Raw genomic sequence first — 115,343 nt, 5'->3', positions numbered from 1 at the left:
ATCGGCTTCCTTGAATCGTTTGTCTGGTTCTGCCTCGACCGCTTCGATCAAGCGTTGAATCGTACCATGATCTCCGGGATAAGCAAGCGGATGACAACGACGGCACGGTCGATAAGAGGCAAGTAATGCCTCTTGCGCCGTCTCAAAAAACTCACAGTTCTCTGCTTTCGGTTTTCGTGCCGGACACGTCGGACGGCAAAAGATGCCGGTCGTCTTGACACCAACAAAAAACGTTCCTTCGTACGTCGCGTCCCGGCGAACGAGCGCTTCATAATACGTGTGATGTTCCATCGCCTTCCCCTCCTTTGTCCTTAGTATACCGGCTTGTCCGGTCATCATGTCGCCGAAAATCAGGCATTGATATGTTTAAGATTCACTTAAGAAACATCGTCCTGTTTTCGAAAGGGACGATGTGCATACTACATGATATACTCAACGGAAAGTAGGGTTTTCATGTTTGATTTCTTAAAAGAAGCACTTCACGCACCACTCCGTGTTGGAGCCGTCGCACCGAGCAGTCCACGCCTGGCTGAAATGATGGCACGACGCGCCGTCGCCGATCGTCCACGCCAGATTCTTGAAGTCGGGGCAGGTGACGGAGCGATCACAAAAGCTTTACTGGTCGCTCGTTCACCGGAAACACATCTCTTGATTTGTGAACGGAGCGAAACGTTCCGCCCGGCACTCGAACAACTACTAGCTCAGGAAACGAATGTCACTCTCTTCATTGGTGACGTTCAAGGATTATCCGATTCATGGAGCGGACAGATCGACGTCATCGTCAGTGGTCTCCCGTTCGCGTCGTTCCCGGCAGCGTTACGGCATGATTTATTGGCACAATTTCAAACGTTACTACGATCAGGCGGTCACTTCATCGCCTTTCAATACACCCGGTTTCAGTTCAAGATGTTCCGGGACTATTTCCAAGAACACAGTTATTCGCACACGCTCTACAATCTGCCCCCCGCTTATGTTTTCGAGGGGGTGCAACAGGAGGAATCTACACATGCCCACGCTCTTGATCGTTGATGATGAAGCAGACATCCGTCAATTGCTTCGACTCTATTTAACCAATGAAGGGTACGAGATCATCGAAGCCGAAAATGGTGAGGAAGCGTTAGCGACTCTTGCAACGCGTCCAGTTGATGCGATGCTGCTCGACGTGATGATGCCCGTTCGCGATGGCTTCTCGACCGTTCAAACTGCGCGCGCTGCCGGTCACACGTTACCCGTCTTGATGCTGACAGCGAAACGCGAAGACATGGATAAAATTCAAGGTTTGACCTTCGGGGCGGACGATTACATCGGTAAACCGTTCAATCCGCTTGAAGTCGTCGCCCGCGTCAAGGCGTTGTTACGCCGCGTCAGTCACTATCATGTCCCGACTACTGCTTCAGCGATTCAGGTCGGTCCGTTCACACTCAAAGAAGACGAACGCGTCATCTTTAAATACGATGTACCGCTCGCCCTGACACGCCGTGAATTTGATTGCCTGGCGCTCTTTTTGAGTCACCCCCGTCGTGTCTTCTCGGCTGACGACCTGTATGAACGGGTTTGGCAGGAGGAAGCACTCGGTTCCGCATCGAACGCTGTCATGGTCCTGATCCATAAGCTCCGCGACAAAATTGAGGATGTCCCAAAAGAACCGCGCTACCTCCAGACGGTCTGGGGCGTCGGTTATAAGGTCGAGCTATGAGACGGGTCAAACTGACGATTTGGATGCTTGTCTTGTTGCTGCTTGCGGCTTTCTTGAGCACAGCGCTTGCCTGGTTATTTGCAAGTCAGTTGCCGATTGGTACAAAGACACTTCCTCGTTATTACTACACGACAGAGCAAGAAGTCGTTCAAGATGTGAAGCGTGATATCGCCCGCTACGAAAATGGACAGTCGCCCAATGGTCCTTATGAATGGGCTATCTACGATGCGGATAATCGTCGCATCGACGCTTCTGATAAGTATCCGGAAGATTTAACACCAAGTCGGTTGCTCGCTGCTCAAACCCCCACCGAAAGGGACCCGTCCGATACCGGAAAGATTAGGACCCTTCATCATATCGAAGCGATTGATTTATCAGAGAACGAACCCGGATATTTTTTAACTGTACAATCAGAAAAGCCTAAACTGAACGAATATCAGATTGGGAATTCAAGTACTTTTTTCCTTCTACAATTGACGCTGTTCATCCTCTTTTTACTACTGTTAACGCGTTGGATTGCCGGATTGTTCCGGGAACTCGAGCGACGGCTTGAGCGGTTGACGGTCGAACCAGCGCAAACAGCACCGTTACCTCCAGTCAAAGGACCGAAGGAGTTCAAATTGTTCGCCCAATCGATCGAACGAATCGAACAGGAACTCCGAACGTTACGGATGCGTGATCAGGAGCGGTTCGTTCAACAGTTGCGGTTGATTACCAGTCTATCGCATGACTTACGGACACCCTTGACCTCAATCCAAGGCTTCATTCAGTGGCTGACGGAAAAACACGAGACGTTATCTGCGACAGAACGCACGGAGCTTCTAGCGATTGTCACCCGCCAGTCGGAAACGCTCGCTGCCCGGATCGATGAACTGTTCACGCTCGCTAAATTATCGAACACCGATTATCCGGTCGAACCGATCTCACTCGATCTCGTAACCTTAACGGAACAAGTCCTGGAACTGTTTCCTGGCACTTCCGCTACTGTCAATGGTCCTGCACACGCGACTCTCTTCGCCGATCCGATGCTCTTACGGCGCTTGCTTGAGAATTTGATTCGCAATGCAACGCTTCACGGGACGGGGGATCTTCGAATTACGATCAAAGAAGAAGCAGAAGGCATCCAGCTGATCTGCTCGAATGCGATTGAGTCGACTTATACGCTAGAGGAACTAAACGAATGGCTGACACCGTTCGGAACATCTGACGCATCGCGTTCTTCCGGCGGTTCCGGTATCGGTCTGTCGATTGTTCAACAAATCATGGCGCGTCATGGGGGGAGCGTCGCGTTGACTTCACAAGACAACCGCTTCATCGTGACCTGTCGTTTTCCAAATGTTTCGTAAGCCTGCATCCGACGCTTTCGTCGGGTGCTTTTTTAGTCAGGTTGTTACTTCTTAGACACTTCTTTGAAATTGGAATTCGATACACTAAAGACTGTTAGAAATTAGTTGTCGTTTTAAAGGAGTTGTTCGTGTTTTATGAAATCCTCGTCTCGTTCGATTACATATATGCCAGGGCTTGATGGCTTGCGTGCCTTCGCTGTCCTATCTGTCATTATCTACCACTTATCCGTTTCATTCTTCTCCGGTGGTTTCCTCGGTGTTGATCTCTTTTTCGTCCTATCCGGTTACCTGATTACCGGTCTCTTGTTGCGCGAGTGGCAAACGAGCGGACGCCTCGACTTGAAACGGTTTTGGATTCACCGCTTCCGTCGCCTGTTCCCAGCCCTATTCGTCATGCTGTTACTCGTTCTCGGGTACGTGACCGTCTTTGAACGCGAGCTATTGCATACGGTCCGCCAAGATAGTGCCTTTGCGCTTATTTACGGGACGAACTGGTGGTATATCTTCCATGACGTCTCGTATTTCGAGTCGTTCGGTAAGCCATCACCGATTCAAAACCTTTGGTCACTTGCAATCGAAGAGCAGTTCTACCTGCTATTTCCGATCTTACTTTGGTTCGGAATGAAAAATCGTCGACTGTTCCTGCAATTGATGGGCGTTGCGATCGGCGCATCCGTTCTCGCGATGGCGATTCAGTTCACACCTGGTGAAGATCCAAGTCGCGTCTACTATGGCACGGATACTCGCTTATTCGCCTTGTTGATTGGGAGTCTGCTCGCTTTTGCGTGGCAGCCGACCCGCTTTAAGCTCGATATCCCGAAGCGTGGTGTCCGGTTACTGAATCAAACGGGCGCTGTCACTTTGCCACTCTTGCTCATGCTGATGATCGTCACAAGTGAGTTCGGAAGCTTCTTATACCGGGGTGGCTTTTTCCTTGTCTCCGTCCTTGCTGCACTATTGATTGCTACGATCGCCCATCCGGCGTCGATCTGGAGTCGGTGGTTTGCGCATCCAGCACTCGTTGCGATCGGCAAACGATCATACGGTCTGTATCTGTGGCATTTTCCCGTCATCACGTTGCTGACACCGGTCGAGCAGATCGGCACGTTCTCGTTGCTTCGGACCGTGCTGATCGTCGCTGTGCTTGTCGCCTTAACCGAAGCATCGTATCGCTTCATCGAACGTCCGATCCGTCAGCATGGACTGTCCGGTTACTTAAAACGTCTATCGTTACATCCGCGACAGTTACGTCAGTTTTCGACGATGCAGTGGACGAGTGTTGCCGTGTTGACGATTCTCATCGTCAGCTTCATCGGTAACTTATCGATTCTTGCTGTCTCCGATACGCCGAAGCCAGAATCTACTTTCCATAAGGTAGCTGCGCCAAAAGAAAAACCGAAGCCGATCCTGAAACCGACGACACCGAAAGCAAAGCCCGATCAACGAAAAATCTGTCGCCCGACGCTTGCGATCGGGGACTCGGTGTTACTTGGTGTTGAAGATTATCTCGGCAGTACACTCAAGCAACTGACGATTGATGCGAAACTCGGACGGCAGCTCCGCGAGGCAATTCCGCTGAGTGAGCAGTATGCCGCTTACAATCAGCACGGACGGCAAGTCATTCTCCACCTCGGAACGAACGGTAGCTTCCGAAAGGATCAGTTGAACAGTTTGCTCGATCAATTCGCAAATGCCGATCACGTCTATCTGGTCACTGCACGCGTCCCGCGCCCGTGGGAAGCAGAGGTCAATCAGATGTTACGCGAGGCATCGAAACGGAAGAGAGTCGAACTGATCGACTGGCATGCTGTTGTCGTCAAACATCCATCTTACTTCGAAGCAGATGGTGTCCATTTAAATATCAAGGGCGCACGTGCCTATTCGAAGATTCTTGCGAAAGCAACGAATTGCGCTGTTTCAACGAAATAAGACCACGTCAAACAAGGTAGCGGAACGATCCGCTACCTTGTTTTTTATACTCATCCTGTCGCTAGCAACCCAAGATAAATCAAACTGACGCTGAATAAACTCAGCAAGACACCCACTGCATGCCGACGATATCCGAGTAAAAGCAATGGTAGCGTGGCGATGCCGATCATCAAGACCCACCTGTCCCCTGCTGGACCACTGACCGGTAGTTGCCCTAGCGTCGGTTGTTCCAGACGACTGAGTGAAGCGCTCGCCATGAACAGCAATACTAAAATGATACTCTCCATCCGGAGTAACGGACGCGGATCGTACGTTGAGTCAAAACGCAACCGACGCCGAACAAGCGTGCCATTACAGAAGGCGTAGAACAAAAGTGGTAGCAGCAGGAGGTGCTTCAGCAACAACGCTTGACCGTATGGTACACCCCAGAGATTCGTATAGCGTTCAAGTGGAATCGCCAGTTGCATCAGTAACAGCCCTGACAGGATGACACCGGTAAAGGCGATCCGGGCAAACGGACTGAACCAACTTAAAAAGGCAGACCAATGAGCGGTCGAGCGAGCACCGATGGCTAACCAAAACACGACGCCGATCCAAGCCGTCACACATAAGAAGTGGCTAAATTGGAGTGTCCATCCGAGCGCACCGTATTTGGTCGCCGCGTGACTCGTTCCTGCGATACCAATCCATAACGGGATCGTCAAGAGTGCAAGTAGGATGGAGCGTTGTTTTTGCCATGCGAATACGATCAATAGGAGTAAAGCAGAGAAGTAAACGACAAGAAACATCCGACCGATATGCAACTCCAGTATCCCCGTTCGTAGAGCTTCCGTTATCGTTTGCGTCGAAAGTAGAAAACGAACGGCACCAAAGACCGGGATGCTTGTTCCAAGAACAAGCATCCCGAGTCCCGCTACCGCCCACGACGTACCGCCCATCAATGGCGGTTTCCGTTTCCTTGGGATGAAGCATAATACCAAATAGCCCATCCAAAGCGCTCCACCCATGTAGACAAGTAGTTCGCCTAGAAACGTACTCATGTCGAACGACGACGTAACAAGAGAAGGATGACGATACTGATTAACAGTCCCCCGACGATCCAAGGAAGCAGTGTCGGAACAAGTCCTTTTGAAACTGGCTCCGCTTCAGGAACGACTGCTGCTTTTGTTTCCATCGGCTCAGCCTTTTCTACAGTGCTTGTTTCAGCTTTTGCTGCACCTAGTACCGTAAAACGAATCGTTCCTTTCACAGGATGACCATCATCTGAAATCGACGCCCACTTGATCGTGTATTTTCCTTCCGTTAAAGGCTCTGAGACGACGGCACTGAGTTCATTTCCAATGATCAGTGGTTTTGCGAGAGGCTGTTCGACGCCATTCGCGTCTACTACACGTAAGGTACTTGTTTTTTCAACAGCCTCACTGAACGTCAACCGGATCCGATCGACGGGTTCAGATAATGCCGATCCCTCTGCCGGATTCGAGCTTTTTAAACTCGTGTGTGCTTCGACGGAGATGGGCAACAGACAAATGACGAATAGAAGTACAATTCGGATGATACGCATGTCGTTTACCTCCTTTCTGCTTGATGTGTACAAGAAAACCCGCTGTTGCCAGCGGGTCGTCCTTTATTGTTGCGGGCGACGACGGAGTGCGAAGAATCCAAGGATCGATGCTGCTGTGATACCAAGCAATGACCAAACGATACCTGTCGTCGATGCTTTTTCTTGCATACCACCGAGACCTGTGTTCGGCATTCCAGGCGCACCTTTGAATTTATCTGGGAACTGATCGACGATTGCTGTCGCAGTCCCTTCCCCTACACCGTACATATGCGCGTACGCTTCGCGAATCGCTGGGTACGCTTTGTCGTAATCTTTTTCATTGTAGCTATTGAAGGCAAGCAAGAGTTGGTCAATATGAACCTTCAATCCTTCTTCCAAATCTTTCGCTTTTAAGCGTCCTTCCGTTGCTGCATCGAGGAATGCTGCCTGTTCGACACGGTACTCATCAAGTTCCTTCACGGCCATGTCGCGTGCTTGATCATCTTTCGCACCTGTTGCTTTGACATAGTCGACGAAGTAGCCGATGTGGCTCGACCAGATTTTCTTGAATTGTTGCGCTGCTTCGCTACCATACACAGAACCAATCGAAGCAGTCAGGTCATCCGTATTTTGATTCAAGGCACCGGCTGCAGCATCAAAGTCTTTTGCTCCGTCAATCCCTTTTTGCATTGCGAGCACTGCAAGCGCCGCGTGTTCCGAGAAGTTTCGGTTCAGTCCGGCACGAAGATCAGCTGCTGGTGTATCCACTTTCGTATTTTTGAATTTATCTGGGTACTGATCGACGATCGCACCAGATAACCCTTCTCCTACCATATACATATGCTCGATAGCTTTGCGTAGATTACTGTAGGCAGCATCATAATCACCCGCTACATAGCTATCAAACGACGTTAACAGTTGTGTGATATGGACTTTAAGTCCAGCTTCGAGATCCGCTGCCTTTAGACGTCCTTCCGTTGCTTTATCGAGGAACGCAGCCTGTTCGACGCGGTACTCATCAAGCTCTTTTAATGCTTTTTGTTTCGCATCTTCGTCCTTAGCACCCGTTGCTTTGACGTAATCGACGAAGTAACCGATATGGCTCGCCCAGATTTCTTTGAAGGCAGCGCCTGCTTCTTCCCCGTAGACGGAACCAACAGCTGCCGCTAAATCATCCGTGTTTTGATTCAAGGCACCAGCTGCTTGCTCAAAATCTTCTTTACCATCGATCCCTTTTTGCATTGCAACGACTGCGAGATATGCATGTTCAGATAGAATTTGATCGAGTGTCGCTCGTAAATCCGATGCTGGAGATGAGACATCCAGTGAGACTTTTCCTGAACTGTGGGACATCTTACTATGGTCCTCATGACCATGGGCACTGACACCTGCTGCTGGAATCAACAATGCGGCACTAAGCGGAACAGCGAGATACGACTTTTTCATCTTCATCTTATGAACACCCCTTTGATTTTTTGGACTTCACATAGATAACGTAAGGAGTTCACGAATGGTTTTATCTTTTTACATTTTTTATTTAAAATATTTTTTGTGATGAAATAAACCTATGCAGCACTTTCATTATTTTTTAGTTTTTATTTACTCATTTCGCGAAACAGCCAACTTATTTTCTAATCAATTCATTAGAATCTTCTTATAACCCCATCTTTTATCTTTTATAGAACAGGAGTGAACTCATGAAACGGATTATCATTGGCGCAGTACTTGCTTTGCTCGTCGTCTCGCAAACAGTTGGACCTGTCGAAGCAAAAAGTAAATCGAAAAAGAAACCTGTCGTGCAAGTCGATCGAGACAATAACGGGATTCCGGATGCTTGGCAAAAACAATATCATTTGGGATATGGAAAACAAGTCGCAACAAAAGATCACGATCGCGACGGTTTGATGAATGTACAAGAGTATCAGCTTCGTCTCAACCCCACTAAATCGGATTCGGATCGTGACGGGATCAAGGATGGGAAAGAGGATTCGGACCGCGATTCACTAACAAACACACAAGAATACAGTATACGTCTCAATCCATTGAAGAAGGATTCTGATCAAGATGGTATTTCTGATGATAAAGAAGACCAAGATCAGGATCGATTGACGACACGCGAAGAGTTCATCGTCGGTACGCAACCACTGAAAAAGGATTCAGACCGTGATGGCATCAAAGACAATGAAGAAGACCGGGATCGGGATACGCTTATCAACGAAGATGAATTTGAACTCGGTTCTAATCCAACAAAAGCCGACAGTGATCAGGACGGAACACGAGATGATCAGGAAGATACGGATCAAGATGGCGTTCAAAATAACCAAGAACTCAAACGGATCATGATCAAAGTGACGGATACGAATAAGAAAAAATTCGAGTGGCGTTACAGCAATGAACATCAACGGAAAGAACTGCGCTTTAAAGACGAAATCGGTATTACTGATGTCGCGACGTTAAAAGACCGCCTTCTCGTCACGCCATCGATGACGGAAGAAGAAGTATTAACGTTAGTCGCACAGGCACTTCGATTGCCAAACATTAAAACACTACACGTCCAAGTCAAGTTCTACAATGGACAGGAACTCGAATCGGAAGATGAACACTCGGATGACGATGATTCTTCGGATGACTCAGAAGATGATGATCAAGATGATGATTCAGACGATCATGGAGACGATGACGGGGATGATCACGGAGATCATGGTGATGACGATTAATCGTCTATACGAAAAATGAGAGGATGGAATAGTATTCCGTCCTCTCATTTTTTATTTCCTATTTCTTCAATGATGGTGACCGCTACTCCCACCAGCTGGTTTGGCTCCACCTTGTAAAATCTTTAAATCTTCTTTCGATAACTCACCGACGATGAACTGCCGCGTTGGCATGATCATCGCGCCTTCACTGCTTGCATGTGCTTTAACATAATACAAGCCGGATTTCGGTAGCGCCTTCGCAATCGTATAGACACCTGGCTTCGTCTCCTCTGCCGGTTCCATACTATAGCGCACTGTTCCATCCGCTTTCCAGATTTCGAAGTGGACATAATCGACTTTTTGAACCGGTTTGGCTTCACGCCAGACCGTTGCTTCAAACGTCTGCTTTTTCTTGGCGTCCGGTTGTAAGTCCTTTGGGATATTCATTTTGATCGATAACGGCTTAGCTACGGCATACTGTTCTGCTGCATCGGAATCGACCGCACACCCGGCAAGGCCCGTCGTCGTGACGAGCAGTCCGCCGAGCACGAGTGCTTGCATCGATTTACGCATTGAAGAACCTCCTTACACTCGGAATACGACGGATGATAATAAAATCGAGTAGCCAGACGATGAGTAATGAGAGTCCAACAAGCGGGAACAAAATACCGAGCACGACGAGTACCACAAGGAATCCTTTTAACATGAATGCTTTCGGACCTTTTGGCGCCCCCATCCCTTTATTTGGTTTCCGCTTCAGCCAAAGATAGAAACCACTGACTGCCACGAGAATGATCCCAAGACAAATCAAGAGACTGATCAATTGGTTGAACCAGCCGAATTCCGTTCCTTTGTGGAGCGTGATTCCGGTCGCAACAATTTTCCCGACGACACCATAGTTGTCATAACGGTAGTCGGCGAGCACGGCACCAGAATATTGATCGAGATGAATCGTTGCTTCATCCTGTGCTTTCGCTGGATACGCAGACAGCGTATAGACTCCACTCGGATCACTCGGGATGCTGATCTTAAAGCTTGGGTCCATCCCTTGTTGTTTACCGATCGCAACGATATCATCGATCGAAGCCGGAACAGCACCTTCGACTTTTGACTGCGGGACATCAAGTGTTTCAGCAGCCCACGGAACCTCCGCGATATCCTTCGTCTGAAGCGTCGACGTCGGTGCCTCCCCACCCCAGATGGACGGTGGATAACCCAGCCCTTGGTTGGTGACGAGTGACTGGAAGTTCGTTCCCCAGAAACCGGACCACGGTAAGCCAGTCAAGATCAGGAACAGCATCCCTGCTGTGATCCAGAATGCTGGAACAGCGTGGAGGTCACGACGGAATAACTTCTTGCCTTGACGAAGACGTGGGAACAAGACACCTGACAGTCCCTTTTGTTTACGTGGGAACCACAGGAACAGTCCCGTCACGATCAAGACGATTGCCCAACAGGCGACGAGTTCAACGATCCGGTCGCCAGTCGTTCCCGCCATCAGTTCCCCGTGGATCTCTTCGATTTTATTCATGATCCGGTCATCGTCTGATAATGTTCCGATGATCTTACCAGAATACGGATTGACGAAGACCGTCGCCGACATGTCTGGTGACGAGACCTTCACTTCACTTGATCGATCGTCAGATTCACCCGGTCGGTACGACGTGACAAGTGCATCGGGATACTTCGCTTTAACGCGATCAATCTGTTCCGTCGCAGTGATGCGATCTGCTTGTGGTGTAACTTCATAATACGATTGATACAGGACGTTTTCGATTTGTGGCTTAAAAAGATAAATGGATCCTGTCACAGCAAGCATGACGAGGAACGGTGCAAAAATGATACCAGCATAAAAGTGCCACCGCCAAATCGTCCGGTAAGCAGAAGAAGTTGGTGCTTTTTTGACCGTCTCTTCCGTCTGCATGAGATTCATATGTATCCTCCTCTAGCAATAAATATGTCCACTCTGTGAACACCTCCTAGTATAAGCGTTTACAATCCAATTTCAGCCACTTGCTTGTGACGATAAATTGCCAATACAGTGTGTAAATCACGTAGCTTTTAAGAAGTGAAAAACGTCTTTTTTTGACAATGATTTCACTTTTCTTGTAGATTACTTCTTATTTCAAAAAACTATCCTTATTCATAAAACCAAACTTCATCTAAAAAAGCGAATCCTGATCTGGATTCGCTTGCTCGTGTGATGTTTTTATATTGAAGAACTTTCCTCGACTGATTCCTTTTGACGCCGATGATATACGATACCTGTTACTACTAGACCGATTAAGATGACTACGATCGCACTGATGATTCCGGGATTCACCTGAAGCCAGTTCCACAGCTCCGACCACGTCACAGCTTCTCCGATCCGGACGATCAAAAAAGTCCAGAGTCCTGTATAAACGCCTGCCGCTAAGAATGTCATTACTAAATAGCGCGGTAACGGATAACCGAGGAGTCCGGCGACATAATGAATCGGGTGTCTGACGCCGGGTAAGAAGAACGATAGTCCGATTGCCCATAATCCCCGTCGTTCAATGATCGTTTCTGCTCGTTCTAAGAAACGTGATTTCATCCAGCGTTTGACGAGCGGAATCTCACGGAAGAACCGAGCAAGTAGATAAAACCACGTAAAGGCGATGAAGAAGACCGGCCAAGCGGTCAGCCAGATGACGACCGGGTACATCCCCTCTCGTAATCGAAGTGCTGCAAAACTCATCATCAAGACATCGTCCGACAATGGGGTGAACATGATTCCGCCAGCCAGGCGGACGAGTGCCATGATATCCATCACGTATCCCTACTTTCTGTTTCTCTCTATATTCAGTATCCCCGATTTTTCTGAAGTTGAGCCCTATCCATTTCTTAAGTTCTTCTTTAGTTATACTTTTCTGATCAAAAGAGATCATCATCGATGATTTAAAGTCACTTAGACCGGATGACATGTATACGCAATCGTTTAATAAAACATCCTTTTCCCACATCGAGAAAAAGGGTTTCCTCCATCCGTTCGAGAAGGGGTACAACGTACATCTGAACGCTCATCTGATAGGAGGAATTTCCATGCTACATCGCCGGAAGACCTATACGATTCGTCCCGAACGCCTAGAAGAATTCACTGAGTTTTTCCATACCTATTTGTACCCGCTTCAAGTCAGTCATGGGGCCCGTCTTGTTGGGCGCTGGGTGACGGAGGCAGAAGATGAAGTCATCGCTATCTGGGAATACCGCGACCGTGAACATTACGAACAAGTCGATCGTGATGTCCGCAACAGTGCCTTACGTCGCGAAGCGATGAAGAAGCGCGCGCGTCTCGGCAAAAACCTCTATATCAAATCCTATGAAGATTTCATGACGTCGACTGGTACGTATGCTCCCCCTCGCGCGATCGTCAGCGTGACCGCGTATATCACGAACGATGCCGGTGAAGTCCTCCTCGTCCGCAACCTACACCGGGGTGATACGTATGAGATGCCGGGTGGACAAGTCGAAAATCATGAGTCAATTCTTGACGCCATCAAACGGGAAGTCAAAGAAGAAACCGGTGTTGATGTCACGATCGATGGCATCACCGGTATCTATCAAAATGTCTCAAGTCATGTCCTGTGCGTCTGCTTCCGTGGGAAAGCGGTCGGTGGTGAACTCGCAACACAAGAAGGCGAGACGACGGACGTCGGCTTCTTCCCGCTGACACGTGACTCGCTGAGTGAGTATATCAAACGGGAACACTTCCAGTTGCGGACGCTTGATGCGATGGATCCCCATTACTTCCCGCATGCCTTATATAAAGTCAGACCGTATGAACTGATCAGCCGGTACGACGGTAACGCGACGTCGTCTTCACGGTAAACCAAAAATCCCCTTACCGTGTTTTCACGGTAAGGGGATTTTTTTCGGTTACGTTGTCAATCGAGCGGTAATTCCGGCATCATCGGTGACATAGACATCGCCTGCTTGATCCGTAACGGTATAAGCGGAAGACTTCAACGCCTCGATCGCTGCTTGGAGCGTCGCTTGATCCGGATAACGTAGTGTCCAGTAGACGAGTCCGACCGCATCTTCCGGATTCGTCGGTGCGTTGACACCAGACCAGACGTTCAGACCGATGTGATGGTGATAGCCACCGGCAGCAACGAACAACGCACGCATTCGCGAAGCGTCAGCGGCAACGTCAAAGCCGAGCGTCTCGACATAAAATGACCGCGCTGCTTCGAGTGTCTTGACGTGGAAATGGACATGTCCCATGACCGTCTCGCTCGGCATTCCATACCAATCTTCTTCTCCCGCTTCGACGAGCATGCTTTGCCAATCGACGGGATCCGTCGTCATCTTAACGTCGCCATTCGCTTCATACGTCCATGTCTCACGTGGACGATCGGCATAAATCTCGATCCCGTTCCCGTCTGGATCCGACAGATAAAAGGCTTCACTGACGAGATGGTCACCTTGACCAATCTCGATTCCTTGTTCGATCAAATTCCGGATGACGAAACCAAGTTCTTTTCGGCTCGGTAGCAAAATCGCAAAATGATATAATCCGGCGACCGAGTTCGGTGGAAAACGGCGGGCATTCGGATGAACTTCAAGTTCAACGAGTGGTGTATCTTGTGCGCCGAGCACCGTCAACTGATCCGTTTGCGTTAGCACGCGTAATCCGAGTGACGTTGTATAAAATGAAATCGAACGGTCGAGGTCCGTGATACGCAAGCGAACAGGACCTAGTGTGATATGTGGATGAATGGACATCTTGTTTCCTCCTTCAATGAAATAGGTCGTATCCCTATTATTACGCGGAAGCGATCGAAGCGGAAGTAGGCACGAATAAGTGGTATAGTATCCTAAACGATACCATGAAGGAGGAAGACCGATGGAAGAGACACCAAGCTGTCGCGTCGAGACAGCACTCGAAATCTTGACCGGAAAATGGAAGCCGTCGATTTTACTCGTCTTGATCACACACGGAACGCTTCGCTTCAGTGAATTGAAACGACAATTGCCGAACATTACGCAAAAGATGCTGACGGCTCAACTGCGTGAACTTGAATTGAACGATATCGTCCATCGCGAGATTTATCAAGAAGTCCCACCCCGTGTCGAGTACTCGCTGACGGATTATGGTCGGACACTGATTCCGGTTCTTGACGCCATCAATGCATGGGGTGAACAACATGTCCTCCATCTTGAACAGAAAGAAAAACTCGCTTCCGCTTCCCAATGAGGAATCCACTTCGATGTGATTTCTCATTTTTTATGGAAAAACCTGTCTATTATCCCGTATACTGACGTAATAGACTTCTGTTTTTGGAAAGGAATGAGTCCTCATGCATCAACTTCATGCGATCGAGCAACTGGTTGCTCGACTCAAACAAGATCCTGCAGTCGAAGCCATCTTCTTGAAAGGATCTTTTGGACGGGGAGAAGAAGATGTTCATTCAGACATCGATCTGTACTGCCTCGTCTCGGAAGAACGTCAAACAAAATTCTTATCGCGTCGTTTGTCCCACCTTTCTGCTTATCGTTCAATCATCTGGAAAGATGAGATCGATATCATCGCCCCTCAAATGATCGTCGTCTATGATGATCTGCTACATATTGATTTATTCACGGTGACGCTTGATTCGCTGAACCATAAGGATCAATTGCGTGTCTTATATGATCCACAAGAACAGTTGACGGACTTTACCGATACATGTGACTTAACGCTTTCTGCTCAAGAAGCGACTGACGAAGCAATCGATGCTGTCTGGTTCTTGTTTCAATACAAAAAAGCAGCAGCTCGCGGAAATGACTTATGGGCAGTCGAGATGCTCCGTAGCGCGTTGATCAAGTTCGCGAAAGTCTTACTCCATCATCATGCTCCTGAACGAGCGCAACTCGGATTAAAGACGATTCCGACGACATTACCAGACCATCCACGCCTTGCTCTTGAAGCAATCTACGACGTCCTGACACCCGCAACGCACGCTGAAGCGGCTCAACGTTATCTAGCATGTCTAGAGACTGAACGGAACGCACTCGACCAGACGCTTGCCGCTCATCCGGAGACGCTCGCTTTACTCGATCGATTAACGCCTGAACTCTCGATCCAACAATCAGGACGGTAACAAGAAGGGGCTGACTCAAAAATCAGTTTCCACAAAGATAAGGGTGGCAGAATGATGATCTGCCACCCTTATCTCGTAACAAAAAGAATGATGCGTTTCACGCCACTCCTACAGGAAAAGCGCATTTATGCGCTGTCAGAGACAAACAAGACCCGCTTTCCTGCTTAAATGAAGCAGGAAAACTGGCTTGTGTCTCGCCTGAGGAAAGGGCGTGAAAAGACGCGTCATTCTTTTATTGAGTCTCTTCTATGGTCACTCATTACTATGTCAATTGAATCTCTTTTGATTGTCCACCTGCCCAGCCAAAGCCAGACGAGACTTCAAGCATCGGATTTTTCACCTGTTTCGGTAATTCGAAGACGATGTTGCCAGTTTTCTCGATATTCGGGTTGATCGTCTCCAAGAAGAAGCCCATTCCGTCTTCATTCGCATAGAGATCGAGCTCCGTATCGGCTGAGTATTCCGTATCGCCGACATTGACTTTAAACATGTTGCTGTCGACGAATCGCTCTTCCTTATCTCCGTTTAGAATCGTCAAACCGATGACTAAGAATTGTCCTGATGTTTTCTTTTCACCGAGGACGTTCGACAACGTATCAACCATCTTGACGTCGTTGACGACGTACGTCAGTTTGCCGACCTTTACCTGATCATTCACCCCGTATGTCTTCTTGACCGGCTTCGCAGCTGCTTTTGCCTTCACTGGTTTTGCTTCTGATTTGACTGTTTCTTGTTCGACTGTCACCTTTTTCTCCGGTGCTGCTTGTTCTTCGTCATCTCCTAGATTCCCGAGAATGACTGCTCCGATCACGATGATTCCTGCCCACTTCAATCCTTTTTTCATGTTACTTCCTCCTTTTAATGTGGCTGACTCACGTCTGATAGCCCTAGTATAGGAAGAAGCAACCCCTTATCCTTTACACTTTTTTAACCAGGTTATTTTTTGTTTATGGTTCGATAAAAAGAGTGACAAAAAATAAAGGAGAACGCTGATTTCAGCGCCCTCCTCTTCTTATTCTCCTTTGACTCGGATGACGATTTTGCCTTTTGCGTGCCCTTCTTCGCCATAATCATGTGCTTCCTTGATTTGATCCAGATCAAAAATCCGATCAACGACAGGTTGTAGCTCGCCACGTTCGACGGCTTTAGCGATATGCTGTAAACGCTCACCCGTCGGTTGCATGAAGACATATGCAGATCGCGCATTATGCTCTTTCGCTTGCTCTTCATCCGGTGGCGTAGAAATCGAGACGAGCATGCCATTTGGTTTCAGCATCTGATACAGTTCTCCTTGCTTGTCGCCACCCATCGTATCAAATACAAAATCGACGTCGCGAACACGATCGGTCGGATTTTCCTGTTTGTAGTCAATGACTTCGTCGGCTCCAAGTGCTTTTACCCAGTCGACGTTTTTCGTACTTGTTGACGTGATAACGTACAAACCGTTCGCTTTCGCAAGTTGAATCGCAACCGTTCCGACGCCTCCTGATCCGGCACCAATAAAGATCCGGTCACCCGGCTTCGCATCCATCACTTCGAACATGACTTGCCATGCTGTATGTGAGACGAGTGGCAGAGACGCTGCTTCAGCAAAACTGAGTGATTCTGGTTTTTTGACGACGAGATGCGCATCGACTGCGACATACTCTGCATACGTTCCTTGACGAGCGATTTCCGGACGGCTGAAGACGGCGTCTCCGACTTGAAGATCCGAGACATTCGCTCCGACTTCCTGAATCACACCAGCAACGTCCCAACCGATGACGAGCGGCATTTCGTAGCTCAACATCTGACGCAAGTAGCCTTCGCGTAGTTTCCAATCGACCGGATTCACACTCGCGGCATAGACTTCGATTAAGACATCATCTGGTCCGATGACCGGCTTTTCCAGTTCTCCGACCTTGAATTGTTCCGATCCACCATACTGTTCAATGTAAGCTGCCTTCATCCGTTGACTCCTCCTTCAATATTCGTTCCCTATCTTCTTCCCCGTCCGTTCCACCGACAAACAGTCTGAAGATACACAACAGCTCCCCATCGATTGATGAGGAGCTGTTTCGTTAACGATTCATTTGCTGAAGGGTGGATGCCGTCTCGTTCAAGCCATGAATCGCCTGTTGCAGTTCCATGACCTGACCGACTTGATGACGTGTCAGACCAGATAACGACTCACTTTGTGCGAGCAAGGCATTCATGAACGTGTCGAGTTGACCGGTTGCTGTCGTGATAGCAGTAAGACTGCTCGTCATCGTCGCGAACTGAGTCTGCGCCGACTGGATCGAACCGACGACTTCCGTCGCATCCATCTCGATCGTCTGTAGTGCTAACTGACTCTCTGCCATCCGCTCTTCCTGCTCACGTAGCAATGTCGTACTGGCATGAATCGAGTTGCCGGTTTGCGTGACGTCCTGATCAACACGTTCGATGATCGCATTGATTTCTTTCGACGCTTCTGCCGTCTGTGCTGATAGATTACGAATTTCTTGCGCAACGACCGTAAAACCTTTTCCGAACTCACCCGCACGAGCTGCTTCGATCGATGCGTTAAGACTGAGCAAGTTCGTTTGCGCCGCAATCGCATTGATGCTCGACGTGATGGCGACGATTTCCTGGAACCGTCCAGCAAGTTGTCCGAACGACGTGACCGACTCATCCATGCTCGTCGTCAATTGTTGCAGGGATTGTCCGGCAAGACCAATCGTCTGTCTGCTCTTTTCGGCTGTCGTTCGCGAGGATGAACTGCGCTCGAGTGCGTGGTCGACTGAAACGGTCACTTCCTCCATCCGGTTAACTTGCTGTTCATTCAATTGACGGATTTCACGAATCGCTTGGACGCTACCTGCTGCATCATCTGCCAGCTGTTGCATCGCCAGATCAACCTGACTGAAGGAATCCTTCGCTGCGTCGACCGTTTCACTCATCTCTTCCGTGAATGTCGTTACTTCCGTTGCGGTTGCTGCCGTTTGCTCGAGGGCAATTTGCGACGTTGCCGCGTAGGCTTCCGACCGTTCTTGTTCTTGGCGGACGGCTAGCATGACGTTTCGTCCAAAGACAGCGACGAAAACCGCCGCTGAGAAAATCATCAAATAGATGACATAGGCGACGATCAAATCGAATGCATTCGTAAAGACAATCGTTCCAAGCATTGTGAATACAGCCATCTCAACGAGTCCAAGGATTCCGGCGAGAATGACCAAACGCGGAATCAAATAGACGATTGAAATCGTCAAGTAGAGATAGGCGATCGTCCAAATGCTCGGCGACGGCAAGGTCATCAAAACGAGAGCGAGGACGAAATACGTTAACGTCACTTGGACGTACTTCCCGCTCGGACGATGTCCCAGTAGGCGGTTGCCCACAAGCAACGCGACCGTCAAGATCAAACCACCGACTAAAAACTGATAAAACACACTGATTGGGACGTAATTCATTTGCGCAAATAAGAAAATCAATGGATGCGCAATCGTAATTAACGTTGCAATCAGGCGGGACAAAATCTTTGTACTTTGTTGCTCGAGGGCAGATACCATCTTGTTCAAACTCCTTCACCTTATTAAAGTCATACAGTTGTTCATCGGCAGAAAGAATTCATTCGTTAAGTCTCTCCAGTGACTTTTTTTTCTTGACGCTTTCTTGAAAGCGGGAGTACGGTTAACGTAGACTTTTTCAGAAAAGAGGATTTCTATGCTGTATGTACTCGTAGGTCTCGCAGGTGTTCTCGGTGCCTCGGCACGGTATGAACTCGGACTGCTAATTGGCGACTTGACGACTGGTCCGTTCCCGTGGCCGACGCTTGTCATCAACTTGATCGGGAGCTTTCTCCTTGGCTATGCGACACATTTTTTATTTCGAACGAAACTCTTACATCAATATGCGATCACAGCCATCGGCACGGGTTTCATCGGCTCATTTACGACGTTTTCGACATTTAGCGTCGAGACCGTGACCTTACTCAACGAACATCATTTAGCGGACGCGTTCCTCTACGTACTCGTCAGTCTATTCGGCGGTTTGTTCCTATCTTATCTTGGTTACGCGCTCGGAACACGACGACTTCGTCACGTGACGAAAGGACGTGAGTGAATGACGCTACTTGCTCTTGCCATCGGTGCTTTTTGCGGCGCCATCAGTCGGTTTGCCGTCAGTCAATGGATGAAGACGGTTTGGAAACGTGAATTTCCACTGGCGACGTTCCTGATTAACGTACTCGGTTCATTTTTACTTGGACTCGTCATCGGTGCGCATCTCGATACGACATGGACGTTACTGTTAGGTACCGGCTTCCTCGGATCATTTACAACGTTCTCGACGTTCAAAATCGAGACGTTGCAGTTATTTCAGGACGGAAATCGTAAAGTACTTACCCTCTATCTCATCTCAAGCTACGGTTTCGGAATTCTTGCAGCTTTCCTTGGAATCACACTTACAGCTTGAACGAAACAAGAGGCGACGGAAAATCCGTCGCCTCTTGTCGTATCCGTTTCAGTTTAATCATTCATCCAGAATAGACCAACCGTCTCTGCTCCGGCATGCGTCCCGATTGCTGGTCCGAACGTGCCCTCGAGAATCGTCAAATCCGGGAACTTCGCTGCGACTTGCTGCCGCAGTTCCGCTGCCATTTCCGGTGCCATCGTCGTCGCGACATAAATCCGGTTCTTATAGAACGTGTGCTGACGCATCGATTCATCGATTTGTTTAACCATTTCGATGTAAGCTTTCTTTAAAGAACGTGCTTTTTTGAATGGTACGATTTTTCCTGCTTCATCCGTCGTGATGATTGGTTTGATGCTGAGTAGGTTCGCAAGGAACAAGTCACCGGATGAGACACGTCCACCCCGGCGCATCGTTTCCATATTACCGACGATCATATAGAAATGGGTCTTTTTCGTCAACGCTTGTAAGGCTGCGACGATTTCCTCGACGGATTTCCCCTGTGCCGCGAGCTCCATCCCGTAACGAATGAACTCTTGTTGGTTCTCAAACGCTGTATGCGAGTCGATGATATGAACCGGGAAACTGGCTGCTTCCGCTGCTGATGCTGAACTTTGGACGGTACTTGAGAGCCCATTCGTACAGTGCACTGCAATGGCACAGTCATAACCTTCTTCTTTCAGACGTTCATATGTTCCAACGAACTCCCCAAAGATTGGTTGTGATGTTTTGGCAATCAGTTTCTTATCCGCATCAAGCGCACGGAATAGTCGCTCGACCGTGATCGCATTCTCTTGATACGCCGTATCACCGAGTAAGATTTGAATCGGTACGACATTGACGCCGATCGCTTCTGCCTCTTCCTTCGTGAAATAGGCCATACTATCGGTCACCCATGCTATTTTAGTCATTTTCCTTAGCCTCCGTTAGATTCTTCTCGCTTTATCCTACCATATACAGAAGTGGAAATCGCAAGAAACGTCATGACATCATCTGAAAATGAAACGATGTACGCTTATGATAGTGCTCGTCGGCATGCAAGACGACGGAAGGAAAATTCGGTTGGTTGATCGCATCTGGTAATCCCTGTGTCTCAAAACAGATTCCGAGGTATGGGGTTGCTCGTCTTCCACAAATCGTAAACTCGCCTGACAAGTGATTGGCGGTATAGACGACGACTCCCGGTTGATCGGTCACGACCCGTAATCGTCGACCACTGATTGGTTCGTCGAGAACGATTTCCCCACCATCTCTGAGCAGGAAGGGATGATCAACCCCACTACCTGCTTGCCGGAGTTGTTCGTCTGGTGCGTGTGTCACTTCGTGTAGCGAACGCGCTTCCGAAAAATCAAAGACAGTTCCTGCCACAGGGAGAATATCACCGGTCGGTACCGCATCTTTTGTCAACGGAACATAAAAAGGTGCATCCATTCGTAACAGATGCTGTTCGATCGTCGTTTTTGCCTCACCCGTCAAATTAAAGTACGTATGATTCGTCGGACTGAATGGTGTCGAAGCTGTCGTCTCCGCTTCATAATGGATATGCAGGACGTTCTCGTCAGTCCATTCGAAGGTCAGTGTGAACGACAAGTGACCGGGATACCCGTTCTCACCGCTTGGACTATCTAAGCGCAGGACGAGTCTGTCATCGTTGATTTCGTGCGTGAACATCCGGTTCGCCCAGTTTTCGCTTCCTCCATGGAGGTGATGCTCGCCCTCATTTTGTTCGAGTACATACGTCATTCCTTCTAGCGCAAACGCGCCGTTTGCGATTCGCCCTCCGACCCGCCCGATCGTTGCGCCTAAGTGATGCGGATCATCTTGGTATTCTGATAGATCGTCAAACGCGAGTACGACATTTTCGATCATTCCATATTGATCCGGAACTCGGATGGCAAGAATTTTTGCGCCTCGGTTCAAGATATCGATACTATGTCCATGCATATTCTCTAACGTGAATCGTAACAAGGACTGATCACCTAGTTGCCCTACTTCTGTTGTCGTAATCATCATCTGTTTCCTCCTGTACGATACATTTTCCTGTTTTCGTATTTACCCTCGGAACGAGACAAAAAAACAACAATGGCAAAAGACCATTGTTGTTACAGAGACGGAAGTGGTAATCGCACTTCGATCCGAGTCCCTTGATGGATGATCGAGTGGACGTGTAATGTTGCAGTCGGACCGTATGTCACGTCTAATGCGCGTCGAATCAGGAACAGATTCGAATCCCCCGTTTCCTGTTGATTCAGTTGTTGCATCACGGCAAGCGGCATCCCCTGTCCATTATCCGTGACTTCGATGACCCAGTCTGTCGTCGTCTTGAAGGCACGGACATCAATCCGATGATGTCGTCCTGCCTTTACGAATGCATGACGTAGTGCATTATCGACGAGCTGTGTCACAAGGAATGGAAACACGAAGTATTCTTCAACAGCGGTCTCGATATCAAGATCAACCGTGATATCAGCGGAGGTCAGTTGATTCGGGCGACGTCGTGTTCCTTCTAGTGATAAATAGGCCTTCAAGGTCGCCAGTTCCTCGCGTAGTGGATGTTCATCATGCCGCGTCGCTGTCGTCAACAGTTGAAGCAACGCATTCAGTTGATGTTTCACAGGAGTTCCCGGATCAGCTGTCCGCTGGATTTCTTCGATGATCCCTTTCAGATAGCTGACGTGTAACATCGGTTTCATCTTTCTTCCGTTTAACCGGAGCAACTGATCTTCTCGGTGCATATGCAGCTCTCGTGCTAATAAACGGACGAGTTGTTCCGTCATTCGCTCGACGGTGTCGTCAAATAGGTCTTTCGAAAAGTAACAGATGACACCTGCTTTTTGACCGTTAATGCGCATCGGATGAAAACTTAGAATTTGTCCCGTCTGCTCGTCTTCCTGTCGGACGGGTTCTTCTGCTTCGATCCATCGTTGTTCCTCACGTCTCGGTTGCTCGCCACAGACTGCTGGTTGCTGGTCCGTCATATCGATGACGACCTCTGTCGCACCGAGCACGACGATCCGTTGCATCTTCGTCTCCTTCAATAACGTCGCTCCGATTTGCCGCGCGACTTCCGAAGTCAATCCTTGCTTTCGTAAGGGTTGTAATGCTTGCAGTAGACGATCGGAACGCTCGGTTTGGCGGACGAAGAGTGCTCCTTCGAGTCGAAGTTGTGTCCGTAAGATCATGATGAACAGTACGACCCCACATATATTTGCGAACAGTAACGGAAAAGCGGCACGACTCATCAAATCCAGTGCCTCCGCTGTATCAGGGGCAAGTAATAATGTAATCCCACTTTCGAACAATAATGCCGTCAATACGATACCGATTGGTGGAACGAGCGCATAACCATCATGCAAGCGCCAGCGTTTTCGATACCAGCCGCTCGCAAGTCCAGCGAGCATGGCGATGATCCAACCGGCTTCTGCCCCTAACGAACCGAGTACGTAGCGGTGTAAACCAACCAAACATCCCGTAATGCCGCCGATCACTGGTCCACCAATCAATCCGCTCGTCACGATGACAGCGAGTCGGGTATCGAGCAACAAGGCATCCTTTTCGACAGCTAATCCAAGTAACGGATCAATCGTCGTATCTTGCGAAAGTTCAATTCCTGCGTAGTTCATCAAAATACCGGATGATACGAATGCAAAGAGCAGTGGAAGATTCATTCCGCGGTCCATCTTGAATATGTATCGGGAAATGCGCCACTGGGACAATAAAAAGGCTAACAGTGCTAACATACCTAAACGACTCAGTAAGAATGGGATCTGCTCGAGCACGGAATACCTCCTCGTTTCATAGGACGCGAATCAACAATAAAGTCGTATTAGATTACATTCCCGCTCCTCTCTGCATTTTCCTATCACGACTACCGAAAGTTCGCACAATCCGTCCATTCTTGATTTTTTGACTGATGCGATGAAAAAAAAGCCGGTTCCTCCATGAGGAACCGACCATCTTATGCTTCTGCTTGTTCAGCTGGATGCAACCAAATCTTGACGCGGTTGATTTGATAGTTTTCCATCTCCATCACTTCGACGGAGAAGTCTGGTGTGTCGATATGCTCACCTGGCTGAAGATCAATGTTATGCATCTGAATCCAGCCACCGATCGTATCAACATCTTCGACATTCGTAAAACGAATATTGAATCGTTCTTCCAAGTCAGCGAGCAAGACTGTACCGTCGAGTAGGAACTCGTCCGATTTGACCTGTTCGATTTCTTCGACTTCATCTGCGTCGAATTCATCACGGATTTCACCGACGATTTCTTCGAGTAAGTCTTCCATCGAGACGAGACCTGCCGTTCCACCGTATTCGTCGACGACGAGAACGAGATGGGTCCGGGTCCGTTTCATCTTGCGAAGTGTCTCTTGAAGCGACGTTACTTCCGAAACAACCGGTAAATCCTTCAGATAATGTGTCACCGGATGCTCATTTCCGTTCGCATAATCCGTCAAGACTTCCTTGACGTTGACGTATCCGAGAATCCGGTCTTTATCATTTTCTTCTGTAACCGGGTAACGCGTGTACGGATTATCCATGAAGATTTCCATCAGTTCATCTTTCGTCAAACGTTCCGAGATCGTCTCCATCCGCATTCGCGGTACCATCAAGTCTTTGACGATGTGTTCATCAAACGCAAAAACATTTTGCATGAGGGCAAGTTCCGTTTGGTTGATCTCACCACTTTGGAAACTTTGCGCCATGATGATTTTCAATTCATCTTCCGAGTGGGCTTGTTCGTGCCCTGCTGGTTTGACACCGAACAGACCGAGGAATAAGCGCGCTGAACCGTTGAGTAACCAAATGAATGGGTACATGATTTTACCGAACACATAAAGTGGACGGGCGAACAACAATGTCATGCGTTCTGCATACTGAATCGCAAGCGTCTTTGGAGCGAGTTCACCGATGACGACGTGTAAGAACGTTACGGATACGAATGCGATACCAAACGACAAGAGTGTCGAAACAGCAGCAGAGATTCCGAAGTCGTCGAAAACAGGATGCAAGATCTTTTCAACGGTTGGTTCACCAAGTGCCCCAAGACCAAGTGCCGTGACCGTGATACCAAGCTGACAGGCAGACAAGTAGTAGTCGAGATCGCCCGCGATTTTTTTCGCAAGGACGGCACTTTTGTTCCCTTCTTGAATCATTTGATCCAAACGCGACATCCGAACCTTAACGACAGCAAATTCCGATCCGACGAAAAACGCCGTCAACGCAATCAACAAGACCACTAAAAATAAATTGATGAATAATATAGTATCCAAAATCCCCTAAACAGGGGTCACCTCCATTGTTTTGTATTAAAGCTGTGCAATCAAGGAAGCAATCAATGTCAGACGCCGGGACAGTTCTAAGCGGATCGCTTGTTTTTCGACGTCCGTCGAATGTAACAAACGCTGCTCGAGTCCTTCAACCGTCGCCTGAAGTTGTTTCACTTCCTGATAAATCGTCTCCCCTGTTTTTTGTTCCCGTTCCGTAAAAGAAGCAAGAATCTCTTGCAGGGAAAGCCGTTGAGACTTCAAATATTCAATCTTTTCGATTTGATGAATGACCGATTCGTCATACAGACGGTAGCCAGACGCGGTACGCTCTGGTGTTAACAGACCGAGTGATGTGTAATAATCGATCGTTCGTTTTGATAAGCCGGTGGTCTCCGCGACCTGACCGATTCGAAGTAACGCCTTCCCAAAAGATTCTCACCTCCTTTCCATAGCTAGTTCTTTTATCTTATCATGTCAAAACCATACAGTAAAACGTCGCGCTTTTTTAGAGAAAAAAACGACTACTCCCGTTCGCACGAGAATAATCGTTTCATCCCACTTTTTCATACGGTTGCGACAGGTTCCTCGACTGGTACACCGACGATCGACCGTTCCAGTAATTCAACGACATCGTACGTTGCAACCGCCTCATCGACTTCCTTCGCCTTCGTGCCGTCACTGAGCATCGTCAGACAGTACGGACATGCTGACCCAATGACAGACGGTTGGACCGTCAACAATTGTTCTGTCCGTGCGACGTTGACTCGTGCGCCGACTTTTTCTTCTTGCCACATCATCCCGCCGCCAGCACCGCAACACATCCCTTTTTCTCGGTTACGTTCCGTCTCGACGAGCGTGATTCCTGGAATTTTCTCGAGAATATAACGTGGTGCGTCGTAAATATCATTGTAACGACCGAGATAACACGAATCGTGATAGACGACACGCTCCTTGACTTCGTGGAGCGGTCTGATGCGTTTCTCGTCAATCAGTCGTGCGAGCAATTCAGTATGGTGATACACTTCCACGTCCGGACTAAGTCCGAAGTCTGGATACTCGTTTTTAAATGTATTGTAGGCATGCGGATCAATCGTGACGATCTTTTTAACGCCGTATTTCTCAAATGATTTAATGTTTGCTTCCGCGAGTTCCTGGAACAAGACTTCGTTCCCGATCCGGCGCGGTGTATCCCCTGAGTTTTTCTCATCGTTTCCGAGAATTGCAAACGAGATGTCTGCCTCGTTTAGAATACGCGCAAACGCCATCGCGATTTTTTGACTTCGGTTATCGTACGATCCCATCGCACCAACCCAGAACAGGTACTCGAAGTCTTCGCCCGCTTTTTTCTTCTCCTTCGCTGTCGGAACGACGAGTTCATCCCGGTTTTTCCGCCAGTTTTCGCGTTCTTTCCGGTTCATCCCCCACGGATTACCTTGCCGTTCGATGTTCGCCATCGTCCGTTGCATCTCCGGATCCATCTTGCCTTCCATCATGACAAGGTGACGACGAAGATCGATGATCTTATCGACATGTTCGTTCATGACCGGACACTGATCTTCACAGTTCCGACAAGTCGTACACGCCCAGATTTCTTCTTCCGTAATGACATTCCCAATCAATGAATCCGGAACGATATCCATCTGTCCGGCTGCTGCCAGTGAAGCGATTTGGTTGCCTTGCGATCCTTCGAACGCAAAGGCAGGTGCCCATGGCGAACGTTGAGTGATTGCTGCCGTTTTCATGTTGAGATGGTCCCGTAATTTAACGATCAAATCCATCGGCGACAGCATCTTCCCCGTTCCGCTCGCTGGGCACATATTCGTACAGCGTCCACACTCGACGCAAGCATACAGATCAACGAGCTGTTTCTGATTCAAATCTTCGATTCGGTTGACCCCGAAGCTAAATTCCGCTTCGTCGTCTTCTGCCTCTTCCATGACTGATAGATCAATCGGTGCCAAACGTCCGACTTTCGATGTTCTACCGAGCCAAACATTGGCTGTGCCGGCAATCAAGTGCGCATGTTTACCTTGCGGGATGTAAACCATGAAGCTAAGTAAGAACAGTAAGTGCGCCCACCAGAAGAAAACGAATAATCCGAACGCAACTGATTCCGGCACCCAACTGAATAAGAACGCGATGCTTGAAGCAACTGGTTCACCGAGCGTCGAATGATTCTCATAAACAAGGAAGAATCCATTTCCGAATAGGACGGCGACCATCAAACCACCGATGAAAATCAACGCAAGACCCGCCATGAAGTTTCGTTTCAAACGAACGAGTTTCTCGACGTACCGGCGATAAAATCCCCAAACGACGGCAATCAAGATGACGAGCATGACGATTTCTTGGAAGAATGTAAAAATCGGATAAAGCGGACCGAGTGGGACGTGCGGGAAACGCTGACCGACGGCGAGTCCTTTCCAGATAAAATCGATCGCTCCGAATTGAACAAGTAAGAAGCCGTAGAACATCATGACGTGGATAGCGCCACTTTTCTTATCCTTTAATAATTTCTTTTGACCGAAAACGTTGACTAAGACCGCGTCCAGTCGTTCTTTGTTCGTCAGTGTCCATTCCGCCTTTTTCCCCCGTTTAATGGCGGCATAACGACTTTTGACGAGTGACGTGAACAGATAGCCCGCATAGCCGATGACGAGTAGGAAGGCAATCCAGTTAATGAGTAAAAACGTATTCATGTTCGAACAAACCCCTTTCCCCCTAAAGCAGTTGTGTTGAAATGAGTATAGCATATAATGAATGGCTATTCATTCATTTTTTTCATTTAGTTTTTACTGTGTCACATAAGCAGATAAGTACTCAAAAAAAATCAAGCAGTGGATCATCCACCGCTTGATTTAATCACATCCGATAAGTCATTTTTTTAATTTCATCGCATTGGCCATCAGACCAGGGATGTCCGTATTTTCATGCAATCCACTGAACTGTTCGCTTTGTGGACCGTACGCGTAGAGCGGAACGTCAACACCTGTATGCACGGCAGTCGTCCAGCCGACATACGCTCGTTTACTGATCATCTCATTCAATGTCATGACGCGTTTCTTCGCATCCACTTTTTGCAACGTCTGAATTTCTTCAGCCGTCAAATCAAACGTCGTTTCTCGTTTGACGACAGTTGCGATGTTCGATAAGTCGTCGTTGAACTGACGAACCATCTCATCTCCCGTCGCCTTGACGTTTTTCAAGACTTCCGGTTTCGCTACGTACTCATCGTATCCACCGACTGACATACCACCTGTATCATGGTCACCGGCAACGACGACTAAAGTATGTTTATCTTTTGCAGCAAAACGAAGCACTTTTTCGACAGCCTGGTGGAACGCTTCTGCATCCTTCATCGCCCAAGCAGCATCATGCGCGTGACCCGCCCAGTCAATCTGACTTCCTTCTACCATCAAGAAGAAGCCATCGCGGTCTTTCTTCAATGTTTGCAGGGCTTTCGATGTCATCGTCGCAAGACTCGGTTGATTCGTGTTTTCCCGGTCCAGTTCTGGTGCCATTCCTTCTTCTGCAAACAATCCAAGAACTTTACGACCGTCCGTCTCATTCAGACTTTCGAGTGAATCCGCATACTGGTATCCTGCTCGTTCTGCTTTCTTCACTAGATTACCAGCCTCTTGAACGCCACCATTTTTCTGATCAAAAAAGAACTTCTGACCGCCACCAAGTAAGACGTCGACTTTCATTTCATCCATGTATTGCTTCGCGATGTCCGCTTCGTTCGCGCGCGTTGCGACGTGTGATGCAAAAACAGCTGGTGTCGCATGGGTGATAGCTGATGTCGAGACAAGTCCTGTTGCTTTGCCCGCTTGATCCGCCCGATCAAGAATAGACGCCACTTCTTTTCCACTTGGATCCATACCGATTGTTCCGTTGTTTGTTTTTGTTCCTGTTGCCATCGCCGTTCCGGCAGCAGCTGAATCGGTCACTTTCGTGTTTGCCGAATACGTCCGCATCATTCCTTTTAAGTGACCGTCGAGTTCCGTCTCCTCGCCTCCTTGATACCAGCGATAATTCGTTGCATAGGCAGCCGAATATCCGTCCGGGATCATGAAGATGACATTTTTAACCTTCGCTTGTTTCGTGTTTTGTTTTGCCTCGACCGGCTGAGCCGATTCATATGTATAGCCCGCAACTCCCGTCATAAGCACTGTACCGAGAATACCTGTCGCCATCCATTTCTTGTTCATTTGTGTTTCCTCCCTGTTCACGATGATGGTTTCATCATACCGAGCGAATGTAAATGAACGATGGAGACCGCTTTAAGGAATGTAAAGAAACGATGACAGCCGAGTTACCACTTCATCTCTTCAAACATGTAATAGCCTTTGTGCTGTTCTTCTAAATATGCCGATAATGGAAGACGGACGTCTTCACTCGTGATGTACTCCGCTAAATCTGTTTGGTTGATCCACTTCGTCTCAATGATTTCTTCATCGGGATCATTTGAATCAAGTAAACCACTCACTTCGCAATCAAAATAAGTCACGAGGCTGTGCGCTTGATAGGTCGGCATGAAGTTCTCCGTTAAGAAAGCAAACGACGACGATGTGACCGTCAAACCGGTTTCTTCTTCCACCTCGCGACGCAGTGCTTGCTCGAGGGTCTCTCCAGACTCAATCTGTCCACCGGGTAAGCTCCAGCGTTTCTCCTGACCCGATTGATTATGGACGATGAGCAGTTGATCGCCCTTACGGATGATCGCGACGATGATTCGATAGAGTGGATACATGACGCTTCCTCCTAAAAAGACCACCTTGCCTAAAACAAGATGGTCCACTGTGATTGTTTATTCTAGACCGAGCGACTGTGGCAGACGGACTGCACGTGCGAAGGCATTTTTATAGTCCTTTTTCGCGACTAACTTTTCGACTTCACGGATTGCTGGATGCTGTTCGTCCGCGAACGCACCAAGAATCGTCAAGTAACGCTCGTATACTTGATCGTCTTCCTGACGTGCTTTCAAGAGCGCTGTATACAGCATGACGGTATCTTCGCCGTATAAGACGGGTAATTCTTCATTGATTAAAAGTAACGTATCGATGGACTCCGGATCGACCTTCGGATTGTATTCCGTGATGACCTGCTCTGCGAGTCCTTCGAGTTGATCGCGCCATTCGTTGTAACGCGGCTCATCGTTCTCGAGCCATTCAAACCATTCCTCTTCCAACATCTGCTCCATTTGACGTACTGTTTGTTCAAATGCCATTCGTCTCACTCCGTTCCCAAGTTAAATCAATCGTATACGTACCGACTGCTTGTCCATTCATCTTTAATGTATAGCGAAACTGCATCTGCTGCCGTTTCATCTCAATCGTCTCCGTGTCCGTTTCCATCAACATCTGACCGAATTGACTGCCATATTGGCTTTTGGTCGTCTCTCCTAAAATGAAGACGTGATGCATCGCAACAGGACCTTTGCGATTCAAAGCGATCTGGTCTTTTGACCATTTGATCGTCGTATCGATCGGTTGTTCATCCGGCTGAACGAACTTCACGGCAAAACCGTCTTTTGTTTCGAACAATGTGCCGTCCGCCTCAAGTTCGACCGATTCACGCATCGGACCATCTTCGATCGTCGTCACTTGTCGTAATGACACCGGGTACTTTACTGGTTTCACTTCTATCACCTCATCGTTTAGCGTACACGATTTTTTCGTCTGATGCACCTTCTGCTTACACGCAACAAAAAACGGATTCGATGTACTTCGAATCCGTTCAAAACATATTAGCGCACACGGTACAGACGAGCTTCGAATGGACGAAGTTCCAGTTCTGTTCCTTCATGGTGCATCGTCGGATAGTTGCCAAGCAACATATTGTCCGAGTGCAAGATGATGTCCGTATCGATTTCTGCTGTTTCACCTTTTAAGTTCGTAACGATCAAGAATTGTTCGTCACCAAACGTCCGTGTATACGCGTAGACTTTCGTATCTTCCGGTAAGATGAGATCATACGCGCCGTAGATCAACGTCTCTTCCATCTTACGGATTTGGATCATTCGTTTGTAGAAGTTTAAGATCGAATCTTCATCTTGTTCTTGCGACGCGACGTTGATGTCCGCGTAGTTCGGGTTGACACCGAACCATGGAGATTGATTTGAGAAGCCACCGTTTTGCTCATTTGTCCATTGCATTGGTGTGCGTGAGTTATCACGAGACGAGTTCCAGATGACTTCCATGATTTCCTCATGTGTCTTCCCGGAAGCGAGTTGCATCTCGTACATGTTTTTTGTCGCAACATCATCATAATCCGAGATGTCCGGGAATTGAACGTTCGTCATCCCGATCTCTTGTCCTTGATAGATGAACGGTGTGCCTTGCATGAAGAAATACATCATCGCAAGCGACTTCGCGCTCTCTTTCCAGTACTGTTCCTCGTCACCCCAAAGGGAGACCGAACGAACCTTATCGTGGTTTTCGAGGTATAACGCATTCCACCCTGTAGCTTCAAGTCCTTTTTGCCATTTCGTCAGCACTTGTTTCAGTTTGACGACATCGACTCCTTTTTCCGCATCTGCACGCCAGAGATCCATGTGCTCGAACTGGAAGACCATGTTCATCTTACCGTTCTCTTCTCCGACCCAGAGATCCGCTTCTTCCGGTGTGACGCCGTTTGCTTCTCCGACTGTCATGATATCGTATTTCGAGAACGTCTCATCCTTCAACTCTTCGAGATACGCATGGATGCCTTCGACGTTCATATGCATATCGAATGAAGGGACATACGGCATACCGAGCGGATTCGGGAGATCAGCGAATGATTGATCCTTGTTGATGTGACTGATCGCATCGATTCGGAAACCGTCGATACCTTTATCGAGCCACCAGTTGATCATCGTATAGACCGCTTGACGCATGTCGCGGTTTTGCCAGTTCAAGTCTGGTTGACGACGAGAGAAGACGTGCAGGAAGTACTGCTCTGTCTTTTCATCATATTCCCATGCTGATCCACCGAAAATACTTTCCCAGTTGTTCGGTTCTCCACCATTGACCGCATCTTTCCAGATGTACCAATCGCGTTTCTCATTGTCTTTCGACGAACGTGATTCAAGGAACCACGGGTGTTCATCCGATGTGTGGTTAACGACGAGATCAAGCAAGACCTTGATGTCGCGCTTATGCGCTTCTTCCATCAAGAGATCGAAGTCCGTCATCGTACCGAACTCATCCATGATGTCTTCATAATCACTAATGTCATATCCGTTATCGTCGTTCGGTGACTTGAACATCGGGCAAATCCAAAGAACGTCGACGCCAAGATCCTTCAAATAATCCAATTTTGCGATGATACCCGGAATATCGCCGATTCCATCGTTGTTTGCATCGTAAAAGCTGCGTGGATAGATTTGGTAAGCAACTGCTTCTTTCCACCAAGCTCGTGTAATTGTTTGTTGGGCCGTTTCAGGGCGCGGTATCATTTGTGTCATGTGTCGTGAATCCTCTCGTAGGTCAGTCTTTGGGGTGTTGTTTTCATCAGTTATTGAACTTCTATACACATAGCGCAACCGATTGCGCAATTCCTCTACCTTCATCTTATCAAATCCACTTTTAAAGTCAATGTTTCGGGGGTGATTCCACCATTTCACATCAACGGTTGTCACTCTTCGTTCACACTGAATATTTCAGGTTGTTTTACATTACATTTACTGAATTATCCTACACTGTTTATCGGTCGATTTCTACCCTTTTGCATAACCTTTCCTTCCGAAAGTGAATCTTTTTTTCTTCGTTCGGGTATACCCTTACCAATGCATGTAAAAAAGGGGGATTTTCAAGATGAAGGGACAATTCTTTATTGGTGGACAATGGCTAGATCATGGACGAGAACGGACGGATGTTACGAATCCAGCTACTGGAGAAGTCGTCGGTAGTGTACCAAACGGAACAAAATCAGACGTCAACGACGCAGTAGAAGCAGCACGGAAGGCATTTCCTGATTGGTCGAAACGGACAGTCTACGAACGTGCCGAACTTCTCGAGAAGTTATATGCGAAGATGATTGAGAAAAAAGATGAACTGGCTCGCCTGATGACGCTTGAAATGGGGAAACCGCTCGCTGAGTCAGAAGGTGAAGTGCAGTATGCCGCAAACTTCGTCAAATGGTTTGCAGAGGAAGGAAAACGCGCTTATGGACGTGTCATTCCAACACATGATGCTTCTAAACGACTTCAAGTCATCAAACAGCCGGTCGGTGTCGTTGCTGCGATCACACCATGGAACTTCCCGGCTGCCATGATTACCCGAAAGCTTGCTCCGGCACTCGTCGCCGGATGTACGTTCGTCATCAAACCACCAACAGCGACTCCGCTTACCGCGCTTCGTCTTCTTGAACTCTGTCAGGAAGTCGGGATTCCAGAAGGCGTCGTCAATGCCGTTACAGGGAGCGGGAAAGCACTCGGTGAATCACTCGCGACACATCCGCATGTCGATAAGATCACCTTCACTGGTTCAACCGAAGTCGGACGGACGCTGATGGCTCAGGGAGCAGAGACGATCAAGGCGATGTCGCTTGAACTCGGCGGACATGCACCGATTCTCGTCTTTGATGACTGTGACCTTGATTTAGCTGTCGCTGAGACGATTAAGTCGAAATTCCGTAATGGCGGTCAAACGTGCGTCTGCGGAAACCGGATTTACGTATCCGACTCGATCTATGACGCGTTCGTTGAAAAACTCGGGCAAGAGACAGCGAAGCTGAAGACCGGAAATGGTCTTGATGCTGAGACGAAGATTGGACCGATGATCAATAAAGCGGGTTACGATAAAGTCAAAAAACATGTCGATGATGCGACATCCGCTGGTGCACGAGTCGTCACGGGCGGAACAGGAACGACGGATGAGGAGAACGATGTCTATTATTATGAAGCAACCGTTCTCGCGGACGTAAAACCCGGCATGCTGATCATGAACGAGGAGACGTTCGGACCTGTCGCTCCCGTCCAGCGTGTCAGTTCTGATGAGGAAGCGGTTCGTTACGCCAACCAGACACCATTCGGTCTCGCTTCGTATGTCTTTACTAAGGATTACGCCCGTGCGATTCGCGCGATCGAAGGGCTTGATTACGGAATCGTCGGCTGGAATGATGGTGTTCCTTCTGCTGCGCAAGCACCATTTGGTGGAATGAAACAATCCGGTCTCGGACGCGAAGGTGGTAGCGAAGGACTCGAAGCCTATCTCGAGACGAAGTACATTTCAATCGGTGGACTAGCGTGAACGCGGCGGATTGGTTCGTCCAATGTTTAGAGGCAGAGGGCGTCACGCATATCTTTGGTGTTCCCGGTGAGGAAAACATCACATTACTCGAATCACTCAGTCGTTCGTCGATCACGTTCATCACGACGCGTCACGAAACGAATGCTGCGTTCATGGCAGCGATGTTCGGTCGCCTGAGTGGACGACCGGGTGTCTGCCTATCAACACTTGGTCCCGGTGCGACCAATATGATGACCGGTATTGCAAGTGCGACGATGGATCATTCCCTTGTCGTAGCGATCACTGGTCAAGGAGCGACAGCACGGCAACACAAAGAATCGCATCAAATGTTTGATCTCGTAGACCTCTATCGTCCTGTCACGAAGTCCAGTACGTCCGTTCTGTCGGCGGAGGTCATTCCGGAAATCGTTCGACGTGCCTTTGCGACAGCAAAAAGCGAAAAACCAGGGGCAACCCATATCTCTTTTCCAGAAGACATCGCAAAACAAGAACGTGATCAATCAGCGACACCCCTACAGCAGGACAGTACACCAACGCATCTCCATTCCTTGACGATTGATGATCCCGATGCCTTACGTCTGATTGAGCGCGCAAAACGTCCAGTCATCATTGCTGGATTTGGTATTCATCGACAACAAGCACTCGATGCGTTTCGAGCATTCGTCGAAAAGCTCCAAGCTCCCGTCGTCGAGACGATGATGGGCAAAGGAGCGATTTCTTCGCACCATCCGCTCGCTGCACACACGATCGGTTTACCAGACGTCGATTACAACCAGCGGATTCTCGATGCGAGTGACCTCATCATCACGGTGGGCTACGATATTACGGAGTTACCTCCGCAAAAATGGAACCCGAAAAAGACACCGATCGTCCATTTGGATACAAATCCTCACGAAATCGATGCCTATTATCCGGTCGTCGCGAACGTAGTCGGACCACTCGTCGATATGCTGACTGTATTGACTCCTTTACTGCCCGAGCGTGCGTGGAACGACTGGCAACAAGATCGCGATAAATTACGCAACGAAATTCAAGAAACGTACTCGCTTGCCTTGCCTTTACACCCTCAAAGTATCGTTCGTGAACTCGAACGAACCGTCGGGGAGGACGGCATGGTCTTCTCAGACGTCGGCGCACACAAAGTCTGGCTCGCACGCCATTATCAAACGACACGTCCAGATCAATTATTCATTTCCAACGGGTTTGCTTCGATGGGCTATGGTTTATCGAGTGCGCTCGCAGCCAAACTATTGTATCCGGACCGGCGAATCGTCTGTGCCGCTGGAGATGGTGCCTTTTTGATGAATGGTCAGGATCTCGAGACCGCCGTTCGTTTGAAGCTTCCACTTGTCGTGTTGATTTGGCGTGACGGTACCTACGGACTGATTGAATGGAAACAACAACAAGCGTATGGGCGGTCGTCCTACATCACGTTTGACAATCCAGACCTCGTTCAACTGGCTCATGCTTTCGGCGCACTCGGTCTCCGTGTCGGTGAACATGGCTCCCTCGCACATTGTCTTGACCAAGCATTTGCAAGTGATGGACCCGTTTTAATTGACTGTCCGGTCGATTACCGGGAAAATCTAAAGTTAAGTGAACGTCTCCGGACGTATGGAGGGTGATATACATGACACAACCACGTAAACTGCAATCTATTTCTGATTTTGATCAATTTGCGTCCGAACATACCGCGTTCGTGATTTGCAAACACAGCACGACATGCCCGATCAGTGCCGCAGGATTCTCGGAGTATACGAAGTTTGCGGATGAAACGTCTGTTCCAACGGCGTATCTTTTCGTCCAAGAAGCTCGGACGTTATCGAATCACATCGCCGAACATTACAGCGTTCGACACGAGTCACCACAAGTCTTATTCATTCAAGACGGTAAATCGGTCTGGACAGCCTCTCATTACGACATCACGAAAGATGCACTTGAAACAAACGTCCAGTAATGCTAGACTTCCGGCTGTTTCAAACTGAAGACCAAGCGCAATTTTTCTTTAACGAGAAGGATTGCGCTTTTTTGTTTACTTCACTAGAAAAACGCTTTCAATCTTACATAAAAAATAAAATTATCTTTCTTAGCTATTATTATTTGTAATTCGAACTAAATCGGATTAAGATAAACTACAGATAGAACGACCGTATAGAAATATGTACCGTTAGTTTAGTTAGGAGGATATTCATGCAACAAAGTGTAACTCACACAGCTCGAGCTCCTTACGGCATTCTCGCCGTTTTGATGATCGGGGCATTCATTGCTTTCTTAAATAATACATTGCTCAACATCGCTCTTCCTTCAATCATGAAGGATCTTGCGATTGAACCATCGACTGCTCAATGGCTGTCGACTGGTTTCATGCTCGTCAACGGTGTCTTGATTCCGACATCTGCGTTCTTGATTCAAAAATATTCGGTTCGTCGCCTCTTCTTACTCGCGATGACGCTCTTCTCGGCCGGAACGATTCTTGCCGGCTTCGCGGAAGTCTTTCCTGTGCTACTCGCAGGACGGATGATTCAAGCATCTGGTTCTGCAATCATGATGCCGTTACTGATGAACGTCATGCTCGTTAGTTTCCCGATTGAAAAACGTGGGACTGCGATGGGCTTCTTCGGATTGATCATGATGGGGGCTCCAGCGATCGGACCGACGTTGTCTGGTTGGATCATCGAGCACTATGATTGGCGGATGTTGTTCCACTTCATCACACCAATCGCCTTAATCGTTCTCGTCGCTGGTTTCTTCTTACTTCGTGACGTCAAGGAACGGTCTGCCGCTCGGATCGATCTGATTTCCGTGGCACTTTCGTCACTTGGTTTCGGTGGCTTATTGTACGGGTTCAGTTCTGCCGGCTCTAAAGGTTGGGATAGCTTCCACGTCTATGGAGCGCTGATTGTCGGGGTCATCGCACTCGTGACATTCATTTATCGTCAGCTCCATATGGAACGTCCGATGCTCAACTTCAAGATTTACCGTTACCCGATGTTCGCCTTGTCTTCTGCCATCTCGATGGTCGTCACGATGGCGATGTTCTCGGGCATGTTATTGCTTCCGATCTATGTCCAGACGATTCGCGGTATCTCACCACTTGATGCGGGTCTCATGCTATTACCGGGTGCCATCTTGATGGCCGTCATGTCACCGATCAACGGGAAACTGTTTGATAAGATTGGTGGACGTCCTCTTGCGTTGACTGGTTTGTTCATCACAGTCGTTACCAGTTACTACTTCAGTCAGCTTGAGATGGATACGACGTATACACATCTGATCGTCCTGTATTCGTTACGGATGTTCGGGATGTCAATGGTCATGATGCCAGTCTCGACGAACGGTTTGAACCAGCTACCAACACGCTACTATCCACACGGAACAGCGATGAACAATACGTTGCAACAAGTATCCGGTGCGATCGGAACCGCCTTGCTCGTAACGATCATGTCGACGCATGCCAAGACGCGTGGGACAGAACTCGCGGCTGAAGCGGCGAAGAACATGACGAGTCAACCGACAGCTGAAGCGGCTGCTGCTCTGAAACAGCAGATTACGATGCAAGCGACGCTTGACGGAATCAACTATGCGTTCTTCATCTCGACGTTCATCGCTGGTCTAGCATTCGTCCTTGCTTTCTTCATTAAACGGGCGACACAAGCTGAAGACATCATTAGCGATCAACGTTCATTAAACGAAACGATCGTCAAACCACAAGTTTCCAATCAATAAGTACAAAAGCAGTCGCCTCTCGCGACTGTTTTTTATTTCTTAAGCTAAATACTGGTACCCCCCATACCTATATGTTACAGTAAAGATAACAACAAGATCACTAAAGGAGGTACGGCTATGACACACGATCACCCCGTCGTTCCACGAACGAACGAAGAACAAGATGCGTTGATGAAACGACTAAAGCGCATCGAAGGGCAAGTCCGCGGGATTGCCAATATGGTATCTGAAGATCGGTATTGCATCGATATCTTAACGCAAACGGCATCGATTCAAGCAGCTTTGCGGCAAGTCGAACTACAAATCATCGAACGCCATGTCAAGATGTGCATGCATGAAGTCGCCACCCGTAAAGATAGTACGGACGCTTACGTCGATGAATTGATGGCGGTCATCGCTCGATTGAAAAAGTAAGGAGGGTTTTCTGATGTCAAAAACGATTGAGTTTGATATTGAAGGCATGACGTGTGCCGCCTGCTCCGCCCGGATTGAAAAAGTCCTCAACCGGATGGACGGGGTCGAAGCCACGGTCAACTTGCCGCTTGAAACCGCTCGTGTCTCGATTTCTGATGCCTATGACGATCAAGCAATCATCGAAAAAATCCGAAAAATCGGCTACGGGGCAACGGTCAAACAAGCACCACACGCAACAAAATCAAATCGCCGGATGCTGTATCGCTTTATCATCGCGGCTATTCTATCGTTACCGTTGCTCGCGAGCATGCTGACGCATATTCCGAACAGTCCGTTCCACCTTCCATTCTTAATGAATCCGTGGCTACAGTTTGCTTTAGCGACACCGGTGCAATTCATCATCGGAGCGCCCTTCTATAGTGGGGCTTATAAAAGTTTACGGAGTGGGAGTGCCAACATGGATGTCCTCGTTGCACTCGGAACATCGGCAGCCTACTTTTATTCCGTTGCTGAAATGCTACTCGTTTCTGATATGCCGCATCTCTACTTTGAGACGAGTGCGATTCTGATTACACTCGTCTTACTCGGGAAAGTCCTCGAAGATCGTGCGAAACAACAGACGACGGGAGCGATTAAAAGTCTGCTCTCCCTACAAGCAAAGGAAGCCGTCGTCTTAGAGAACGGACAGGAACGAACGGTCTCCATCGATGCAATTCAAACTGGGATGATCTTACTCGTAAAACCTGGAAATAAAATTCCGACAGATGGTGTCATTCGTGCAGGCGACGCGTATCTCGATGAGTCGATGTTGACCGGTGAATCTGCGCCTATTCATAAAACGGTTGGAGCATCTGTCATTGGTGGTACGCTGAATACGAATGGATCTTTACAAGTCGAAGCGACAAAGATCGGACAAGCGACGGTTCTCGCACAAATCATTCGCGTCGTCGAACAAGCGCAGACTGAAAAGGCACCGATTCAACGACAAGCCGATCGAATTTCTGGTGTGTTCGTGCCGATCGTCGTTGCCATCGCGCTTCTGACGTTAGCCGCTTGGTGGATGATCAGTGGATCCTTTGCGGAAGCGATTCGTCCTGCCATCGCGGTGCTCGTCATCGCTTGTCCATGTGCACTCGGACTTGCGACACCGACTTCGATCATGGTCGGAACCGGAAAAGGGGCTGAACGAGGGATTCTCTTTAAAGGGGGCGCTCAACTCGAGAATCTTCAACACATCGATGCTGTCGTCTTTGATAAGACCGGAACACTGACAGTCGGTCGCCCTGTCGTCGTCGAAACGTTCGGTACGGAGACAGCGCTCGATTTCGCTGCTGCGCTTGAACGGCAATCGGAACACCCTCTTGCTCGCGCCATCACAGCAGAACGGGATGTCGTCTTTGATATCGAACGGTTCCACGTCGAATCAGGACGTGGAATCACGGGACAAATCATGGGACATGATCTCATCGTCGGATCTGCGCGAATGATGCAGGAACGAAACATCGCTCTTCCTGATTGGACGTCACTTGGAGCGACACTCGTATACGTCGCTGTCGATGGAGAAGTCGCGGCCGGATACGCCATCCGTGACGCGCTAAAAGATTCAGCGAAAGAAACGATCCAGCGTTTGCGCGAAACAAAAGAAGTATATCTCTTGACCGGTGATCGCCGGGAAGTCGCCGATCATTTAGCAACAGAACTGGGACTGGATCCAGCGTTCGTCTTTGCTGACGTTTTGCCGATTGAAAAGGCAGATGTCATTCAGTCACTTCAACAAACGAAACGTGTCGCGATGGTCGGAGACGGTATCAATGATGCCCCTGCTCTCGTAACAGCAGATGTCGGCATCGCGCTCGGTAGCGGAACAGATGTCGCTCTTGAAGCAGCCGACGTGACGTTGCTTGGACACGACTTAAAACAAGTTTTACTTGCGATTGAGCTGAGTGAGCAGACGATGAAAAACATTCGTCAAAATCTCGTCTTCGCACTTGGCTACAATACGATTGGCATTCCGGTCGCTTTTCTCGGTCTGCTTGCCCCATGGCTTGCGGGTGCCGCCATGGCATTCAGCTCTGTCTCTGTCGTGACGAATGCGTTACGATTAAAACGTACCCCACTATCTAAAGGAGGAACATCATCATGAAAGAAACAACATTATCTGTTATCGGTATGACATGCAATCACTGTAAAGCGAGTGTCGAATCCGCTCTATCTGAAGTCGAAGGTGTACAACAAGCTATTGTCTCACTCGAACAAAACCAGGTTACAGTCCAGCACGAGGATGTACCTCGTGAACGTCTCGTCGATGCGATCGAAGAGATCGGCTATGATGTACCGACTGCTTAAATTTTCATGCCAAACTGCTTCTAACACGCAGTTTGGCTTTTTTATTTTTTGAAAAGCGGGAATGTACGGAGTAAGGAGGGGTTCGTATGGTACCGAAAATCGAATTCGTAGAACACTTCGACGACAACAAAGGAAAACGATTTAAAATCGAACTTTGGAATCTCGGAACCTTCACATTCAGTGCCAAGTCAGCTCGTGGACCTGTCACCCGTTTCACCTCCATTGACATTCAGTTCGTTCAAGCTTGCGTTCAACGAATGCGCTCGATCGTGGACGCTAAAAAAGCATTTCAGGAAGACCAACCAGTCTAATCCTGTTCTTTTTCTATTCTCCTCATGGCACTTGCCATGAGTTTTTTTGTTTCCGGTCAATGTTTTTCAATATTCTCGTCTTTTTTTCGAAAATCAGTATCGCTTCGTCAAGATGAACCGATAAGAAACAGACATCATTTTATTCACATCTTGAGTATTGGAGGCAACTACGTGCGTAACCCTTTTAAAAGTAAGACTACTTCGGCTTATCAAGCTACAATCGGCTTTCCTGATTCCCGTCTCATCACAAAGACGGCAGATCCTGATCTCACATCCCGTCTCGTATACATGGGATATACAGAAGAACAGCTACAGACACTCAAATCGATGGCACCTGTCGTTCAAGGCATCTTAGATGAAGTCCTCGAGCAAGTGCTTGACCATCTATTATTGAATCCAGAGATGGCAACGATCGCGAAACAATCATCGACACGCGAACGACTGAAAAAAGTCTTCGCCGACTACTTCACGAGTCTACTGACAGGAAACATGGACGAGTCATTCCTCGCGATGCGGACGCGAATGGGACAGACGCATAAACATAACTTCGTTCCTGTCACTTGGTTCATCGCCTCGTATGCTGCGTTTCAGACGTTGTTGATTCCAAAAATCGTCGAACATTATCAGCATGACCCAGCGCAACTGACGACAGCCGTACTCGCTTTGACACATGCGATGAACTTAGATGCTCAAATCGTGACGAGCCAGTATGTCGATTCTCGTCTTCATGAAGTGACAGCAGCGAACGAGTCGCGTCGTCAACTTTTGACAGACGTCGTTCGTGTCAGTCAAGAAGTTGCCAGTTCCGTCGAGCACACGGATCATGCCATCATTGAGACGAGCCGTCGCGCCTCACAAGTATTAGCAGAAACAGCTCAGACAGAGCAGACGAGTCAACAGCTCGTCCAAATGACGATTGCCAACGAACGACAGATGCAACAGATGGAGCAACAATTCGCTCAATCGACACAACAAGTCGGTACTTCGCTTGAAAGCATCCATGAATTGAAGACGACGTCGGATGACATCGTCCAGATGACGCAAAGCATCGAAGCAATCGCCAATCAGACAAACTTACTCGCGTTGAATGCGTCAATCGAAGCAGCACGTGCCGGTGAACACGGTAAAGGTTTTGCTGTCGTCGCGACCGAAGTTCGAAACCTTGCTGAAAATGCCAAGTCATTAAGTAGCAGTATCAATGGTTTGATTCAAAAGAACAATGGTAATATCACACAACTCGTTTCTCAGATGGAAGACATCACACGCGCTAACACTGCATCTCAGCAAGAATTGCAACAAGTGAAACAAGGAATCCAAACCGTCAAGAGCGAGATGGAAAACTCCCTCACCTTGTTTGGACGTAATAAGGAAAACCTTGGACAAATCGTCGAGACGATCCAAGGTCTCAGTAAGACGACACAAGGCTTGACGACACTGACGACGGATCTTGTTGCTGCTTCCGAAACACATTAAAAAATAGGCAATTCTTATTCTCGGTTTTAACCGAAATAAGAATTGCCTATTTTACTTTACTCGTCTTGTTCTGCTGTGACGACAAGACGCTGATCGTATCCTTTTGATTCTGAAAACGTACCTATACATGAAATGAGCGTCAGTTTATTCATGACGGTCGCACCGAAGATTGATCCGACAGGTGCTTCATCGACAGGATAGGACATGACGTTCGTCACCACGTACGATACCTGTTGTCCTGCTTTTCCCGTCACTTCAATCCGTTGCCCTTTTTTCATCTTCGCTAAATCATAAAAAACAGCGGGACCTTCTTGATCATCCAAGTGTCCGGCTAGTACGACATTTCCGGTTTGTCCGGCTTTTGCTCCGTACTTATACCAAGCAACCTGATCTGTCTGTTTCGGAACATCCATCCGTCCTTGTTTATCCTTCCCGACGACTTCGATGTTCGCTTTCACATCGAGCGTCGGAATTGTAATACGCGTTGGTATGAACGCCTCTTCATCCACCTTTTCAGATGGCGTGGACGAAGAAGACATCGTTGTTTCGGTTTGTTTTGGTTTTTCCGGCTTTGTAGCATCTGGAGGTGATCCTGATTGACATCCGGCTAATACGAGTAAGAGAAGAAGACTACTCTTAAGCGTTTTGTTTACGACGGACGACATACGCTGTTCCTACTAACAAGGCAGCTGCTGCTGCGACTGCCCATGGTGTAGCAGAAGCCGTATCAGATGAACCACCAAGTCCTGTTTCTGGCATTGATGCCATTTCACCACCGTCTGGGATCAAGAGGACTTCAAATGCTGGTTCGCCTTCAAGTAAGCCGATTGCGAGTGCTGTATAGTTTTTACCACTGTCAAGTTTGACACCATCCAGTGCTTTGACGACATCCGTTGCGCCTGCAGGACGGACTTCAAGGTCATACGTACCTGCATCGAGTGTACCGTAGTCAGAGACTTTCGAGAATTCAAGGTTACTGAAGAGTGGGTCTCCACCTTTTGGTGCGACATCAACAGCTGGTGCATCTGGTGCAAAGTGTGCGACACGAACCATTGATTTTCCATCTTCGCCTTTACCGTTGTCTTCCATGACCGCGAGTTTGATATCAGCTAATTTGCCGATTGCTGCGACCGAATAGAATTTACCAGCTTCTACGTTGAGTGTTTGAGAGAGCACAGGATCTTTCGTAGTTCCTGCAGCGAATACTTCTACTTTATGTTCGCCAGCTGGTAGTGTGAGATAATCTGTGACATCTTTGAATTTTGCTCCTGATACCGCTTTTTTGCCATCGACCGCGATATCGACTGCCGGAGCATCTGGTGAAGCATGAATGACACGAACCATTGCGTCATCTGCTGCGCCTACTGGTAGCACGAATAGTGCAAACAGTAACGTAGCGGTCACAAACGATAAGAGTTTCTTCATCTTTTTTCCACCTTTCTGATTGTCAAATGTACATCGCTCTCAAACCAATGTTCTTACACTTCAGAACATTTCCTTCGTGGTGACATCTTAAACTTAAGACACTGCCGTAAATGTGTAAAGATTTCAGTGTGCTATGAACTTGTTCTACAAACACATTGACTTTTTCTTTCTTTTCGAAATAAAATATTTTAAATAACAATAGAAAAGAAGGTTAAAACCTATGGACTCCTACGATTTAAAAATTATTAATTTTTTGAAAAGGGATGCCCGGATGAAATGGTCAACACTTGCACAACACATCGGCTTATCGGCACCGGCTGTTGCCGAGCGCGTCGCCCGCTTACAAGAGCAAGGTATCATCCGTCAGTTGACGACAGTGCTAGACCCTTCTTCCTTTGACTATCGTCTTGCTGCATTCGTCGCTGTTTCACTCGAGCGACCAGAACATCGGGCACCGTTTCTAAAACGGATTCAAGAACTTGAACATGTACTGGAATGCCATCACGTCGCCGGGGACGATGATTACCTACTTAAAATCCGTTGTCGGGACACGGAACAACTTGATGAAATCATCACCTACCACATCAAAGAATTAGCAGGTATCCTGCGGACAAAAACGACGATCATCATGCGGACGGAAAAGGAATCCCTTCATTTTCCGTTACCCGAGGTCGACTGATGTTTACGACTGGTTTTGGAATCGGGTTTGCCTTAGCCGCCCCTGTCGGTCCAATCGGACTTTTATGCATGCAACGGACTCTTCGACATGGACGAATTTCCGGAATTGTTTCCGGACTCGGAGCCGCAACGGCAGACTTTACTTATGGATTGCTTGCCTTATCTGGTTTTTCACTCGTCCAATCTTTACTCACCCAAGCATCCTGGATGCAACTGATCGGCAGTCTGTTTTTGTGTTACATCGGCTGGTCGATGTTTCAAGCTTCTTCGACCGCCTCGATTTCCGATACAGCCTCGTCACGGTTAAGTAGCTATCTATCCGTCTTACTCCTGACGTTCTTGAACCCGATGACGATCACGCTGTTCCTGGCGTTGTTCGCACGATTTAAATTGACGATGACGAACGGACAGGATGCCTTTTTGTTTCTAATCGGTATTTTTCTCGGTTCTGCCACTTGGTGGGTCATTCTAGCGAACATCACGCACCTGCTCAAGCACCAGCTTGCGACACCCACTTTACGTATCATCCAGTGGACGTCTGCCAGTCTAATCATCGGATTCGGTGCGTTCGGGGTCATTCAGTTCTTCTTCTGAGCAAAACAAAAGAGACCGACATCACTTCCGGTCTCTTTTGCTTTTTCATTTAATGAATCCAATCATCATCTCGCGTAATACTTTTGCTGCTGCGATCGCTGTCATATCCGACTGATCGTACGCTGGGCATACTTCTACCAAATCAGCGCCGATGACGTCGACGTCTGCACGCGCGATCATATGAACGACTTCAAGTAATTCCTTCGTCGTCACACCACCGATTTCTTGCGTTCCTGTTCCTGGTGCCGCTGACGGATCGAGAACATCGATATCGATCGTGACGTAGACTTTTTTACCGGCAAGTGTTGGAAGAACTTGACGAAGCGGCTCGACGATCTCGTATTTGAAAAGGTTGTAGCCTGACGTCTTCGCCCATTCGAACTCTTCTTTCATACCTGAACGAATTCCGAATGAATAGCAGTTCTCTGGTCCGATCAAGTTTGCGATCTTCTTGAGTGGCGTCGAGTGCGACAATGGCTCTCCTTCATACTCATCGCGTAAGTCCGTATGCGCATCAAAGTGAAGCACGACGAAATCATCGTAGTGTTTATCGAACGCTTTGACGACGGGCCACGTGACTAAATGTTCGCCACCCATACCGAGCGGGAACTTGCCTGCTGTCAGTAACGAATCGACGTATTCTTCAATCATATCAAGTGATTTTTGAGCATTCCCGAATGGTAACGGGATATCTCCCGCGTCAAACAACTTCGCGTCGGCGATGTCACCATCTAAGTACGGGCTATATTCTTCTAAACCAAGTGAGACTTCACGGATACGTGCCGGACCGAATCGTGAACCGGGACGGAAACTGACCGTCCAGTCCATCGGCATGCCGTATAAAATTCCTTTTGCATCTTCGTGAGTCGGTTGACTCGCGATAAAGACTTTTCCTGAATATGCTTCATCAAAACGCATGATCCATTCCCCCTGTTCATTGGTCGTTTGCTGATGCAAACGCCTCTTTACCTGACAACAGAGCGATTTCGAAAATCGAAACCGCTCTGTTCATGTGTGCTATAGTGACTGAGCTCAGCCGTTCGTCAAATCTTTAACGAATTTCGGAAGTGCGAAAGCTGCCGTGTGAAGCTCAGGCGTGTAATACTTCGTGTCGATCTCGTGGAAACGCTCTGGTGCAACAGCAAGCGGATCGTGTTTCTTTGATCCGATCGTGAACGTCCAAAGACCACTTGGGTATGTCGGAACGTTTGCGATATAGAGCTTCGTGATCGGGAAGATTTCTTTGACGTCGCGTTGAACATCACGGATCAAGTCTGGTGTGAACCATGGGTTATCCGATTGTGCGACGAAAATGCCGTCTTCTTTTAATGCTTTTGAAATACCAGAGTAGAAGCCTTTCGTGAACAAGTTGACCGCTGGACCAACTGGTTCTGTCGAGTCGACCATGATGACATCATACTCGTTTTCTGCTTCTGCGATATGCATGAATCCATCCCCAACGATGACTTCGACGCGTGCATCGTCCAATCCACCTGCAATGTTCGGGAGGTATTTTTTCGAATACTCGATGACTTTTCCGTCGATTTCAACTAAAACAGCTTTTTCGACGGACGGGTGTTTCAAGACTTCACGGATGACTCCGCCGTCTCCTCCACCAACGACCAGAACCGATTTTGGATTCGGGTGTGTGAACAACGGGACGTGCGCGACCATCTCGTGGTAAACGAACTCGTCCTTATCTGTCGTCATGACCATTCCGTCAAGTAACAACATCGTACCGAACTCGTCCGTTTCAACCATCTCTAGGCGTTGAAACTCCGTTTGTTCGCTCTCATAAACGTGGTTGACACGGAATGTGATACCGTAATCTTCCGTTTGGTGTTCCGTGAACCATAACTTTAATTTTTGTTCCATTTGCGATAGAACCCCTTTCTTTCATCAAGACAAAAGTTGTTCGTATGCGAGTGGCGTTTACGGCGCTTCTTAATCATACAAATGCGAGTATACCGAATTTCGAAAGAAACTTCTATATAATTCGAAAATTTTTGTCTTCCGTCTTTACTCGACGAACGTCACGATTTCCTCAAGCGGACGACGTTGCTTCTCACGTTTTGGTTCTTCTGCCCGGTAACCGAATGCGACCATGACCGGCACCGTGAAAACAGAACGATCGAGCAGTCCACGATCGACGAGTAATTGCTCGACAGCTTGCTGGTCGAATCCTTCGATTGGGCATGAATCGACACCGATTTGTGCTGCCGTCGACATCATGTTCCCAAGTGCGATATAGGCTTGTTTAGCTGCCCAGTCTTCCATCGCTTTTGGGTTATCACCAATCGCAAAATCCTCCTCTAAAAACAGACCGTAACGCTTCGTCCGTCCGGCTTTCGCTTCTTCGGATAGACCAAGGAAATCCATCATCTGCGTGACATGCGGACCATCTGCCTGCATTTGTTCTCCGGTACGGGCAAGGAACAAGACGAAGTGACTCGCTGTCGGTAATTGTCCTTGTGCGCCCCAAGAAATTTCTTTTAAGGCTTCTCGGATTTCTGGATTTTGAATAACGAGCATGTTCCATGGCTCATATCCGAACGAGCTCGGTGACAGACGCGCCGTTTCTAAAATGAACCGGAAATCGTCTTCTGGGATCATTTGACCATTAAATGCCTTTGTCGCATGACGAGATTGAAATGCTTCAAGAATTGTTTGTTTTTGTTGTTGTTTTTTCATGAGAAATGCCTCCTTCAAAATGATGACTGCTTTTGTTATATCAAATCTGATTTTAGACCGCCTCTGATTTGCTCATATCAAGCTTTACGTTAGTTTTAAGACGAAACGGGAAATAATAGTATTAACGTTTTCTTTTTCTTTATTTCCACATTATTTTAAAAACGCTTGATTGCAATCTTTTTTGCTTAACCTTCCTTGAAAAACATTGATTTCTTTATTCTCATTTCCCGGTCGATTTGCTTTTCCACACAAATGTTTGTTACGGTAGTACCCTGCGTGATTAGGTTTTGTTATCGGAACGATGGGGTAATGATAATGTCGTTGCCATCATTTGATACAGAACAACTATGTAAAATTCGAAAGAAGGTGTTGAACACGATGGAAAATAATCGAAAAAGTAAGATCACAAAAGTCTTTATGGTATCCGTCATTTTCTGTGTGCTCTTTACCATATGGGGAATCTTACCGGAATCCCTAATCGGTGCAGCTAGTCTCGGAAATGTCACAGCTCAAGCACAATCCTTTGTCTCTAACGGATTTGGCTGGCTTTATCTTCTCGGCATGAGTGCTTTTTTAATCATTGCTATCTTTTTAATCTTTTCCCGCTTTGGTTCAATCCGACTCGGTAAGGATTCGGACCGTCCTGAATATGGTCTCATTTCTTGGTTTGCGATGCTCTTCAGTGCTGGTATGGGAATCGGGCTTGTCTTCTGGGGTGTCTCAGAGCCATTGACGCACTTCCATACACCGCCAGTCGCAACAGATGATCCAACGGAAGCAGCACGCCTCGCGATGCGCTATTCATTCTTCCACTGGGGATTACATCCTTGGGCATTATACGCGATCGTCGCGCTTGCTATCGCTTACTCGACGTTCCGAAAAGGACGTCCGGCTACGATTGGTGACACTGTCGCTTCATTGATGAAGCCACGGTATGCTTCTGCCGGTAAAGGTACCGTCGAAGTACTCGCTATCGTCGCAACGGCATTTGGTGTCGCGACGTCGCTCGGTCTCGGTGCACAACAAATCTCAGGTGGACTGAACTTCCTAACGAGTAGTATTCCCAACTCCTTCCTGACACAAATGATCATCATTGTCGTTGTGTCAGTCCTTTACATGATAAGTGCGGCATCAGGACTCGATAAAGGAATCGTTCGTCTCAGTAATGCCAACATCGTTCTCGCTGTTCTATTGATGATTGGCGTCCTGTTCCTCGGACCGTTCAGTTTCATCATGGACCTCTTCGTGCAAACAACAGGTGCTTATTTGCAAAACTTACCGGTCATGAGTTTCCGGGCATCTGCCTTTAATCCAGACGAACGAGGCTGGATCAACGATTGGACGATCTTCTACTGGGCATGGTGGATTTCCTGGTCACCATTCGTCGGTACGTTCATCGCCCGTGTCTCGAAAGGACGGACGATTCGTGAGTTCGTCATCGGGATTATGCTCGTCCCAACGATCTTTGGTCTCCTTTGGTTCTCTGTCTTCGGTGGATCAGCGATTTGGAACGAATTGTTCCAAAATGTCGATCTGATCTCGACGGTCAACGATAAAGGAGTCGAAACCGGTATGTTTGCTCTGTTTGAAACATTCGGTGGCTTAGGCACGTTCCTTAGCATCGTCGCTGTCTTCTTGATTACGACGTTCTTCATTACTTCGGCTGACTCCGCGACATATGTTCTCGGTATGCTATCGTCTGGTGGTAGTCTCATGCCAAGCTTACGCATCAAGCTTGCTTGGGGTATCATCCAGTCTTCAATCGCCGCCGTCTTACTTTATGCCGGAGGATTGAGTGCCCTACAGGCAGCAGCTGTTCTAGCCGCCTTCCCGTTCATCTTCGTCGTCGGAATGATGGTCATCGCTCTGTTCAAAGATTTATCGGAAGAACCCGATGCGCAAAAAGAAGTCACAGACTTAAAACAAGATGCCTAACTCGTTTTGAATTCCTCCTTCCGTCGCATACGGAAGGAGGTCTTTTTTGTTATCCTGAATTATGCGAAGTAGAAAGAAATGAGGTGGCTCATGCGAAAACGTACACGCTGGTTAGTATCCCTCAGCGTCCTCGCATTAGGAAGCTGGTTTTTATATCGTGAAAATAACATCATTGATGTCTCACAGGTGACGGTTACGTCAAATCGCTTACCGGAAGCATTTGATGGTTATCGTGTCGTCCAAGTAGCAGATTTACATGGCAAGGCGTTCGGGAATGAACAAGAACGACTACTGAAGAAAATTGATCGCGAAAAGCCGGATCTCGTCGTCATGACTGGCGATTTGATTGACTCGAGGCGAAACGGTGAAGAAGCTGCCCTTACACTCATGAAAGCGCTCGTTGATCGATACCCGGTCTACTTCGTCACCGGGAATCATGAGGTTCGGCTCAATCTAACGATTTTGCCAAAGCTTGAGCAACTGGGTGTCACCGTTCTCCGAAATCAATCACGTGTCATCGAATACCAAGGTCAATCAATTTCGCTGATTGGTATCGATGACCCGACGACGACACGGTGGCGCGAAGGGCTATCAGAACCGGATGGCATTCGTCAAAGTCTCGATCAAGCATTGCAAGACGTATCACCTGATGCGTTTCGACTTTTGCTTGCACATCGTCCGGAATATAAATCCTTGTATGCCGAGCGTTCCGTTGATCTTGTCTTATCCGGTCACGCCCACGGCGGACAGATCCGCCTGCCGTTTACGGAAGGTCTGTATGCGCCTGGTCAAGGATTCTTTCCAACCGTGACGGCAGGTCGCTATCAGGAACAGCAGACCGAACTGATCGTCAGTCGTGGTCTCGGAAACAGCCTGTTTCCGTTTCGTCTGTTCAATCATCCAGAACTCGTCGTCTTGACGCTGAAACGACCATGAAAAAAGAACGTGTGCCGCGGCACACGTTCTTTTGTTTAGACCAACGCTTCATGTAAAGCAGCGTCAGCATTTTCCCACATCTCAGGTTTGTGTGTCTGCAAGAAATCACGTAACAATTCTTTTGAACGCTCATCCATATGATCGACGACAATCCGTCCTTTAAGAGATTTATCCATCTTATTGACGTGATCAGCAAGAATCTTGAATCCGCGACGCGCTTCCGCATCGACTAGCAGATCGCAGGCAGCCACACCGCCGTAATAGAATCCTTCTGGCTTACGACCGACCGTCACCCAGACGATCCAGTACAGTTTACCGTTTGGCGTATCTGCTTTGTCCGTCGTGAACTTGACGCGTTTCTCGATTGCTGCTTTCGCGTGCATCGCGCCCATATCGATGTAAGCTTCGCCGTCTTCCGGAGAAATGATGACGGGTGACATACTATTTAAGCTAAGTGTCCCGACACCAAATCCACCATGACCGTCTGTTGAGTTATCTGAAATGATATTGAAGTTAATCTTTTTTTCCATCGTGTTTTGTCCCCTTTTAATCCTGTTGCTTCTATCATACCGTATTCCGAGGTGTCTGCAACCAGTCACTCATAACGAAGTAACTGTAATTGTTCCTCTGATGCTCGGCGAATCGTCGGGAGACGATAACACGTCATGGACGCAATTTCCTCATGTGCCGGAGGATTGACCTCTTCAAGATGAAGCAAAGCGCGGTCAAACAGGGTTTGCGCCGCACGACCGAACAAGAAGAGACGTTCCAGCGAAGAACACCGCGACCGAATCGCACGCAACTGATGCGCGAGTTCTCGTACCTTCGCCTCGACCTCTTCTTCCATGTCAGCTGTCGGTTTTCGATTTTGAAACAACGGTTTGAAACGTACATCGTCTTCAAGCAACGTCAACATCCCGTATCGCTTTGCTTCTTTTTGATTCAGCAGTTGAGCGAGTTCTTTATCCGTTACGAGTCGTCCGAATGGAATGTTCTGTTCAAAAACGATATCTGAGACTTCGAGTCCTTTTGCACCAGACAACGGATAATTCGTATCTTCCGGTAACGCCCGATCAAAAATCAGTAACGTATGAATCTTCTTCCGTATGATTGCGTCCATATGTCTCTCCTTTTCTGCCGTATGTGTATGACTACCTTCGCTTCCGACAATAATAGCTCCTACCTTATACCCTTCTTTTTCGAAAACGATGTTCGAATTGACGAATCCCCTATCGAATGCGCTATACTGATGGCGTATCGTCATCATGTTAGAGGGGGAAATGAAGTCATGCCATATGTTACGGTTAAAATGTTATCGGGTCGTACAGTCGAACAAAAACGCGCTTTGATTGAAAAAGTCACGGAAGCGGTGTCGGAAACGACGAATGCTCCTAAAGAAAACATCACGGTCTTCATCGAAGAGATGGAAAAAACAGATTACGGTCAAGCTGGCGTCATGTTCGCGGATAAATAAACAACAAGAGACGTCCGGTCGTTACCGTACGTCTCTTTTTCCCATCTACTTGATCTCTAAGGAGGAATTCTTATGACTACTGTTACTGTACTTGGTGCGACCGGTCGAACGGGTCGACCTTTGATTGATCGATTATTAGAAGACGGCTACGACGTTCGTGCACTCGTCCGTTCCACGTCACCGGGCTTACCCGTCCATGATCGCCTTCATATCCTGACGGGAGATGCGACAAATCCAGATGATCTCGAACAAGCACTCGCAGGAAGTACTGCTGTCTTCAGTTGTCTCGGTACCGATCAACAGCAGGTACTCTCGACAGCGATTCCACATCTCGTCACGAAGATGAAGGAAGTAGGTATCGAACGGATCGTCTTCATCGGTACAGCAGGCATTCTCGATGCATCAGAAGAACCAGGAAAGTATCGTTTCCAATCAAGTGAGTCCCGTCGACGCTCGACGATTGCGGCAGAGGATCACTTGAAAGCTTATTTGACCTTAAAGGATGCAGACGTCGACTTCACCGTCATCTGCCCAACACAACTGACGGAAGACAAAGCACTTGCTGCTGACGACCTGTTGATCGAGACGACACGCTTCACTGCACCGACAGGACCGATTCCCCGGGAAAACGTCGCGCAGTTCGCCTTTGAAGTTTATCGTGACGGAACCCATCATCGCGTCCGTGTCGGGATTGCTTCGCATGGATCAACTGAATGAAAAACAAAAAGAGCAATGGATCTGCTGATCCATTGCTCTTTCATATGTGTAACGATTACAGCAAGACGCTGACGACGATTGCCGTCAAGACACTAACGAGTGTTGCGCCGTAGAGTAACTTCAGACCAAAACTAGCCGCAACGCTTCCTTGGCGGTCGTTCAATCCTTTAACCGCACCAGCGATGATTCCGATCGACGAGAAGTTCGCAAACGAGATCAAGAAGACAGACACGATTCCGAGTGTGCGTTCCGAGAATTCTTTTGAGTATTCTGGAAGGCTCAACATCGCAACGAATTCGTTCGTGATCAATTTCGTTGCCATGACACTACCGGCACTGACAGCTTCCGCCCATGGAATACCCATGATGAAAGCGAACGGTGCAAAGATGTATCCGAGGATTTCTTGGAACGAGATGTTTAGAACCATCAAGAAGATATCGTTGACCATTCCGATCAAGGCGTTGTAACCAATCAACATCGCACCGACGATGATTGCGACTTTGAATCCATCCATGATGTATTCGCCGAGCATCTCGAAGAACGTTTGTTTTTCTTCGACGATTTCAAGAATATCTTCTTCCGGATCAACCGTGTATGGGTTGATGATCGAGACGATCATGAAACCACCGAACAAGTTCAAGACGATTGCTGTAACGACATATTTCGGTTCGACCATCGTCATGTATGCACCGACGATCGACATCGAAACCGTCGACATCGCTGACGCACACAATGTGTAGAGGCGGTTTGCTGGTAATTGACCGATTTGTTTTTTGACTGTGATGAATACTTCTGATTGTCCGATCGCAGCTGAAGCAACCGCGTTGTAAGACTCAAGACGTCCCATACCGTTGACTTTTGATAGGACGAAACCGATACCGCGCATTAAGAGTGGTAAAATCTTCGTGAATTGTAGAATCCCGATCAAAGCAGAGATGAAGACGATCGGGAGCAAAACATTGATGAAGAATGGTTGTGCGCCTTCATTCGCTAAACCACCGAAGACGAAATCAATTCCGATTGCCGCATAACTAAGCAGTTTTTCAAAGACTTTCGCGACGCCACGAATGACGATATATCCGAACGATGTATTGAGTAAAATGAACCCAAGTACGAGCTGAAGAACTAGCATGACCGCAAGCGGTTTCAATTTGATGCCTTTACGGTTACTGCTGACAAGGAGTGCCAAGCCGAAAACGATAGCCAGTCCGAGTAGTGCGATAAGATATTTCATGAAGTACCCCTCTATCTATTAGTTGTTTATCAGTTGTACATTCGTACGATGTCTGACGTTTAATCTCTTTCCAAGTAATAGAATAATCAATATTTCGAAGAACTACAAGAGGAAAAGTTCATTTAGTAACCGCTTTCGTTATTTTCATAGACTTTCAAGACAAACTTTTCCAAGCGTTCCCGAACATTGTCCTGACTAAGGTTTTGCCTTCCATATGCTTTCCACCCCGGATAGACGTCGATCGTTTCAGGTCCAAAATCAAAAACAGCCCGAATATCCCACGCGTGATCGTAAGAACGTTTCGTCTGTTTGAGGTAACTTTTTAAAAAATGATCCGCCATCTCAATGGATTCAAGCAAGGCAAGATTCAAACGACAATGCGCAAGGTCGACTTCAATGGGACCTACACACGCATTAATCCAATCAATCGTATGGCACGTTCCATTCATTTCGTATAACACATTGACCGGATGAAAATCCCGATGAATGAATCGGATCGTTTGACTTTCGTCCGGTTCGACCGCCAGTAGCTGACGCCATCTCTCCGGATGCTGCGTCCACGTCGGAACGTGACGTTCCGTCGCATACGGCTGATAGACATACCGAGATTCTGGTACCGGTAGCGCATGGATCGCAGCAAGCATTTGTGCCAGTCGATCGACATATTGCTCATCCACCTGATCAAGCCGGATCTCTCCCGGTGAGCGGGTCATATATAACCACGGCGGGACTTCGTCTCTAACATCGGTTTGATAGTCCAACACATCTGGTGCTAAGTCACCTGCTGCTTGTAACGCAAACATTTCATGCAAGACAAGATCCGGCTCCTCATGTAGCCAGTCTTGATTCGTATGGACGCGAAGAATTCCCTCACCGACTCGAAAAACAAGGGAGGATGTCGCGCCTTTTAAGACTTCGACCTCTCCTCCCTCCTGTCCAAGCTGTTGCAAGATTTTCGTAAGGACAGCGGACGATATCATGATGTCACGCTGCCAATCAATAACTGGTCGATTTGCATCTTCTCATTCGCATGTTCGCGCAAGTCATGCAAAATTTCTTGCGGGAAGAACAGCTTCTCATCAGTCTGGCGTGACGTCGCAATGGCTTGAACGAGCGGTGAAACTTGCGAAATTTCTTTCATCTGTCCATCCTTCATCTGTAACATGATCGGTTGTTTGCTGATTTCCCCGTTGTCTCCATATAAATCGTAAGGAAGACGACTGAGTTTATCTTCAAGCAGATAATAGGTCGGATTCAAGCCGATTGCTTCAAACAACTCACACAGTTTATCGTGGACGAGTTCACGTTTTTCAGCCGGATAATCGACATACTTGAACAACTTCCGGTCAACGAATCGCCCCGATAGATCTGCAAGGATTGGATCCTGTTCATTCGCCCACTGCTGAAAATAGAAGTAGACGATTGTCTCATCCAGCCCAAGGAAATCACGCAACTCCATCTTCTGATCAAATAGCGGCATCAAATGGATTGGTGCAATCGCAAACGGATATGCGGACAGGTACAACTCCTGCGCCCGTTCGAGAATGGCTTTTAATAGGTAATCACTCGATCGTGTCACCGGATGCAGGTAGACTTGCCAATACATCTGATACCGCCGCATGATGTAGTCTTCGATCGAATGCATTCCGGATTGTTTGACGACCATCTGATTATGGGCTGGACGCAATACTCGAAGCATCCGCTCGAGATCGAATTTTCCGTAGCTGACACCGGCAAAATGCGCATCGCGCAATAAATAATCCATCCGGTCAACGTCGAGTTGTGAGCTGATCATCGTAACAAGCAGTTGATTCGGGTGCGTCTTGTTGATGATCGACGCTACTTCTTCCGCAAATCCGTCTCCGACTTGGTCGAGGACTTTCTTGATTTCCGTATCCCCGAGAATGATTCGCTCCGTCCACGTCTCGTGGTTAACACCGAAGACGTTCTCGAATGCGTGCGAAAACGGACCGTGTCCGACATCGTGTAAGAGTGCCGCAGCCAGTGTCAACTCCCGGTACTGATCGTCCCAATCGGCGCGACCGTTGAAGACATCGATCAGTTGACGCGTGATTTCATAGACACCGAGCGAATGATGGAACCGTGTGTGCTCTGCTCCATGAAACGTCAAAAAGGATGTTCCGAGTTGTTTAATCCGGCGTAGTCGCTGAAATTCACGCGTACCGATCAGTTGCCAAATCAACTGATCACTGACATAGATATAGCGATGAACCGGATCCTTGAAGACCTTCGTTTCCTTTAATTGTCCTAATGATTGATACATATGTTTCTCTCCTTTAAATCGTGTCTATGTCGTTGTTGTTCGGTTTTGTTTCCAAGGATTCCTGTCTCCCGCGGCGCTTCGCACAGAAACTTTACACACCCTGTGCTATAATGATGTCGCAAATCTACAATAAAGGAACGAGCCTATGGGAATCGAACTCTTAAAACAAGAACATTATCGTATTTTTGATCAAACGTCACCCGGAACTGCTTTCCATGCGACACAATCGTTTGCGATGGACGACACATTATGTGCCTCCGTTGCAACAGAAGGAGCCGCACTTCGCTCTTGGATTCACCACGAAACCGTCGTCCTCGGCATCCAGGATGCCCGTCTTCCTCATCTTACTGACGGTGTAGCCGTTCTGCATGAACATGGTTTCTCGCCCATCGTCCGTAACTCAGGTGGTCTTGCCGTCGTCCTCGACGCTGGTGTCTTGAATATTTCACTTGTCCTACCGGAACGCGGCGGCATCGATATCGACAGTGGTTACGAAGCGATGCTTGCGCTCGTCCGCCGTATGTTCGCACAAGAAACGGACGCGATCGTCGCTGGTGAAGTCGTCGGATCGTATTGTCCCGGTTCTTATGACTTATCGATTGCGGGTAAAAAATTCGCTGGTATCTCCCAGCGTCGTGTCCGTGGCGGAGTTGCCGTTCAAATCTATCTTTGTGTCAACGGAAGTGGAAGTCAACGCGCCGCTTTAGTCCGTGACTTTTACGAGGCAGCGCTTCAAGGTGAAACGACGAAATTCGTTTATCCGACCGTCGTGCCGGAAACGATGGCGTCACTCGAGGAACTGCTTGGTACTCCATTGACAGTCGAGGAGTGCTTACGTCGTGCATATGAAGCGTTACTTGCGCTCGGCGCTGATTTGACGCCCGCAACTTTGACGGAACTCGAGAATGAGCGTTTCGGCGTCAACTTGAGTCGGATGCTTGATCGAAACGAAAAAGCCCTAGGTTAAGAAAGGAGAGAACGTGATGATCCGATTGATCACAGATAGTGGTGCTGATGCACCAAAAGACATGTTAGATGCTTATGATTTTACGGTCATGCCATTCGGCGTATTGATCGACGAAGACACGTTCTTCGATGGAGAATCGATATCTCCGAAACAACTGTATGATAAGATGCGTGACGGTGCAGCACCAAAGACATTCCAAGCAGAAGTCAGCCGGATGGTCGAGGTGTTCACGCGTCACTTCGAGCAAGGGGATCCCTTCCTCTACCTCGCCTTCTCGAGCGAATTATCGGGAACATATCAAACCGCGAAGATGCTAGCAGAGGAACTCGCAGAAAGATATCCGAACGTTCCTTATCTCGTACTCGATACGAAAACCGCTTCGACAGGACAAGGATTGTTCGTTCTCGACGTCGCAGAATACGCACAAACGCATTCGTTTGAAGAAACAGTGGCTTATGCTGAAGCCAAGGTAAATACGATTCGTCATCTGTTTACAGTCGAATCACTCGAATATTTGATGCGCGGTGGACGTGTTTCGCGAGCTAGCGCCTTCATTGGTGGTCTCTTATCGATCTTGCCACTATTGACAGTCGAAGACGGGAAGTTGATTCCAAAAGAGAAGATCCGTGGTCAGAAAAAAGTCATGAACCGGATCGTCGAGTGGATGGAAGAAGCACGTCCCGCAATTGACGGACATCGAATCATGATTGGTCATGGGGATTCGATCGAACGCGCAGAACAATTAAAACAATTGATTGAAGCACAGTTTTCACCAAGCGAAGTCATCTTGACGATCGCCGGCGCAGCGATCGGTTCACATACAGGACCGGGACTCGTCGTCATTGGGTATGACCTTCCACGTTAACGGCATTTATTCTTACTTCATTAAACGAGGCTGACTCAAAAAAAGAATGACTCGTCTGTTCACGCCCTTTCCTCAGGCGAGACACAAGCCAGTTTTCCTGCTTCATTCAAGCAGGAAAGCGGGTCTTGTTTGTCTCTGACAGCGCATAAATGCGCTTTTTCCTGTAGGAGTTGCGTGTGACGAGTCATTCTTTTTATTACGAGATAGGGGTGGCAGATCATCATTCTGCCACCCCTATCTTTGTAGAGACTGACTTTTGAGTCAGCTCCGTTTTTTATGAATTGTATCCGAAGAACAGCAGTGCCATGCTTAATCCAAGCGAAGAGACGATGAACACGATCGCCATCCCACCCATTCCGAAAACTAACAGCTTCGGTAAATCACGTCGCTTCTTCAGAAGGGCAGTTAATAACCCGACGTTGATCAAGAGGACGACGAGGAACGGAAGCAACAGCATCCAACGTTCTTGCAGTAAAAATAAACTATCCATTTCTTTGCTCCCTACTTTCAGTTTCCAAGAATGGTCGGAATAGATTCAGACATAAGAAACGGAACAAAACATAAGCGAACAGAAGTGTCGATACTACTTCGAAACCAACATATCCGACATCACGCCACGTGATTCCTGTCGTCACTCCGGCGAACCAATACGGGAAGTCGACCGTCAACAGACTACACATCAAAGCGAGAACGGCTTCCTGACGTGTTTGTCGATCGTAAAGTGAGTAAGATACCTTCTTTATATTGAATATATTCGCGATTCCGTCATCCGATGTGTACCCTTTGATGATACCAATGACGCCGCCTAGTACCGCTAGTGCATACCATGGAAGTGGCCAAGTGACATGAAAAAGTAGGAGTGCGAACACAATCAATAAGACACGGATTGCCATCAGTCTTCTGTTTTCGACGCTGCCACCGCATCATGGGAATTCAAGTTGACCGTCAACGGTTTTGCTGTTCCTTTACCGGAGAAGTTCTCGATCAACTCTTTGACATCTAATCCTGACGACGCCTTTAATGTCTCTTGCAGTGACGCCATCAAATCCGTTGCGTAACCGGTGACACGGTTCGCACCGCCACCTTCACCACTACCTGTATCAACGACTGTAATTTTATCGATGTTGCCGAGTGGTGCTGCAATCTCTTTCGCGTACTCTGGCATCATCCGAATGACCATGTCGAGAATCGCTGCTTGTCCGAATTGTTCGAACGCCTGCGCGATTTTTTCTTTCGCTTCTGCTTCAGCAAGGCCCTTCAGACGAATGATGTCCGCTTCTGTTTCCCCCTGTGCCCGCTCCGCGTCCGCTTTCGCAAGACCATCCAAACGAATTCGTTCTGCATCTGCTTTTGCCGATGCCTCGATCCGGTATTTCGTTGCGTCCGCTTCCGCATATTGCTTCGCACGGTCGGCTTGGGCAGCTTGCTCAATCGAGTAACGATCAGCATCAGCGCGTTTTTTGACTTCCGCGTCGTATTGTTTCTCACGACGGAGAATTTCACGTTCTTCGAGCTCGATTTGTTTTTGACGCTCGATGATTTTGATTTGCATCTGTTGCTCCGTAACTTCTTGTTGCGCGCGTGCATTCTCAAGATCATACGCTTGGTCGGCTTTCGCCTTCGCGATATCTTGTTCGCGGCGGTAGTCTGCCATCTTCAACTGATTTTCTTTTTCCGCTTCAGCGATTTCTGTTGCGCGTTCGAGTTCTGCTTTTTTCGCATCTTTTGAAGCTTCTGCCCGTTTGATGCGTGTCTCTTTTTCCGCGTCTGCCGTTGCGATATCCGCATCACGACGAACCTGTGCAATCCGAGGTTTCCCGAGGGATTCTAAGTATCCGTTCTTGTCACGGACGTCTTTAATCGTAAAGGAAACGATGACGAGTCCCATCTTCGCTAGGTCTTGAGACGCGACCCGCTGGACTTCTTGTGAGAACTTATCACGGTTCTTATAAATTTCTTCGACGGTCATCGACCCGAGAATCGAACGCAAGTGTCCTTCAAGGACTTCACGTGCTTCGCCTTCTCGCTCCTCCTTTGATTTTCCGAGGAACTGCTCCGCTGCCGTCGCAATCTCAGAAATCGAGCTACCGATTTTGATGATCGCTGTACCGTCTGCCATGACCGGTACCCCTTGCTCCGTATAGACTTCAGGTGTCGTGACTTCGAGTTTACTCGATAACAAACTCAGTGGTGTCGCTTGTTGGAAGACAGGTAACACGAATGTTCCGCCGCCGCGAATAATTTTTACTCGGTTGCCGGACTCATCGGTATTGACGTTGCGTCCTCCGAGATAACTACCCGATACGATCAACGCTTCTTCCGGACCAACCGTTCGGTACTTCGTAATGAATAAGACGATCAATGCAACGATCAACGCAACCGCGACGATCGATACGATTAATACTGGATTCATGTAAACATCTCCTTTTTCCATTGTTGAGGGTACGTCACGACAGACGCGACGCCTTGTTTGATCTCGATGACGAGCACCTTCGTGCCTTGTGGTAAGGCAGGTCCTTCAAACAGGACGGCTGACTTTGATACGCGTCCTGAGACGTCATCAAGTAAAATTTCACCATATCCTTCAGTCGGAATCGGCACGATGACGGTTGCGCTGCGACCTTCTAGCATCTGTTCCGAAAATCCAAGCGACTGTTCGGCTTGTGCCATCGGAACGAATAAAAAGATATGCATCAGCGTCGTCACTAATATCGCAATCACACTGCTGATGATTAAAATCAACATCGAACGAAGCGGACTGAGCTGTTCGAGTCCGAATCCGATCGCTGACGTGATGATGACAAAAGATAAGATCAACGTGGGATGAAAGATTTGGTCGACGCCTGGAATGACGTCTGAGAATAGGATGGACACAAACACACCACAAGCAGCGGCCGCTAACGCATATAAATAAAGTGTACTAACGTCCATCTTCGTTCACCTCGATGTAAGGATGTGAGCCATACAGTTCGTGGTAAGCCCTTTGATAAGCAGTCCGGTTTTCCTCAAACAATAAACGAGCCAATTCTTTGTCTCGTTGATCGATTGCCTCTTTTTGACGGCGTAAGTATTTTTTCTGTGCGGCAAAATGACGTGCTAATCTTGCCTCAATCGACGGTTCTCGTTCACGCTGCAACTCCTGTTTCATCGCTCCACTCCTTTCTGAAGTACTGGCTTTCTTTCTCTTCTACGCTTATTTTTTAGAAAATGTTTCAAAATGAATTCCATTTCTTTTCCTTTCATTAAAAGAAAAAACGCTCGTCCCATATAGAGGACAAACGTTTTTGAATAATTAGCGTTTATGAACGATTCGGTCGACGAACAATCAGACCGTAATAGAGGATGAGCGCCAGGCAATCTAAGGTCATGATGATTATACCCATCGGAACAGCCGATTGCTCTCCCATGATCCCGACGAGTGGTGACACGAGCGAACCGACGAGCATTGGCAAGAGCCCTAGAAGAGCCGAGGCACTGCCTGCTGTTGTTCCGTAATTTTGCATCGCTAAGGTAAAACCGAGCGTCGAGATCAAACCGACGCTTGAAACGACGAAAAACAGTGGAATCATGACGAAGATCAGCTGATCCGTTAACGTCAAGGCGAGGAACAATAAGATACTCGCACTCGCAACGATCGTCAAACTGATTCGCATCAGCCGCTCTGAATCGACACGACCAGCAAGGCGACCAGCGATCTGTGCTGCTAAGATGATTCCGATTCCGTTTAAACCGAACAAAAAACTGAACTGTTGCGGCGAAGCGCCATAAATATTTTGTAAGACGAATGGTGAACCCGAGATGTAGGCAAACATCGCGCCCATGACGAATGCTTGCGCGAACGCATAGCCGATGAAGACGCGATCCGTCAACAAGCGTCCGAACGTCTTCAACGTCGTCGTCAAGTTTCCTTCGACACGTCTATCAAGCGGAAGCGTTTCCGGTAAACGGAGTGCGACGGCAAGTAACATCATTGTGCTTAAAATCGCAAGCAAGTAGAAGACGAAATGCCAGTCACCGAACCGAAGCAACTGTCCCCCGATGACGGGTGCGAGAATCGGTGCCGTTCCGTTGACGAGTGACAAGGCAGCAAAAAACCGCGTCAATTCAGGTCCGTCAAACAAGTCACGAACGATTGCCCGGGAAATGACGATTCCTGACGCTCCAGCTGCCCCTTGGATGAATCGAAGCGCGATCAACACTTCGATCGTCGGTGCCATCGCACAGGCGAGAGAAGCGAGCAGATATGCGAGCAGAGCAACCATCAGCGGTCGTTTACGTCCGCGAACGTCACTCAGCGGACCAACAATCAATTGTCCGAGCGCCATTCCGAGCATACAAGCCGTCAAACTCAATTGAATCAGTGATGCACTCGCATCAAACGAGCGTGACATATCTGGAAAAGCAGGTAGATACATGTCGATCGAGAGCGGTCCGAGTGCAGCAAGCGAACCGAGGATCAAGATCAACGTTAAGCGGCGTGGGGTCATGGTTTCTTTCGTCATGACGTCACGTAATCCAAATCATGCAAGACATAAGCGAGGAAAAAGACGACCGATGGATTTTCATATGTCATCTGAACCTTTTTAAGTTGTGCGCGGTAACCGGTCTCATACTCGACCCCGTTCAACTTCCGTTCCATGTTCATTTTAATCAATGCGTCGAGTTTATCGATCACATCGACCATCTGTCCTTCGTATGTCTCGTCTTTTGCTTCAACGACGAACCGACGGAACGGTGCTCGGATTTCTTTCGGTAGATTATTAATCAACGTCTCTCCTTCTGCCCGTTCGTAAGCTTCGAAGGCTGCTGCTGTGACCGGTGTCGCATGTTTGACAGGTCCAAGAACATCTCCCGTCGTTCCTTCAACGAGATCATGACACAAGAGACGCGAGACGACTTCTTCGATGTCGATCGTGACGCCGTACTTCTCTGATTCAATCAGACCATTGAAGATACCAAGCGAGGCTGCTCGAAACGCATGTGTCGCGTCGTTATCATCAATCGTATTGAAACGTCCTTTCCAGCGCCGAATCGTATCCATCATCAAGACGTTTTCAATGAAATGAGACATCTCATCCTCTTCCATGACCGACTGTGTCAAGCGACGGATTGAAACGAGTGGGTGTCGTTCTAGAACAGCCTGTAATTCCGCTGCTTTTTGTTCGAAAAAGACGGACTCCGTCATCCGTGCTTCTCGGCGTGCGTACAACATCGCATCGAACGTATCGATGGCTTCGACGATCCGCCCTTCCGGCGATTCATCCTCTGCATGCACGAGGTATGTCGTGAACGCTGGTTGAAGCGACTTTGAGAGTAAGGCAACGAGCTGTTCACTTGCTTGTTGTTCCATTGCCTGAATGTGTGCATGTAACGTTGGCTCTTTTTTTGTCCGGTGTTTGATTGGTCCGGTGATGACTTCGTTCATGTCATGGAATAGAGCTTTTCCGAGCAATGTCAGGCGATCGACTGGTGTTTGCCCGTCTGCTTCTTCTAAATAGCTTGCCATCAAACTGAATAAGGCAACACGAAAGCTGTGACTGGCTGCGTTATCCGGAAAACGTGGTGCATATTCATCCCATCGTGGAACGTTTTGCATCCGCGTCAGCATTCGAATGAAATTACCGTTTTGCATGAAATCTCTCCTAACGAAAGACGGACAGAGAGTACCCTGCCCGCCATTGTATTATTTTGCTGATTTGGTTGAACTGCTTCCGCTACGGAACCAACCAATGATTAAAATCAGAGCAAGTACGACCCAGAAGATCGTTTGCCATAGTGTACTCTCTGGAAACTCATGCGGCAAGACGTCGATCGACGGATGCGCGAGTGTCATGACGACCAGTTTTACACCAACCCATGCGACGAGCCAAAAGGCAGCTTCTTCGATGCCTGGTCGCTTTTGGAGCAAGACGACGAACCAGCTCGCGAAGTAACGCATGATGACGAGACCAATGATCCCACTAAAGAAGACGACCCAGAATTGTCCTGTATTCAGACCACCGATCGTTCCACCAATCATCGGTAATGTCGTTGCCATGGCGACAGCAGCAAGCGTTGAATCGACCGCAAACGCTAAATCAGAGAACTCGACTTTAACGACGGTCCACCAAAAGTTCGGTGAGGCTTTTTGTGAGGCAATCGTGTCCGGTACTTGGTGTTTATTCGATCGTGCCTCGACGATTCCTTTAAACGCGACATAAAAGAGATAAATCGCCCCGAGTGCTTGAAGTTCCCAAATCGTCGCTAAGTACGAAGCAAAGAAGATTGCCACGAAACGTAAGACGAGTGCTCCGACGAGACCATAGAAAAGCGCCTTTTTACGTTGATCGTCTGGTAACGGTCGGACGAGGACCGCCATGACCATCGCATTGTCGGCGGATAGTAATCCTTGCAAAATGATCAGTACGAGCCCGACGGTCGCATACTGTGTAATTAATCCAATATCCATACTAACGAATCCCCTTTATTGTTCAGTCTATTTATTATATGCCGGTCGATCGGAAAGAAAAAGATGAAAGCTCGACTCAAGTACTTAACCTTGTGTTTTATTCCCATTGTTTAAGAAAACCTAACACAAAAAAACGACCCGTCATCGACGGATCGTTTCCATTTCTTATAAGTTTTGATCAACTTTCTTTTCAGCATCTGGATTTGGTTTCGTTTTTGGTGAAGAGAACCAACCCCAAAGAGCAAGACCGACCATGACTGTCCAGAAGAAAGCCTGCCACGGTGTACTGTGGGCAAATCCTTCAGGAAGTTTTAAGGCTTCAAAGATTGTTCCTTCGATTGATGCGTGGTATTTCGGGTGTTCGAGCGCAAGAACGGCTAGCTTCACACCAACCCAGGCAACAATCGCAAACGCTGCTGTCTCAAGACCTGGACGCTCTGCGAGTAATTTAACAAAGACACGTGCTGCGAAACGCATCAAGACGACACCCATCAAACCACCTGTTAAGATGACGATGAAGTGACCTGTGTTCAAACCACCGATTTCGCCTGATCCCCAGTTTGGAAGGGCAACGGCAAGTGCTACTGCTGCAAGAATCGAATCGACAGCAAACGCTAAGTCTGCGAATTCGATTTTCGCGACTGTCCGCCAGAATTCACCTTTTGAAACTGGCTCTTCCGACTTCGGTTCTTCATCTAGCTCATTTTCAGCCCCATGGTTCTCACCGAGCTTTCTGGCTTTAACGGTCTTATAAATATGCCGTAGTCCCATGATGAGCAAGTACGCCGCTCCAAGTGCTTGGATTTGCCAAATATCGACGAGGAACGAAATCGCGAACAATGCCGCGAATCGTAAGACGAACGCTCCAGCTAGTCCATAAAAAAGTGCTTTCTTTTGTTGTTCTCCTGGTAAGTGCTTGACCATGACCGCGAGTACGAGTGCATTATCCGCTGAAAGTAATCCTTCAAGCGCGATCAAGACGAGTACGACCCAGGCATACTGTAATAGTAACTGCCAATCCATCTCTGTCATCCCTTTCTCTTACTACCTGTAAAATAAAAAAACTTCAATTATTGACCATGACAAAAAAAACAATGATTACACGTTCACCTGAACATATACTATAGGATAATATACCCGATTGCAAGCAAGTTATTCCTGCAAATATGGAAACTGTTGATTTTGAGTCGTGCGAGTTTCGTTTATTGAACGTTCATGATAAAATTCAAGACAATACTTCTAGCGATGAAAAGATGAAACACATTTGCGGAATCATCAGACTTGCTCGTCTCTAGCATTCCTGTCATGTTATTACTATTGAAACACTACAAAAGGACAAAGGGGCCAATGAATATGTCTACCTACCCGATTACGTTACCAACAAAAGAAGAGCGCCATAAGCTGTTCGGTTCGGTACCACCAATCAAAGGAACAAAACCGACTGAAAAAGATAAGATGGTTGACTTGCAAAATACACCGAAGAACTTCCTGTTCGCACTAGATGCTGTCGGAATCTCAAACGTCAAACATCCTGTCGTCATCCAAGACGGAGACAAAACACAAGCGACAGTCGCGACGTTTGAACTGTCGACATCACTCGTACAAGACCGTAAAGGGATCAACATGAGCCGTTTAACGGAGCAACTTGATCAATACCATAACGAAGGTTGGACGGTCACGAACGAGTCACTCATTCAATTTGCGCGTGATTTAGCAGACCGCATGGAACAAGCGGAAGGTCAATTGACGATCCGTTACCCATGGTTCTTCACACGTAAAGCACCTGCAACAGGTCTTAGCGGCTTGATGAATGCTGAAGTATGGCAAACGGTCAGCGTCAACACGGAAACGGACGAAGCGACGTTGTCTGTCGGCTTGACGATCAACGTCACGACACTTTGCCCATGTTCAAAAGAAATTAGCGAATACAGTGCTCACAACCAACGTGGTTACGTCACGATGGAAGCATCGTTACGTGATGAAGCAGAAGACTTTGACTGGAAACAATCATTGCTTGATGCAGCTGAATCCAATGCCTCAGCGCCACTTCACCCAGTACTCAAACGTCCGGATGAAAAACGCGTGACAGAGATGGCATACGAAAACCCACGTTTCGTAGAAGACATGGTTCGCTTGATTGCTGCTGACTTGTACGAAATGGACCCAATTGCTTCGTTCTACGTCGAATGCCGTAACGAAGAAACGATTCACCAACATGACGCGATCGCACGGATCACGTTCGATAAAGACGCACAATAAGTAAGTCTGCCGTACTCCCTCTTAAACCGAGCGAGTACGGCTTTTTTGTGTGCCGGCATTGCTCTCCCTTTTGCGAGCGTTTACACTTAACTCGAATGGAGGAATGCACATGTTGGAACTGATTCCTTTTTTACTCGAACGACTCGGTATCATGATCATCTTAGCGTTCATCCTCGCCCAGTGGGGACCGACACGACGGCTGCTGCGTCAACCGGAAGCGGGCTGGCAATTTCGTGTCCTCGTCCTGTTTTTTGCGACGTACGGTATTTTAAGTAACTATACAGGGGTCAAAGTCGACTTAGCTGAATTCTTACCTCATGCTTGGCTCGAAGAAGTCGACGGGACATCAGCGATTGCAAACACACGAACGATGATCGTCGTCATCAGCGGATTACTCGCTGGTCCGCTCGGTGGATTGATGACCGGATTGATTGTCGGGGTTCACCGGTATTCCCTCGGCGGATTCACAGCGTTCGCTTGCGCGCTTTCCACCGTCATCGCCGGTGGTGTCAGCGGTCTCTTACGATCCTATTGGCGCGACCGCCTCAGTAGCCAAGCGTTATTGCCCGTGTGTCTGACTGCTTTTTTAATGCTGTTTGAAATGTCATTGATTTTACTATTCGCCCGCCCCTTTGATGCGGCAGTCGAACTCGTCCAGTTCATCTTCGTACCGATGACACTGATCAACGTCCTCGGTGTCTGGTTGTTCTTATCGATCATCCGTCTTGCTGCACGAGAAGAGGAAACGGTTCGGGCACGAGAAGCAGAACGGTCGTTGCATATCGCCGATTTGACGCTTCCGCATCTGACGCGTGGTCTACATATCCATACGGCAGAAGCTGTCGCGGAAATTCTGTTGCAGCAAACGCGAGCCGAAGCCGTCTCACTGACGGATCGTTCCGTCATCCTGGCCCATATCGGTATCGGGAGCGACCACCATCAAGCTGGGAGTCACTGGACGACGAAACCGACCGAGCATGTCTTGCAGGACGGACAAGTCCGTCTTGTGACGGAACGACTCGATATCGGCTGTCCCGTAACGGATTGTCCGCTTCAAGCCGGCATCATCGCTCCGCTCATCGTCGGGGAAACGACGATCGGGACGTTGAAAGTCTATTATCCTCATGCCGAATTGCTCGACGCCGTCGAAGTCGAACTCATTGAAGGGTTAGCGAAATTGTTCTCGACACAACTAGCACTCGGGAATGCCCAGCGGCAAGCCGGTTTACTGAAAGATGCCGAGATCCGGGCACTCGAAGCACAAATTCACCCCCACTTCCTGTTTAATGCGATCAATACGATTTATGCACTGTGCCGGACGGATGTCGAACAAGCACGCACGTTGTTGCTCGAATTGTCGACGTTCTTCCGCAGTAACCTCCAAGGCGCACGATCGACGAAAATTCCGCTCCAAAAGGAACTCGAGCACATCGAAGCATACACATCTCTTGAAGCCGCTCGTTTTCCGAATCGTCCGTTTCTCGACATTGATTTAGCAGACGAGACGACGTCTTTACTCGTTCCACCGTTCATCTTACAACCGTTGATCGAAAATGCGTTCCTTCATGCGTTTTCTTCTGAACAGACAGGATATGTCGGTGTGACGGCATGGTGTGAGGCAGACCAGCTGTGTCTCGAAGTCGTCGACAACGGACGCGGCATTGACGCTTCGCGCCTTGCTCGTCTCGGTCGAGAAGTCGTTCCGTCCTCGGGCACCGGTACCGCATTATTCAATACGGCAGAACGGATTCGAAGTTTATATGGTGAAAAGGGACAGTTTACGATCACGAGTGACGGTCAAAACGGCACAACGATCGCGATTCGTCTCCCGATTGAACTCAGAAAGGAGATCCAGCATGCGCACCTTGTTGATTGAAGATGAACCGCTCGCACGCGACGAGCTCCGTTATCACGTGACCGCAGCCGGTCTTGAAGTCGTCGGGGAAACCGGCAGTGTCGAGGAAGCCGAACGACTCGTTCGCTCCCTTCAACCTGACTTAGTCTTTCTCGATATCGAGCTAACGGACGGAAGTGGTCTTGAAGTCGCCAAACGCTTGAAATCGATGCCACGTCCACCAGCTTTGCTGTTTGTGACGGCATATGATGCTCATGCGCTTGAAGCGTTTGAGCTCAATGCCTATGATTACATCTTGAAACCGTATGATCCGGCACGGATTGTCCGTGCGATTGAAAAAGTTGCGCGACCGCTTCCGAAAAAAGCACCTCGACTTGAACGTTTAGCCGTTGAGACGGGCGAACAGCTGAAATTATTGTCTCCTCAAGATATCGATTACATCGTCGCTGAGAACGGGAAGACGAAGATCGTCACGGAACATGAGGCGTATCCATCGAACGAGACCTTACTCGAACTCGAACGAAAGCTTCAAGATCATCGCTTTTTACGGGTTCACCGCTCGTACCTCGTCAACTTATCAGCAATCGATGCAATCGAACCTTGGTTCAACGGAGCCTATAATTTAAAAATTCATCAGATTGATGTGCCAGTCAGTCGGACGTATGTCAAACTACTGAAAGAAGCGCTCGGTATTTGAGCGCTTCTTTTTTGTGATTCAAGGTCCATTTTCAACCTTTCATCGAACGAAACCGACAACTCATCTAAAAATCAAAGAAAGCGCTTCCATAACTTGTATACTAAATCCATCATAGTTCATTCAAGAGGAGGAATTTTAGATGAGCGCTACTCCAATCGTTATTGCTGTCATCTGTATCTTATTAATCGCGTATCGTCTCTACGGCACGTTCATGGCTGCGAAAGTCTTAAAAATCAAAGATGATCGCGAAACGCCCGCTCATAAATTAGCGGATGGAAAAGATTACGTCCCAACGAACAAATGGGTCTCGTTCGGACACCATTTTGCGGCAATCGCTGCTGCCGGTCCACTCGTCGGACCTGTCCTTGCTGCTCAGTTCGGATATCTCCCCGGCTTACTGTGGCTCTTAATCGGTGCCGTCATCGGTGGAGCGGTCCATGATATGGTTGTTCTTTTTGCCTCGATGCGCCAAGACGGTCAGTCGCTGTCTGAAGTCGCTAAAAAAGAGCTGGGACCAGTCGCTGGTTTTTGTGCCGGTCTGGCGATGCTCTTCATCATCACGATCACGATGGCCGGTCTATCGATGGTCGTCTTGCACGCACTTGAACATAACCCATGGGGTACATTCGCTGTCTTCTCGACGATTCCGATCGCGATGTTCGTTGGGATTTACTTACGTAAAGGTGGCAATCTAGCACTTGCTTCAACGGTTGGTTTCTTACTGATTTTAGCGGCAATTGGTTTTGGTCCTCAGTTAACGGAAACATTCATCGGTGACTGGTTCGACCTTTCATCCCGTCAACTCGCGATTGCTTTACCGATTTATGCGTTCTTTGCCGCTGCACTGCCAGTGTGGCTCTTACTCGCACCTCGCGACTATTTATCGAGTTTTATGAAAATCGGTGTCTTTCTTGCCTTGATCGTTGGTGTCTTCATCATCAACCCGGACATTCGATTCCCAGCATTCACGAAGTTCGTTGATGGTGGTGGTCCAATCATCGCTGGTCCAGTCTGGCCATTCATCTCGATCACGATTGCCTGTGGTGCGATATCTGGTTTCCACGCCTTCGTTGGTTCTGGTACGACACCGAAGATGATCAATCGATGGAGCGACATCAAACCCGTTGCCTTCGGTGCTATGCTTGTCGAATGTCTTGTTGCCGTCATGGCATTGATCGCTGCGACATCGCTTGAAGTCGGTGATTACTTCGCCATCAACTCAACACCAGAAGTATTCGCGACGCTTGGTATGAGCACGGTCTATCTTGATGATTTATCCCGTGAAATCGGTCTCGATCTGGCAGGTCGAACAGGTGGTGCCGTCTCACTCGCCGTCGGTATGACATTCATCTTCCGCGCCATCCCGTGGTTCAAAGAGATTGCCGGATTCTTCTTCCAATTCGTCATTCTATTCGAAGCGGTCTTCATCTTAACCGCAATCGATGCAGGAACACGCGTCGCCCGTTACTTGATTCAAGATTTCTTCGGGGAGTTCTACAAACCACTCAAACGTGTCGACTGGATTCCAGGTGCGATCTTCGCTTCGGCACTCGGGACGTTCTTCTGGGGCTATCTCCTGTTTTCGGGTGACATCGGTTCGATTTGGGCATTATTCGGGGTATCGAATCAGCTGATGGCTTCAATCGGCTTGATCATCGGAACGACGATCATCTTGAAAATCGCCGATAAAAAAGTCTATGCGCTGACGACGTTCATCCCGCTCGTCTACCTTCTGATCACGGTAACGTTCGCGGATATCTGGATGGTCGCAAACGTCTATGCGAATCCCGATTCTCCAGGTTTCAGCATCTTGAATACGGTCTTGTCGGTAACGATGGGACTGCTCGCGATCGTCATCACGATCTCAGCCGTCAAGAAATGGATTGAACTGTTGAATTCACCTCGTTGGGAAAATCAAAAACGATCTGCGTAAGTGGATTGGTCATATGACAAAGGGGCTGACTCAAAAGTCAGTTTCCACAAAGGTAAGGGTGGCAGAATGATGATCTGCCACCCTTATCTCATAACAAAAAGAATGACGTGTTTCACGCAACTCCTACAGGAAAAAGCGCATCTTTGCGCTGTCAGAGACAAACAAGACCCGCTTTCCTGCTTTAATAAGGCAGGAAAACTGGCTTGTGTCTCGCCTGAGGAAAGGGCGTGAAAAGATGCGTCATTCTTTTTTGAATCAGCCTCTTTTCGTATCTCATTTTTAAAACGGATTATAAAAGCGATTGCCATCATGAAAGGTGACGACGAACGAAAAAATCGTCAATAGTACGATACAACTGATTGCGACATAATCGATTCGTGTCATCGTCTGTTGGTTGTACCACGTCCGCTTTCGTCCGGCACCGAATCCACGGAGGTCCATCGCGTTACTGACCGTCTCAATCCGCTCGAGACTCGTAAATAGCAACGGAAGTAAAATCTGGATGCTATTACGTGCCCGTTGCCAAAGGGAACCGTGTGAGACGGCAATCCCCCGTGCTTCTTGAGCGTTCGCGATCGTCCGAAAATCCGCTTGAACGTCCGGAATATAACGGAGCGCTAAGGAGACCGCAAATGCGATCTTATACGGAACACCAATCCGATTCAAAGAAGAAGCGAACTCCGTCGGATGGGTCGTGACGAGAAACAACACAGCAATCGGAACGATCACACTGTATTTTAAGATTAAATTGAACAGATAAAATAATTGTTCTGCGGTCATCGTAAATCGTCCGATTCCTTCAAGTAAGACGTGACGCGATCCGTAGATTGCCACGCCCTGCTCTGGTTCGAACAGATAAACAGCGAGCGCATTAATCAGGACGAAAATCGCTGTAAAGATCAAGACGAAGCGGACTTCCCGAAACTGGATACGCGACAATCGGAATAACACGATACTGACTAACCCCATTACAAGTAAGACACGTGTATCATAGGTGAACATCGTTGCTGTCGTAAATAATAAGAATCCGATCAGTTTCGTCGTTCCCGTCAATCGATGAATCGGTGACGTTTTTTCAATATAGCCAAGCATTTCTACAGCCATTGTTCCCGCTCCTTTCGCTCCGCCGTAATCACGGACTCGACGAATCGTTCCGGATCGACTTCGAGGTGTTGCGCTAGCGTAAAGAGCGATGTTTGTTTTAAATGGGCATGATGCAGCAATTGTTCTTGATTCAGCAGTCCAAATGATGTTCCAGCATAACGGATACGCCCAGCTTGCACGAGGCAGACTTGATCGCTGTATTCTAAGACGAGATGCATGTCGTGCGTGATGATGAGTAACGTCATTCCGTCCTGCTTCAATCCTTCTAAAAAGTCCATCATATCCGAATAATGCCGATAATCTTGACCGGCTGTTGGTTCATCGAGAATCAAGATATCCGGTCGTCGAACGAGAATCGAAGCAATCGTCACTCGTTTTTTCTGACCAAAACTCAGTGCTTGGATCGGCCAATTACGAAACGGATATAATCCGCAACGACGTAATGTCTGCTCGAGACGCTCGTTTTCTTCCGCCTCACTCAGTCCGAGCGCCTGCATCCCGTAGCGGATTTCCTTCTGCACGAGGTGCTTCGAAATCATATGATTCGGATTTTGCAGAACGAATCCGATCGTTCCTGCTCGCTCTGCGATCGATTGGTTCGTGATGTCGATTCCGTCAAGCCGGATCCGACCACCTGTCGTCCGTTGGTAACCACTCAACACTTTCGCAAGCGTGGATTTTCCGGCACCATTCTGACCAACGATCGTCGTCAGTGTTCCTTTTTGAAAAGTCGCCGTCACATTCTCAAGCACCGGCGTTCCTTGACGATAATGAAACGCCAACTGCTCAAGTTCAAGCAATGAAGTAGAGGTTGCAACCTCTTTTTGGGGTGCTTTCTCTAAACGCTCTAACACGTTCGTCTGGTTGAATCGCTTTAAAAAGGGATCGATGCGGCTAGGCTGATCTGAAGGTTGAACGGCAAGCCCAGCCCAGCGTGCGGCACTGACATAGAGAGGTTCACGCAAGATCGCTTCTTGCAGTTTTCCGTTACTTAAGATGACATCCGGATGATCATCAGCGATGATTTCGCCGTCGACCATGACGATGATGCGGTCAAACGGAATGACGAGTACATCCTCGATTCGATGTTCGACGACGATCAATGTGCGATTCGTATCACGTTGCAGTCGATCCATAAGCGCCATCGCCTCTTGTCCCGCTACCGGATCGAGATTCGCGAGCGGCTCATCAAACAGTAAGATGTCCGCATCTTCGACGAGGACTCCGGCTAATGCCGCCCGTTGTCGTTGTCCTCCTGATAGATCATTCAATCGTGCTTGCAAGAGTGTCTCGACATCCGTCATCCGTGCGACGCGTTCGACGATCTCCTGCATTTCCGGTCGCCCAGTCTGTTTATTTTCGAGCGCAAAGGCGATGTCTTCGCCAACCGATAAACCAACGAACTGCGCATCTGGATCCTGTAACACCGTTCCAATATGCAGCGAACGATCAAATAACGATAACTCCCGGGCATCCTGCCCTTTGATCAGGACCTGTCCTTCCCACGTTCCCGGGTACGAGAACGGAATCAACCCATTGATGCACTGGGCGAGCGTACTTTTTCCTGAACCCGACGGTCCAACGATTAAGATGCGTTCGCCTGCTTGAATCGTTAACTGAATCTGTCGGAGTGTCGGTTCCGACTGACTCCGATATGTAAATGAAAAATCCTGAAATTCGATTACGTTTGTCATGTCCTTCTCCCCCCAAGCTAAATGAGCTATGATCCTGCCGTCTCTTCGCACAGGATCATAGCTCATTCGGTCAAGCTTCGCGTTTCAAGCTGCCTGCTTTACTTCTTGTTTTCGCATAGGTGACTAGCAACAACGTTCCAATGACACCGACCGTCAAGATGTTCGATGTCGCAGCGACAGCCCCTTGGACGAAGACTTTGTTCGCTGGCTCCGTGTAAATTAAGATATCGAGTACCGGTGCAATGATAATCCAACCGATCGCTTGCACGATGGCTTGTGTCGCATTGAATAAGACGATTTTACGTGTCGTCAATCCACCTTCTTCTAAGCGAATCCGGTTAGCGATCAATCCGATACCAAACCCGACGAAGCCGGAGACGATGACCCAGCTCCACCACGGGGAACCATATAAAATCGCATCTTTTAATCCATGACCGATTAAACCAATCAAACCGGCTGTGACCGGTCCGAACAAAACTGCCATGAATGCGAGAAATGCATAGGCTGTCTCGATCGACGTGTTCGGTACGCCTGTCGGAATCGCAGCGAATCGACTTAAAATGATGAATACAGCTGCTCCGATCCCGGTTGCGACAATCTGTTTTGTCGTAAATCCCTTCATGTTCGATCTCCTCCTTTGATTTGTTGTACGTCAACACTCCAATCATTTCCGATTCCAACCTCAAATGCATGCGCAAACGAACCTTGATTCAAGGCAAGAGCAATCTGATCCAGCGAGTTGATGTAGACGACGCCTGAACCAACCGGCACATCGGCGAACGAATGACCAAAGAGCAGTGTTTGTTCGTAAACAATCCGTTCTCGGTACGAAATCGTTACCTTGACGTGGCTACCGATGTCGAGACCCGCCTGACGGACGAGAGCGACCGGAATATTCGTCCAGACATTTCCGAAGCGAACATCGAGAATCTCGACGATACCGGTAACACCGGTATCCGACGACGAGGCAAGTGTCCGGTCGAGCAAAACGATGTCCGAAGCAGGTAAAACAGGTCCCACTTCCTCGAAGGTGATGACATGGCTTGATAATCGAGCTCCCGTGAAGGCAAAGATATCTCGTCCGTGGAACGTATACGATTCCCCCATCCGCGGTAAGCGATGCCGTCGATCATCGAGTTGCCTCACTTCAGCAATGTATCCGGCTTGCCAAAGATGCGTCAACGTCCCATTATCCGGTGTGATGATGTATTGATTCGCATGCGTCCGCGCGACGACACTCTTTCGACTTGATCCGACTCCTGGATCAACAACAGAAACGAACACCGTTTGCTCCGTCCAGTACGGTACCGTCTGCAGTAACCGATAGGACGCTTCCCAAATGTGGAAGGGCGGAATGTCGTGCGTCAAATCAAAAATCCGAATCTCTGGATTGATGCTGTGGGCTACTCCATACATCGCACTCACTGCCCCGTCACTCACGCCAAAGTCTGATTGCAATACCAATGCTTCTGCCATCTCGTCATCCTCCTCCTGCGCGAACGTCCCCACAAAAAAAGACACCACGCCCTCATCTCTCAGGACGTGATGTCTGATCACGTGGTACCACCTTCGTTCATGGCTCAACTCACGTTCAGCCACCTCTAGGAGTACGAGACTCCATGGAATGCTAACGGTATCCGTCCTACCGGTCGGTTCTACTGATGAACACGGTTCACGTTCTTCCGACTGCTCCGGGACCATCTTCAAATGACGAAATCGTCTCATTTCCAGCAACAGAGACTCTCTATCGATTTCTGATCACTTTACTCTTCCCGTCTACGCATGCAGATTTAGTTGTCTGAAAATTTAAATTAATAGTACAACCGTTTCATTCCTGACGCAAGGTTTTTTATTCAGAAATTTTTAAATTCGTCGTCCGGATCGTTCCCCATGGTGACACATCCGCACGGACTTCTAGTGCTTTAGCTTTCTCGTATTGTTTTCCGCTTCCCTGTTCGACATAATACTGCGTCAACTGTGGAATCGACACGTATTGATCGTAATAGTCGCCAGCAACACTTCCGAAGAATCGTTCATTCGAAATCCGGTCGATTTGAGCATAACCAGAAGCATCTGTCTTGAAGCTGACATAAACACGTCCATTTTGAATCGTCGGACCTGGTTTTAAATCCGGATACTGAAGCATCACGTATTCACCGTAAACGGGATCAAACGGATCAAACGGCTCTGCCCGAAAACGGTACGATGTTCCGAACCAGGAGGTCGCAAAAAAGCTGACGATCAACAGACCAACGGCGCACGTCTGCAATACAGGCATTAGATAGCGCTTCATGACGTCACACCTCCTCTACGGCGTAACCACCATAAGACACCGGACAATAGGAAGATGAGGAGCGCACCGATGAGGAAAAACAAAGACATGTTTAAACGATCCCACGCATAGATGACGTATATCGCGATTTGAACGAGAATGAAATAGAGGAAGGCTGGCCAGATGACGGCATGACGACGTTCTTGATACAACAGATACAGTAGCGCGGATAGTTCAACGAGAATGGCGAGTAGAATGGCCTGTTCATCAAGCCACAGGACTCCAACGAATCCAAGCGGAACGATAAACAATAAGGAGCGACGTTTTTGATAGAGGAAAATTCCTAACCCGATGGATACGATAGCTAGCAGAATCGCTTCTGTCATGGATGGTAATGCGGCATTTGATTCCGCACGTACAGACAGATAGACGATCGAACTGATGGCAGCAACGACCAGATAGACCATTTCGACGATCCGGCGATTGGACTCCTCACGAACAAGCCAGAGAACTGGAACGAGTAAAAATAGCGTCCAGACCGGCCACAGGAATCCGTCATATGATACAAGGAGAAACAAGGAGAGACCACTGAAGAAGAGAAACAGCCAGCTAAACAAAAGCGATGGCAGACGTTGACTGAAGTAAAACCAACTGAACGACAGCACGACCATCAGACCGAACGACGTCCAGTCGAGATAACTCGCCTGTTCTTGACCAAAACCACCGAGACTCGTGAAGATCGTCCATCCGGAAAGGAAGGCTACGACACCGTATGCTTCATGACGCCAAAGCATATAATGCACTAATGCGGCGACAAACATACACCAACTGAGCAGTGATCCTTCCATCGGCAAGTGAAAACTTTGAACAACTACGAGAATCGAGGCGCCAAACGCTAGGATTCCACCGATTCGAAAGACGACCGGATGAAGAATACGACGACGTTCCGAAAGATCCGCCATGATGTAACAAATCCACATGAGTGCTACGACAAGTCCGATTTTCCAGCCGATCGGCATCGCTTGCCAGTTGGCAGCTAAAAAGCTGAATACAGCCAAGACGACGAAGGTCCCTCCAACAATCAACAAGAGCGGGAGGCGTTGTTTCGTTGAATGTTGCTTTTCGTAGTTCATGATTCGTTCGACGGTTGATTCATCCAACAGACCCGCATCCTGCCACTCACGTATCTTGCGTAACTGCTTCACCGTACCCACCTCCTTCGAAGTGTTAGATACTTATTATTTTCCCGTTTTAACCCCGTCTCAAGCCCGGATTCACAAGGATTCCAAGCTATTTGTTCAGTTCGTCACAGAATAGTGACAGACGAAAAAAAGCAAGGAAAACTAGCTTCCTTGCTTTGTATAATCGATAGGTTAAACACGGAAACGAGCAACGAGTACCTGTAGCTCTTCTGCCATATCGGATAATGCTTTAGCGGATTGCGAAATCTCTTCCATCGCACTCAACTGTTCTTCCGTCGTTGCCGCCACTTGTTTCGACGCCGATGAATTCTCTTGCGCGATATGAGCGATTTCTGTCGCAGACGCTGACACTTCTTGAACGTTCGCTGCGATTTCCTCGACAGTTGCCGTCACGTCTTCGATCCGCGGTGTCATCTCTTGCGTCCGTTCGAGAATCTTCTGGAATCGTTCTGCTGATGCTTCTGTCGTCGACAAGCCAGCTTTCGTCTGTCCTGAGACTTCCTTCATCATCGTGACTGATTGATCCGTCTCCTGCTTGATGTTTTGAATGAGTTGCGCAATCTGCTTCGTTGAGTCCTGTGACTGCTCTGCTAGTTTCCGTACTTCGCTTGCGACGACGGCGAAGCCTTTTCCGTTTTCGCCTGCACGTGCCGCTTCAATCGCCGCGTTCAATGCCAATAAATTTGTTTGTTCGGCAATGCCGTTGATGACATCGACGATTTTTCCGATCTCATTCGAACGATGGGCGAGTGAACTGATGACGCCACCAAAGTTTTGAACAGATGCATCAATCTCTTTCATCTGCTTAACGTTCTGCAGGACAGCAACCGTCCCGTTCTCAGCTTCTGTTGCCGTTGAACGTGATAGCTCTGACACATCTGTTGAGCTCTCAGCGATCCGCATGATGCCGGATGTAATCGACTGGAGCGAGACCGCATTCGCATCGAGTTGACGTTTTGACTGATCTGCCCCCGCTGCAACCTGTTGAATCGATCCCGCAATCTGTTCCGATGCGGACGTCGTCTGGGCAGAGTTCGCCATTAATTCCTGTGACGAACCGGCCACTTGTGTGATCGACTGATCGAGATTGATGATGATCGAGCGGAGTGAGTCGACCATGACGTTAAAGCTTTGTGCGACCTGTCCAACTTCATCGTTTGATTCAACGATGACAGGTTCCGTTAAATCACCAGACTGAATCCGTTCTGCTCCACGTGTCAAATGACCGAGTGGGCGAAGAATCGAGCGAAGGATGAAGTAAATGAAGACGGCTGCGACGAGTAACATTCCGCCAATGACAGCAAGTGTCGTCCAAAGAATGCTCGACGTCGCATCGGTGATTTCATGATCGTACAGGGTTCCGGCAACCTTCCACTTCGTCAAATCATTCGTCATGAAGTCCATCTGTTTGCCTTCATTTTCGAATTCATACGAAAATTGTCCAGCTGGATCCGCATAGAGTGGTGCAACCCAGTTCCCTGTCGCTTTTTCACCTGGTTTTAACGTTGGGTGCGTGACGAACTTTTTATTCGAATCGAGAATCGTCACATAACCTTCCTTACCGATTTTAATCTTTTTCGCGATTTCCGCGATGCGGTCGACATCGACATCAATCGCGACGACACCTCTTCCGTTGCCCGTCGTCTGCGAGAGCGTGACCATCATCTTGTTTGAGGCCGCATCAACGTAAGGATCGGTGATGACGACTTTTCCACCTGCTGCTTCCGCTGATTGATACCAGGGACGCTCACGTGGATCATAATCCTCAGGCATGACCTGTTCCGGGAAAATGTTCATATCCCCTTCCGTCGTCGCGAAATAGATGTTCGCTGCCTGCGGATGCATATCGAGATATTCCGTCATTTTTTCCTTCAACGCTGCATTTTGTTTTCCTTTTTGATAAAGCGTTCCGTCAATCCGGTCCGCAAAAAAGGCGACATCGCGTCGCATCGGATCAATGATATTCTGAATCTCATCATTCATCCGATCGACTCCACCATGTGCCGATTGTAGAATTTGCTCCGTCATCGTTTGTTTCGCCTGATTGTAGGCAACAAATCCGATCACAAGTGCTGGAATTACTAATAGGAGAATTGATGTCAGAATTAATTTTTGTTTGATGCTCATCGTGCGTTTGATCTTTTGTTCCATGTGTCACTCCATTCCCGAGTGCAAGGACTCGCTATTCTACCTTCTTTATCGGAAGAACAGCGAAGAATATTCATAGTAAAAATAATAATCGTTCATTGATTCACATGAAAAAAAGACGACCCGTATGGAGTCGTCTTCCTTGGTAACGCTTACCCTTATGCTTCTTGATCGCCCTTCCAGTTCATCATGCCGCCTTCGACGTTGACGATATCATATCCATACTGCTCGAGGAAACGACCGACGTTTTCGCTTCGCGCGCCCGCTTTACAGATTAAGTAGTAGGTTTCACCTTCTTGCAGCTCCGTATAGCGTTCACCGATTTCAGACATCGGAAGGAAGCGGACGTTCGGAATATGTCCTGCATCGTATTCATCCTGCTCCCGGACGTCAACGACGTGTAACGCCTCGCCTGCCTCTAATCGCTCTTGTAACTCATCTACATGAATCGTTTTCATTTCGTATGACCTCCTGTATGGTTCTGCCGTAAGTGTAGCAAATTCATCATCAAAACAAAACGAAACCGTTTGATACGAAGTGATGAAAAAGCGGACCCGTTTGCGGATCCGCCCATCTCATTATTCTCCTGATGCTCGACGCGTCGACTGACGTGTCTCCTTATGCATTCCCCGTGCATAATAGACAGCAATCAGAATCGCGTACCATAGTGGTCCAACGACCAAAGCGATGCGTGTACTTGCGTCAAATGCCATCAAGACGATGACACCAGCAAGTGCCGCGAGGGCAATGTAGTTCGCGACCGGGAAGAATGGAACAGCGAATTCTGCTGAACCATGTACCTTCCGCGCCCGCATCTGGGCGATCAGAATCATTGCCCACGTCCAGACGGCTCCGAACGTCGCAATACTCGTAACGATCGCAAAGACATCTTCCGGTAAGAAGTAGTTCAAAGCGACACCAACGAGCAACGCGACACCTGAAAGAATCGTCGCCAGTGCCGGGACACCGTTTTTCGAGATTTTCGAGAAACGACGTGGTGCTTCACTGTTCTCGGATAAGTTCATCATCATCCGGGCTGTCGAGAAGATACCGGAGTTACATGACGAGAGTGCTGCCGTTAAGACAACGAAGTTGATGATGCCGGCTGCTGCTGGAATACCAAGTGAATCAAATAATAATACGAACGGACTACTATTGTTCGCTCCGACTTGATCCCACGGATAAATCGATAAAATGACGAAGAGCGCACCGATGTAGAATACTAAAATCCGAAGGAAGACGTTATTGACGGCTTTTCGAATCGTTTTCTTCGGGTTCTTCGCTTCCCCTGCTGTGACCCCAATCACTTCAATTCCTAAGAACGCAAACATGACCATCTGCATGGCAAGGAGTACTCCACCGAATCCGTTCGGCAGGAATCCACCATGTGACCACAGGTTTGAAATTCCAACCGGTGTGCCGCCGTTTCCAAGACCAATGACAATCGTCAAGGTCCCTAAGATGATCATGGCGACGATCGCGACGATTTTAATCAACGCAAACCAAAATTCGAATTCACCATAAAATTTAACAGCAATGAAGTTGATGCTCGTCATCAAGACAAGTGCTGCTAGTGCCCATACCCACCCCTGAGAATCCGGGAACCATACTTTCATGTAAATACCGACTGCTGTGATTTCCGCCATACACGTAAAAATCCAGAGTAACCAATAATTCCAACCTGTTAAAAAGCCAGCTAGTGGACTGACATACTTCCGGGCATACTCCGCAAAACTACCAGCCACCGGCTCCCGCACTGCAAGCTCCCCAAGTGCTCGCATGATAATGAAAATGATGACACCACCAATCAGATAACCAAGTAAAATCCCTGGTCCTGCTAATTGGATCGCTTTTGCTGACCCTAGGAAGAGTCCGACACCGATTGCCGCCCCCAGCGACATCAGTGTAATGTGACGTTCTTCCAGTCCCCGATTCAACTCTGTCTGTTGTTTCATTTTTACGACGTCCTTCCCGTCTCTGTTTGTTTCTTAGCAGTTCCCCGTACCGCTACGTTGTCAGTATAAAGAAGATGTGTCGATTTTGTAAACGTTTTCATATGATATTTCTTACCAAAATCACATACTCGGAATATTCTGATTACGTTAGCATTATAAAAAAAGGAACCTCCTGCTACTAAGTAGTATACAGGACGGCTCCTTTCGGAAAGTTACAATTGTTAATCAACTTTAGCAAGTGGCGCGTCTACTGACTCCGACTTACTCGTCAATCGGAAGATTCCATTTAGCAATAATGCCGTTAGCGATCCTGCGACGATTGGGCTGTCCGTCAAGACACGGATTTGTGACGGGAGACCGGCTACGATCTCAGGATTCATACTGATTCCTAAACCAATTCCGAGCGCGAGTGCCACCGTGATGACGTGTTCGTTCTTCGAAAAATCGACCCGCGACAGAATACGAATCCCGCTCGCTGCGACCGTTCCAAACATGATCAACATTGCCCCACCTAGCACAGGTTTTGGAATCAACGTCGTGAACGTCGCCACTTTTGGTAAGAAACCGAGCAAGATTAAAAATCCACCCGCAAATAAAATGACTTTACGTGTCTTCACGCCAGTCAATTGAACGAGACCGACGTTTTGGCTGTATGTCGTATACGGGAAACTGTTGAAGATACCGCCAACAATCGTCGCGACACCCTCTGCCCGGTAGCCACGTGCTAGGTCTTTATCCGTCAAACGGCGATCCGTGATCTCACCAAGTGTCAAGAACACACCTGTCGATTCGACCATTGAGACGAGACCAACGAGCGTCATCGTCAAGATCGCCGTCGCATTGAATGTCGGAACACCGAAGTAGAATGGCGTCACCATTTGGAACCATGACGCTTCCTCCACCGGACTGAAGTCGATCATCCCCATGCCAAACGCGACGAGTGTACTGATCATTACAGCAATCAAGACGGCTGCTGCTTTTGAAAAGACCGTGCCGTAGCGATTCAAGATTAAAATCAAGACGATCGTTAGTCCGGCGAGTCCAAGATAACGTGCGTCACCAAAGTCCTTCACCCCTTGTCCGCCCCCGATATCGTTGATTGCAGCCGGAATCAAGGAAATCCCAATGATCGTCACGACAGAACCAAGGACGACTGGCGGGAACAGGACTGCAATCTTACTAAACCAGCCTGAGATGACGAGAATGATCAAACCACTCGCAATTAAAGCACCATAAATCGCCGTAATCCCTTGAAGACTACCGATCGCGATCATCGGACCGACTGCGGTGAAGGTACAACCGAGGACGACAGGAAGACCGACGCCTGTATATTTCGTGACGAGCACTTGTAGTAAGGTCGCTACGCCACACATGAAGAGATCAATCGCAACTAAATAAGCAAGTTCTTCTCCCGACAATCCGATCGCACTACCAACGATCAGCGGAACGACAGCTGCTCCTGTGTACATCGCAAGCACATGCTGAAGTCCGAGACTAGCGGCTTTGAAGTTCGATAGTCTCATACGGTCACCGAGTCAACGAACGTCGCTTTTCCATCCTTCAATGACTCCACGCGAGCGAGTGACTCGACGCGGAACCCGGCTTCGATTAACTTTTGACGTCCCGGTTGGAACGACTTTTCAATGACAATTCCAAAACCAGCAACTTCCGCACCTGCCTGCTCAACGAGGCGAGCGAGACCAAATGCCGCTTCTCCGTTCGCGAGGAAATCGTCGATGATCAGAACTCGTTCACCCGGTTGTAGGTATTTTTCTGCAACCGTAATCGTACTCGTCTGTTGTTTCGTAAACGAGAAGACTTCAGCTGAAATCGTTCCTTCATTCAAGGTGACGGATTTCGTCTTACGGGCATAGACCATTGGTACCCCTAAACGAAGCGCCGTCATCATTGCCGGGGCAATACCACCTGCTTCAATCGTCAAAATCCGCGTGATACCGGCATCTTGGAAGCGATCCATGAACTCATAGGCGATTTCCCACATCAAGGTCGGATCGACCTGATGGTTTAAAAAGGCATCCACTTTCAATACTTGATCCGATAATACGATTCCCTCTTGATTAATCATGTCGTGTAGACGTTTCATACATGCATTCTCCTCTTTAAAAACGAAAAAACGTACAGCCGCTACCCGGGGGCAGCCACTGTACGCCAAAAAAGAGAGCAGTAACTCACCACCCGTAGTCGGACCGTTACGGCGATCCGGTAGAGACTCGTGGGCCAATTCCCACTATTATACGAGCGTTGCTATACGTTTACGTTTCGTGATTTTCGTGATGTGTACCATTGTACGGGGTTTAGCGAAAAAGTAAAGACTTTTTCACACCGTACTTAGGCTTGGCGTTCTTCGACCGCTTGTGCTGCCGTGATGATCGCGAGTTTGTAAACATCTTCTTCGTTACAACCGCGTGAAAGATCGTTGACCGGTTTGTTCAAACCTTGAAGGATCGGACCGATTGCTTCGAATCCACCAAGACGTTGTGCGATTTTGTAGCCAATGTTTCCAGCTTCAAGACTTGGGAAGATGAAGACGTTCGCTTGACCTGCGACATCTGATTCTGGTGCTTTTGATTTCGCGACGCTTGGAACGAATGCAGCATCGAATTGGAGTTCCCCATCGATCGCAAGCTCTGGTGCACGTTCTTTAGCAATGCGTGTTGCTTCAACGACACGCTCTGTCTCTGGTGATTTTGCTGAACCTTTTGTCGAGAAGCTGAGCAATGCCACTTTCGGATCGATCCCGAATGTTTTCGCTGTTTTCGCAGATGCGATTGCGTTCTCTGCTAGATCGTTCGCATCTGGTGCGATGTTGATTGCGCAGTCTGCGAAGACGTATTGCTCATCGTCACGTACCATGATGAAGACGCCTGATGTTTTTTTATAGCCTTCTTGCATTTTGATGATTTGAAGTGCTGGACGAACTGTATCGCCTGTTGCGTGCATCGCACCCGATACAAGACCTTCTGCTTGCCCTGTGTGAACGAGCATCGTACCGAACGTGTTCACGTCTTTTAAGATGACAGCACGTGCTTGCTCTTCTGTTGCTTTCCCTTTACGACGCTCAACGAACGATGCGACGAGCTCATCAATTCCAGCGTAAGAAGCAGGATCAATCGTATCAAGTCCCGTGACATCGATTCCGTTTGTTGCTGCTGTTTCTTCGATTTGTACACGTGGTCCGATGACGACCGGTGTGACGAGACCGTCTTTCTTCAAACGGACAGCTGCGCCAAGAACACGCGCGTCAATTCCTTCTGGGAAGACGATTTTCGGTTGGTGCGCTTTAATCTTTTGTTCTAACATATCGAATAATTGCATGAGTTTCTCTCCTTTTTAGGTAAACACGACGTCGTCGATTTGATCGATTTTCTTTTCCATCGTTTATTATACACAGTTCTCAATCGTTGTTAAAACAATTTGCAAAAAAGTTATCTAACAAAAGCACTGAAGCCATATTCACTGACTATTACAGTCATTTTCAAGAATGGTACAGAGACTATTTCCAAGCAACTTAATCTCCACTTCCCCTTTTACCCACTCTCTGCTTTTTTCATGTGTTACGATCTCATGGACAAAGACCTTTTCGGGCGAAGCGTTTCAATAGAATGTGATAAGATAGGATATGGAAAAAGACAATTTATTTCAGACTCAGGAGGTCATCCCATGCAACACCAAACATCTGAACCGACTGCTACGCAACAAGCCGCTGAAACACTCGACGGCTGGTATACATTACATGATTTCCGCCGGATCGATTGGTCACGCTTGAAACAAGTCGACGCGACAGACCGCGCGCGCATGATTGAGGAGTTCCAAGCTTTCCTCTCAGAGCTTTCTGGTGTCGAAGCGACAAAAGACGGAAGCCACGCACTTTATACAATCATCGGTCAAAAAGCCGATCTCGTCTTGATGGTTCTTCGTCCAACGATGGAACAAATTCAAGACGTCGAAGTCAAAATGCAGAAACTCGATCTCTATGATTACTTGATCCCGACGTATTCTTACGTTTCTGTCGTCGAACTCGGTACGTACCGTGGTTCAGGCGAAGGAAACCCATACGAGAACCCTTACGTGCGTGATCGTCTCTATCCAATCTTGCCGCAAGCGAAGCACATCTGCTTCTATCCGATGAGCAAGTCACGTCGCGATGGCGACAACTGGTACACGCTTTCAATGGAGAAACGAAAAGAGCTCATGTATCGTCATGGTATGATTGGTCGGAGTTATGCTGGGAAAATTCAGCAAATCATCGGTGGATCAACTGGATTTGACGATTGGGAATGGGGCGTTACGCTCTTCTCAGACGACATTCTTCAGTTCAAGAAAATCGTCTATGAAATGCGTTTTGACGAAGTCAGCGCGAAGTACGGTGAGTTTGGTGAGTTCTTCATCGGGAACCGTCTCGAAAGTGAACAATTAAATACTCATTTTGCACTTTAATGTGTTGAATGACGTTTGATTGAAATATCTCATGGGAATATACTCCTTGCGGCTACAAAACAGGCTATAAAATAGTAGGTTGATTACGTAAGGAGGAATTACCATGGGGAATGCTATGAACCGATCGACACGATCGCGTGAATTGCAATTCGCTGTGCTTTCAAAAGAGCTGAAACCGGTTGCAGATCGCGTACTGGATCGCTATGAGCAAGCATTATCGAAGCTAAACAAAACTCAAACGACAAAACGATGAATTCGTTTTGATACCTACGCCTACTCCATCGCGAGTAGGCGTTTTTCATACAAAAAAAGACCGTTTTTCTTCATGACGGAAGAAAAACGGTCAATCCTCATAATCCTTTGTAGGCACCAATCGCGACAAAGATCCATGCTGCGATGAACAAGACGCCACCGATCGGTGTGATAGCACCCAGTTTTGTTACGTTCGTCAATGCCATGACGTACAGACTACCGGAGAAGAACACGATTCCGGCGAGCATCAGCCATGCAGCCAACGACCATTGTGGAATCGATGCTTTTAATAAGAGTCCCCCGAGTGCTAGGATACCGAGCGAGTGTACCATCTGGTAAAGAACGCCTGTCTGCCAGTTCGCGAGCATCCGTTCCGTCAACATATCTTTTAAGGCGTGTGCACCGAATGCACCTAGTGCGACCGATAACATCATCGAGATCGCGCCAATCATAATGAAAACTTTCATGCTTATTCTCCCCCTAACCGTCGTGCTGGTAAATTCCATTCATAATAATACGATAGCATACGTAAAACAGTGATGAGTCCGAGCAATGTGAACAAATGTAGAGGATTCGTCAATTGGAAACGATCAATCACAAGTGCTGCCATGACGGCCCACATCGCATAAATCTCTTTATGCAAGACGAGTGGTTTCCGACCAGCGAGTAAATCGCGAATCACTCCACCACCAACACCAGTCAGCACAGCAGCCGAAATCGTTGCTGACAATGGCAGTCCTTTTGCTGTCGCCATCAAAGCACCTTGAATCGCAAACGCAGACAATCCGAGCGCATCCGCGAGGACGCCCCAACGTGTCCAGTGCGGCAAGAACAACTGGGGTAACATGAAGATCAACAACGCAACGAGAATCGCGACTAAAAAGAGACCACCTTGCGACCAGAGAGCGGATACCGGTACACCAATCAGTAAATTACGAATGGCACCCCCGCCGAATGCTGTGATCAAAGCAAGTAACCAGACACCGAATAAATCATATTTTTCTTCCATCGCAACAATCGCACCACTCATCGCAAAAGCGACCGTGCCGATGATATTCAATAAGTCCCAGGACATGCGCACATTTCACCTTTCTACAAAGAAATTCCAATACTTACTATACTCTCTTTTTAGTTTCCGTAAAGCATTAATTTTCTGTCACCGTTTCGACCGTTTGCGAGTGACGTTTTTAGGTAAAGTAACCTATACTGAAACAAACTGTACAGGAAGCTAGGTGACCGTATGAAACGTTGGGCGCTTTATCGCATCGTCGTCATCGTGACGATGTTCGCACGTTACATCTTTACGATCTATCGATTCACCCGGAAAAACCGGCCAGGTACGAACAACGAAGAGTTTGAGCGCATCATGATCCGGATTGCGCGTGACTATAAGAAAAAAGCATTACGGTTAGAAGGGTTACTGATCAAGCTCGGTCAGTTCTTGTCGATTCGAGCCGATCTATTTCCTCCGTCCGTCTTGATGGAACTGACCGAACTCGTCGATAAAGTTCCTTCAAGTAAACTTGGAGAGTCACGTAAGATCATCGAAGAGGATTGGGGTATGCCGATCGAAGAGATCATCTCGGATATCAGTTCCCGTCCTGTCGCTTCTGCCTCGATTGGTGAGGTGTACAGCGGAATCTTAAAATCAAATGGTAAAAAAGTTGCGATCAAAGTTCAGCGACCGAACATCGAACAAATCATCAAAACCGATTTCCGTGCCATGCGCATCGTCATTGCCATGTTACGCCGGACTTCATTAAACAAATCGACTGATTTACAAAGTCTGTATCGCCAAATGGTCTTCGTCATCGGTGATGAATTGAATTACCGAACTGAATTAAAAAACGGTCTCTACTTTAAAAAAATGTATGAGACGAATCCTGTCATCTATATTCCGAGTTATTATGAAGAACATTGTACGAATCGTGTGCTCGTCATGGAATGGATTGACGGAACACGTATCACCGATCTCGATTATTTAGCGGAACATCAGATTGATCGTGACGAACTAGCGCGTAATCTCTTCTTGAACGCTGGTGAGCAATTACTGTTCGGCGGGAAATTTCACGCTGACCCACACCCGGGCAACGTCCTCGTCCAGTCCGACGGCAAAATCGTCTTGCTTGATTTTGGGATGATTGGAGCGACAACGCCTGATGACATGCGAGCGATTCAACGAATCCTCCAATCCTTCGTCACATTAGATTATGATGCGATCGTCGATGGTCTCGAAGATTTACGATTCCTGTTGCCGAATGCGAATAAACAAAATATCCGACAAGCAATTGAAAAAGCGGTCACGTTCTATCTCGAGAGTGATATGGAAAACGTCGATACGAAACTGATTGAGAAGGTCTTATCCGATATCGAATTGCTCGTCCGAAACGAACCGATCCAGCTCCCTGCCGAGTTTGCGTTCTTCGGTCGTGCTGCCTCGACGATTCTTGGGATTCTTCAGATTCTTTCACCGCAAATCAACCTACTCGAGTTAGCCAAACCAATGGTTCGGCGTTGGCTCGATGATGAAGGAAAAAACCAAAATCGTTATCTTCAAATCGCTGGATCGTACGGTGCGCGATTGCTCGCCTTCCCGCGTCTTGTCAACGACGCTCTCAGCGAACCGACGCGTTGGCGGATCATGGAGCAACAAAAGTTCTCTCGTGTCGCGAACATCGAATCACTCAAAATCCGGCAGTGGACGAGTTCACTCGTCGGGATCATCAGTCTTCCCTTTAGCTATCTCGGCTATTATTTTACGCAGTATGACGTCATGGGCATTTCTTTGACGATCGCCGTCATCGCATTATGGAATGGTCGACGGATCGGACGACAAATCGTCCGGATTGCTGACGAACCGTTCCGATAAACGAAATATCAGTAAACGTCCATTTCGATGGGCGTTTTTTTATTTCAGAATAATTCTTCTTCACGCTTCGAGGTTTTTCCTCGCGTCTCGCGGGGTACAGCTTCAAGTAGAGAGATAACAGTAAGGAGAGGTGAAACACTTGATTGATATTTTAATTGCCATCGTTCCTGCATTAATGTGGGGATCGTTGCCGCTCGTCGTCTCAAAAATCGGAGGTTCAACGGCGCAACAAATTATCGGTACGACTCTGGGTGCGTTGCTTTTCGCGATCGTCACCTTCTTTTTTGTCAGCCCAGAGCTGTCGACGACTGCTTGGGTCGCCGGATTCTTTTCTGGTGCCTTCTGGGCGCTCGGTCAAAAAAATCAGTTTGCCGCATTCCGTCAAATGGGTGTCTCAAAGACGATGCCAATCTCAACAGGGATGCAACTCGTCGGAACATCGTTGTTTGGTGTTCTCGCTTTTGGAGAGTGGTCAACGACAACTGCGTTGATTCTCGGAATCAGTGCCCTTGTATTGATCATTGCCGGAGCAGCTTTCACGTCTTACAAGGAAGATAAGAGTAAAGAAGATGAGAATATCGGAAAAGGACTGACGCTTCTTCTCATCTCGACTGTCGGGTATGTCGGCTACGTCGTCATTGCCCGTTGGTTCGATATCAATGGATGGGAAGCAGTCTTACCACAAGCTGTCGGGATGGTCGTGAGTGCGATTCTCCTTTCTTTACGAGAAGGAGATCTCTTCACGAAGAAAACAGCCGGCAATACAGTCGGTGGACTCATGTGGGCTGTCGGGAACGTCGCTTTACTTTTTGCCACAGCAAAAGTCGGAGTCGCAACGAGCTTCTCCTTATCTCAAACAGGAGTCGTCATCTCAACGATTGGCGGTGTCCTCTTACTAAAAGAAACGAAGACAAAGAAAGAAATGACCTTCGTCATCATCGGTTGTATTTTAGTCGTTGCTGGTGGGATCATGATTGGATTTACGAAACAATAATGAAGGAGTGAAGCATCATGTATGAAAGTTTAAAGGGAAAAGTAGCCATCGTGACAGGTGGATCAATGGGAATCGGTGAAGCCATCGTCCGCCGTTATGCAGAGGAAGGTATGCGTGTCGTCATCAACTATCGCAGTCATCCGGAAGAAGCGAAGAAAATCGCAGAATCGATTCAAAAACAGGGTGGCGAAGCCATCACGATTCAAGGAGATGTCTCAAAAGAAGACGATATGATCAATCTCGTCAAAGAGACTGTCGCTCACTTTGGTCAGTTGGATGTTTTCGTCAATAACGCAGGAATCGAGATGCCGTCAGCATCTCATGAAATGTCACTCGAAGACTGGCAAAAAGTCATCGACGTCAACTTAACAGGGGCATTCCTCGGTGCGCGTGAAGCACTGAAGTACTTCGTCGAACATGATGTCAAAGGTAGCATCATCAACATGTCGAGTGTTCATGAAATCATTCCATGGCCAACGTTCGTCCACTACGCTGCAAGTAAAGGTGGCGTTAAATTAATGACACAAACCCTTGCGATGGAATATGCACCAAAAGGAATTCGGGTCAATGCGATTGGACCTGGTGCGATTAATACACCGATCAACGCTGAAAAATTCGAAGATCCGGAACAACGAAAAGAAGTCGAGAATATGATTCCAATGGGCAATATCGGAAAACCTGAGGAAATTTCAGCCGTTGCCGCATGGCTTGCGTCGGACGAAGCGAGTTATGTCACTGGTATCACACTCTTTGCGGACGGCGGAATGACACTTTATCCATCGTTCCAAGCAGGACGCGGTTAACCTATTTTGAATAGACAAGGAGAGAACCGCTCATGGCCACTTTTTTCTCATTGATCCGTCGCGGCAATAAGTCAGCACTTGCTGCTGCTGTCGTCAACACGATCATTGCTATCATCAAGTTCGTCGCTTATATCTTGACTGGGAACGTTGCAATGTTCGCTGAAATGATGCATACGATCGGTGACGCGGCGAATCAGTTTTTCGTCTATATCGGTTCTGCTCTCAGTAAAAAAGCACCAACGAAACGATTCCCGAACGGATTCGGTCGGCTTGTTAACCTCGTGTTACTTGCTGCAATCATCGTCGTCGCACTCCTTGCGTATGAGACGATTCGTGAAGGCATCTTGCATATCGCACACGGTCCTGGCGAAGAGACGACTGGGCTTTGGATCATTTTGACGGCACTTGGAATTGGTGTTGTCCTCGAAGTCGGCGTCTTTTATAAAGCAATGATCGAGATTGCTCATGAAACCGGGCTCAAATCCCGAGGATTGACGCTTGTCGGACAAAGCTTCACTCATCTTGGGCAGGCAAAACCAGCTACACGTCTTGTCTTCATGGAAGATCTTGTTGCGACTCTCGGTGGTATCATCGCGATCATTGCCGTTCTGATTTCGCATTACACATCGTTTTATCAAGCAGAGGGCATTGCATCGATTTTGATTGGTCTGATGATGTTCTACGTCGTCTATAATGTCTTTATTCAAAATGCTGCCGGTGCGCTCGGTGAGATTGATGAAGTACTGACTGCTAAAATCGGTGAAATCCTATTACGTGATGAAGCGGTTCGTGATATTGAAAAGCTTGAAGTCATTAAGGAAGGGGATCACTTCCATGTCGAGACAGAGATTGAAGTGGATCCTAACTTAACGATTGCCCAAGCGGACGACATCAAGGACCGGCTTGAACTTCAAATCCGAATTCTTAAAGGGATCACCGATGTCACGATTTCCTTTGATGAAGATGATAAAGTACAGCAGTATCAATCCCCCTCACCACCTGTAGAATAAACAAAAAGCCATCGATTTCGATGGCTTTTTGTTTGCATTCATTAGCGTGCAGCGCGGACGAATCCGGCTTCTTCTGCTTCTTTTTCCGTACAGAACTGTTGCTCTGGCTTCACTTCATCGTAGGACTGACCTCCCGGTACATGGTAGATTTTTTTACCCGACCGATTGATGTTGCCTTTGATGTCGCAGGATTTCATTTCTGTAATCGCTTGAGCGTCGAAGCCACGATTTGTGACGTAGCCATCGTGCTCCCAAATCTTTTTCTTCGCCTGCTTGGCTTCCTGTTCGATCTGTTTGAACATATCGACATAACGTGTGTCTGGCTCATAGACGAACGCTACACGTGCGAGTCCTTTTCGAAGTAACTCCTGATTCAACATCTTATCGCCGTACCAGACGTATGCGAGTAATCTTCCGTATCGATCAGTCCGGGAATGATCACGCTCCAACCGAATCGCTGTCCCACTCGGTAAGGTCTCTTTCGTAAATGCTGAAGCTTCCGTTCCATATGGTTGAATCGGTGTATTCGGTTTGACGGTTTCCGGTGTATCAACGAGCAGTAAACGAACGTCCTCCGTTTTCCCATCCGCCAACTTTACTTTTAACGTATCCCCATCGATGACGCGTTCGACCGTCGCCTTCGTGATTTTTTCGCCATCCGGTTGCTTAATGCCAAGCAAATCGGTTTCTTCTGATGCACAACCGATGAGAACGAATAAAAAAAGTAGACTCATCATTGCATATCGTCTCACTTCTGTTTCGCTCCTTTCCATGAAAATACGGATTCGGTCAAAGCCCGAACCCGCATACGCTATCTTGTTTATTCGTTAGTCTGCTGAAAGAACCGTTTCAACTTCATTTCGGTTCGTATAAAGTTGATAGAACGCTTCCGCTACATTTTTCGGATCAAGTGCCGTTCCACGCTTCACTTCCCCGGCAATCGTGACAGTTCCGACGTAGACACCATCTTCCTTCAACGTATCATGTAACATATGCGTCACTTGGCGAACGCCTGCCTTCCCGATTGAAAGCCCTGGTAACGATTTGATCGCTTGCATCGCAGCGCCGCCTCCAGTAATCAGGATAACGCCGTCTTTCCGTTCCTGCATCGATGGAGCAACGAGTTGTGCGGCATGCAGTGCACCGAGTACGTCGATTTCGAACTCTTTCGTAATCTGTTCTGCCGAAACTTCGAGGACAGACGCTTGATGTAAAATCGAAGCATTGTAGACTAAGACATCGACTTGTCCGTATTGCTCCTCTGTCCATTCGATGAGTGATGCGATATCGGCTTTTCGAGAAGCATCACATTCCACTCCGACCGCTTCCACGCCCGCTTCTTTTAGTTCCGTGATGACGGCTGCGAGTGTTTCTTGTGTCCGCGCCGCACAAACGACTTGAAAGCCTTCTTTTCCGAATCGTTTACTGATTTCATATCCGTTTCCTGGCCCTGCTCCGATGACGATTACTGTTTTCATGACGTATCTCCCCTTCTCATTTCAACTGTGATGGTTATTCCCTGAATCGCGTCATTTCATTCAAAAATCGAGCAATGAAGTGCCTTTTTCTTCTTTCTCCTGCGAAACACCCATGAAACGCGCTAACATCGGATCGACTGTTGGTGTTGCCTGAGGTGTTGACGTAGGTAGCGATATCGTTGAACTTGATGTCGCCTCAGATTCAAGTAATAGTTCACAGTACGTTTTCATTGCTGCAATCTGCTCTTTCTGCGCGGCTCCTGTCGTTTGCTCAATGCGTTGCATCGCTTGACGCATCTTTTCGATGATGTGTTGTTCCGTAATCATCTTGTATTCCTCCTTATGGTAAATTGAGGGTATGAACTTGAAAAGGATGTGTTTTCCATGATTCGTACCGCTTTAGTTGGTTTTGGTATTGCCGGTGAACATTTACATGCTCCTTATTTACACGCACCTGATTATCAGTTAGTCGCTGTTCAGTCGAGTCGTCCGGAAGCAGTCGCTGCTTACGACGCGACGCTACCTGTTTATTCGACACTTGAAGCCCTGCTCGCTAAAGAACAGATTGATTTAGTCGTCATCGCGACAGCAAATGAGCTACATTATCCACTTGCGCGTCTCGCTTTGCTATCGGGCTGTGATGTACTCGTCGAGAAACCGTTCACTGTCACGCTCGAAGAAGCCGAAACGTTGACAGAACTAGCACGTGTACACGATCGGTTACTGACAGTTTATCATAATCGTCGGTATACGAAGGACTTTCGAACGCTGATGACCTTACTCGAATCCGGACGTCTCGGCACGATACAAACGTTCGAAGCGCATTATGATCGCTATCGTCCAGACGTTGAAAATCGTTGGCGCGAACAGGACGTACCCGGTGCTGGTCTCTTGTACGATCTTGGATCACACTTGATCGATCAAGCACTCGTCGCCTTCGATGAAATTCCGGATCGCGTCTTTTGTGACCAAACGATTCAACGGCAAGGTGGGATCGTTGATGACTATACACATCTGATTTTAGCATTCGGTACACGACGCGCTATTTTACACATCGGTTCCATCGTTCCGGCTGTTGGTCCTTCGCTAATGGTACATGGGACAAATGCTAGCTATTTCGTCGATGAAGTCGATACGAAACGCGCGACGTATCAATTGGCTGAAGCAAACGGCCCCCTTGAAGACTTTCCTTTTGTCTCCGGGCAATTTGGGGATTATTATACAGACCTTGCGCCAACCATTCGACAGCGAACAACCCCACCTGTCTCTCCGAAACAGGCTGAACTCGTCATGAAAATCATTGATCGTGCTCAAAAGAGTGCAAAATCGGGTACATGGATAGAAGTAGACTAACTATCCATTCAGACGAACAGGGGGAAGACAAGATGTTTTCAAGTACGGAACGGACAGCTTGGTTAGAAGAGATGGGACAAGAACTTTTAGACGTGCTCGTCATCGGGGGCGGTATCACAGGAGCCGGTATTTTGCTTGACGCACAAAGTCGAGGCATGCGGACAGGATTGATTGAGATGCAGGACTTCGCCGAAGGGACATCGAGCCGATCGACGAAACTCGTCCATGGTGGATTGCGTTATCTGAAGCAGTTCGAAATCAAACTGGTTGCCGAAGTCGGAAAAGAACGTGCCATCGTGTATGAGAACGCCCCACACGTGACGACGCCGGAGTGGATGATGCTTCCACTCGTCGAAGGCGGAACGTTCGGCAGCTTCTCGACATCAATCGGCCTACGCGTCTATGACCAGCTCGCAGGCGTCAAACGCAATGAACGCCGGACGATGCTCAGTAAAGAAGAAACATTACGTTACGAGCCACTATTACGTTCGGAACACTTAGTCGGTGGTGGTCGTTATGTCGAATATAAAACGGATGATGCCCGATTGACAGTCGAAGTCTTAAAGGCAGCCGTTGGTTACGGTGGACGTGCCGTCAACTATACGAAGGCTGAATCGCTCGTCTACCACAATGGAAAAGTTGTCGGTGTCGAAGTCCGTGACATCTTAAGTGACAAAACGTATACGATTCGGGCGAAGAAAATCATCAATGCAACCGGTCCGTGGGTCGACGAACTACGTGAAAAAGATGGTTCGAAAGCTGGGAAATCGCTCCACCTGACGAAAGGGATTCATCTCGTCATCGATCAAGCGCATTTCCCACTCCAACAGGCTGTTTATTTCGACGTTCCAGATGGTCGGATGATCTTTGCGATTCCACGCGAAGGGAAAACCTATGTCGGAACGACTGACACGAACTATAAAGGAGATATTCTTGAGCCGGGTGTCACTGTCGAGGATCAGGATTATATCCTAGAGGCGACGAATCAAATGTTCAACGTCGAGTTACGACCTGAACACGTCGAATCGACATGGTCTGGACTACGCCCACTCATTCATGAAGATGGAAAGGACCCGAGTGAACTGTCTCGAAAAGATGAAATCTTCGTCTCGAAATCCGGTCTGATGTCAATCGCTGGTGGGAAGTTGACCGGGTACCGGAAGATGGCAGAACGAATTATCGATATGGTCGCAGACCAATTCAAGACAGAAGAAAATCGGATTTACCTCGCTTCCCGTACGCACGATATCTTGCTTGGTGGTGGTCATCCACAAGGAAGTAAAGGATTTGCCCGCTACTTGAAGGAACAACAACCAAAAGGAGAAGCACTCGGATTGTCACCGAATGAGGCGACATGGCTCATCCAACGTTACGGTACGAATGTCGAACGTGTCTACGAATTGATTCGGACACGTGGTGACGAGGCGGCTCGTTATCAATTACCGTTACACTGGTTCGGCGCCCTTCTATATGGATTAGAAGCTGAGCTCGTCATGCAACCCGGCGACTTCTTGAACCGTCGTGCCTCGGCCGTCTTCTTTGATTTCCCTCACGCTGAACAGTACGCAGATGGTGTTCTCGCCTTGATGCGTAGCGAACTCGGCTGGTCGGCAGAAGATGAAGCGAGAGCCAATGAAAGCATTCGTCGTGAATTTGATGCGGTCCGCGTCAAAGGACCTGTTCCACTTTCATAACATCAGAAGACCCGATCGCCTTCAGGCGACCGGGTCTTCTTGTATGTTACTGTTCTTCTTTCGAAGCAGCGAGTTCCGCTGCCGGCATGTTGCCTGGGTGTAAATTCGAACTCTTACGTGCAAACGTAAAGTAAAGGACTAAACCAATAGCAAGCCAGATTCCAAAAGCAATCCATGTCTCGAGTTTCAAGTTGAACATCAAGAAAAGACATGCAGCGATTGCTGCGATCGGCACATATGGCATACCTGGACATTTGAACGCACGCGGGAGATCGGGCTGTGTCTTACGAAGAATCAAGACAGCGACAGAGATCAAGACGAATGCTGCGAGTGTACCCATGTTGACGAGGTTTGCGATGACATCGAGCGGAACGAATCCAGCAACGAGTGAGCTACCCAGTCCGATCATCCAAGTCGCCTTGAATGGTGTTTGGTACTTCGGATGCACTTCAGAGAACACTTTCGGGAACATTCCGTCACGCGAGATGGCGAATGCAAGACGCACCATTCCGTAAGTCATGACGAGAATGACTGTTGTGATCCCGAGGATCGCACCGAGATCGATGAATCCAGCTACCCAGCTTTGACCGGCCATTTGAATCGCAAGTGAGACTGGATGATCGACACCAGCGAACTGTTGGTACGGTACGATACCCGTCATGATGGCTGCGACGATGACGTAAAGGACTGTACAAACAGCAAGTGAACCGATGATCCCGCGTGGCAAGTTTTTTTGCGGATCGCGGACTTCTTCAGCTGCTGATGTGACGGCATCAAAGCCGATGTACGCGAAGAAGACGATTGCGGCACCTGAGAAGACGCCTCCCCAACCAAATGGTGTGAACGGTGTCCAGTTCGATGGCTCAACGTAGCCGACACCAACAACGATGAAGAGAATGACGACTGCGACCTTGATGACGACCATGATGTTGTTGACACGTTTCGTTTCCTTGATTCCCATCGACAACAATGCCGTAATGGCAAAGAGGATTAAGAATGCTGGAAGGTTGAAGTATGTCTTGGCTCCTTCGACTGCTCCAGGAGCTGCTGATAAGGCTGTTGGCACATGGATGTTGAATCCTGCAAGTAAGGACTGGAAGTACCCAGACCAACCGGCTGCAACGGCACTGGAGGCGAGTCCATATTCGAGGATCAAGTTCCAACCGATGATCCAAGCGAAGATCTCTCCCATCGTTGCGTACGTGTACGTATAGACGGATCCACTGACCGGAATCGTTGATGCGAATTCAGCGTAAGCAAGAGCAGCTAGACCACAGGCGATGGCAGATAGAATGAATGATACGATAAGTCCTGGTCCTGCAGTCAATGCTCCTGTTCCTGTCAAAACGAAGATTCCGGTTCCGATGATGGCGCCAATTCCTAAAAACGTTAAATCCATCGCGCCAAGATTTCGAGCAAGTCCACTGTTTCGTTTACTTGCAGCAATCATAGCGGAAACATCTTTTTTCCGCGTCAAACTCATGATGTCTTTCCCCCTGTACCTGTTATGATTCGTCCTACGGAGCGAGTTGTCCGTAAGAACTTAATCAAAAATTTACGAAGTTTTCTGATAAATTGATATAGGTCATTATACCTATTTCTATTTTGTTGAACGCTTTCATTCGTTAAACAAAAAAATCCGTACAAAAAAGATGGATGTGTAACACATGTTACACACCCATCTGACAAGTCTCAGTTTGTTAGGTTTTTAATTTGTTTTTCGGGTCTTCACCCACTCCAAAAACACTTGGTAATCCAGCTTTGTTCGTGTCACATAGGCTTCTGACCAACGCTCGATTTGTTCTAAGAAAGCAGTGTCTGAAATACCGATGGCTTGGATGATTTCAACGTCGGCATGATGCGTTAAAATTTTTTCTTTAATCCCGGCATCCTGATCCGCCCGTGCATGCACTTTGGCGGTAATTTGACCTTGAATGCATAAGACATTCTCGAGATCATCCTGACTTTTGATATGCTTTGCTTTTAGCTTTTTCTTATACGGTGAACGCTCACGTACATAATATTCCTTTTGACCAATCGTCAAATAACCAAGATATGGATCTTCGTGTGCCTGCATCGCTTTTTGAGACGTAATGATCCGGCGTCCTTGATGAACCGTTTCTGCTTCAGGACGATAGACGGGAAGGAACAATGAAGGAACAGAAGTTTGAGCTTGTTTCATCTCTAGAATCAAATCCTCTTCCCCTCCCTCCCCCTCAATTAGGATGTAATAGCGCTCAAGACCAATCGATGCCGTTCCACTGTCTAGCTTACGAACGATATCCTTAATCGTATAGAACGATTCGTCACGACGATCCTCGGCATCAATCGTTTCGATATAGGAGGACCAAGCAGACTCAATCGCCATTCGCGTCGGATCATCTATCGCTGCCATATCTGGTAATGTACAAAAACGTCTCACGCCATCCACCAGTTCCGTCCGCTCTCCCATTAATTCCTCACGTTTCTTTTCTGCTTTTTTGATCAACTTTTTGATTGGTCCTTTTGTATTTTCTCGCGTAAAACAAACATCACTCGGATCTTTTCCAAGAGCGTACTTTTTTAAATCGTGTAAGTATTCAAGGACATAATTACGAATCGCAGGAGTCGGGTCGTACCCTGCCTCTTCAGCGAATAACCGGACGGAGACCGCCATGCGAATCAAATCATATAAATAAGATCCTAAGTATCCTTCATCAAAGTCATTGACGTCGTAGATGATCTCTCCCTTCGCATTGCCATGGACACCGAAATTCTCAAAATGAAGATCTCCCTGAATCCAGGTCGGTTTATCGCGAGGCGTATCAAAACCAAGGGGGATTCGCGTCACGTCATAATAAAACAGATGCGAACTCCCACGGAAAAAGCGAAACGGACTCAAGCTCATCTTGTCGTACTTTTCCTGACGTGCTTGCTCATCGAGCTGACGGATTTCGTGATCGTAGAAATCAAGTACCTTCGCAATCGTCATTTGTCGAATCTCTTCATACACGGGTCGAAACATTCAATTCTCTCCCTTCCATTTGAAAAAAGAGCAGTCAAAACGAAATCGTTTGACTGCTCCTTACGTGTTACTCGAAATGTTTTTTATATTCCCCATATCCTGCCGAATCAAGCTCTTCAAGCGGAATAAATCGTAATGCTGCTGAGTTGATACAATAGCGAAGACCACCAAGTTCTGTCGGACCATCATCGAAGATATGACCGAGGTGACTATCCGCATTCGCAGAACGCACTTCCGTCCGCGTCATCCCGTGACTCGTATCGAGTTCGACTTCCATCTTGTCTTCTGAGATCGGTTTAGCGAAACTCGGCCAACCACAGTTTGACTGGAATTTATCTTTCGATGTGAAGAGTGGTGTACCATCGACGATATCGACGTACAGTCCTGGACGTTCTTCATCCCAGTATTCGTTACGGAAAGCGGGTTCTGTCCCGTTCTCTTGTGTGACTTTATACTGAATTGGTGTCAGACGCTCTTTCAGTTCTTTTTCCTTACCTTGGTCCTTCCACGCTTCCTTGATGAATTTCGCCCGACCTGAGCCGACACTATACATCTGATAACGGAACGGATTCTTTTTATAATAATCTTGGTGATATTCTTCGGCTGGCCAAAACGGCTTTTCTGGACGAATCTCTACCGCGACTGGACGCGAGAAGCGTCCTGATGCGTCAAGCGCTGCTTTCGAACGTTCAGCTGCTTCACGTTGTGCTTCATCGACATAAAAGATAGCCGGTTGGTACGATTCACCACGGTCATTGAATTGACCTCCGCCATCTGTCGGATCGATTTGACGCCAGAAGATATCGAGTAATTCTTCGTACGTAATAACGGACGGATCGTACGTGACTTCAACCGCCTCCAAGTGACCTGTCGTTTCCGAACAGACCTCTTTATAAGTCGGGTTCTCTGTATGACCACCGGTATATCCTGAAATGACCTGCTCTACCCCATCATATTTATGGAATGGCTTGACCATGCACCAGAAACAACCACCTGCAAATATTGCTTTTGCCATCTATCTTCCCCTCCTCTGTATGTGTCTATTTTACCTCGTTCAGAGAATGGACTCGACTTTCCTGCTCATTCAATCCTCTGGGTTCGCTTTTAGACGACGCATGACGAAGTAAATCGCCGCAAAGACAAGAAGAAGTCCTCCGAGCGAATACCAGATGTTATTCAAACGATAAATCATTTGGTACAAGGCAAGCGTCACAAGCAATAATGCGATCGGTAAGAAGGCACGCTTGAAGTGGTACCAGTAATTCACGAAGATCGCCTCCTGTTTTTCTTTCATCTTACCCGATATGTCATGTCTTCTGCGAGAGGATTATTCGGCTTGACGGTACTCTTCTTCGAGATAGGTCCGGTACTTCGCTTCCCAAGCGTTTAGCGACACACGCCATAATACGATCGTTGCAATGACAAGTCCTAACGTAACCGGCCAGAACCAAATCGATACGATTCCTGCTGTAGAAGCCAGTCCGATTTTTGAAAACAGAACGTACGTCCAAATGATGGATGTGCATAATAAGATTGAGACCGGAATCGCGAACTTCCATGGAGTGAGCTCGACAGACTGTCGTCGATTGACCTTTCTTGACTGGACGACCGGATAACGATATCCCATGAATACCATAAACAGCACTTCAATCACGAGTAGAATACCGTACCCATGAATATAGCTAATGCCATGATCCCAGCCGAGCAGTTGTTTGAAACCGAAGACGAATAAGTAATACGCGAACACGTGAAAGACGATGACGATTTTCGCCGCAATTGCCGGAATTCGTTTCATGAAAATCCCCATTAATACGATGACGAGAATCGGAATGTTGAAAAATCCTGTGAATTGCCGGATCAAACTCCATAAGCCGTCCGGCGCGTACATCAAGAATGGTGCGATGATGAAAGAGATTAAGGCAACAATCGTTCCGAACCATTTACTGACACGAATCAAATGTTCATCACTCGCCTCTTTCGCAAACACCGGCTGATAGATATCGAGGACGAAAAGTGTCGCAATACTATTTAGCAACGAGTTAAACGAACTAAAGACGGCTCCGAGTAAGACAGCCAAGAAAAATCCCATCAGCGAGACCGGCAGTAACTCCGTAATGAGTCGAGGATATGATAAATCACCGCTTGTTAGTGTGTTCCCATACAAGTGATAGGCAATGATCCCAGGAATCAGCATGAAGATTGGAACTAATAACTTCAAGAACCCTGTCATGAGGACGCCCTTCTGTCCTTCCTTCAAATCTTTTGCCCCGAGCACACGTTGAATGACATATTGATTGAGTGACCAATAAAATAAGTTCGCAAATAGGATACCCGTGAAAATCGAGAAGAACGGAACGGCATCGGTTGAGCTTCCGATTGCGTTCAGCTTTTCCGGTTGCACAGTCGCAATCGTCTTCATCCCTTGAAGTAAATTCCCGTCACCTAGTGCAATAAAGCCAAGCACCGGAACTAGGAATCCGACGAAGACAAGCCCGATCCCGTTCAAAGTATCCGAGACAGCCACCGCACGTAGACCACCAAAAATCGCATAAATCGCTCCGATGATCCCGACGACCCAGACGACTAACCAAAGGGACTGCGTATAACTGAGACCAAATAGCTCTGGAACATCGAACAGTTGCAAGACAGCAATCCCACCTGAATAAAGCATTGAAGGAATCGTGACGCACATATATCCGAGCAAAAAGAGTAAGACTGTCATCCGGCGAACCGTCTCGTCATACCGGTGACTTAAGTATTCCGGTAACGTCGAGATACCGAGCCCGAGAAACTTTGGGAGCAGATAGATGGCCATGATGATGGCAGCAAATCCTGCCGTGACTTCCCACGCCATACTCGACATGTTTCCCATGAAGGATTGTCCGTTTAGTCCAATCAACTGTTCTGCCGACAAATTCGTCAGCAGTAGCGATCCGGCAATGAAAACGCCACTTAGCCCTCGCCCCGCTAAGAAGTATTCATCGACGCCTTGTGTTTTCCCACGCGTCAATCGGTAGGATATGTAGGCAACGAGCAACATGAAAAACGTCGCAGAACCTAATGTAAAAAATAATTCAGATGTAGTCATGCGTCTCCCCCTGTTCTTTATTCATTTTTCTATTTTTGAATATGTATTCATTAATTCCTTTTTTATACTTTTTCAAAACTATATTTTAGAGAACGTTTTCATTTAAGGGAATAAAAAAACACCCTCATTCTAGAAGGTGGTTCCGATTGCAGAAAAATGGGCTGACTCAAAAATGTCTCGTCTTCACGCCCTTTCCTCAGGCGAGATACAAGCCAATTTTCCCGCTCTATTCGAGTAGGAAAACGGGTCTTGTTTGTCTCTGACAGCGCAAAATTGCGCTTTTTCCTGTAGGAGTGGCGTGTAACGTGTCATTCTGGAAGGAGAATCAGAGAATCGTTTTGTTGACTCGACATCGCTTCCTAGGGAAAAACAAGCAAGAGTGACCCTGCAGCGAAGCGGCGCGATGCTTGTCCCAGGAAAACGATTCGAAACGAACAAAAAAGCGCAATCTTTCTCATCAGACTCATCAGAGAAAAATTGCACTTTGTCTTCAATCTCAATCACCTTCATTTATAGAAGGTGGTTCACACATTATGATTGACGTGGATGTTCTGGGAAGTCCATCTCGTCATAACGAACGATTGACGTCCGATTTTTGAATTTGTGTCCTAACCAGAAGGCAAGGAATAATGGAATACCAACATACGTTGCGGCAATTCCGACCCAATCGATTTGATCCGCAAGGAATGCTGCGTAGTTTTGACCAACGATGACGAGGAAACAAAGACCGAATGCGAACAGCGGACCAAACGGGAACGCTGGTGCAACATATGGTAAGTCTTTCAACGAGTGACCTTGTGCAAGGAATCCTTTACGGAAACGATAGTGACTGATTGCAATCCCGAGCCATGCGATGAAGCCTGTCATCCCCGAAGCATTGAGTAACCACAAGTAGACTTGTCCACCAAACATCGACGTCAAGAAACAGAGTGCACCGATTGCTCCTGTTGCGAGCAAAGCGTTACGCGGTACACCGTTTTTCGATACTTTCGCGAACAACTTCGGTGCATCCCCTTGGCGAGCAAGCGTATAAAGCATCCGAGTCGAAGCATACATACCTGAGTTTCCGGCAGATAGAACAGACGTCAAGATGACGGCGTTCATGAGTGCTGCTGAGAAGGCAAGACCCGCTTTTTCAAAGACAAGCGTAAACGGACTAACCGCTACGTCCGTAATGTCATTGGAAACCAAGTTCGGACTCGTATACGGAATGAGCATTCCGATGACGAAAATCGCGAAGACGTAGAAAAGCAAGATGCGCCAGAAGACTTGTTTGACTGCTTTTGGAACATTCTTTTTCGGATCTTCCGACTCACCCGCGGCAATCCCGACCAGTTCTGTACCTTGAAAACTGAATCCGGCAACGAGAATGATACCGATGACGGCAGGAATCCCACCGACGAACGGTGCATCGCCAAGTGCAAAGTTTTTAAAGCCAACCGGTGGCTCTGATGTAAAGACACCAAAAATCATCGCAACACCGACGACTAAGAAGACGATGACGGTAACGACTTTAATCATCGCAAACCAATACTCCGCTTCCCCGAATCCCTTAACGGAGAAGTAGTTCAAGCCAATCATGAGTAAGAGGAACAAGGCACTGAAATAAAATCCAGGAACATCCGGGAACCAATATGTCATGACGATTTGTGCTGCGACGAGCTCGACTGCGATCGTGACTGCCCAGTTGTACCAGTAGTTCCAGCCGAGCGCAAAGCCGAATGATGGATCGACGAATTTCGTTCCATAGGTCGAGAAGGATCCAGCGACCGGCATATACGCTGCCATTTCACCAAGACTTGTCATGAGGAAGTAGACCATCAGACCAACGATTGCATACGATAGGAGCGCCCCACCTGGTCCTGCTGCTGCGACGGAAGCACCGGACGCAATGAAGAGTCCTGTTCCGATCGCTCCACCGATGGCGATCATTGACATATGACGGGCTTGTAATCCACGTTTTAATCCTTCTGCTGTCGAATCTGTTGTTTGTTTCACATCTAGATTGTTCATTTCGTTCGCTTCTCTCTTTAATAAATTTTTGAGAGGACACTTTTTGAATGAAAAAACAAAAAGCGCCCTCATCTTCCAGATGGAAGATGAGAACGCAACATAATAAAATGGATGCGCCTCATTCTACCGTCGTGAAAGATAGCTCTCCACAAGTAGGTGATACCCGACTTGTGACAGTATTAGACCTATTTGATCTAATCCCAATCGATCATCTTCAAAGCGATGATTGATTTCGGCAATTCTTCCTTTCAGGTCACCTCATCTGTCGCTTGACGACATCCGTAACCGTACTCTTAAGAACTGCAACCTCCATCCCACTGGTTGAGTGAGAACTGAATTAAGTTAGTTATTACTACGCCATATTACACAAAACGCCACGAAATTGTCAATTGCCTTTTTCGAATCTGGGGTAGTCGATGGTAAAAATCCGATATGTTTAGTACACTAAATGGTAGAAGTCCACTGAGAGAAAGGATGCTGCTTGCATGCCACAGGAACGTGATTTGCTAACTTATCGACTCGAGGAACAAATGCGTGTCATTCTTCGTACCCTGCGACGTGAACTTAACCGGCTATTTGAAGGAACGGCGACCCGGAGTGAGTTTTTCATCTTACGAAGCCTTTCAGAAAATGGTCCTCAGCGCCCGACGCTTCTTGCGGAACAATTTGAGCTCGCGACGAGTCAAGTCACTGCTTTGACGGATAAGCTGTATAAACAAGGATATGTCACACGGACACGTTCGACGGAAGATCGTCGTTCAATCGTACTCGCTTTGACGGAGGACGGGGAACGTGCATTTCGGGATCTCGAAATCGTCCGGAAAAACTATTTACAAGACCGCTTCGGTACATTGACGGAAGAAGAGCTCGAAACGATGATTCATGTCTTTGATAAAATTTTACAGACGATGGATGAGGATACCCTTACTTCATCTTCTTAAAAACGGTAGATTTTCTACCGTTTTTTCTATTTTGGTCTAAAGATTTCCCTCTGTCTAACCGTTATCTACTTGAGTATACTGGAAGTATATATATGGAAATCTGTTAGCTGGGGGAGTTGGGAGGATTTGTTGTCCATCATGAATCAATTCATCATTAACTTTTGTCTACTGTTCACAACGATTACTCTCTTGTTCTTACCGTTTCGGAATCAACCGCGTATTTCATTGAACTCCAAATGGAGCATTCGACTTATACTCGGAGCAGTCTCTGGTCTGATTGCGGTCTTATTAATGTTCAATGGGATCCAAATCGATGTCGCCCGTGTTGATTTACGTATCGTTCCCGTCGCGATCGCCATGCTGTTCGGTGGTTTCCCAAGCGCCATCGTTGCAGGAGCAATGATCATCGGGACACGTTACTTTTTAACACCAGTTGATCAAATGGAAGGATTTTATTTATCTACGCTGATCATCGTCTTATTCATCACGACGATTGGGATCATTCGTCGATTCGTCCATGTCTCGATGCGTCATTTTCAACTTATGGTGTTGGTCGGTATTCTCTATTCGTTACCCGCCATCTACATCTTGACGCACAGCTGGTCGACATTCTTTAAAATCTCGATTGCGTACGTCTTCTTTAATTTATTAGCTGGCTTTGTTGCCTTTCGATTACTGACGGAATTACGCCGTCACTTCGAAAACATCCAGTATCAGCAGAAACTCGCCATGACGGATGCTTTGACAGGGCTCGCCAATCGCCGTCGTCTGGATGACTCGCTATCGCTTGTCGGTTCGACCGATCAAGGCTATTCACTTGTGCTCATCGATATCGATTTCTTCAAGCATGTCAATGATACATATGGTCATGATGCGGGCGATGATGTGTTACGCCAACTCGGCATGACTCTCGCTTCCTTGACGCGTCCAGACGACCTCGTCGGACGGTACGGTGGTGAAGAATTTTTAATCATCTTACCAAGTACTTCGGCGAAAGAAGCGCAAAAAATAGCAGAACTAGCTCGGCTGACGGTCGCACGTAACCTGTTCCCGACAGCAGATGTACCTGATCTACAAATTACGATCTCACTTGGGATTTCACATTCCAGTGGTTCGCATACGTCACTTGAAGCATTACAACAGGCAGATAAAGCGTTGTATTATTCAAAAGAAAGCGGACGGAATCGGAGTACGATCTATACGAAAGAACTCGCATTCCGACAGGCTTAAACTGATTGGACACTTCCGCAGGGAAGTGTCTTTTTTACGTCCTCATTCCGTCTCTTTAGGAAAACCGATACTCTCAACCGTTCCAAAGACGATCATCCGACTTAATTGTTCTGCCATATACTCTGATGAATACGGTCGACCGTTTCGTAACCAAGAAATCAACAATCCCAACTGTCCACCAATGACATAGTTCAATAATAAGTCCCGATCGACGAACGTAGCTTCTTCTGTGATTTGCGGTCGAAACACAAGACGATAGTTATCTTTCAATGTATCGAGAAAACGGGAGATGAACGTTTTGATCGGTCCTTGAACGAGCATCGTTTGATAGAATAATTCATTTTCTTCGATATGAATGAACAAACGAGCAAAATAGCGACTCACCTGCTCGACTGTCGGAAAGACAGTTCCTGTACCCGTGATCCGAATTGCTTGTTCAAGTGCCTTCATTTGCTCCTCAACGATTTGGTCGAGCAAATCATACTTATCCGTATAGTGTGCGTAGAAGGTCGAACGGTTCACACCGGCTCCATCCGTCAGCATTTTGACAGTAATACTCGAGAAGCTGTGCGTCTTCAATAAACGAAATAATTCCATTGTAATACGGTCACGTGACCGTTTTGGTCGGGGATCACGGCTCTCATTCATCCATATTTCACTCCTTTTTCATCCTCTTTTCATTAATGAATCCGTTATCATCTATTTTTCCAACATTTTGTCGGAAATTGTCGGTTGTTTGTTAGCTAATGATCCATATAATTAACTATATTAATTACTCCTCCCCCCAGAGGAGTACTTTTTTTGAATCGATTGTACACAAGAAAGGATGCTAACACACCCATGAGTATGAAAAAATTATTGATCATCAATATCGTGACACTCATCGTTTTAATCGGTGGTGGTGTTGTCGGATACTACTATTACGATCAAGCAACGAGCTATGTCAAAACAGACAATGCGAAAATCGACGGTAAGATGATAACGGTTGCGAGCCCAAGCGCTGGTAAATTAACAGACTGGTCTGCGAAAACAGGCGAATCACTCGCCAGTGGAGCAACAGTCGGACACGTCATGACGGCACAAGCCGGACAAAAATCGACGGACCTCTCTGTTTCAATGCCCTCAAAAGCAACGATCGTTCAGTCGATGGCGACAAAGAACGGCTTCGTCGCAGCAGGTACACCTCTCGCCTATGGTTTTGACTTAAACGACCTTTGGGTCACAGCGAACATCGAAGAAACAGAAATCGATGAAATCAAAGTCGGACAAACAGTGGATGTCTATGTCGACAGCTATCCGGACACGACACTTTCTGGTGAAGTCGAGCAAATCGGTATGACGACGGCTTCCACGTTCTCAATGATGCCTTCTTCAAACGGAAACGCGAACTACACGAAAGTCGCACAAGTCATTCCAGTTAAAGTATCACTCTCGCAAGAAAAATCACTCGACATTCGACCTGGTATGAATGTGACCGTCCGCATTCATAAGGATTAAGGAGGGACGTTCATGTCTACTACCTTCTTGTTCGGATACAGTGCGTTCACGATTCTGATCATCATCGGCGTCAACTGGATCGCCCGTCGAAGTCGCTCATCCGACACGGCGCTGGCGACGGACGGACCGACTCTTGAGGAATCCCTCGAGGCGGAACCGACGATGACCGTGACACCACCAGTCGCAGCACCTTCAAAACAGGTATCGACTGAAAACGTCAGTATTCCGAAAGTACTGACGGTCTTACTCATCGGTATGTTCATTGCTATTTTGAACCAAACGTTGATTAATGTCGCGTTACCAGTTCTGATCAATGACTTCAACGTGTCGACGTCCACTGCCCAGTGGTTGACGACGGGCTTCATGCTCGTTAACGGGATTTTGATTCCGATCAGTGCCTTTTTGATGCGAAGCTATACGTTCCGCCAGCTGTTCCTCGCTTCGATGACACTGTTTTTCTTCGGATCGGTCATCTGTTCGATGGCAATGAACTTCCCGGTCATGATGATCGGTCGTGTCGTTCAGGCAGCGGGGGCTGGTATCTTGATGCCACTCGGATCAAACGTCTTCATGACATTGTTCCCACCGCATAAGCGCGGTGCTGCCATGGGAATGCTCGGAATCGCGATGATTCTCGCTCCTGCTGTCGGACCTACGATCACAGGATATGTCATCCAAAACTATGACTGGCACGTCATGTTTTATGCGATGTCGTTCTTTGGATTAGTGACGTTGTTACTCGGTACGGCTTGGTTCCGCCTGACGCAGCCACTCTCGAAACCTTCTTTTGACGCACTGGGCGTCTTATTCAGTACGATCGGATTCGGGAGTCTCCTTTACGGATTCAGTGAAGCCGGGAATGACGGCTGGGATAGCCCGATCGTCATCAGCACGATCGTCATCGGCTTAATTGGAATTGCTGCTTTCGCAATGCGTGAGCTGTCGATGGAAGATCCGATGTTGAATATTCGCGTGTTGAAAGTGCCGGAATTTTCGTTCACCCTCTTTATCAATGTCATCGTTACGATGGCGTTGTTCGGTGGGATGTTACTTTTACCGATTTACCTTCAAAGCATTCGCGGTTTTTCACCGGTCGATTCAGGTCTTCTCCTTTTACCCGGATCACTAATCATGGGAATCACCGGACCGATTGCCGGTCGTTTATTTGACCGCTTCGGTATTCGACCGCTCGCTATCTTCGGTTTGACGTTGATGACGTACGGGACATGGGAATTGACGCAATTGAACATGGATACATCGTATTATTCCATCATGGGTATCTACATGCTTCGGTCATTCGGTATGGCATTCATCATGATGCCAATCATGACTGCCGGTATGAACGCTTTACCGATGAAGATGATCCCGCACGGAAACGCGACACAAAACACACTTCGTCAAGTCGCCGGCTCCATCGGAACGGCAATTCTCGTCACCGTCATGACCCGTCAAACGACGGCTCACTTGGCAGACGACGCGAATCAGTTTACGACGCTCGACCCGACGCTTTCGCAACATTTAAACGATCTTGGACAACAGCTGGGTAGCTCACAAGCCGCTTCAACGAGTTGGTTTACGATGCTGACGAAACAAGCAACGATTCAAGGGATCACCGATGCGTTCTGGATTGCAACCGTCTTATCTGCGCTTGCACTGATTCTGTCCTTCTTCTTGCACGGAAAAAAAGAACCGAATCTGGATTGATTGACGAAAGGGGCTGACTCAAAAGTCAGTTTCCACAAAGGTAAGGGTGGCAGAATGATGATCTGCCACCCTTACCTCATAACAAAAAGAATGACGCGTTTCACGCAACTCCTACAGGAAAAAGCGCATCTTTGCGCTGTCAGAGACAAACAAGACCCGCTTTCCTGCTTGAATAAAGCAGGAAAACTGGCTTGTGTCTCGCCTGAAGAAAGGGCGTGAAAAGACGCGTCATTCTTTTTTGAGTCAGCCTCTTTTCTTATACTTTACGAAAAGTTCTTCTTTGCACTTCAGCCTTAAAATCGATACACTAGGGACAATGAGTTTCATATCTAAAGGAGATGCTTTATGGTTGCCTTTCTGCAATTTTATGCGTTCATCTTTGCTTGTTGTTTTGCTTGGCAAGTTGGTCGACCATCCCCTTGGTCACAAAAGATCGTTCGTGCCTTTTTAACAAGTGTCAACGGGCTCTTCGTATTCGCACGTGCCTCGATTTCAATCTTTTTATTAGTTGGACCACTATTACTCGTCACCTATCTTGTCTTCCCACGGTTAATCGCTTTTGAAAATGGTTTAGCGATGGTGATCAGCGTGCTTGTCATCGGACTGGTTGATCGTCTCGTCAGTCTCGTCGTTCTGCCACTCATACGTTCCTTTTTCTTAAAACGTCAACGCGTCATGCCACAATCGGTGGAAATGGTGCTTTATACGATGGCAATGGCTGTCTTGCTCTTTATACAGCTTCATGCTGTTCCTGGCGTTCAACTTCATGTAGCGTTAACGATTTTCCTTGGTTTTACGATCTATTTCGCCCATTATCTATTTGCCTTATACCGGATTCGTCTTATGAAAAAGAAGCTAACGACTGTTGCTCAAGATCAAGACGAGGAACGAAAAGTCTCTTAATTCGAATGCAACGAAAGATGATTTCCTATCGGGAATCGTCTTTTTTTGTTTTCTGACAAATAACGTTGACAATGATAATCGTTATCATTTATAGTGAAAAAGTACTCAGTGAGGAGATGAAACGGATGCATGCCCAACAAGTGATTGAAACACGCCGGTCGATCCGGTCCTATACGGAACAACCCGTTCCGGTCGAATTGGTAGAAGCATTACTCGACACGGCGATTTATGCCCCGAATCATAAATTACGAGAGCCTTGGCGCTTTGTTCTCGCAATCGAAGACGGACAAACACGGTATGTCGATGCCTTGATGGAATTGCTGACAGCGCGTGGTCAATTCGAGACGAAAACGTCTGAACAACGTCAACAGGCTGAACAAAAATTACGGGAAGTCCCGGTTTATTTAACGGTACTTTGTCAGGTACAAGGGACACCGGATCAACAGCTAGAGGATACACTTGCAACTGCTGCGATGATTCAAAATCTGCAGTTGGTAGCAACAGAACGAGGTCTTGGGTGTTGCTGGAAGAGCGGAAAACACTGGTTCACACCAGAGTATGCCTCACTCGTTGACGCTTCTGAAAACGAACGCGTCCTCGGCGTCATTCAAATCGGCTGGCCTGCCATCGTTCCACCTGTCAAACCTAGAACGTCCGCAAAGGACAAGTTGACGCACTTTTAAGAGGTGCGCATTCTGCGAGCTACCCCTGCTCGCGCCAATCAAGCCCCAATTCAAAAATAAAAACGTTCCGATGACGTCTCTCTCCCCAAACGGAGACGCAATCGGAACGTTTTTCTGTATTCACACTGGTGTTTTCGTATAGACAGGCGCCTCTGGAATCGTGTCATATAACATATGGTCGACGATTCGTTTGGTCGCTTCTCCGTCCTGATACGTAAAGAACTGATTCGCAAATGTCTCGATTTTCTGTGTATCGAATTGCCCACGTTTAATCCAAGCAATGACGTCTTCGAACGTCGACACGATTGGTCCCGGTACGAACGTTTCATATGGGAAGTAGAAATCGCGTTCTGCTTTATACGACTGAAGATCGTTAACGAGAAAAATCATCGGCTTCTGCAACAAGGCAAACTCAAAGATGACAGACGAATAATCCGTAATCAGAATATCCGCAATCTGCATCAAATCATTGATGTCCGGATAGTCTGTCATGTTAATGATTTGATCCGTATACGCGTCCGGTACGACGGGTGGATTGAGAACAAACGGGTGCATGCGAAGCAAGAGGACTGTATCCGGTCCAAGCTCTCGACGGAACTTCTCAAAATCAAGCTCTTGATCGTAATGTGCCGTTGTCTGTCCATTTCCTCGGAACGTCGGCGCGAGTAAGATGATTCGTTTCTTGCGCCATTCTGGATATCGGTCATACAACTTTTCTCGAACACGGGCTTGACGTGCTGTGTTCAGTAGCTGATCCGTCCGTGGAACCCCTAATGGATAGATCCTTTTCTGCTCCATTCCGAAAGCATCCGCATATGGTGCGATACATGCTTCACCAGAAACATAGACCTTGCTATAGTTCCGGTGAATCTGGACCATCTTCAAATAATCATCATCCGGTGAATAGGATTTATCAAGCACACTATAGCCGAACTTTTTAAAGGCTCCACAAGCATGCCATAGCTGAATGACTTCTGTCCCTTCCCGTAAGGACGACACATATACAGGGTAATAATAATCATCAATGATGAAGTAACGAGCAGTCGCTAACTCGTACGTCGCTCGCATCATATGAAAGACGTATTGAATTTGTCCCGCCAACGATTGAGGGAATCGCTTTAACAAAAAAACGTATTCATACCCTAAGTCGCGACGTTCGAGTTCATCGTAGACGGCACGAAAGTTATCGACAAGACGATCGGAACGATACGTCGCAAAGACGACTTTTTTCGGTTGAATCGGTAACCGTTTCGTCAACCAGTACGTCACAGCAAGCAGATAGTGGACCGTCCGTCGTTGCAATAACCGAATTTTTTGTTTCATAGACGATTCTCCTCTTTTTCAGCGCACATCGTTACATGCACCATTCCATGACCGTCTTTCCGAACCGGTTCGTTAAATCGTTTTCAAACGCTTTATGGATATCTTCGATTTGTCGAATTTGGAAGACGCCTGAAACAAGGTTCGATAAATAAGCTGGAATATCAGGATGTGCTTGATACAATTCCATCGTCCGTGCGAAATCAGCCGGTGTACTCCGACTTGAACCATAGACACGAAGACCTTTTTCAAGAATCATCCGCGTGTTGATCGCGACGGCATCCTCTGATACACCGAGTAACGCCATCGTGCCTTCCGGAATGATATAGTCGATCATCTGATTGATCGCATATTGACTGCCAATTCCCCCAACACATTCGAAACCGTGGTTGAAGGAGACATCGGCTGGAATCTGATCGATGTGGTACGTCTCGTCTGCAAACGAGAAATAGTCAAGCTTCGACTGCGTTTTGCCAAAGACAAGTAATTTCGCTTCCGGATACAACTTACGTAGCAAGAGTGCTGTGATGAAGCCAAGGTTCCCGTCACCCCACACTCCGAACGTCTCCCGACGCGGATGGGCAATCTTTTCGAAACGAGTCAAGGCATGGACCGATACACTGACGAGCTCAGTGAATGCCGCGACTTCAGGGTCAAGATCATCCGGTACCTCGACAAGACGATCTGCTTTTAAGAACACATAGTCTTGCATATAGCCATCATATCCACTCGAACGGAAACGACTCGTTCGCAAATAGTTTTCACCGATGATGTCATCTTCTTCCGTCGGTGTATTCGGAACCATCGCGACGAGTGTTCCCTTCTTGAATGTTCCACTCGGATCATGTACGACTTTTCCGATGCCTTCATGAATCATCGCCATCGGTAATTTTTTCGCCAATACTTCCGCACTACGGCTCCCCGTGAAGTAGCGTTGATCCGCGTGACAAATCGATAAATACGTTGGACGCACGACAACACGATCGGTATTCAATGACCGTTCATCATATGTCACTTCGATTTGACGCGGGGCGACGAGTTGATAGACTTGGTTAATCATTGATGAATCCGCTCCTTCAAGATAGCATTCGCAATCCGTAGGTCGTATGGTGTCGTCACTTTAATATTGAACAGTTCACCCGTGACGAGCGCCACATCTTCTCCTTTAAGTAAAAGAATCTTACAAGCATCCGTCAAAATCGCTCGTTCTTCCGTCGAAAGCGACTCATAATGCGATTTCAACTTCGTGATCTGGAAACTTTGTGGTGTCTGCCCTTGATACATTTGATCACGAACCGGAATATCTGTGATCGTTTTACCGTTCGTTGACGCGACGATCGTATCGATTGCTGAAATGACTGTGTCGCATGAACCGAATTCTTGTGCTGCTTCAATGTTTTCTTTAATGATGCGGTGCGTCAAGAACGGACGGACAGCGTCGTGTGTGACGATGATATCTTCCTCAGACAGACCGTTTTTCTCTTCGATCCAGTTCACCGCTGCCATGATCGATTCATTTCGATCCTGTCCACCCGGTGTAATGACGAGGCGTTCATCTTTTCCAATGTATTTCTCCAAAATATCGCGCGTATAGTTAATCCAAGCAGTCGGTGTGACGATGATGATGCGGTCAAAATCCTCATGTAATAGGAATTTCTCTACTGTATGGACGATGATTGGACGTTCTCCGATCGATAAGAATTGTTTCGGTCGATCGACATTCCCCATCCGTGTTCCTTTTCCTCCAGCTAAAATGGCTGCATAAATCATCTTCTGGCGCAGTGTCTCGTTGACTCTTCCAAACGAGACGACCTGCTTCCCTCCCTTATGAAATAATCGAATTTCGGTTTTCTTTCCCTAGCGTTCAGGGTATGTGTAATGGTGCAGTCTGTGTTGAAGTGTTATTTTACAAAAACACAAAAAAATAAAGAAATCCCTATTAATTTTAATGTCTCACGATATAATGAGTGGTGATTTCTAGTTTCACTATACTATGTTCACGTAAAATTTAAAAATCTATCATGATTGTGTAAATGCATTGTAATTATTCGAGCGAGGAGAGATGGTTTTGATCGAAGAGACACTAACCCCTACTTTACATGCTGAGGTCACCTACTTGGAATTAGCTGGAACGACGTTTCGTTTCGAAGCACGTTTAA

The 115,343-nt window shown here is 47.7% G+C and carries 114 protein-coding genes and 2 riboswitches (2 of these 116 only partly in view); of the genes, 46 read left to right on the top strand and 68 right to left on the bottom strand.

The features are described from left to right. On the bottom strand, positions 1–291 hold the start of the coding sequence (locus tag KNQ18_RS12310; protein WP_214858720.1) for a bifunctional transcriptional activator/DNA repair enzyme AdaA. It extends 753 nt beyond the left edge of the window; the window shows 291 of its 1,044 coding nt (coding positions 1–291); it begins with the start codon at positions 289–291; its stop codon lies beyond the left edge, outside the window. Between the two features lie 162 nt (positions 292–453). Between KNQ18_RS12310 and KNQ18_RS12305 the strand changes: the two genes are divergently transcribed. From KNQ18_RS12305 to KNQ18_RS12290, 4 genes are all read left to right on the top strand, one after another. Beyond that, positions 454–1,029, top strand: coding sequence for a class I SAM-dependent methyltransferase (locus KNQ18_RS12305; RefSeq protein WP_215084987.1), 576 nt, complete (start codon positions 454–456; stop codon positions 1,027–1,029). After that, entirely contained in the window at positions 1,007–1,696 is a 690-nt protein-coding gene (locus tag KNQ18_RS12300) for a response regulator transcription factor (protein ID WP_215084985.1), read from the top strand. The genes KNQ18_RS12305 and KNQ18_RS12300 overlap by 23 nt, the downstream gene beginning before the upstream one ends. Then, a complete protein-coding gene (locus KNQ18_RS12295) occupies positions 1,693–3,042 on the top strand; it encodes a sensor histidine kinase (protein WP_215084983.1) in 1,350 nt (449 codons plus the stop codon). The genes KNQ18_RS12300 and KNQ18_RS12295 overlap by 4 nt, the downstream gene beginning before the upstream one ends. A 135-nt stretch (positions 3,043–3,177) precedes the next feature. After that, positions 3,178–4,971: an acyltransferase family protein gene (locus KNQ18_RS12290; RefSeq protein WP_215084981.1), complete on the top strand. Its 1,794-nt coding sequence runs from the start codon at positions 3,178–3,180 to the stop codon at positions 4,969–4,971. A gap of 50 nt (positions 4,972–5,021) precedes the next feature. Here the strand turns inward: KNQ18_RS12290 and KNQ18_RS12285 are convergent, their stop codons facing one another. The 3 genes from KNQ18_RS12285 to KNQ18_RS12275 form a co-directional block, all read right to left on the bottom strand. Next, positions 5,022–6,011: a copper resistance D family protein gene (locus tag KNQ18_RS12285; RefSeq protein WP_215084979.1), complete on the bottom strand. Its 990-nt coding sequence runs from the start codon at positions 6,009–6,011 to the stop codon at positions 5,022–5,024. Then, complete coding sequence (locus KNQ18_RS12280; protein ID WP_149426699.1) at positions 6,008–6,535, bottom strand: copper resistance CopC family protein; 528 nt, start codon at positions 6,533–6,535, stop codon at positions 6,008–6,010. Before KNQ18_RS12280 ends, KNQ18_RS12285 begins: the two co-directional genes overlap by 4 nt. Positions 6,536–6,598: 63 nt before the next feature. Further along, entirely contained in the window at positions 6,599–7,966 is a 1,368-nt protein-coding gene (locus KNQ18_RS12275) for a copper amine oxidase (protein WP_149426698.1), read from the bottom strand. A gap of 245 nt (positions 7,967–8,211) precedes the next feature. Here KNQ18_RS12275 and KNQ18_RS12270 point away from each other — a divergent pair, with 245 nt between their 5' ends. Further along, positions 8,212–9,231, top strand: coding sequence for a hypothetical protein (locus KNQ18_RS12270; protein ID WP_149426697.1), 1,020 nt, complete (start codon positions 8,212–8,214; stop codon positions 9,229–9,231). 66 nt (positions 9,232–9,297) lie between these two features. Here KNQ18_RS12270 and KNQ18_RS12265 read toward each other — a convergent pair whose 3' ends face one another. The 3 genes from KNQ18_RS12265 to KNQ18_RS12255 all read right to left on the bottom strand — a co-directional run bounded on the left by KNQ18_RS12265 (position 9,298) and on the right by KNQ18_RS12255 (position 12,001). Further along, positions 9,298–9,783, bottom strand: a complete 486-nt coding sequence (locus KNQ18_RS12265; RefSeq protein ID WP_149426696.1) for a FixH family protein — start codon at positions 9,781–9,783, stop codon at positions 9,298–9,300. Beyond that, positions 9,776–11,143, bottom strand: a complete 1,368-nt coding sequence (locus KNQ18_RS12260) for a PepSY-associated TM helix domain-containing protein (protein WP_149426695.1) — start codon at positions 11,141–11,143, stop codon at positions 9,776–9,778. Before KNQ18_RS12260 ends, KNQ18_RS12265 begins: the two co-directional genes overlap by 8 nt. Before the next feature lie 276 nt (positions 11,144–11,419). Next, positions 11,420–12,001 carry a DedA family protein gene (locus KNQ18_RS12255; RefSeq protein ID WP_053452466.1) on the bottom strand — a complete coding sequence of 194 codons (582 nt, stop codon included), beginning with the start codon at positions 11,999–12,001 and terminating at the stop codon, positions 11,420–11,422. A gap of 272 nt (positions 12,002–12,273) precedes the next feature. On the opposite strand from KNQ18_RS12255, the gene KNQ18_RS12250 reads away from it, so the two are divergent. Further along, positions 12,274–13,059, top strand: coding sequence for an NUDIX domain-containing protein (locus tag KNQ18_RS12250; protein ID WP_149426694.1), 786 nt, complete (start codon positions 12,274–12,276; stop codon positions 13,057–13,059). A gap of 48 nt (positions 13,060–13,107) precedes the next feature. Here KNQ18_RS12250 and KNQ18_RS12245 read toward each other — a convergent pair whose 3' ends face one another. Beyond that, entirely contained in the window at positions 13,108–13,956 is an 849-nt protein-coding gene (locus KNQ18_RS12245) for a VOC family protein (RefSeq protein ID WP_215084977.1), read from the bottom strand. A 121-nt stretch (positions 13,957–14,077) separates the two neighbouring features. Here KNQ18_RS12245 and KNQ18_RS12240 point away from each other — a divergent pair, with 121 nt between their 5' ends. Both KNQ18_RS12240 and KNQ18_RS12235 read left to right on the top strand, forming a co-directional pair. Beyond that, positions 14,078–14,428, top strand: coding sequence for a winged helix-turn-helix transcriptional regulator (locus KNQ18_RS12240; RefSeq protein ID WP_058265500.1), 351 nt, complete (start codon positions 14,078–14,080; stop codon positions 14,426–14,428). A gap of 103 nt (positions 14,429–14,531) precedes the next feature. Then, a complete protein-coding gene (locus KNQ18_RS12235; protein WP_215084975.1) occupies positions 14,532–15,314 on the top strand; it encodes a nucleotidyltransferase domain-containing protein in 783 nt (260 codons plus the stop codon). Positions 15,315–15,576: 262 nt separating this feature from the next. Here KNQ18_RS12235 and KNQ18_RS12230 read toward each other — a convergent pair whose 3' ends face one another. The 3 genes from KNQ18_RS12230 to KNQ18_RS12220 form a co-directional block, all read right to left on the bottom strand. Next, on the bottom strand, positions 15,577–16,158 hold the full coding sequence (locus KNQ18_RS12230; protein ID WP_215084973.1) for a DUF4352 domain-containing protein: 582 nt from the start codon (positions 16,156–16,158) through the stop codon (positions 15,577–15,579). A gap of 168 nt (positions 16,159–16,326) precedes the next feature. Then, positions 16,327–17,262 carry an NADP-dependent oxidoreductase gene (locus KNQ18_RS12225; protein ID WP_215084971.1) on the bottom strand — a complete coding sequence of 312 codons (936 nt, stop codon included), beginning with the start codon at positions 17,260–17,262 and terminating at the stop codon, positions 16,327–16,329. 112 nt (positions 17,263–17,374) lie between these two features. Beyond that, positions 17,375–18,844: a methyl-accepting chemotaxis protein gene (locus tag KNQ18_RS12220; protein WP_215084969.1), complete on the bottom strand. Its 1,470-nt coding sequence runs from the start codon at positions 18,842–18,844 to the stop codon at positions 17,375–17,377. A 154-nt stretch (positions 18,845–18,998) separates the two neighbouring features. On the opposite strand from KNQ18_RS12220, the gene crcB (KNQ18_RS12215) reads away from it, so the two are divergent. Continuing rightward, positions 18,999–19,397 (top strand): fluoride efflux transporter CrcB, encoded by a 399-nt coding sequence (gene crcB, locus KNQ18_RS12215; protein WP_215084967.1) that lies wholly within the window; start codon positions 18,999–19,001, stop codon positions 19,395–19,397. Beyond that, positions 19,398–19,748, top strand: a complete 351-nt coding sequence (crcB, locus tag KNQ18_RS12210) for a fluoride efflux transporter CrcB (protein ID WP_149426687.1) — start codon at positions 19,398–19,400, stop codon at positions 19,746–19,748. A 53-nt stretch (positions 19,749–19,801) separates the two neighbouring features. Here the strand turns inward: crcB (KNQ18_RS12210) and KNQ18_RS12205 are convergent, their stop codons facing one another. From KNQ18_RS12205 to KNQ18_RS12155, 11 genes are all read right to left on the bottom strand, one after another. After that, on the bottom strand, positions 19,802–20,656 hold the full coding sequence (locus tag KNQ18_RS12205) for a DegV family protein (protein WP_058265493.1): 855 nt from the start codon (positions 20,654–20,656) through the stop codon (positions 19,802–19,804). Between the two features lie 70 nt (positions 20,657–20,726). Continuing rightward, entirely contained in the window at positions 20,727–21,758 is a 1,032-nt protein-coding gene (locus KNQ18_RS12200; protein WP_244290085.1) for an aldose epimerase family protein, read from the bottom strand. An 89-nt stretch (positions 21,759–21,847) separates the two neighbouring features. Further along, the gene (locus tag KNQ18_RS12195; protein WP_215084965.1) at positions 21,848–23,524 is read right to left on the bottom strand and encodes a LytS/YhcK type 5TM receptor domain-containing protein; all 1,677 of its coding nucleotides are present in this window, start codon (positions 23,522–23,524) and stop codon (positions 21,848–21,850) included. Positions 23,525–23,703: 179 nt separating this feature from the next. After that, positions 23,704–25,020, bottom strand: coding sequence for a hemolysin family protein (locus KNQ18_RS12190; RefSeq protein WP_047391857.1), 1,317 nt, complete (start codon positions 25,018–25,020; stop codon positions 23,704–23,706). A gap of 36 nt (positions 25,021–25,056) precedes the next feature. Then, on the bottom strand, positions 25,057–25,425 hold the full coding sequence (locus KNQ18_RS17430; RefSeq protein WP_035399153.1) for a MerR family transcriptional regulator: 369 nt from the start codon (positions 25,423–25,425) through the stop codon (positions 25,057–25,059). Between the two features lie 155 nt (positions 25,426–25,580). Further along, positions 25,581–27,716, bottom strand: a complete 2,136-nt coding sequence (locus tag KNQ18_RS12180) for a (Fe-S)-binding protein (protein WP_215084963.1) — start codon at positions 27,714–27,716, stop codon at positions 25,581–25,583. Between the two features lie 177 nt (positions 27,717–27,893). Then, positions 27,894–29,228 carry an alkaline phosphatase gene (locus KNQ18_RS12175; protein ID WP_050677287.1) on the bottom strand — a complete coding sequence of 445 codons (1,335 nt, stop codon included), beginning with the start codon at positions 29,226–29,228 and terminating at the stop codon, positions 27,894–27,896. Between the two features lie 104 nt (positions 29,229–29,332). Continuing rightward, complete coding sequence (locus tag KNQ18_RS12170) at positions 29,333–29,770, bottom strand: NUDIX domain-containing protein (protein WP_050677288.1); 438 nt, start codon at positions 29,768–29,770, stop codon at positions 29,333–29,335. A 57-nt stretch (positions 29,771–29,827) separates the two neighbouring features. Continuing rightward, a complete protein-coding gene (locus KNQ18_RS12165) occupies positions 29,828–30,247 on the bottom strand; it encodes a hypothetical protein (RefSeq protein WP_050677289.1) in 420 nt (139 codons plus the stop codon). Further along, the gene (locus KNQ18_RS12160; RefSeq protein WP_231681721.1) at positions 30,237–30,659 is read right to left on the bottom strand and encodes a YwiB family protein; all 423 of its coding nucleotides are present in this window, start codon (positions 30,657–30,659) and stop codon (positions 30,237–30,239) included. Before KNQ18_RS12160 ends, KNQ18_RS12165 begins: the two co-directional genes overlap by 11 nt. A 107-nt stretch (positions 30,660–30,766) precedes the next feature. Continuing rightward, positions 30,767–32,425: a glycoside hydrolase family 13 protein gene (locus tag KNQ18_RS12155; RefSeq protein ID WP_035399261.1), complete on the bottom strand. Its 1,659-nt coding sequence runs from the start codon at positions 32,423–32,425 to the stop codon at positions 30,767–30,769. 391 nt (positions 32,426–32,816) lie between these two features. On the opposite strand from KNQ18_RS12155, the gene KNQ18_RS12150 reads away from it, so the two are divergent. The 9 genes from KNQ18_RS12150 to KNQ18_RS12110 all read left to right on the top strand — a co-directional run bounded on the left by KNQ18_RS12150 (position 32,817) and on the right by KNQ18_RS12110 (position 42,523). Then, positions 32,817–34,253 carry an NAD-dependent succinate-semialdehyde dehydrogenase gene (locus KNQ18_RS12150; RefSeq protein ID WP_023466816.1) on the top strand — a complete coding sequence of 479 codons (1,437 nt, stop codon included), beginning with the start codon at positions 32,817–32,819 and terminating at the stop codon, positions 34,251–34,253. Beyond that, a complete protein-coding gene (locus tag KNQ18_RS12145; protein WP_215084961.1) occupies positions 34,250–35,878 on the top strand; it encodes an acetolactate synthase large subunit in 1,629 nt (542 codons plus the stop codon). Before KNQ18_RS12150 ends, KNQ18_RS12145 begins: the two co-directional genes overlap by 4 nt. Before the next feature lie 5 nt (positions 35,879–35,883). Further along, positions 35,884–36,210 (top strand): bacillithiol system redox-active protein YtxJ, encoded by a 327-nt coding sequence (ytxJ, locus tag KNQ18_RS12140; protein ID WP_029343222.1) that lies wholly within the window; start codon positions 35,884–35,886, stop codon positions 36,208–36,210. Between the two features lie 233 nt (positions 36,211–36,443). Further along, the gene (locus KNQ18_RS12135) at positions 36,444–37,979 is read left to right on the top strand and encodes a DHA2 family efflux MFS transporter permease subunit (protein ID WP_215084959.1); all 1,536 of its coding nucleotides are present in this window, start codon (positions 36,444–36,446) and stop codon (positions 37,977–37,979) included. Positions 37,980–38,096: 117 nt separating this feature from the next. Further along, positions 38,097–38,393 carry a metal-sensitive transcriptional regulator gene (locus KNQ18_RS12130; protein ID WP_149426679.1) on the top strand — a complete coding sequence of 99 codons (297 nt, stop codon included), beginning with the start codon at positions 38,097–38,099 and terminating at the stop codon, positions 38,391–38,393. 13 nt (positions 38,394–38,406) lie between these two features. Continuing rightward, the gene (locus KNQ18_RS12125) at positions 38,407–40,536 is read left to right on the top strand and encodes a heavy metal translocating P-type ATPase (RefSeq protein ID WP_215084957.1); all 2,130 of its coding nucleotides are present in this window, start codon (positions 38,407–38,409) and stop codon (positions 40,534–40,536) included. Further along, positions 40,533–40,739 (top strand): cation transporter, encoded by a 207-nt coding sequence (locus KNQ18_RS12120; RefSeq protein WP_215084955.1) that lies wholly within the window; start codon positions 40,533–40,535, stop codon positions 40,737–40,739. Before KNQ18_RS12125 ends, KNQ18_RS12120 begins: the two co-directional genes overlap by 4 nt. Before the next feature lie 86 nt (positions 40,740–40,825). Continuing rightward, on the top strand, positions 40,826–41,050 hold the full coding sequence (locus KNQ18_RS12115; protein WP_215084953.1) for a hypothetical protein: 225 nt from the start codon (positions 40,826–40,828) through the stop codon (positions 41,048–41,050). Between the two features lie 171 nt (positions 41,051–41,221). Next, positions 41,222–42,523, top strand: coding sequence for a globin-coupled sensor protein (locus KNQ18_RS12110; protein WP_029343217.1), 1,302 nt, complete (start codon positions 41,222–41,224; stop codon positions 42,521–42,523). A gap of 56 nt (positions 42,524–42,579) precedes the next feature. Here KNQ18_RS12110 and KNQ18_RS12105 read toward each other — a convergent pair whose 3' ends face one another. Both KNQ18_RS12105 and KNQ18_RS12100 read right to left on the bottom strand, forming a co-directional pair. Then, positions 42,580–43,188 (bottom strand): class F sortase, encoded by a 609-nt coding sequence (locus tag KNQ18_RS12105; RefSeq protein ID WP_215084951.1) that lies wholly within the window; start codon positions 43,186–43,188, stop codon positions 42,580–42,582. After that, positions 43,160–43,948, bottom strand: a complete 789-nt coding sequence (locus KNQ18_RS12100) for a DUF4397 domain-containing protein (RefSeq protein WP_023466804.1) — start codon at positions 43,946–43,948, stop codon at positions 43,160–43,162. Before KNQ18_RS12100 ends, KNQ18_RS12105 begins: the two co-directional genes overlap by 29 nt. A gap of 220 nt (positions 43,949–44,168) precedes the next feature. Here KNQ18_RS12100 and KNQ18_RS12095 point away from each other — a divergent pair, with 220 nt between their 5' ends. Then, the gene (locus tag KNQ18_RS12095; protein ID WP_214858697.1) at positions 44,169–44,627 is read left to right on the top strand and encodes an Lrp/AsnC family transcriptional regulator; all 459 of its coding nucleotides are present in this window, start codon (positions 44,169–44,171) and stop codon (positions 44,625–44,627) included. Then, entirely contained in the window at positions 44,627–45,220 is a 594-nt protein-coding gene (locus tag KNQ18_RS12090; RefSeq protein ID WP_215084949.1) for a LysE family translocator, read from the top strand. Before KNQ18_RS12095 ends, KNQ18_RS12090 begins: the two co-directional genes overlap by 1 nt. 45 nt (positions 45,221–45,265) lie before the next feature. Here the strand turns inward: KNQ18_RS12090 and speB are convergent, their stop codons facing one another. The 3 genes from speB to KNQ18_RS12075 form a co-directional block, all read right to left on the bottom strand. Further along, positions 45,266–46,138, bottom strand: coding sequence for an agmatinase (gene speB / locus KNQ18_RS12085; protein WP_023466800.1), 873 nt, complete (start codon positions 46,136–46,138; stop codon positions 45,266–45,268). A gap of 114 nt (positions 46,139–46,252) precedes the next feature. Continuing rightward, the gene (gene speE / locus KNQ18_RS12080; RefSeq protein ID WP_023466799.1) at positions 46,253–47,095 is read right to left on the bottom strand and encodes a polyamine aminopropyltransferase; all 843 of its coding nucleotides are present in this window, start codon (positions 47,093–47,095) and stop codon (positions 46,253–46,255) included. Between the two features lie 144 nt (positions 47,096–47,239). Continuing rightward, complete coding sequence (locus KNQ18_RS12075; protein ID WP_214805903.1) at positions 47,240–47,911, bottom strand: NAD(P)H-dependent oxidoreductase; 672 nt, start codon at positions 47,909–47,911, stop codon at positions 47,240–47,242. 378 nt (positions 47,912–48,289) lie between these two features. On the opposite strand from KNQ18_RS12075, the gene KNQ18_RS12070 reads away from it, so the two are divergent. Together KNQ18_RS12070 and KNQ18_RS12065 are read left to right on the top strand one after the other, a co-directional pair. Next, positions 48,290–49,846, top strand: a complete 1,557-nt coding sequence (locus KNQ18_RS12070; RefSeq protein ID WP_214724867.1) for a BCCT family transporter — start codon at positions 48,290–48,292, stop codon at positions 49,844–49,846. 90 nt (positions 49,847–49,936) lie between these two features. Continuing rightward, positions 49,937–50,782 (top strand): metallophosphoesterase, encoded by an 846-nt coding sequence (locus KNQ18_RS12065; RefSeq protein ID WP_023466795.1) that lies wholly within the window; start codon positions 49,937–49,939, stop codon positions 50,780–50,782. 35 nt (positions 50,783–50,817) lie between these two features. Here the strand turns inward: KNQ18_RS12065 and KNQ18_RS12060 are convergent, their stop codons facing one another. Beyond that, positions 50,818–51,312 carry a YwhD family protein gene (locus KNQ18_RS12060; RefSeq protein WP_023466794.1) on the bottom strand — a complete coding sequence of 165 codons (495 nt, stop codon included), beginning with the start codon at positions 51,310–51,312 and terminating at the stop codon, positions 50,818–50,820. A 65-nt stretch (positions 51,313–51,377) separates the two neighbouring features. Further along, positions 51,378–51,902, bottom strand: a complete 525-nt coding sequence (locus KNQ18_RS12055; protein ID WP_058265479.1) for a hypothetical protein — start codon at positions 51,900–51,902, stop codon at positions 51,378–51,380. Positions 51,903–52,070: 168 nt separating this feature from the next. On the opposite strand from KNQ18_RS12055, the gene KNQ18_RS12050 reads away from it, so the two are divergent. Together KNQ18_RS12050 and KNQ18_RS12045 are read left to right on the top strand one after the other, a co-directional pair. Next, positions 52,071–52,256 (top strand): 2-hydroxymuconate tautomerase, encoded by a 186-nt coding sequence (locus tag KNQ18_RS12050; protein WP_023466792.1) that lies wholly within the window; start codon positions 52,071–52,073, stop codon positions 52,254–52,256. A gap of 72 nt (positions 52,257–52,328) precedes the next feature. After that, the gene (locus KNQ18_RS12045; protein ID WP_214805900.1) at positions 52,329–52,973 is read left to right on the top strand and encodes an NAD(P)-dependent oxidoreductase; all 645 of its coding nucleotides are present in this window, start codon (positions 52,329–52,331) and stop codon (positions 52,971–52,973) included. A gap of 55 nt (positions 52,974–53,028) precedes the next feature. On the opposite strand, the gene KNQ18_RS12040 is transcribed toward KNQ18_RS12045, so the two are convergent. From KNQ18_RS12040 to KNQ18_RS12030, 3 genes are all read right to left on the bottom strand, one after another. Continuing rightward, entirely contained in the window at positions 53,029–54,207 is a 1,179-nt protein-coding gene (locus KNQ18_RS12040) for a NupC/NupG family nucleoside CNT transporter (protein WP_023466789.1), read from the bottom strand. A 122-nt stretch (positions 54,208–54,329) separates the two neighbouring features. Continuing rightward, a complete protein-coding gene (locus KNQ18_RS12035) occupies positions 54,330–55,187 on the bottom strand; it encodes a phosphotransferase family protein (protein ID WP_214805897.1) in 858 nt (285 codons plus the stop codon). Further along, entirely contained in the window at positions 55,184–56,491 is a 1,308-nt protein-coding gene (locus KNQ18_RS12030) for an HD domain-containing protein (RefSeq protein WP_075642766.1), read from the bottom strand. Before KNQ18_RS12030 ends, KNQ18_RS12035 begins: the two co-directional genes overlap by 4 nt. Before the next feature lie 145 nt (positions 56,492–56,636). Between KNQ18_RS12030 and lipL the strand changes: the two genes are divergently transcribed. Beyond that, positions 56,637–57,458, top strand: coding sequence for an octanoyl-[GcvH]:protein N-octanoyltransferase (gene lipL, locus KNQ18_RS12025; RefSeq protein WP_215084947.1), 822 nt, complete (start codon positions 56,637–56,639; stop codon positions 57,456–57,458). Between the two features lie 16 nt (positions 57,459–57,474). Then, positions 57,475–58,323, top strand: a complete 849-nt coding sequence (locus KNQ18_RS12020; protein WP_215084945.1) for a DegV family protein — start codon at positions 57,475–57,477, stop codon at positions 58,321–58,323. Positions 58,324–58,597: 274 nt separating this feature from the next. Here KNQ18_RS12020 and KNQ18_RS12015 read toward each other — a convergent pair whose 3' ends face one another. From KNQ18_RS12015 to KNQ18_RS11975, 9 genes are all read right to left on the bottom strand, one after another. Then, positions 58,598–58,813, bottom strand: coding sequence for a hypothetical protein (locus KNQ18_RS12015; RefSeq protein WP_149426666.1), 216 nt, complete (start codon positions 58,811–58,813; stop codon positions 58,598–58,600). After that, a complete protein-coding gene (locus KNQ18_RS12010; RefSeq protein ID WP_215084943.1) occupies positions 58,806–59,216 on the bottom strand; it encodes a hypothetical protein in 411 nt (136 codons plus the stop codon). The genes KNQ18_RS12015 and KNQ18_RS12010 overlap by 8 nt, the downstream gene beginning before the upstream one ends. After that, on the bottom strand, positions 59,216–60,736 hold the full coding sequence (locus tag KNQ18_RS12005) for a flotillin lipid rafts scaffold protein FloT (RefSeq protein WP_029343201.1): 1,521 nt from the start codon (positions 60,734–60,736) through the stop codon (positions 59,216–59,218). Before KNQ18_RS12005 ends, KNQ18_RS12010 begins: the two co-directional genes overlap by 1 nt. Then, a complete protein-coding gene (locus KNQ18_RS12000) occupies positions 60,733–61,254 on the bottom strand; it encodes an NfeD family membrane protein (protein ID WP_215084941.1) in 522 nt (173 codons plus the stop codon). Before KNQ18_RS12000 ends, KNQ18_RS12005 begins: the two co-directional genes overlap by 4 nt. Further along, complete coding sequence (locus KNQ18_RS11995; RefSeq protein ID WP_215084939.1) at positions 61,244–61,471, bottom strand: hypothetical protein; 228 nt, start codon at positions 61,469–61,471, stop codon at positions 61,244–61,246. Before KNQ18_RS11995 ends, KNQ18_RS12000 begins: the two co-directional genes overlap by 11 nt. Positions 61,472–61,622: 151 nt before the next feature. Then, positions 61,623–62,825 (bottom strand): multidrug effflux MFS transporter, encoded by a 1,203-nt coding sequence (locus KNQ18_RS11990; protein ID WP_058714063.1) that lies wholly within the window; start codon positions 62,823–62,825, stop codon positions 61,623–61,625. After that, the gene (locus tag KNQ18_RS11985; protein WP_023466777.1) at positions 62,822–63,955 is read right to left on the bottom strand and encodes a YfbR-like 5'-deoxynucleotidase; all 1,134 of its coding nucleotides are present in this window, start codon (positions 63,953–63,955) and stop codon (positions 62,822–62,824) included. Before KNQ18_RS11985 ends, KNQ18_RS11990 begins: the two co-directional genes overlap by 4 nt. Before the next feature lie 51 nt (positions 63,956–64,006). Beyond that, on the bottom strand, positions 64,007–64,771 hold the full coding sequence (locus tag KNQ18_RS11980; RefSeq protein WP_029343196.1) for a TerC family protein: 765 nt from the start codon (positions 64,769–64,771) through the stop codon (positions 64,007–64,009). A 165-nt stretch (positions 64,772–64,936) separates the two neighbouring features. Continuing rightward, the gene (locus KNQ18_RS11975; RefSeq protein ID WP_035399265.1) at positions 64,937–65,794 is read right to left on the bottom strand and encodes a TerC family protein; all 858 of its coding nucleotides are present in this window, start codon (positions 65,792–65,794) and stop codon (positions 64,937–64,939) included. A gap of 330 nt (positions 65,795–66,124) precedes the next feature. On the opposite strand from KNQ18_RS11975, the gene folE2 reads away from it, so the two are divergent. The 4 genes from folE2 (at position 66,125) to KNQ18_RS11955 (ending at position 71,515) form a co-directional block, all read left to right on the top strand. After that, positions 66,125–67,030: a GTP cyclohydrolase FolE2 gene (folE2, locus tag KNQ18_RS11970; RefSeq protein ID WP_149426664.1), complete on the top strand. Its 906-nt coding sequence runs from the start codon at positions 66,125–66,127 to the stop codon at positions 67,028–67,030. A 109-nt stretch (positions 67,031–67,139) separates the two neighbouring features. Further along, the gene (locus KNQ18_RS11965; RefSeq protein WP_214724849.1) at positions 67,140–68,906 is read left to right on the top strand and encodes a LytS/YhcK type 5TM receptor domain-containing protein; all 1,767 of its coding nucleotides are present in this window, start codon (positions 67,140–67,142) and stop codon (positions 68,904–68,906) included. Further along, positions 68,887–69,582 carry a LytR/AlgR family response regulator transcription factor gene (locus KNQ18_RS11960; protein WP_029343193.1) on the top strand — a complete coding sequence of 232 codons (696 nt, stop codon included), beginning with the start codon at positions 68,887–68,889 and terminating at the stop codon, positions 69,580–69,582. The genes KNQ18_RS11965 and KNQ18_RS11960 overlap by 20 nt, the downstream gene beginning before the upstream one ends. A 139-nt stretch (positions 69,583–69,721) precedes the next feature. Continuing rightward, positions 69,722–71,515, top strand: a complete 1,794-nt coding sequence (locus tag KNQ18_RS11955; protein WP_023466771.1) for a carbon starvation CstA family protein — start codon at positions 69,722–69,724, stop codon at positions 71,513–71,515. Positions 71,516–71,794: 279 nt separating this feature from the next. On the opposite strand, the gene KNQ18_RS11950 is transcribed toward KNQ18_RS11955, so the two are convergent. The 12 genes from KNQ18_RS11950 to pta form a co-directional block, all read right to left on the bottom strand. After that, the gene (locus KNQ18_RS11950; RefSeq protein ID WP_149426661.1) at positions 71,795–72,619 is read right to left on the bottom strand and encodes an energy-coupling factor transporter transmembrane component T family protein; all 825 of its coding nucleotides are present in this window, start codon (positions 72,617–72,619) and stop codon (positions 71,795–71,797) included. Next, positions 72,610–74,313: an energy-coupling factor transporter ATPase gene (locus tag KNQ18_RS11945; protein ID WP_215084933.1), complete on the bottom strand. Its 1,704-nt coding sequence runs from the start codon at positions 74,311–74,313 to the stop codon at positions 72,610–72,612. Before KNQ18_RS11945 ends, KNQ18_RS11950 begins: the two co-directional genes overlap by 10 nt. Positions 74,314–74,383: 70 nt before the next feature. Continuing rightward, positions 74,384–74,935: an ECF-type riboflavin transporter substrate-binding protein gene (locus tag KNQ18_RS11940; RefSeq protein ID WP_149426659.1), complete on the bottom strand. Its 552-nt coding sequence runs from the start codon at positions 74,933–74,935 to the stop codon at positions 74,384–74,386. Continuing rightward, positions 74,932–75,789: an SAM hydrolase/SAM-dependent halogenase family protein gene (locus KNQ18_RS11935; RefSeq protein ID WP_215084931.1), complete on the bottom strand. Its 858-nt coding sequence runs from the start codon at positions 75,787–75,789 to the stop codon at positions 74,932–74,934. The genes KNQ18_RS11940 and KNQ18_RS11935 overlap by 4 nt, the downstream gene beginning before the upstream one ends. 373 nt (positions 75,790–76,162) lie before the next feature. After that, a complete protein-coding gene (locus KNQ18_RS11930) occupies positions 76,163–76,606 on the bottom strand; it encodes a GDYXXLXY domain-containing protein (RefSeq protein ID WP_047391952.1) in 444 nt (147 codons plus the stop codon). Next, positions 76,603–77,790 (bottom strand): DUF2157 domain-containing protein, encoded by a 1,188-nt coding sequence (locus tag KNQ18_RS11925; protein WP_149426657.1) that lies wholly within the window; start codon positions 77,788–77,790, stop codon positions 76,603–76,605. Before KNQ18_RS11925 ends, KNQ18_RS11930 begins: the two co-directional genes overlap by 4 nt. Before the next feature lie 168 nt (positions 77,791–77,958). Continuing rightward, the gene (locus KNQ18_RS11920) at positions 77,959–79,938 is read right to left on the bottom strand and encodes a methyl-accepting chemotaxis protein (RefSeq protein ID WP_149426656.1); all 1,980 of its coding nucleotides are present in this window, start codon (positions 79,936–79,938) and stop codon (positions 77,959–77,961) included. A gap of 155 nt (positions 79,939–80,093) precedes the next feature. Then, the gene (locus KNQ18_RS11915) at positions 80,094–80,393 is read right to left on the bottom strand and encodes a rhodanese-like domain-containing protein (protein ID WP_023466762.1); all 300 of its coding nucleotides are present in this window, start codon (positions 80,391–80,393) and stop codon (positions 80,094–80,096) included. A gap of 120 nt (positions 80,394–80,513) precedes the next feature. Then, complete coding sequence (locus tag KNQ18_RS11910) at positions 80,514–81,890, bottom strand: amino acid permease (protein WP_035399195.1); 1,377 nt, start codon at positions 81,888–81,890, stop codon at positions 80,514–80,516. Positions 81,891–82,111: 221 nt separating this feature from the next. Next, complete coding sequence (locus tag KNQ18_RS11905) at positions 82,112–83,413, bottom strand: nucleobase:cation symporter-2 family protein (protein ID WP_215084922.1); 1,302 nt, start codon at positions 83,411–83,413, stop codon at positions 82,112–82,114. Continuing rightward, complete coding sequence (locus KNQ18_RS11900) at positions 83,410–83,994, bottom strand: xanthine phosphoribosyltransferase (RefSeq protein ID WP_023466757.1); 585 nt, start codon at positions 83,992–83,994, stop codon at positions 83,410–83,412. The genes KNQ18_RS11905 and KNQ18_RS11900 overlap by 4 nt, the downstream gene beginning before the upstream one ends. Positions 83,995–84,069: 75 nt before the next feature. Continuing rightward, a riboswitch (purine riboswitch) is annotated at positions 84,070–84,169 on the bottom strand. Between the two features lie 70 nt (positions 84,170–84,239). Further along, on the bottom strand, positions 84,240–85,226 hold the full coding sequence (gene pta, locus KNQ18_RS11895) for a phosphate acetyltransferase (RefSeq protein ID WP_149426655.1): 987 nt from the start codon (positions 85,224–85,226) through the stop codon (positions 84,240–84,242). A 345-nt stretch (positions 85,227–85,571) separates the two neighbouring features. Here pta and hemQ point away from each other — a divergent pair, with 345 nt between their 5' ends. After that, positions 85,572–86,348 carry a hydrogen peroxide-dependent heme synthase gene (hemQ, locus tag KNQ18_RS11890; RefSeq protein WP_050677313.1) on the top strand — a complete coding sequence of 259 codons (777 nt, stop codon included), beginning with the start codon at positions 85,572–85,574 and terminating at the stop codon, positions 86,346–86,348. 103 nt (positions 86,349–86,451) lie between these two features. After that, positions 86,452–86,601, top strand: a complete 150-nt coding sequence (locus tag KNQ18_RS11885) for a hypothetical protein (protein WP_023466754.1) — start codon at positions 86,452–86,454, stop codon at positions 86,599–86,601. A gap of 97 nt (positions 86,602–86,698) precedes the next feature. Here the strand turns inward: KNQ18_RS11885 and KNQ18_RS11880 are convergent, their stop codons facing one another. Then, positions 86,699–87,067 (bottom strand): DUF423 domain-containing protein, encoded by a 369-nt coding sequence (locus KNQ18_RS11880; protein ID WP_023466753.1) that lies wholly within the window; start codon positions 87,065–87,067, stop codon positions 86,699–86,701. A 2-nt stretch (positions 87,068–87,069) separates the two neighbouring features. Beyond that, entirely contained in the window at positions 87,070–87,675 is a 606-nt protein-coding gene (locus KNQ18_RS11875) for a trimeric intracellular cation channel family protein (protein WP_023466752.1), read from the bottom strand. 165 nt (positions 87,676–87,840) lie between these two features. On the opposite strand from KNQ18_RS11875, the gene KNQ18_RS11870 reads away from it, so the two are divergent. The 4 genes from KNQ18_RS11870 to KNQ18_RS11855 all read left to right on the top strand — a co-directional run bounded on the left by KNQ18_RS11870 (position 87,841) and on the right by KNQ18_RS11855 (position 92,276). Next, positions 87,841–89,469, top strand: coding sequence for an ABC1 kinase family protein (locus tag KNQ18_RS11870; protein WP_064300491.1), 1,629 nt, complete (start codon positions 87,841–87,843; stop codon positions 89,467–89,469). A 142-nt stretch (positions 89,470–89,611) separates the two neighbouring features. After that, on the top strand, positions 89,612–90,463 hold the full coding sequence (locus tag KNQ18_RS11865; RefSeq protein ID WP_174514744.1) for a GRP family sugar transporter: 852 nt from the start codon (positions 89,612–89,614) through the stop codon (positions 90,461–90,463). A 17-nt stretch (positions 90,464–90,480) separates the two neighbouring features. Next, complete coding sequence (locus KNQ18_RS11860; RefSeq protein WP_215084920.1) at positions 90,481–91,266, top strand: glucose 1-dehydrogenase; 786 nt, start codon at positions 90,481–90,483, stop codon at positions 91,264–91,266. A 32-nt stretch (positions 91,267–91,298) separates the two neighbouring features. Further along, entirely contained in the window at positions 91,299–92,276 is a 978-nt protein-coding gene (locus tag KNQ18_RS11855; protein ID WP_149426653.1) for a cation diffusion facilitator family transporter, read from the top strand. Between the two features lie 41 nt (positions 92,277–92,317). On the opposite strand, the gene KNQ18_RS11850 is transcribed toward KNQ18_RS11855, so the two are convergent. The 3 genes from KNQ18_RS11850 to KNQ18_RS11840 all read right to left on the bottom strand — a co-directional run bounded on the left by KNQ18_RS11850 (position 92,318) and on the right by KNQ18_RS11840 (position 94,081). Continuing rightward, on the bottom strand, positions 92,318–93,028 hold the full coding sequence (locus KNQ18_RS11850; protein WP_353049774.1) for a thermonuclease family protein: 711 nt from the start codon (positions 93,026–93,028) through the stop codon (positions 92,318–92,320). 75 nt (positions 93,029–93,103) lie between these two features. Next, the gene (locus KNQ18_RS11845) at positions 93,104–93,754 is read right to left on the bottom strand and encodes an SDR family NAD(P)-dependent oxidoreductase (RefSeq protein ID WP_023466746.1); all 651 of its coding nucleotides are present in this window, start codon (positions 93,752–93,754) and stop codon (positions 93,104–93,106) included. Positions 93,755–93,814: 60 nt separating this feature from the next. Further along, entirely contained in the window at positions 93,815–94,081 is a 267-nt protein-coding gene (locus tag KNQ18_RS11840; protein WP_050677319.1) for a DUF5327 family protein, read from the bottom strand. Positions 94,082–94,138: 57 nt separating this feature from the next. On the opposite strand from KNQ18_RS11840, the gene KNQ18_RS11835 reads away from it, so the two are divergent. After that, positions 94,139–95,107: a Gfo/Idh/MocA family oxidoreductase gene (locus KNQ18_RS11835; protein ID WP_149426650.1), complete on the top strand. Its 969-nt coding sequence runs from the start codon at positions 94,139–94,141 to the stop codon at positions 95,105–95,107. Positions 95,108–95,139: 32 nt separating this feature from the next. Next, positions 95,140–96,801 (top strand): glycerol-3-phosphate dehydrogenase/oxidase, encoded by a 1,662-nt coding sequence (locus KNQ18_RS11830; RefSeq protein WP_149426649.1) that lies wholly within the window; start codon positions 95,140–95,142, stop codon positions 96,799–96,801. A 46-nt stretch (positions 96,802–96,847) separates the two neighbouring features. On the opposite strand, the gene bcaP is transcribed toward KNQ18_RS11830, so the two are convergent. The 6 genes from bcaP to KNQ18_RS11800 all read right to left on the bottom strand — a co-directional run bounded on the left by bcaP (position 96,848) and on the right by KNQ18_RS11800 (position 104,906). Next, the gene (gene bcaP, locus KNQ18_RS11825; protein ID WP_047391976.1) at positions 96,848–98,284 is read right to left on the bottom strand and encodes a branched-chain amino acid transporter BcaP; all 1,437 of its coding nucleotides are present in this window, start codon (positions 98,282–98,284) and stop codon (positions 96,848–96,850) included. A 225-nt stretch (positions 98,285–98,509) separates the two neighbouring features. After that, the gene (locus KNQ18_RS11820; protein WP_149426648.1) at positions 98,510–99,805 is read right to left on the bottom strand and encodes a DUF2252 domain-containing protein; all 1,296 of its coding nucleotides are present in this window, start codon (positions 99,803–99,805) and stop codon (positions 98,510–98,512) included. Positions 99,806–99,872: 67 nt separating this feature from the next. Then, complete coding sequence (gene msrA / locus KNQ18_RS11815; protein ID WP_215084918.1) at positions 99,873–100,820, bottom strand: peptide-methionine (S)-S-oxide reductase MsrA; 948 nt, start codon at positions 100,818–100,820, stop codon at positions 99,873–99,875. A gap of 69 nt (positions 100,821–100,889) precedes the next feature. Continuing rightward, positions 100,890–101,072 carry a hypothetical protein gene (locus tag KNQ18_RS11810; protein ID WP_035399267.1) on the bottom strand — a complete coding sequence of 61 codons (183 nt, stop codon included), beginning with the start codon at positions 101,070–101,072 and terminating at the stop codon, positions 100,890–100,892. 60 nt (positions 101,073–101,132) lie between these two features. Further along, positions 101,133–102,893: a solute:sodium symporter family transporter gene (locus KNQ18_RS11805; protein ID WP_149426646.1), complete on the bottom strand. Its 1,761-nt coding sequence runs from the start codon at positions 102,891–102,893 to the stop codon at positions 101,133–101,135. Positions 102,894–103,424: 531 nt separating this feature from the next. Continuing rightward, on the bottom strand, positions 103,425–104,906 hold the full coding sequence (locus KNQ18_RS11800) for an amino acid permease (protein ID WP_055969897.1): 1,482 nt from the start codon (positions 104,904–104,906) through the stop codon (positions 103,425–103,427). Positions 104,907–105,037: 131 nt separating this feature from the next. After that, positions 105,038–105,226, bottom strand: a riboswitch (Lysine riboswitch). A 165-nt stretch (positions 105,227–105,391) separates the two neighbouring features. Between KNQ18_RS11800 and KNQ18_RS11795 the strand changes: the two genes are divergently transcribed. Together KNQ18_RS11795 and KNQ18_RS11790 are read left to right on the top strand one after the other, a co-directional pair. Then, positions 105,392–105,847 carry a MarR family winged helix-turn-helix transcriptional regulator gene (locus KNQ18_RS11795; RefSeq protein WP_087682215.1) on the top strand — a complete coding sequence of 152 codons (456 nt, stop codon included), beginning with the start codon at positions 105,392–105,394 and terminating at the stop codon, positions 105,845–105,847. A 138-nt stretch (positions 105,848–105,985) separates the two neighbouring features. After that, on the top strand, positions 105,986–107,077 hold the full coding sequence (locus tag KNQ18_RS11790; RefSeq protein ID WP_231884709.1) for a diguanylate cyclase: 1,092 nt from the start codon (positions 105,986–105,988) through the stop codon (positions 107,075–107,077). Positions 107,078–107,119: 42 nt separating this feature from the next. Here the strand turns inward: KNQ18_RS11790 and KNQ18_RS11785 are convergent, their stop codons facing one another. Beyond that, on the bottom strand, positions 107,120–107,725 hold the full coding sequence (locus KNQ18_RS11785) for a TetR/AcrR family transcriptional regulator (RefSeq protein ID WP_050677328.1): 606 nt from the start codon (positions 107,723–107,725) through the stop codon (positions 107,120–107,122). A 192-nt stretch (positions 107,726–107,917) separates the two neighbouring features. On the opposite strand from KNQ18_RS11785, the gene KNQ18_RS11780 reads away from it, so the two are divergent. The 4 genes from KNQ18_RS11780 to KNQ18_RS11765 all read left to right on the top strand — a co-directional run bounded on the left by KNQ18_RS11780 (position 107,918) and on the right by KNQ18_RS11765 (position 111,864). After that, entirely contained in the window at positions 107,918–108,574 is a 657-nt protein-coding gene (locus KNQ18_RS11780) for an HlyD family secretion protein (protein ID WP_149426645.1), read from the top strand. A gap of 12 nt (positions 108,575–108,586) precedes the next feature. Further along, on the top strand, positions 108,587–110,278 hold the full coding sequence (locus KNQ18_RS11775; RefSeq protein ID WP_058265449.1) for a DHA2 family efflux MFS transporter permease subunit: 1,692 nt from the start codon (positions 108,587–108,589) through the stop codon (positions 110,276–110,278). Positions 110,279–110,623: 345 nt separating this feature from the next. Next, positions 110,624–111,181 carry a hypothetical protein gene (locus KNQ18_RS11770; RefSeq protein ID WP_149426644.1) on the top strand — a complete coding sequence of 186 codons (558 nt, stop codon included), beginning with the start codon at positions 110,624–110,626 and terminating at the stop codon, positions 111,179–111,181. A gap of 125 nt (positions 111,182–111,306) precedes the next feature. Beyond that, positions 111,307–111,864, top strand: coding sequence for a nitroreductase family protein (locus KNQ18_RS11765; protein WP_023466727.1), 558 nt, complete (start codon positions 111,307–111,309; stop codon positions 111,862–111,864). Positions 111,865–111,984: 120 nt separating this feature from the next. Here KNQ18_RS11765 and KNQ18_RS11760 read toward each other — a convergent pair whose 3' ends face one another. From KNQ18_RS11760 to KNQ18_RS11750, 3 genes are read right to left on the bottom strand one after another with little or no spacing between them, the layout of a single operon-like run. Further along, the gene (locus tag KNQ18_RS11760; protein ID WP_149426643.1) at positions 111,985–113,187 is read right to left on the bottom strand and encodes a CDP-glycerol glycerophosphotransferase family protein; all 1,203 of its coding nucleotides are present in this window, start codon (positions 113,185–113,187) and stop codon (positions 111,985–111,987) included. Positions 113,188–113,218: 31 nt separating this feature from the next. Beyond that, on the bottom strand, positions 113,219–114,244 hold the full coding sequence (locus KNQ18_RS11755; protein ID WP_215084916.1) for a ribitol-5-phosphate dehydrogenase: 1,026 nt from the start codon (positions 114,242–114,244) through the stop codon (positions 113,219–113,221). Then, complete coding sequence (locus KNQ18_RS11750) at positions 114,241–114,954, bottom strand: IspD/TarI family cytidylyltransferase (protein ID WP_056064491.1); 714 nt, start codon at positions 114,952–114,954, stop codon at positions 114,241–114,243. The genes KNQ18_RS11755 and KNQ18_RS11750 overlap by 4 nt, the downstream gene beginning before the upstream one ends. Positions 114,955–115,246: 292 nt before the next feature. On the opposite strand from KNQ18_RS11750, the gene KNQ18_RS11745 reads away from it, so the two are divergent. After that, positions 115,247–115,343, top strand: partial view of a CDP-glycerol glycerophosphotransferase family protein gene (locus KNQ18_RS11745; protein ID WP_214805842.1) — the start only. 1,676 nt of this gene lie beyond the right edge of the window; only the first 97 of its 1,773 coding nucleotides appear in the window; its start codon is at positions 115,247–115,249; the stop codon falls past the right edge of the window.

Origin of the sequence: Exiguobacterium sp. s78, from assembly GCF_018618985.1 — a bacterium.
In the GTDB taxonomy this organism is placed as follows: Bacteria; Bacillota; Bacilli; order Exiguobacteriales; family Exiguobacteriaceae; genus Exiguobacterium_A; species Exiguobacterium_A abrahamii.
This window is presented reverse-complemented; position numbering and strand designations above follow the sequence as displayed.

Excerpts from the sequence above, each read along its gene's own strand:
- KNQ18_RS12050 (WP_023466792.1), top strand. The coding sequence starts at position 52,071 with ATGCCATATGTTACGGTTAAAATGTTATCGGGTCGTACAGTCGAACAA.
- folE2 (WP_149426664.1), top strand. The coding sequence starts at position 66,125 with ATGTCTACCTACCCGATTACGTTACCAACAAAAGAAGAGCGCCATAAG.
- KNQ18_RS11960 (WP_029343193.1), top strand. The coding sequence starts at position 68,887 with ATGCGCACCTTGTTGATTGAAGATGAACCGCTCGCACGCGACGAGCTC.
- KNQ18_RS11855 (WP_149426653.1), top strand. The coding sequence starts at position 91,299 with ATGGCCACTTTTTTCTCATTGATCCGTCGCGGCAATAAGTCAGCACTT.
- pta (WP_149426655.1), bottom strand. The coding sequence starts at position 85,226 with ATGCAATTATTCGATATGTTAGAACAAAAGATTAAAGCGCACCAACCG.
- KNQ18_RS11845 (WP_023466746.1), bottom strand. The coding sequence starts at position 93,754 with ATGAAAACAGTAATCGTCATCGGAGCAGGGCCAGGAAACGGATATGAA.
- KNQ18_RS12005 (WP_029343201.1), bottom strand. The coding sequence starts at position 60,736 with ATGAATCCAGTATTAATCGTATCGATCGTCGCGGTTGCGTTGATCGTT.
- KNQ18_RS12275 (WP_149426698.1), bottom strand. The coding sequence starts at position 7,966 with ATGAAGATGAAAAAGTCGTATCTCGCTGTTCCGCTTAGTGCCGCATTG.
- KNQ18_RS11750 (WP_056064491.1), bottom strand. The coding sequence starts at position 114,954 with ATGATTTATGCAGCCATTTTAGCTGGAGGAAAAGGAACACGGATGGGG.
- KNQ18_RS11875 (WP_023466752.1), bottom strand. The coding sequence starts at position 87,675 with ATGTCCTGGGACTTATTGAATATCATCGGCACGGTCGCTTTTGCGATG.
- KNQ18_RS12300 (WP_215084985.1), top strand. The coding sequence starts at position 1,007 with ATGCCCACGCTCTTGATCGTTGATGATGAAGCAGACATCCGTCAATTG.
- KNQ18_RS12225 (WP_215084971.1), bottom strand. The coding sequence starts at position 17,262 with ATGAAGGCAGCTTACATTGAACAGTATGGTGGATCGGAACAATTCAAG.
- KNQ18_RS12285 (WP_215084979.1), bottom strand. The coding sequence starts at position 6,011 with ATGAGTACGTTTCTAGGCGAACTACTTGTCTACATGGGTGGAGCGCTT.
- KNQ18_RS11985 (WP_023466777.1), bottom strand. The coding sequence starts at position 63,955 with ATGCAAAACGGTAATTTCATTCGAATGCTGACGCGGATGCAAAACGTT.
- KNQ18_RS11940 (WP_149426659.1), bottom strand. The coding sequence starts at position 74,935 with ATGAAGGGATTTACGACAAAACAGATTGTCGCAACCGGGATCGGAGCA.
- KNQ18_RS12060 (WP_023466794.1), bottom strand. The coding sequence starts at position 51,312 with ATGGAAAAAAAGATTAACTTCAATATCATTTCAGATAACTCAACAGAC.
- KNQ18_RS12135 (WP_215084959.1), top strand. The coding sequence starts at position 36,444 with ATGCAACAAAGTGTAACTCACACAGCTCGAGCTCCTTACGGCATTCTC.
- KNQ18_RS12165 (WP_050677289.1), bottom strand. The coding sequence starts at position 30,247 with ATGGCATTTGAACAAACAGTACGTCAAATGGAGCAGATGTTGGAAGAG.
- crcB (WP_215084967.1), top strand. The coding sequence starts at position 18,999 with ATGCTGTATGTACTCGTAGGTCTCGCAGGTGTTCTCGGTGCCTCGGCA.
- KNQ18_RS11805 (WP_149426646.1), bottom strand. The coding sequence starts at position 102,893 with ATGACTACATCTGAATTATTTTTTACATTAGGTTCTGCGACGTTTTTC.
- KNQ18_RS12255 (WP_053452466.1), bottom strand. The coding sequence starts at position 12,001 with ATGGATATCATGGCACTCGTCCGCCTGGCTGGCGGAATCATGTTCACC.
- KNQ18_RS12235 (WP_215084975.1), top strand. The coding sequence starts at position 14,532 with ATGCATCAACTTCATGCGATCGAGCAACTGGTTGCTCGACTCAAACAA.
- KNQ18_RS11910 (WP_035399195.1), bottom strand. The coding sequence starts at position 81,890 with ATGAAACAACAGACAGAGTTGAATCGGGGACTGGAAGAACGTCACATT.
- KNQ18_RS12270 (WP_149426697.1), top strand. The coding sequence starts at position 8,212 with ATGAAACGGATTATCATTGGCGCAGTACTTGCTTTGCTCGTCGTCTCG.
- KNQ18_RS11920 (WP_149426656.1), bottom strand. The coding sequence starts at position 79,938 with ATGGAACAAAAGATCAAACGCACGATGAGCATCAAACAAAAATTAATT.
- KNQ18_RS11830 (WP_149426649.1), top strand. The coding sequence starts at position 95,140 with ATGTTTTCAAGTACGGAACGGACAGCTTGGTTAGAAGAGATGGGACAA.
- KNQ18_RS12045 (WP_214805900.1), top strand. The coding sequence starts at position 52,329 with ATGACTACTGTTACTGTACTTGGTGCGACCGGTCGAACGGGTCGACCT.
- KNQ18_RS12290 (WP_215084981.1), top strand. The coding sequence starts at position 3,178 with ATGAAATCCTCGTCTCGTTCGATTACATATATGCCAGGGCTTGATGGC.
- KNQ18_RS11935 (WP_215084931.1), bottom strand. The coding sequence starts at position 75,789 with ATGGCAGAAGCATTGGTATTGCAATCAGACTTTGGCGTGAGTGACGGG.
- KNQ18_RS11965 (WP_214724849.1), top strand. The coding sequence starts at position 67,140 with ATGTTGGAACTGATTCCTTTTTTACTCGAACGACTCGGTATCATGATC.
- KNQ18_RS11955 (WP_023466771.1), top strand. The coding sequence starts at position 69,722 with ATGAGCGCTACTCCAATCGTTATTGCTGTCATCTGTATCTTATTAATC.
- KNQ18_RS12205 (WP_058265493.1), bottom strand. The coding sequence starts at position 20,656 with ATGACTAAAATAGCATGGGTGACCGATAGTATGGCCTATTTCACGAAG.
- KNQ18_RS11820 (WP_149426648.1), bottom strand. The coding sequence starts at position 99,805 with ATGTTTCGACCCGTGTATGAAGAGATTCGACAAATGACGATTGCGAAG.
- KNQ18_RS12100 (WP_023466804.1), bottom strand. The coding sequence starts at position 43,948 with ATGAAGAAACTCTTATCGTTTGTGACCGCTACGTTACTGTTTGCACTA.
- speB (WP_023466800.1), bottom strand. The coding sequence starts at position 46,138 with ATGCGTTTTGATGAAGCATATTCAGGAAAAGTCTTTATCGCGAGTCAA.
- KNQ18_RS12065 (WP_023466795.1), top strand. The coding sequence starts at position 49,937 with ATGCGAAAACGTACACGCTGGTTAGTATCCCTCAGCGTCCTCGCATTA.
- KNQ18_RS12175 (WP_050677287.1), bottom strand. The coding sequence starts at position 29,228 with ATGAACAAGAAATGGATGGCGACAGGTATTCTCGGTACAGTGCTTATG.
- crcB (WP_149426687.1), top strand. The coding sequence starts at position 19,398 with ATGACGCTACTTGCTCTTGCCATCGGTGCTTTTTGCGGCGCCATCAGT.
- KNQ18_RS11770 (WP_149426644.1), top strand. The coding sequence starts at position 110,624 with ATGGTTGCCTTTCTGCAATTTTATGCGTTCATCTTTGCTTGTTGTTTT.
- KNQ18_RS12035 (WP_214805897.1), bottom strand. The coding sequence starts at position 55,187 with ATGATATCGTCCGCTGTCCTTACGAAAATCTTGCAACAGCTTGGACAG.
- KNQ18_RS11950 (WP_149426661.1), bottom strand. The coding sequence starts at position 72,619 with ATGGCTGTAGAAATGCTTGGCTATATTGAAAAAACGTCACCGATTCAT.
- KNQ18_RS12150 (WP_023466816.1), top strand. The coding sequence starts at position 32,817 with ATGAAGGGACAATTCTTTATTGGTGGACAATGGCTAGATCATGGACGA.
- KNQ18_RS12095 (WP_214858697.1), top strand. The coding sequence starts at position 44,169 with ATGGACTCCTACGATTTAAAAATTATTAATTTTTTGAAAAGGGATGCC.
- ytxJ (WP_029343222.1), top strand. The coding sequence starts at position 35,884 with ATGACACAACCACGTAAACTGCAATCTATTTCTGATTTTGATCAATTT.
- hemQ (WP_050677313.1), top strand. The coding sequence starts at position 85,572 with ATGCAACACCAAACATCTGAACCGACTGCTACGCAACAAGCCGCTGAA.
- KNQ18_RS12105 (WP_215084951.1), bottom strand. The coding sequence starts at position 43,188 with ATGTCGTCCGTCGTAAACAAAACGCTTAAGAGTAGTCTTCTTCTCTTA.
- KNQ18_RS12245 (WP_215084977.1), bottom strand. The coding sequence starts at position 13,956 with ATGTCCATTCATCCACATATCACACTAGGTCCTGTTCGCTTGCGTATC.
- KNQ18_RS12305 (WP_215084987.1), top strand. The coding sequence starts at position 454 with ATGTTTGATTTCTTAAAAGAAGCACTTCACGCACCACTCCGTGTTGGA.
- KNQ18_RS12055 (WP_058265479.1), bottom strand. The coding sequence starts at position 51,902 with ATGGACGCAATCATACGGAAGAAGATTCATACGTTACTGATTTTTGAT.
- KNQ18_RS11995 (WP_215084939.1), bottom strand. The coding sequence starts at position 61,471 with ATGAAACAGGAGTTGCAGCGTGAACGAGAACCGTCGATTGAGGCAAGA.
- KNQ18_RS12220 (WP_215084969.1), bottom strand. The coding sequence starts at position 18,844 with ATGGTATCTGCCCTCGAGCAACAAAGTACAAAGATTTTGTCCCGCCTG.
- KNQ18_RS12090 (WP_215084949.1), top strand. The coding sequence starts at position 44,627 with ATGTTTACGACTGGTTTTGGAATCGGGTTTGCCTTAGCCGCCCCTGTC.
- msrA (WP_215084918.1), bottom strand. The coding sequence starts at position 100,820 with ATGGCAAAAGCAATATTTGCAGGTGGTTGTTTCTGGTGCATGGTCAAG.
- KNQ18_RS12260 (WP_149426695.1), bottom strand. The coding sequence starts at position 11,143 with ATGAATCTCATGCAGACGGAAGAGACGGTCAAAAAAGCACCAACTTCT.
- lipL (WP_215084947.1), top strand. The coding sequence starts at position 56,637 with ATGGGAATCGAACTCTTAAAACAAGAACATTATCGTATTTTTGATCAA.
- KNQ18_RS11755 (WP_215084916.1), bottom strand. The coding sequence starts at position 114,244 with ATGATTAACCAAGTCTATCAACTCGTCGCCCCGCGTCAAATCGAAGTG.
- KNQ18_RS12180 (WP_215084963.1), bottom strand. The coding sequence starts at position 27,716 with ATGAATACGTTTTTACTCATTAACTGGATTGCCTTCCTACTCGTCATC.
- KNQ18_RS11975 (WP_035399265.1), bottom strand. The coding sequence starts at position 65,794 with ATGGATTGGCAGTTACTATTACAGTATGCCTGGGTCGTACTCGTCTTG.
- KNQ18_RS11905 (WP_215084922.1), bottom strand. The coding sequence starts at position 83,413 with ATGAGACTATCGAACTTCAAAGCCGCTAGTCTCGGACTTCAGCATGTG.
- KNQ18_RS11800 (WP_055969897.1), bottom strand. The coding sequence starts at position 104,906 with ATGAACAATCTAGATGTGAAACAAACAACAGATTCGACAGCAGAAGGA.
- KNQ18_RS12230 (WP_215084973.1), bottom strand. The coding sequence starts at position 16,158 with ATGAAAAAAGGATTGAAGTGGGCAGGAATCATCGTGATCGGAGCAGTC.
- KNQ18_RS12020 (WP_215084945.1), top strand. The coding sequence starts at position 57,475 with ATGATCCGATTGATCACAGATAGTGGTGCTGATGCACCAAAAGACATG.
- speE (WP_023466799.1), bottom strand. The coding sequence starts at position 47,095 with ATGGAACAAAAATTAAAGTTATGGTTCACGGAACACCAAACGGAAGAT.
- KNQ18_RS12295 (WP_215084983.1), top strand. The coding sequence starts at position 1,693 with ATGAGACGGGTCAAACTGACGATTTGGATGCTTGTCTTGTTGCTGCTT.
- KNQ18_RS12075 (WP_214805903.1), bottom strand. The coding sequence starts at position 47,911 with ATGAAAAAACAACAACAAAAACAAACAATTCTTGAAGCATTTCAATCT.
- KNQ18_RS11785 (WP_050677328.1), bottom strand. The coding sequence starts at position 107,725 with ATGAATGAGAGCCGTGATCCCCGACCAAAACGGTCACGTGACCGTATT.
- KNQ18_RS12120 (WP_215084955.1), top strand. The coding sequence starts at position 40,533 with ATGAAAGAAACAACATTATCTGTTATCGGTATGACATGCAATCACTGT.
- KNQ18_RS11795 (WP_087682215.1), top strand. The coding sequence starts at position 105,392 with ATGCCACAGGAACGTGATTTGCTAACTTATCGACTCGAGGAACAAATG.
- KNQ18_RS12265 (WP_149426696.1), bottom strand. The coding sequence starts at position 9,783 with ATGCGTAAATCGATGCAAGCACTCGTGCTCGGCGGACTGCTCGTCACG.
- KNQ18_RS11760 (WP_149426643.1), bottom strand. The coding sequence starts at position 113,187 with ATGAAACAAAAAATTCGGTTATTGCAACGACGGACGGTCCACTATCTG.
- KNQ18_RS11860 (WP_215084920.1), top strand. The coding sequence starts at position 90,481 with ATGTATGAAAGTTTAAAGGGAAAAGTAGCCATCGTGACAGGTGGATCA.
- KNQ18_RS12040 (WP_023466789.1), bottom strand. The coding sequence starts at position 54,207 with ATGAAATATCTTATCGCACTACTCGGACTGGCTATCGTTTTCGGCTTG.
- KNQ18_RS11990 (WP_058714063.1), bottom strand. The coding sequence starts at position 62,825 with ATGACGAAAGAAACCATGACCCCACGCCGCTTAACGTTGATCTTGATC.
- KNQ18_RS11835 (WP_149426650.1), top strand. The coding sequence starts at position 94,139 with ATGATTCGTACCGCTTTAGTTGGTTTTGGTATTGCCGGTGAACATTTA.
- KNQ18_RS11980 (WP_029343196.1), bottom strand. The coding sequence starts at position 64,771 with ATGGATATTGGATTAATTACACAGTATGCGACCGTCGGGCTCGTACTG.
- KNQ18_RS11885 (WP_023466754.1), top strand. The coding sequence starts at position 86,452 with ATGGGGAATGCTATGAACCGATCGACACGATCGCGTGAATTGCAATTC.
- KNQ18_RS11900 (WP_023466757.1), bottom strand. The coding sequence starts at position 83,994 with ATGAAACGTCTACACGACATGATTAATCAAGAGGGAATCGTATTATCG.
- KNQ18_RS11930 (WP_047391952.1), bottom strand. The coding sequence starts at position 76,606 with ATGAAGCGCTATCTAATGCCTGTATTGCAGACGTGCGCCGTTGGTCTG.
- KNQ18_RS12070 (WP_214724867.1), top strand. The coding sequence starts at position 48,290 with ATGGAAAATAATCGAAAAAGTAAGATCACAAAAGTCTTTATGGTATCC.
- KNQ18_RS12170 (WP_050677288.1), bottom strand. The coding sequence starts at position 29,770 with ATGTATCCACTCTATCGAATCATCGTCGCGATCATCCGTAAGGGCGAT.
- KNQ18_RS11780 (WP_149426645.1), top strand. The coding sequence starts at position 107,918 with ATGAGTATGAAAAAATTATTGATCATCAATATCGTGACACTCATCGTT.
- KNQ18_RS12010 (WP_215084943.1), bottom strand. The coding sequence starts at position 59,216 with ATGGCAATCCGTGTCTTATTGATTGTGTTCGCACTCCTACTTTTTCAT.
- KNQ18_RS12200 (WP_244290085.1), bottom strand. The coding sequence starts at position 21,758 with ATGATGATTACGACAACAGAAGTAGGGCAACTAGGTGATCAGTCCTTG.
- KNQ18_RS12115 (WP_215084953.1), top strand. The coding sequence starts at position 40,826 with ATGGTACCGAAAATCGAATTCGTAGAACACTTCGACGACAACAAAGGA.
- KNQ18_RS11945 (WP_215084933.1), bottom strand. The coding sequence starts at position 74,313 with ATGACAAACGTAATCGAATTTCAGGATTTTTCATTTACATATCGGAGT.
- KNQ18_RS11840 (WP_050677319.1), bottom strand. The coding sequence starts at position 94,081 with ATGATTACGGAACAACACATCATCGAAAAGATGCGTCAAGCGATGCAA.
- KNQ18_RS12000 (WP_215084941.1), bottom strand. The coding sequence starts at position 61,254 with ATGGACGTTAGTACACTTTATTTATATGCGTTAGCGGCCGCTGCTTGT.
- KNQ18_RS12250 (WP_149426694.1), top strand. The coding sequence starts at position 12,274 with ATGCTACATCGCCGGAAGACCTATACGATTCGTCCCGAACGCCTAGAA.
- KNQ18_RS12015 (WP_149426666.1), bottom strand. The coding sequence starts at position 58,813 with ATGGATAGTTTATTTTTACTGCAAGAACGTTGGATGCTGTTGCTTCCG.
- KNQ18_RS11880 (WP_023466753.1), bottom strand. The coding sequence starts at position 87,067 with ATGAAAGTTTTCATTATGATTGGCGCGATCTCGATGATGTTATCGGTC.
- KNQ18_RS12130 (WP_149426679.1), top strand. The coding sequence starts at position 38,097 with ATGACACACGATCACCCCGTCGTTCCACGAACGAACGAAGAACAAGAT.
- KNQ18_RS12240 (WP_058265500.1), top strand. The coding sequence starts at position 14,078 with ATGGAAGAGACACCAAGCTGTCGCGTCGAGACAGCACTCGAAATCTTG.
- KNQ18_RS12280 (WP_149426699.1), bottom strand. The coding sequence starts at position 6,535 with ATGCGTATCATCCGAATTGTACTTCTATTCGTCATTTGTCTGTTGCCC.
- KNQ18_RS11915 (WP_023466762.1), bottom strand. The coding sequence starts at position 80,393 with ATGAAAACGATTCATGTAGATGAGTTACAAGAGCGATTAGAGGCAGGC.
- KNQ18_RS12030 (WP_075642766.1), bottom strand. The coding sequence starts at position 56,491 with ATGTATCAATCATTAGGACAATTAAAGGAAACGAAGGTCTTCAAGGAT.
- KNQ18_RS11790 (WP_231884709.1), top strand. The coding sequence starts at position 105,986 with ATGAATCAATTCATCATTAACTTTTGTCTACTGTTCACAACGATTACT.
- KNQ18_RS11775 (WP_058265449.1), top strand. The coding sequence starts at position 108,587 with ATGTCTACTACCTTCTTGTTCGGATACAGTGCGTTCACGATTCTGATC.
- bcaP (WP_047391976.1), bottom strand. The coding sequence starts at position 98,284 with ATGAGTTTGACGCGGAAAAAAGATGTTTCCGCTATGATTGCTGCAAGT.
- KNQ18_RS12125 (WP_215084957.1), top strand. The coding sequence starts at position 38,407 with ATGTCAAAAACGATTGAGTTTGATATTGAAGGCATGACGTGTGCCGCC.
- KNQ18_RS11765 (WP_023466727.1), top strand. The coding sequence starts at position 111,307 with ATGCATGCCCAACAAGTGATTGAAACACGCCGGTCGATCCGGTCCTAT.
- KNQ18_RS11870 (WP_064300491.1), top strand. The coding sequence starts at position 87,841 with ATGAAACGTTGGGCGCTTTATCGCATCGTCGTCATCGTGACGATGTTC.